Origin of the sequence: Acinetobacter sp. PC34, from assembly GCF_051789135.1 — a bacterium.
Taxonomy (GTDB): Bacteria; Pseudomonadota; Gammaproteobacteria; order Pseudomonadales; family Moraxellaceae; genus Acinetobacter; species Acinetobacter johnsonii.
Window position 1 is genome coordinate 1,326,136 of the sequence record NZ_CP196664.1, and the last position, 115,343, is coordinate 1,441,478.

Sequence of the window (115,343 nt, forward strand, 5' to 3'; positions counted from 1 at the left end):
GCTCTATATGTTGTATTTAAAAAGAAGTTTGCTCAAAAAATGAAGCGGCAAATGATCATGGTGATCGCACTTGCTCTACCTATTGTCGGTATTTATTCTGTGAGTTTGGTAGGTATTGTGTATAACATAAATGATAACAGTATTTTAAGTTCTTAAGATGTGCAGGTCATAAATAAGGAGAAGAGTGAGAGCGGTACGAGAAGAAATAGATATCCAAGTTATTATTTGGATGTTCGAATGTTTGATGGTGAGGTGCGACGTCTCAAAGTAAGATCTAGTGAATACTATAATACGAGTGTTGATGGTGGTTTTAAGATGACACTACATAAAGGTAACTTAGGCATCCCTTGGTCAGCTTATGAGCTACAGTAAATTAGATTTTAGCATCTAAGATTTAATAGATCATAAGCCTGTTTACGTTTTCTTGATATAGCTAGATGATAGATCAATCATGTGTAGGCTAGTGCAGGTAAATAGCCGTTTAATCTTCCACTTTTCTAGAAATCGCTTTCATAATCGCGTCCATTTCAAAGCCACGATACATTAAAAAACGGATTTGTTTGGCTTTTAGTTTTGGATCTGTTGCGACCTCAGTTCCATACTTTCTAACTTTGAGTTGATAGGCTTGTTCGACCCAATCTGTTTCTTTCAGTTCTTCTAAAATTAAACCAGTGTCAATTTTTTTAGTTTTAAGCGCCAGTTTAATGCGATTAGGGCCTTTGCCTTTACGCTTTTGGCTCGATAAAGTGATCTCAGCCACACGTTGATCACTCTGATAGTTTTGTGCTGAAAGCTCTTCAACCAGTTTAATCACTTCTTCACGGTGCATCGCCCATGTAGCCAATTTTTCAATCAATTCTGCTTTTGAATATTCCTTACGTGTTAATACAGCAAAGGCATAAGAGCGTAGACGGGAACCTGTTAAACCTGTGGGTTTGGGCTGATTCTCTTCATCAAAATCTAAAGCATCATCAGTTTCTTGTGTTACCTGCGTGTGGCCGTATTGAGTAGGAGGGGATTCATCCTCACCAAATTGTTGTTTGAGAGCATCATAGTCAAGAAGTTTGGGGAATTTTGAATTAGGCATAATCGGCTATGAAATAGATCTGAATAAACAAAACGCCCCGTAGGGCGTTTCTTAGTGTAAGCCTAAATGTCGTCTAATAACATTTAATCTTTTTCGATACCTTTAATTAAGCATCTAAAAAGTCTGGCTCTTCTTCATTCTCTTCTACAGGCGCAGCGTTTGCAGTCGTCAGTAGTTTTTCTCGAATGATTTTCTCAATGGTTTCAGCCAACTGAGGGTTTTCTTCAAGGTGACGGATCACATTGTTTTTACCTTGACCAATTTTATCACCTTGGTATGAATACCAAGCACCTGCTTTTTGTACGATTTCTTGTTGAACAGCTAAGTCTACAAGTTCGCCCAAGTGGTTGACGCCTTTACCATATAGGATTTGGAAAAGCGCTTCGCGGAATGGAGGTGCCATTTTGTTTTTGACAACTTTTACTTTGGTTTCAGAACCAACGATTTCATCGCCTTCTTTGACCTGACCTACGCGACGAATGTCTAAACGCACAGACGCATAGAATTTCAACGCATTACCACCAGTCGTGGTTTCAGGGCTACCAAACATTACACCAATTTTCATACGAATTTGGTTAATGAAAATCACCATACAGTTTGAACGTTTTGCATTACCTGTAATTTTACGTAATGCTTGGCTCATTAAACGTGCTTGGAGCCCCATGTGCGAGTCGCCCATTTCACCTTCAATTTCCGCACGTGGTGTCAATGCTGCAACAGAATCGACAACGATGAGGTCAATAGCACCAGAGCGAACCAGCATGTCTGCAATTTCAAGTGCTTGTTCACCATGGTCAGGCTGAGAAACCAAGAGGTTGTCAATATCTACGCCAAGTTTACGCGCATACTGTGGGTCTAAAGCGTGTTCTGCATCGATAAATGCACATGTACCACCTGCTTTTTGACATTCGGCAATCGCTTGTAAAGTCATGGTTGTTTTACCTGAAGATTCAGGACCATAAATCTCAACGATACGACCTTTCGGTAAGCCGCCAATGCCTAGTGCAATATCAAGTGTCAAAGAACCCGTTGATACCGCTTCAACAGCTTGTACGGTGTTATCGCCAAGACGCATTACTGTGTTTTTACCAAACTGCTTTTCAATTTGGCTTAGCGCAGCATTGAGCGCCTTGCTTTTATTATCATCCATCTTACAACCTCAAAACGATGTCACGGATATTTACTGAATATGCTCAGTATAGTGACAGATTTAGTCTGTATCTTCTATAAAAGTCAGATCGTGTGCGACACAATATGACGCATGTCATTCATCATCATTATAAGACCAATATTGGTCAAATTGTTGATCATTTTCTTGTCTAAACTTACTGATATCGCGTCGGTCTTTTTTACTTGGACGATGATCAGGTCGAGCTAGATTATGCAACTTTCTTTGGCTTGCAATCAATTCCCGTCGTGTAATACTGACTTCAGTTTCTTCATATAATTTTTGTGCAACAGGAGCGGGGCCACGCACGTCAGAGAGTTCTTTAATCACTACGGTTTTCTTGTCAATACCTTGTTGTATGGTGAGTTCCATTCCAACCCGAACTTCTCTCGACACTTTGACACGTTCGCCATTGTGGTGAACTTTGCCCCCCTCAATTGCATTTTTAGCAATGGAGCGCGTTTTAAAAAAACGTGCTGCCCATAACCATTTGTCAATGCGCATGCCGACAGTATCTTCCGCTAAAGTGGATTTACGCATATTTGGCCGTGACCTCAGCTTGCTCTAAATACGGAATTAAATCGGTGAGCTGATTTAAGATAGGATAAGGGCTGGATGTCTTGCTTTGACCTAGTGATGAGGGTTGAGCAATGGTAAATAGGTTTTGAATACCATAACTTTCAGCACCCTTTAGTACTTTTTCAGTGTCATCGATAAAGTAACACTGTGTGGTTGCAAAAGGATGGCGTTTATGGAGATGTTGCCAAAACTCAGTAAACTCTTTGGCATGACCGAGGGTTTCGCTGCTAATAATGACATCGAAATATGAGGCTAGTTTCGTGTGTTCGAGTTTGAACTTGAGTCCCTCACAGTCCGCATTGGTGGCAAGCCAGCAAGGGTAGCCGTTACTTTTTAAATAGTCGAGAAGTTCAAGACAGCCTTCACGCAGGCTAACTTTATGCTTAAATTCCTGCTGTAAGGCGAGTGTATCTACGCCGACTTTGGCTGTCCAAAAGCGCGTAGAATACCAATTGAGTGTGTGATTATGGGTTTGATAAAACTGAAATAGCGCTTGAGTACTTTGTTCTAAAGAGCACTGGTGTTGTTCAGCATAACGGATAGGAAGCTGATGATTCCAAATAAAATCATCATAGGCAAGATCCAGTAATGTACCGTCCATATCAAAAATGATAATTGGCTTTTCCACTCAAAAAATCTCCAAGGTTTCAAAGTTCAGCAATCGCGATAGAAAACAGTTAGCAACCGATTTAGCAGTTTTGCTTTATGCAAATATGGCGTAATTATAGCGTATAGCTGTATAAGATTACGGGCTTGCATAGCCCATTGTCAAAAATTGAAGAATACGAGATCTCAATTTTTTAAGTAAGAACATATAAGATGTGTTAACTGCACATTGATCCACTGCAATATTGAAATTTCAGCATTAGGAATGATTCACTTTAATGAAGAAGGAAACGCTTTTATAAATATTCGATGAGAACGCTTAGAGCTGCCATTATTCTCCAAAAGCCGCTACTGTTGCTGCTGACCTAAATCAGCCATGGATTACAACGGACTGCATCATTGGTTTTGTCAGCTTTTCAGTACCACTTAGCTATTCGGCTTTCATGTCTATCTAATCTGTTTCATCAAATGTTCATTTTACATCGATACCATTAACACCACCTGAGGGTGATTTTTTATGTTTGAAACTAAATATAAACCACCTCAGCTGACGGAGAAAGATTCGTTGTATCCAGCTCAATAATGCAATAAAAGTAAGTTTTTTGACAAAAATAAAAATAAAGTGGTTTTGCTGGTTATTTACACAAGAATCGGTTAAAAAAGATGTGGCGAATGAGAATAAAATAGAGAGGAATGGATGAGTGAGTTAAATTTAGATTTTTTAGATGAAACCTTAGATAAATATGAAGCAAAAGGTAAGAAAAAGGCCATTAAAAAAATCCGTATTGGTTATATGCTCTATGCAAAATTTATGTCGAATAAAAAATTTGCAGAAAATGTAATGAGTTCATCTTTAGATCCAAATAAGCGGACTTATCGCAATACCAAGATTAAAATTACGCATGATGAATATGAGTTAACCTTTTTACGTAATGATGATTAAGTATTCAATTGTGTTAAAAACCCTAAGGTTTCATTTATTTGAAATATTTGGGCTGTAAAGTGTGCGACATAAAGTAATGAAAATATAATGATTAGATGATGTTTGTGCAGTTAAGCCTGTTTATTTGGAGAGAGGTAAACAGGTTTTTTATTATAATAACTTTCTGGTCTAAGTGATTACAGACAAAAAGCCCGATTTGTTTTGATACTGATCGGGCTTTCATTTTGCTATTGAAATGAAAATAGTGAGAAAGATGATTTCTGACATCTTTTGATCATATTGTTCATGGATAATCTTTTTTATTTTGAGTTGCTTCGATATGTCAATTGTTACTGCAAATGAACTAGACGATATTCTAAAAAAATTAATTTCCAAAAATAAAAAGCCTGAAAAGATTTTGATTGGTTATAAAGCATATAGCGAGCTTATGAATGATCGAAAGTTTTTGCATGAAGTCGCTAGTTCGGCTATGGATCCGAATAAAAGAAAGTATCAAAGGATTAAGATCAAAGTGACGCAGGATGAGTATCAATTAGAAGTGAAGTGTTCAGATAAAAATGAGTAGATGTACCGTAATTTAAAAAAACTGCAGGTATAACGCATTTTTTAATTGATGTATTTAAAATACAGGTTTATACTGTACTCCAAATTAAAGCGCTGTAGCTTTTCTTGTTTTATATCCCACGCTCCCATGCGTGGGATTTTTTTGCGCGATGATTTTTCCTAAAGTAATCAATTGGATGTATAAAGCTGAAAAGAAATTAAGAGTAAGCACAAATTAGAAACGGTCAGCTGGTGACTTTCTCTAGTCTCAATATTTAAGGTGTGGGTAAAGGTAAAGTCAGGTTGATTGGACTACTCAACCCAAAGTCAAAAGAAGAATTGGAATTGAGTGATATTTCCTGAGTGTCTTAGGCGTATAATATTTTTAAGGCAGTGTTGAAAAAGTGTTCGCGTGTTCTCACTCTGAGGTGACTGTATACCGTTGAATACGAGGCGATCAGTAGGCTGCTATCCCAATAGATGAACTTCTCAATCTATAACTTAATGAATAAAAGGCGGTCTCATGTTTAAGCCCACAACTGCACCTCAAGATGCGCTGATATTGCAACTTGTACCGATTGTGACTCAAGCGTGCGAGATTTTACGAGCAGAGTATCAAGCTTATGTTGCAGGTGGTGATTTTACAGTTGAACGAAAATCCGATCATTCACCAGTTACGCAAGCTGACTATCGTGTCAATCAATTTATTACCGATGCTTTAAACAAAGCCTTTCCTCATTTGCCTGTTCTTTCTGAAGAAGGGCAGCATGTGCATAGACAGCAGTGGCAGTCTTTTTGGATGCTTGATCCCTTAGATGGTACGAAAGAATTTTTGCATCAACGTCCAGAATTCACTATCAATCTCAGTCTTATCGAAGGTGCGCATACAACTTTTGCGGTGTTGGCTATTCCATGTGAACAGCAAGTTTACTTCTGTCCACTACACGGTCAGCCGTTAAAATACAATATGGAAAAAGACGTATGGTCTGAATATGTTCCAGTTGAAAACCACAGTGCTGTTCAAGTCGGCTTAAGTCAAAGTAGTCAGAGTAAGCCGCAGTATCAAGTATATTTAGAGCAGTTGGAAAAACTTACGCCTATTCAAGAGTATCGTGCAGGGAGTGCATATAAGTTCTGCATGGTGTTGGAAGACCGAGTCGATATTTACCCACGCTTTCACCCAACGAGTGAGTGGGATACCAGTGCTGGACAGTGTTTATTAGAGCGAATCGGTGGTGGTTTAGTTGATTTTCAGGGACGACCATTCGTATATAACCAAAGATTGAGTTTATTGAATGGCGGTTTTATTGCATATCGAAATAACGATATGAAAAAACTGGCATTACAAGCACTTGAACTAATGCCTTCGTCGGCTTGAGCTAAAAACTGAGCGTGCTATAGTGTTTTTTGAATTATTGAGTTGCTAGTGATTATGGCCTTAGAGTTACTCCCGCCTAGTATGTTGAAGGCAATCGATTTATTGCCAGATGCAAAAACGCCAGTGACGTTATTTACACGTCATTCCATTCGTGAAGTTGTTACGGGTCAGGGGCTTGCAGGCTATGATTTACAGTTGACGCATCAAGGGCGAGATTTGGCGGAGGCGTGGGGTTCCTATCTGATCGATAATACAGATCGAGTGATACAACACTGTATTTCTAGCCCAATTCAACGTTGTATTGATACCGCTGCACTAATGATTCAAGGGGCAGATGGACAAACCCTTGAGCCGAATACCCACCGTATTGAAATTATCGAACAAGGTTTATTGGTTGAGCCAGGCAGTTTTGTTTTGGATATTAAGCAAGCCGGCCCTTATTTTCAGCGTCAAGGTGCTCTAGGATTTATTAATAGCTTTGTGAATAATGCCTTACCCGGTATGAAGCATCCGATTCATGGCGTCGTAGATGTATTGGAGCTTATATATAACACGCATCCGAACAACCCTTATGGTTTGAGCCTTGCGGTCAGTCATGACACGATTTTAGCTGCGATTTTGGCGGTTATTTCAGGGCGCACGATTGTGACCAAAGAAGACTGGCCGAAAATGATGGAAGGTCTTTTTGTGTGGTTTGAGGGAGATGTGTTTTTGGAATCAAAATTGAAATGGATTTGGCGCGGAGAAATGAATGAACTGAATATTCATGAGTTTCAAAATCTGTAAGTGATTTGTTTATTAATAAAAATCAGCTATAAATCTCGTTGCTTCATTTAGACAGTTGTTTGAACGAAAAAAGAATATACGAGATTTATAGATCGATCATTTGTCACCGTTATTGAATGATATACCACATAAGTTTAACTTTTTGCTTTGAGTCGATTGGGAAAATCGAGCAAGTCGATACTTAGGCCTTCATCATTTAAAGGCCATAATGAGGTATTCACTGCTACGCTGTGCTGATGAATACGATTGTATTTATCTGCAGCAATGAGCGTGGCAATCTCATGATTCGAAAGGGTATAAGCATTGACAACATCGGCTGGATATTGAGTACGGTCATAAAACTCAGCTTCCGTTTCCCCTTGGTGCAGTGCAAAAATACGTTCAATTGCAGGTAAATAGACGCCATAGCCTAACCATGCGTCAACGCCCTGAGAGGCCTGAATTTCTGCGGTTCCGCGCATATTTGAGATGACTTTGGCGAGTATGTCTTTTTCACCTTTGGCATGAAAATACTCAATATATTGTTGTTCTGTCGGTTGGAATTTTTCAAGTGTTGGAAGAAATTTATTAATCATGCTATTCCCCAGTAGAACATTCTATGTGGTTTCATTATAAGAAAACAGAATACCATAATTTATTTATGGGATTTTAATCATTTTGGATTTAAAAATTAGAATAAGCTACGTGCTTACAAAGAAAATTAATTGAAATATCTTTTTTTAAAAAATTAACTGACAAATATTGGCACTATATTGGTGCAAATTCAAATGTATAACTCATCATTATTTTTCATAAATTCAAGCCCTGTCACAGAACTTTTATTTTTCGGACATTAGTTTCAAGACCGATAAAAAATATGTCCTGAAGTGACAAATTATGTAAATTGAATATGTATAGAAAATAGTGTTAAATAATTAAGCTTTTGATTTATATGAATTATTAATGATTTTTTAATTTTTATTTGTGACTATTTTGGGGGAAGATGTGAAAAGTGTGAATGAGTTCTTGTATTGCAAGCTAAGTCTTTGCGTTGTAACACTGATGTTAGCTGCGTGTGGTGGAGGTGGTGGAGAAAGTGGAACCGAAAACTCTACAACGCCTGTAGTGAAAACCTATGCGGAGCCTACACAGGATGTGGCTGATGTAAATACATTGGGTTATTTTGATTACGATGCAAACTCAAAAACACGTGTGATACGAAATGACTTAACTGGTAGTTTCGAAGCAATGCTGCAATTTGGTCAGAGTCATGTGGTTGATCCAAATGGTAATGAAAGTAAAAAAATGCCACGTCTGACGATGGAAAAAGAAGCGCTATTGTTAGTTACGCCAACTGATAGCATGGGGAAAGTTGATGGTCTGAGTGCTGATATTTACATGAATAATCAGTTGCTCCGCACAGTTACATTTAACGATCCAACTCAGATTCCTCAGTCTGATCAAACCAATACCGATGAGCGTGCACGTGTGCAATATAGTAAGCGTGCGTGGAGTGCTCAACTCAATTGGGATGAAATACGTCCGGGTTTGCGTATTCAGCTTAAAGATTCTCATGGTCGTCAGGGGCAAATCGCGGAAGATAAAATTGATTTTGCCTCTCCGGGAGAGTTGGTCTTAAACAATATTCGTATCGGTATGTTAACGGCTCCTCCTGTTTCCAATGGTCACTATATGCTGAATGATCCTGTTCGGGCAGGTTCAGATTACTTTCAAACGATTCCAGCTGCTGAAATGACCGTTGCAAAATATGATGATATTCAGTTGGATCGCGTCATGATTGCAGACGGGACGATTTACGATACGGCAAGCACCAGCCAAGGCGGAGTTTATGAGGGTGACATGCGTGAAAACGTGGGTAAGTCGACATTTAGCGTGGGCATTAACCTAGCAAACTGGGGCATTACCAGTGCTTCGATGGCAAGTCAGAATCAACCACAATTAACCCAAACCGTAGTTGCACACCATAGTCGTGGAAAATATGCCAATGGCGAAAGTAATCATGGCTTAAGTGGTGGTAACGGCATGCTGACGTTGTATGATTCGGTTGGAAATGAGTTTAGTCATGAAATTGGACATCACTATGGACTGGGGCATTATCCTGGGCAGGAAGGTGATAACCAGTTTTGGACTTCACATCATGCGGATAGTGGTTGGGGTTATATTCCGTATCGCAATATGATGCGGGGAAATTTGATTTGGAATAATAAGGATTTATGGGCTTCTTCTACAGGAATTGCAAATTTTTTAGCTTTATATCCACATAGCCGAGATGCAATGTCTGGTGGTTATGCATCAAGCTCAGTTTCACGTTATACCCACTATACGGGTTATAGCACTTATTTAAAAATTCAACCGCACTTTAACCGCTATGTGTGGGATAAGACTTCACCTACGGGCTATAAAAAATGGAATGAAGTAACAAGGCAGATGGAAGTGGTTCAGCCGACTATGCCAGATTCTGCTGCACCTGTTTGGTATCAACCAAAGCAAAACTATTTACGCCCACGTGTCTTTGGTGAGCCTGTAGTGACCATTTTGGGTGGCTATGACCCTGTTGCAAAGGTTGGGCTACTATATCCTGCGGCACGTTCAAACTGGGGCAATGTCTATGATTTACCCACTGCAAATACGGCGTTAAATCAGGATGCATGTTGGTTAAATGTACAGTATCCAAATACAGTAACCAATATTGCACTGGCTCCGACACGATTAGGTAGTAATGCCAATAAATTACATGTCAATTTAGCGCTTGCAGATCACCCTCAAAAAGTTGATTTATATTGTAAGCAGGCCAATGCTGCTGCCAAATTATTATCGACTACAGTGATTCCCCAATATACTACGGCTATTACACCTGCTGTTAAGATTGGGAAAGCACAGGGTTATAAAGCCTTACGCGATGTAGAGTTGCCCCTACTTGAGCAAGAGCTACTGAATCAAGCGGCGAACAATCTTATTGTTTTGTCACCAAATGGTTCAATGCTTTATCAGGCTTATAAGTCATATAAAAATGAGATGAGTTTAGCTGCGCAGCAGGTAATTGAGCGTTATGAAGAGCAAGAAACTAGGTGGATGCGTTTAAATCGTTGGGTAAATGTTTATTATGATGATTTAGCCAAAGATGTACCTGCTGCGATTGATGCACTCAATGCTTTTATCAAACAGCTAGGTTTACAACAAGATGACCCACTTGCACAAAGTGGATTGTTGAAAAATAACAAGAATTGCTTGAAAACAGAGCTGGCATCTAACCAAAAAATGGATGTTTACATTAGTGGCCCATCGGCTTGTACTGCTGATGATACTGAGCAGTGGGTTTATGACAGTTTAGGACGTATCCATAGCAAAGCGGCTATGGGGCAGTGTCTAACGGGTAATGGAGGAAGTGCTAAAGTCACCTTGACTGACTGTGTGGCGAATAATGCAGCACAAGTGTGGTCAATGGATGCCACGACGTCTGCCATTAAACAATCAGGACAGTGCTTAGATTTAAACTCGGGTAATTTGGTAAATAACCGTCAAATTGCAATTCGATATAGTTGCTCTGGAAATAATAATCAAAGATGGACAATGCTGAACCAAAATACAAGCTTGATTCTAGCTGGGGCAACATCAAGAAACATTGATATTTTAGTGAAAAACCTGAAAACTCAATCTTTGAATTAAACCACTGCTCATCTGACAAATGCTTTAACATGAAATGAAAACGAGCTCCCTAAAAGGGGGCTTTTTTTGTAGGTAGGTGTTCTCGTAGGTGCTAGAGAGCACTTGCTAGATTTTATTTGGGTTTTAAGCTGTATTGTTAAGGAACAGATGTGCTAAAAAGGTGTGCGCACTGTGAAATTTCAAAAAATAGATACAAAAAAAGCCCTTTAAAAAGGGCTTTTTTTAATGCATAAATTAGTTAGCTAAAGCTTTAACTTGTGCATTTAAACGGCTCTTATGACGAGCAGCTTTGTTCTTATGGATGATGCCTTTATCAGCCATACGGTCGATTACTGGTACAGCAGTTTTGTATGCTTCAGAAGCAACTGCGTAATCACCAGCAGCGATAGCAGCTACTGTACGTTTGATGTAAGTACGAACCATAGAACGTAAGCTTGCGTTGTGTTTGCGTGCTTTAACGTTTTGACGAGCACGTTTTTTAGCTTGAGCAGAGTTTGCCACTCGTGCACTCCTTGAAATAGATTGGTCTGGGCGGGCTGAAATTCAAACTGAAAACCACATCAGAAGAACAATCACCAGCCCGTAAACAAGTGGCATATTTTGATTAATATACGCAGTGAAGTCAAGTCTTGACATGCTTTGACTATATTTAAGATACATAAAAATTCTAAAGAAAAGGTAAGATTAGCCATCTGCATGGGAGTTTGTATAAAAATGAAACAAAATATAGAACAAGCGATTGTGATTGGAGCAACCGGTTTGGTGGGCTTAAACCTGATTCAACAATTACAACAACTGCCAAGTTGTAGCAAAATTTTGGCTGTGGTCAGAAAGCATAATGTGCAGCTCGATCACTATGACAAAGTTCAGCAACTGGAGTTGGATGATTTTTTATTACTCAACCATGAAGATGTTCAGGGCTACAGTCATGCTTTTAGTTGTTTGGGGACGACTTTAAAGAAAGCTGGCTCAAAAGAGCAGTTTTATGCCATCGACTATGTGGTGAATGCACATTTTGCTGAATTGTTTGTTTTGACCAAAACCCATTATGTGTTGATCAGTGCCTTGGGGGCGCAAGCCAATTCAAAAATTTTCTATAATCGCGTCAAAGGTGAGCTTGAAGAGACTATTCGAGGACTCGATTTATATAAGGTTAGTATTCTGCAGCCATCCTTACTGATCGGACAGCGTAATGAAGGTCGCATGTTGGAAGATATTTTCCAAAAGGCTTATACCAAACTATCGCATTTTATACCAAAGCATTTTAAATATAAGCCAGTGACAGCAGAACAAGTGGCTCATACTATGGTCGAGGCTGCCCAAACGCAGACCGAAAAATTTGAAATATATGATAATTTACGCATACAAAAGACAAAATGAGGGGAAGTGTAGTGACGACAGCATTTGTGACATGCGATTTATTGGATGATCATCCTGAACTTGATTTACAAGTGGTCAGCCCATCAATGGATGGTAAGTTCTTTAAGAGCTATGGTGCGCGTAAAACCTTTGGTGGTCAGGTGGTTACGGTTAAATGCTTTGAAGATAACTCTCGGGTGAAAGAGCTGTTAGCAACAGATGGTACGGGTAAAGTATTGGTTGTGGATGGTGGCGCTTCGATGCGCTGTGCCTTGATGGGAGACTTAATTGCAGAGTCAGCAGTCAAAAATCACTGGAATGGTGTGGTGATTTATGGCTGTGTCCGTGATGTAGATGCGATTGCTGAACTAGATTTAGGTGTGCATGCTTTAGCTGCTATTCCACAAAAAAGTAACCGTAAAGGTGTAGGGGAAGTTGATATCAGCTTGCATTTTGGTGGTGTCACCATTCAATCAGGTCATTATCTCTATGCGGATAATAACGGCATTGTCATTGCAAAAGAAAAACTGGTCGATGCATAAGCACCAACCAGACTCATAACAACATCAACAAAAGATATGGACGTGTAATATGGTGAAGCATCAAATTAAAGTGATTCAGGCTCTTTTTTCTGGGCTTGCGCAAGGTGGACGTGGTGTAACAGGAACGCCGCATCCTAAACAACCTGAGCAACCTTTAAAGCTCTATGAGTTTGAAGGCTCGCCATATTGTCGTCGTGTGCGTGAAGTATTGACTTTGTTGAACTTAGATTATGAAGTGTATCCATGTCCTAAGGGTGGAACTAAATATCGCCCTTTGGTGAAACAGTTGGGTGGGAAAACCCAATTTCCTTTTTTACTTGATGAAAATACAGACACCAAGCTGTACGAATCTGAAGATATTATTCACTACTTATTTGAACAGTATGGCCGCAGTGGTAAAACACCGAAAAAGTATGCACATTATCCCAAAACACCTTATGTTGCTTATGTCGGGACATTGGTAAATGGTGCGAGTGGAGTGTGGATCAACAAGAGTATTAAAGATCGCGTAGCGCCAGAACAGCTGTTACAACTTTGGGGATTTGAAGCCAGTCCTTATACTCGGATTGTCCGTGGTTTGCTGACCGAGTTGGAGCTCCCTTTTAAGTTTCATAATGTGCCTAAAGAACGTTGGCAAGATCAAGGCCCAGCAGTACTGCGTTTAAAGCCGGGCAAATATGTACCTTTGGCAGGTGGAAAGCGTGAGCAAGTTATGCAGGTGATGGGGCGTGATATTCAAGTGCCATATTTGGTTGATCCGAACACTGAAACAGCTTTGTTTGAGTCGGCAGATATTGTTGCTTATCTCAAGCAGACCTATGCAGCATAAGAAAAAGGCATCTCTTAGAGATGCCTTTTTTAATTCCTAAGCATTGATGTTTTATCGGACTGATCTGATTTTTTGTCATTACAATGGAATGATTAAGTGTATTTATCTTCAGTTGTTATAAAAATATTCATTATTTGGTTGATAATACGACACACATTCAAACATCCGTAGCGTTGAGGAAACGTGTAATTTCTTGAGAGAATTTGCGCGGTTCACTCAATAAAGGCGTATGCCCAGATTTTTTAAAGATCACCGTTTTCGCATGCGGCGCACTTGAAGCAATCAGTTTTTGTCCTTGAGCAGGATAAAGTTTTGAGTCTTCACCAATAAAAAATGTAGCTGGTCGGTCAATCTGACTGAGCGCACTGCGATAGTCTTCTTGATGGTCAAGATAATTTTGAATATACCAAGCCATATAGTCTAAACGCTGGATTGGGAGCATGAATTTTTGCAAGTGTGGCTGTTGAAATGCTTTTTGAAATAAAGCCGCAGTTCGAGATGGTGTGGCTTGCAGTTGAATAAAAGCCAACCACTGGTTAACCAGTTCTGTACGCATAGACGCTGTTAAGTCTGAGACCAAACGGTACTGTGCATTTTGGGCCAATAGGTCTGCAATGTTTTGTAGGATGGCTTTGAAATCGGAATGCTTTTCAGCAAATAAACCATGTGGCCAGTCTGCATCTACGCTAATCTTGGGTGTTTGGTCGATGTGTAAATAGCTGCGGATATGGTTTTGAAAGCGACCATATTGCATGCCATGCATGGCTGTCGTAGCGCCCATAGAATAGGCAATGACATGGAATGCTGTATCAGCATATTGTTTTAGAAAGCAGTTTAAATCTTGCCAGTGGCTGGAAATCGCATCCAGTGTGGGAATTTTGCACTGCGCTGAACCACCAAAACCCCGCCAGTCAGGAATGTAAAAACGGTACTTTTTACGGTGTTGATATAAAAAAGGTAGCCATTGCCAACTTTGCATCCCTAAGCCAGATAAAACCAGTACAGGTGTGCCTTGTCCAAATTCTCGAACATAGAGTTTTTCGCCATCTGGCATTAAATAATGTGACATGGTCAATCCTTTGCGTTGTTTATTATTTTTCGAAGTTTTTAAGAGCTGGAATCATGGTCTCTAGCCACTCAATCCAACCACTTTCTAAATTAATTCCAATTTGTAAAATCATCTTATGAATATATAAGGTACGATCATTTTCTTCAGCATGACCAAAATCTTTGGCAAAAATGCTTTGGTAAATTTGTAGTTTTTCTTTGTGTAGGATGAGATGTCGTTCCAGTTCAGGCAAAACTGTATTGCCACCAAGTTGAGCCTCAACACGCAGTCTCACCATCAGTTCTTCGCGGAGCTGGGCAGGTGGGCTTTGCTTTACGAGCCAGTCTGCAAGTTCTGTACGTCCGAGCTGTTCTGCCTGATAGGTTTTTTTACGCGAGGTTGCACCATCGTCTTCTATCGTTGAAATCCAGCCTTTGCTCTGCATAGCGCTGAGTTCTCTATATATCTGTTGATGTGTTGCATTCCAAAAGAAGCCCATTGAACGGTCAAAACGACGCGCTAACTCAATACCTGTGCTTGGTTTCTCAATCAAACTGGTCAATAAAACATGAGCTAATGACATTTCGGTAATATTTCGCAATTAAAATGGACGTAGAGTCATTATGCAACATGTTGCATAAAAAACAAATCTCGATTATAAAGATAAACATTATGCAACTTGTTGCATTAAATAATTTGATCTAACCTTGTATTTAAAATACCAGCCAGCGAAAGCACGCCAAGGAGTACACATGTCTAATTATCCGCATTTACTTGCGCCTTTAGATTTAGGCTTTACCACATTAAAAAACCGCGTATTAATGGGATCTATGCACGTTGGACTTGAAGAAGTTGAAGGTGGTTATGATCGCATGGCGGCATTTTATGCAGAGCGTGCCGCTGGCGGTGTAGGGCTAATCGTAACAGGTGGTATTTCACCGAATGATCATGGTGTGACTTTTCACGGTGGTTCTAAGTTAGATACTTTAGAAGAAGCGGAAAAGCATAAAGTCATCACACAAGCTGTACATGATGCGGGTGGTAAAATCGCATTACAGATTTTACATACTGGGCGTTATTCTTATCAGGCTGAAAACGTCGCACCATCTGCAATTCAAGCACCGATTAACCCTGTAAAACCCCATGCTTTGACTTCGGCTGAAGTAAATCAGACTATTGCTGATTTTGCCAATTGTGCAAAATTGTCGCAAATCGCTGGCTATGATGGCGTTGAAATCATGGGTTCAGAAGGCTACTTAATCAATGAATTCATCGCGGCACGTACCAATCATCGTGATGATGAATGGGGTGGAAGCTATGAAAACCGTATGCGTTTCCCGATTGAAATCGTAAAACGAACTCGTGCAGAAGTGGGTGAAAACTTTATTATTATTTACCGTCTTTCAATGTTGGATTTGGTTGAAGGTGGTTCGACTTTAGAAGAAGTGATTCAGCTTGCCAAAGAAATTGAAAAGGCGGGTGCAACCATTATCAATACAGGTATTGGTTGGCATGAAGCGCGTATTCCAACGATTGCAACCAAAGTGCCACGTGCTGCATTTACATGGGTGACCAAGAAGCTAAAAGGTTCGGTTCAAATTCCTTTGGTGACGTCTAACCGTATTAATACCCCTGAAATGGCTGAACATGTTTTGGCTCAGGGTGATGCGGATATGGTGTCGATGGCACGCCCAATGCTTGCAGATGCTGAGTTTGTACTCAAAGCAGAACAAGGCCGTAGTGATGAAATCAATACGTGTATTGGTTGTAACCAAGCCTGTTTAGATCAAATTTTCTCCATGCAAATTGCGACGTGTTTAGTCAACCCGCGTGCATGCTATGAAACTGAACTGATTTTTAAAGAAAGTGCGGCTAAGAAAAATATTGCGGTGATTGGTGCTGGGCCTGCAGGTTTGAGTTTTGCGACTTATGCTGCTGACCGTGGACATCAAGTAACTGTTTTTGATGCAGCAAGTCAGATTGGTGGTCAGTTTAATATTGCGAAGACTATTCCTGGTAAAGAAGAGTTTTACGAAACACTGCGTTATTTCAAACGTAAAATTGAATTACAACCGAATATCAAATTGGTGCTGAATCATACCGCAACTTATGAAGAACTGAGCGCTGAAAACTATGATGACATCGTGGTTGCAACAGGCGTTACTCCACGTGAGCTAACTATAGAAGGGATTGATCACCCGAAAGTGTTGAGTTATATCGAAGTTCTACGTGAGCGTAAGCCTGTCGGTAAAAAAGTCGCGATTATTGGTGCGGGTGGTATTGGTTTCGATACAGCAGAATACTTAAGCCATGAAGATGAAAGCGGTAGTTTAAACCCACAAAAATTCTATGATGAGTGGGGAATTGATACCAGCTATGCACATGTCGGTGGCTTAAAACAGCCAGTCTTGGAGCAATCGGATCGTGAAATTTACCTTCTACAGCGTAAAGCGAAGGCAGTCGGTGCAAGCTTAGGTAAAACCACGGGTTGGATTCACCGTACAGGGCTAAAACATCGCGATGTAAAAATGATTGCAGGTGCAAGCTACGACAAAATTGATGATCAAGGTCTCCACATTACAGTGAATGATCAGCCAACGGTTTTAGAGGTAGATCACGTGATTATCTGTGCAGGACAAGAGTCTTATACTGCAATGTACGACCAATTAAAAGCCGATGGTAAAAATGTGCATTTGATTGGTGGTGCGAAAGAAGCAGGTGAGTTGGATGCGAAGCGTGCGATTCGTCAAGGCGCTGAACTGGCTGCGACCATTTAATCGATAACAATAATTTATCAGCTTAAAATTTGTAATAAAGCTCCCTCTCCTATACGGAGAGGGTTTGGGAGAGATATTTTCTAAAATATTATCTTTTCCCTCGTGTAGCCTTTTCCATGAAACGTATGTGGTGTAAGAGAAGGTGCTTTTATTGCAGATTTGAGTGGATTCACTTTCATAAGGACATAAGAATGAGTTTAGCAACAACAAAACAAGCATTGGTACGCTGGCATGATATGGCCACGACTCGTGATATGAGCATCTTAAATGAGCTTTTAGCAGAAGATGTCGTGTTCCGTTCACCTGTGGCATTTAATCCTTATCCGGGTAAGCAAGTGGTTTTTTTATTTTAAGTAATGTGATTCAGGTTTTTGAAAACTTTACCTACCACCGTGAATTTTTTACAGAAGATGGTTTAAGTGTCGTCCTTGAGTTTTCTGCCAATGTCGGCGAAAAGAAACTCAAAGGGATTGACATGATTCGTTTTAATGAGCAAGGTCAAATTGTAGATTTTGAAGTGATGATCCGTCCTAAATCGGGGTTAGAGGCCTTGGCTGTACAAATGGGACAGCGAATGGCAGCTTTTGCACCTCAAGCTGGATGATAAACGTGTGACTTGTTATTTATAGTTAGGCACGAAAATTGATGCATCACCAAGAAAGATAGGAAAAAAGAAGGTACTGATATGAATGCTGTGTTCAGTTTGCTAAACCAATTAAGCCAAACGGCGTGGGATCGAGTGACTGGTGCGGAACAACCGAAGCTCTATATTAATCCGAAAGGGCAAATTCAAGAGACTGTTGGGGCGCTTACACAGCTTCAAGAAAAGTACCGACCAACACCGTGGTTATCCAACACGCATGCCCATCTTTTGTATTTTGATGTGATTCGTAAGCGTCGGATTCAATTGGAATACGATCATTTTGATCAGTTAGAGATGCAAGACGGTGGGGTCACTGGCATTATGTGGTTCGGTTATGACTTGCCTGAAGCGACGCCAACGGTTGTGGTTATGCATACGATTACAGGCTCTCCTGAAAGTATGCGTGAGGTGGTGCGTGACTTAAATCGCTATACGGGTTGGCGTGTTGCACTGTGCTTACGCCGTGGACATGCAGACCTTCCAATGCCTGTACCCAAAATGAATCTTTTCGGTTCAACCGATGATTTACGTGAGCAAATTGCCTTTATTCAAAGCACATTTCCAAGTTCAACGTTGTATGCGGTAGGCTCTTCTGCGGGAACGGGGCTTTTGGTGCGTTACTTAGGCGAAGAAGGAAGTCAAACCCCTTTTAAGGCGGCCTTTGCCCTGTGTCCGGGTTATAACACGGAGTTGGGTTTTGTAAATGTGCATCCCTTTTACAGTAAGGTCATGACCAAGAAACTGTTTAAGAAATTTATTTTTCCTTATCAGCAAACGTGGCAACAAACAGCGTCTGTGTCGCAAGTTTTAATGACCAAAACCTTGGCTGAGTTTGAGTCGAGTTATTATGAAATGGCGGGTTATGTGAACTATGACAGTTATAAACAAGCCACAAACCCAATCTATGTATTTGAAAATGTCACCATTCCATTGCTGATTTTAAATGCAGAGGATGATCCCGTCTGTCATATTAAAAATTTTGAACCGTATAAAGACATGATCCGTCAAATGCCGAATATTGCGGTAGTGACCACCAAAAAAGGCAGCCATTGTGGCTTCTATGAAGGGGTACTCAATACCGAGTCTTGGGCAACCAAGCTGATTGCGGACTTTTTGAAACTGGAACATCAAAAAACACTAAAAAAAGACCTACAGCAGTGTAGGTCTTTTTTGATTGGTTCAGCAGTGTAAAGGCTTAAACGGCTTCACAGGCTTTCTTGCTAAGACCGAACTTCATTTGCAGTAAGACCAAGATCAAGGCCATAAAGCTGAGTGCGGCACCTGCATATGAAACTGCTGCATAGCTGAGTTGCATACTCAGTACCGTTGCACCTGCAAAGGCACCTAAGGCATTACCTAAGTTAAACGCACCAATGTTGACTGAAGAGGCAAGACCAGGCGCATCTGCTGCGACTGACATGACGCGCATTTGCAGTGGTGGTACTACCGCAAATGCTGCCGTACCCCAAATCACTAAGCCAATCGCTGCACCAACGGTTGTTTGCGCTAATACTGGGAAAACAAGCATCATCACCATTAAAAGTATAAGGAAGCCTATCAGGGTTTTCTCTAGGGATAGATCGGCAAACTTTCCACCCAAATGATTACCAATGGAGAAACCAATCCCGATTAAAACCAACATTAAGGTGATGGTTTGCGGTGATGCCTGCATAAATACATGTAGGCTCGGAGCAATGTAGGTATATAACGCAAACATTGCGCCCGCGCTCATGACCGTGGTTAATAAAGCAAGGACGACAGGCGCACGTGTTAAAACACGTAATTCTTTTGCTACATTCGGTTTAACCACATCGTGATCTTGTGGGAGTGCTTTCCATAGTGCCAATATGGTCATAATGCCTAAGATTGAAATCGCAGCAAAAGCCATGCGCCAACTGGTATTTTGACTGAGCCACGTTGCAAGTGGCACACCGCCAATATTGGCAATGGTGAGACCCATAAACATCATGGCGACTGCACTGGCTTGTTTGTCTTTAGGCACAACACTGGCCGCCACCACCGAACCTAAGCCAAAGAATGCACCATGGTTTAAACTTGTAATTAAACGTGCACCCATTAAGCTCATATAATCAGGTGCAACGGTCGCCAACACATTCCCAATCGTGAAAATAGCCATCAATAGGATTAAAGCGGTTTTCTTAGGAAAGCGTGCCAGCCATAAGGTCATGAGCGGAGCCCCAATCATGACACCTACTGCATAGGCACTAATCAGAAGTCCGGCTTGTGGAATTGAAACGGACAAATCGTTGGCAATTTCAGGCAAAAAGCCCATGGGTGAAAACTCGGTGGTTCCAATGGCAAAAGCACCCACTGCAAGTGCCAAAAGTGGAAAATTAATTTTCATAGCGATGCTCAATCCCACATCGGTGCTAATCCCTCAGGACTAACTTCACGTTGATTTCGGTCTAATTGCGTAATTGCCATCATTTCTTCAGTCGACAGTTGAATCTCTTGCGCCTTTAAGTTGGACATCAAGTGTTCACGTTTGGTTGAAGAAGGTATGACTGCAAAACCACGTTGTAATGCCCAAGCCAAGCTAATTTGTGCAGTCGATACTTGATGTTGCTGCGCGATGTGCATTAAAACAGGATCATTCAAAACCTTACCGTAAGCCAGTGTCATATATGAAGTGACATCAATGTTTTGTGCTTGGAGGAAATCAACCAGTTGATGGTTTTGTAGGTAAGGACTGAGTTCAATTTGGTTGGTTGCGATGTTTTCTAGCCCAATACTCTCAATCGCCTGTTGAGTCAGCTCAATATTGAAGTTAGAAATACCAATGTGTTCGGTCAAACCTTGTTGTTTCGCTTGCAATAAGTTCTGCATGAGTTCTGTAATGTTTACATCTGTACTTGGGGCAGGCCAGTGGATCAAGGTTAGATTCACGGTATCGGTTTTTAGTTTATGCAAACTTTCTTTTAAGCTTGGAATCAATTTTTCTGCTGAAAAATTTTCCGTCCAAATTTTTGTGGTGAGAAAAAGATCTTGATGATTGATACCACAGAGTTCAATGGCTTGACCAACTTCGGCTTCATTACCATAGATTTGAGCAGTATCGACCGCACGATAACCGACTTCTAGTGCAGTTTTCACAGACTCAATGACAGTGTCACCTGTTAAACGGAAAGTACCTAGGCCGAATTGAGGAACGATATTCATTTTTTACTCGATAACTTGTTTCATGGAATGAGGCTATTTTGTAGAAAAAAGACTTGCTTAAAAACTGGGTAATTTGCAAAATATTATTGACTATTAATCAATAATTACACATGAAATCAACCATAGAAGAATTAACGGCTTTTGTGAGCATTGTTGATAGTGGCTCTATCGTCAAAGCTGCGCAGCAATTGGATCAAACCACATCGGGTGTCAGCCGAGCCTTGCAACGTCTAGAGTCAAAGTTGAATGTGACTTTGCTAGAGCGAACGACACGGAAGCTCAAGTTGACCTATGAAGGGCAGCAGTTTTTGACAAAGGCACGTAAAATTTTACTCGACCTGACCGAAGCTGAAGAAAGCCTGCAAAATAATGATGCTGAGGCATCTGGTTTAATTCGGATTGATTCAGCAACGCCTTTTGTGCTGCATGTAATAGTGCCGTTGATTGAAGAGTTTATGCAGCGCTACCCAAAAATTGATATAGAAATTACCAATCACGATCAGGTTATAGACTTACTTGAACATAAAACCGATGTCGCGATTCGATTTGGTGAGTTAGCGGATTCCAGCTTACATGCCAAGCTGCTTTGTAAAAGTCGGTTATATATTGTGGCTAGTCCTGTTTATGCGCAAAAACATGGTCTACCTAAAAATGCAGCAGAATTAAGCTCACATACTTTGCTTGGTTTTAGTCAGCCTGCACATTTAAATACGTGGCCTATTCAGTTGGAGGATGAACCTTTAACAATTCAGGCCAAAATTAAATGTTCAAACGGTGAAACGGTTCGTCAGTTGGCATTGCAAGGGGCAGGGATTGCGTGTTTGTCACGTTTTATGGTCGAGCAAGATATTCAAGATGGGCAATTCATTGCTTTGTTGGAAGATCAAATCCAGATCAAAGAGCAGAAAATACATGCGGTCTACTATCAACAAAACTATGTACCAAAGCGTATTCGCTTATTTATTGACTTTCTTGCAGAAAAATTAAAAGCTTATTTATAAGCCGGCAATAAAAAAACCCGATATCAATCGGGTTTTTTTAATCATCTAATATAGCGATGATTAGTTTTCTAAAGCTGGTGTCGCTGCTGCAATGGCTGCTGCAACCGCATCATCTTCAGTTTGCGTATTTGGGTTTGTATTACTTGGGCGTGCTTGCGTTGGTTTTTCTTCAGCTTTTGGTGCTTCTGCTTTTGGTGTAGGCTGAGCTGCTGGAGCAGGTGCTGGCGTTTCACGACGGATCTCAGTAGTTGTATTCGGTGTTTCTTCGCGAATCACTTCAACTTGCGCTGGAATCTCAGGCTCAGATGCTGCTAAAGGTTGAAGTTCAACAGTTTGTTGTTGCTCTGTAGTAACGACTTCAACTTGTTCTTGTTCATCTTCTTTAGGTGCTTCTTTCTTTACACATGCTGTTAATAGTAAGCCTGCTGCAATGGCACCACAAATTAAAAGTTTTTTATTCATAATTACATAAAATCGAGTGTTTGAAGGATCGCGCCATTATAACAGCAAAATGCAAGATGAAAATCCTATGAACTTAGCTTAATTTTATCTGCCAAATGCTGATAGAATATCCAATTGTTTATTGTTCTATGAATTGATGCGGATTGACTTTGCTTTATTGGTACAAGGTAAAGTAAAATTGCGCAACATTGCAGGCCGAATTAGGCTCGATTGTACGAGAAACCCAATGACCCATTTTATTTTCGTGACTGGTGGTGTAGTTTCATCACTAGGTAAAGGTATTTCAGCTGCTTCAGTTGCTGCGCTTTTAGAAGCCCGTGGATTAAAAGTAACCATGGTAAAAATGGATCCATACATTAATGTCGATCCAGGGACTATGAGCCCGTTCCAACATGGTGAAGTTTTTGTCACAGAGGATGGTGCAGAAACCGATTTAGACTTGGGTTATTACGAACGTTTCTTGCGTCGTGCGAAAATGACCAAGTTAAATAACTTTACTTCTGGTCGCGTATACCAAGACGTTTTAAATAAAGAACGCCGTGGTGACTACCTTGGTGGAACTGTTCAAGTTATTCCACATATTACAGACAACATCAAAGAACGTGTACTTCGCGCAGGCGAAGGTTATGACGTTGCGATTGTTGAAATTGGCGGTACAGTAGGTGACATCGAATCTCTCCCATTCATGGAATCTGTACGTCAACTTATGGTTGAACTAGGTCATAAGCGCACTATGCTTATGCACTTAACTTTGCTTCCATATATCAAATCTGCGGCAGAGTTGAAAACTAAACCAACTCAGCACTCGGTAAAAGAATTGTTATCGATTGGTATTCAGCCTGACATTTTAATTTGTCGTACTGAATATGATGTTGATGCAGACACGACCCGTAAAATTGCCTTGTTCACAAACGTTGAAGCACGTGCAGTTGTGGTGTGTAAAGATGCGCGCAGCATTTACCAAATTCCGCGTACATTCTATGAGCAAAATGTTGATGACTTAATCTGTGAACGTTTTGGTTTCAATGACTTGCCTGAAGCTGATTTAACAGATTGGGACAATGTTGTAGAGGCGCTACTAAACCCTGAATACACGGTTCGTGTTGCAATGGTTGGTAAGTATGTTGAACTTCCAGATGCGTATAAGTCTGTGAATGAAGCGCTTTTACATGCGGGCATTCAAAATCGCGTTAAAGTTCAAATTGACTATGTCAATGCTGAAGAACTTGAAATCCAAGATGTCAATGAAGTATTGAAAGATATGGATGCAATCTTGGTACCGGGTGGTTTTGGTGAACGTGGTACTGAAGGGAAAATGCAAGCGATTAAATTCGCACGTGAAAACGGTGTTCCATTCTTGGGTATCTGTTTAGGTATGCAGTTGGCTGTGATCGAATATGCACGTAATGTCGTGGGTATTAGTGACGCGAGTTCGACTGAATTCAACCGTTCGACTAAGTCTCCATTGATTGGTCTAATCACTGAATGGTTAGATGAGCGTGGTGAAGTTCAACAGCGTAATGTTGACTCTGATCTTGGCGGTACGATGCGTCTTGGTGCTCAAAAATCAGAATTGGTTGAAGGGACTAAAACACGTGAAGTGTATGGTTCAGCAGATATTATTGAACGTCACCGTCACCGTTATGAGATGAATAACCGTTTTATTCCAGCGCTTGAAGAAGCTGGCATGAAAATTTCGGGCTATTCACCTGTACAGCACTTAGTAGAAACAGTTGAAATTCCTCAACATCCTTGGTTTATTGCTGTACAATTCCACCCGGAATTTACAAGTTCACCACGTGATGGACACCCATTATTTGCTAGTTTTATTGATGCTGCAAAAGCACAGTACAAAAAAGCGAAGTAATTTGGGTTAAGCAATAAACTAGGAAGTTTAAATGTCACAATTAAAACCACAAGAAATTGTACGTTTAGGCGATATACAAATGGCAAACCACTTGCCATTTGTACTATTCGGCGGCATGAACGTACTTGAGTCTAAAGATTTGGCTTTTGAAATTGCAGAGACCTATGTCGATATCTGCAAGCGTTTGGAGATTCCTTACGTATTTAAAGCCAGTTTTGATAAAGCCAACCGTTCAAGCTTGAACTCGTTTCGAGGGCCAGGCCTAGAAAAAGGGATTGAGTGGTTAGCTGACATTAAAAAACATTTTAATGTACCCATCATTACTGATGTACATGAGCCTTACCAAGCTGCACCTGTAGCGGAAGTTGCGGATATTATTCAACTTCCTGCTTTTCTAAGTCGTCAGACTGATTTGGTTGAAGCGATGGCAAAAACTGATGCCATCATTAACATCAAAAAAGCACAATTCCTTGCACCACATGAAATGCGCCATATTTTGCATAAGTGTTTAGAGGCAGGGAATGACAAGCTCATTATTTGTGAACGTGGTTCGGCATTTGGTTACAACAATTTGGTTGTAGACATGTTGGGCTTTGACATCATGAAAGAAATGAATGTCCCTGTGTTCTTTGATGTGACCCATGCGCTTCAAACTCCGGGTGGTCGTGCGGATTCTGCGGGCGGTCGCCGTGCGCAAATCACGACACTTGCTCGCGCGGGTATGGCAACAGGTCTAGCAGGTCTATTCTTAGAAGCGCATCCAGACCCAGAAAAAGCCAAGTGTGATGGACCATGCGCATTGCGTATGTCTCAACTTGAGCCTTTCTTGGCACAGCTCAAAGAATTGGACACCTTGGTTAAAGGTTTCAAAAAGCTAGATACACACTAAATTATAAACTCATTGATGCCATCTAAAGCATCTCGTTATTAATCAACTGAGGAATTGTTCATGAGCCAAATCGTTGACATCCGTGCACGTGAAATTTTGGACTCTCGTGGTAACCCAACCATCGAAGCAGACGTAATCTTAGCATCTGGCGTAGTTGGCCGTGCATGTGCACCATCTGGTGCTTCAACTGGTTCTCGTGAAGCTTTAGAACTTCGTGATGGCGACAAAGCACGCTATTTAGGTAAAGGTGTTAAAACTGCGGTTAACAACGTAAACACGATTATCCGTGATGCTTTAGTGGGTAAATCAGTATTTGAACAAAAAGACATCGATAACACGATGATCGAACTTGATGGTACTGAAAACAAAGAAAAATTGGGTGCGAATGCAACTTTAGCGGTATCACTAGCTGCTGCACGTGCTGCTGCCGATGAAAAGAAAATTCCTCTTTTTCAATACATCGCAGACTTACGTGGTCAAACTATTTTGACTATGCCTGTACCAATGATGAACATCATCAATGGTGGTTCGCATGCAGACAACAACGTTGATATTCAAGAGTTCATGATCGAGCCTGTAGGTTTCACTTCATTCTCTGAAGCATTACGTGCGGGTGCTGAAATCTTCCATTCTCTAAAATCAGTTTTAAACAAAAAAGGTTTAAACACTGCTGTAGGTGATGAAGGTGGTTTTGCGCCGAACTTACGTTCAAACGAAGAAGCAATCACGGTTATTCTTGAGGCGATTGGTCAAACTGGCTACAAAGCAGGTTCTGATATTATGCTTGCACTTGATTGTGCATCTTCAGAATTTTACAAAAATGGTCAGTACATCCTTGCTGGTGAAGGCAATAAAGCATTTACAAGCAACCAGTTCTCTGACTATTTAGCGGGCCTTGTAAACCAATATCCAATTATCTCAATTGAAGATGGTTTAGATGAGTCGGATTGGGAAGGTTGGTCTTACTTGACGTCTATCCTTGGCGACAAAATCCAGTTGGTGGGTGATGACTTGTTCGTTACAAACCCGAAAATCCTTCAACGTGGTATTAATGAGAAAGTGGGTAACTCTATCTTAATCAAGTACAACCAAATTGGTACGTTGACTGAAACTCTAGATGCAATCTATCTTGCGAAAGAAAATGGTTATTCTACAGTAATTTCACACCGTTCTGGCGAAACTGAAGATTCTACGATTGCGGATCTTGCGGTGGGTACTGCAGCTGGTCAAATTAAGACAGGTTCACTGTGCCGTTCTGACCGTGTAGCGAAATACAACCAATTGCTTCGTATTGAAGAATTGACAAATGCTGCTTACCGCGGTAAAGCTGAGTTTAAAGGTTTAAACTAAGCGACTGATGTCAATGTTCAATGTATTCGACTCGTTGATGAGTAAAGTACTACTAGGCCTTGCGATCATTTTGATCGCAGGGTTTCAGTATTTATACTGGTTTGGTGAGGGTGGTTATCAAGACCATTTACAACTCACACAAAAAATCCAACAACAAACTGAAATTAATAACGACTTAAAAGAACGTAATCGTGTCTTGGCGGCAGAAGTGTATGATTTGAAAAATGGTATTGAAGCCATTGAAGAGCATGCGCGCTTGGACTTGGGTTTAATCAAACCTCGAGAAACGTTTATTCAAATGAGTACTATCAGTACTCAATATAAGCCTGTTTATATTGATCCTAACGCCCAAATTGATTTGCGAACCAATGAAGACGATGAGCCTGAAACCCCTCCAGCTACCCCATAAATTGTGGGCTATTATTCCTGCTGCTGGCTCGGGTAGTCGCTTTTCTAAAACTGAACTAAAACAATATCAAATGATTGGACAAAAGACTGTACTTGAACATACGGTTTTACGTCTTAATCAATTGCCCTTGCAGGGCTATGTTTTGGCGATTGGTTTAGATGATGATGTTGCTCAAAGTTTACCCTTTACCAATATTGAAAAAGCACATTTTTGTGAAGGTGGTGCTGAGCGTGTAGACTCAGTGCTCAATGCGCTCAATTATCTTTCCACAATCGCTGATGCTGACGACTGGGTCTTTGTGCATGATGCAGCACGTCCATGTGTCACGCAGGATTGTTTATTAAAACTGGTTAGTACGGCTATTCAGTCCAATACAGGGGCGATTTTAGCTATTCCTGTTAGAGATACTTTAAAGCGTGTGATCTCAGCGCAAGATATTCAAGAAACGGTTGATCGTTCACAACTTTGGCAGGCGCAAACTCCGCAGATTGCTAAACTGGGGGTGCTGAAAAAAGCAATTGAGCATGCACTAGAGGCACAAGCCTTAATTACAGATGAAGCCAGTGCTTTAGAGTTTGTTGGTGAAAAGGTTCAAGTTGTACAAGGGCGCTCCGATAATATTAAAATTACCTATCCAGATGACCTTGAGCTTGCACGCCTGATTTTGGCGGCACAATAAAAAATTATTTGGATTTATTGAGCTAAAACTACAGAAATATGGGTTTGAATGATGTTATCTAAAACACTTTGAACTTATAATTTGCCCTGTCTTTAGCTCATTCAATTTACGCAAATGATACCATCACAGCAGTATCGTTTTTTACGTCAGTCTTTACGTGACGGTAGAAGCATTAAACATGACTCATCTCGCTGGGCTAAATTGCATTTAGATCCATGGCTTTTATGCTTTCTGATTTTAAATGCCGTGTTGGGATTGTTGGTCATTTATAGTGCTTCAGCGCAAGATATGGGTATGGTGTTTCGCCAAGCCACAAGCTTTGCTGTGGGCTTCATTGTGATGATTATCTGTGCGCAAATCCCACCCAAAGTCTATCAGGCCATTAGTCCTTATTTTTTCATCTTCGCTGTGATTTTAATGGTATTGGTCTTGGTGGTGGGCGAAACCCGCATGGGAGCCAGACGTTGGATTAGTCTACCAGGTATTGGTAGCATGCAGCCTTCTGAGTTTATGAAGTTTGCCATGCCTTTGATGATGGCGTGGTACTTTGCAGGCCGCGCATTCCCGCCTAAGTTTATGCATATTGTGATTTCGTTGGGTATCATGATGTTGCCGTTTTTATTGGCAGCTTTACAGCCCGACTTAAACCTAGGTCTCTTGATTCCTGGTGTGTGCGTCATTTTCCTCAGCGGTATCTCTTGGCGGCTCATTGCTTTGGCCTGTGGAGCATTGGCTGTTGTCGCTCCCTTACTTTGGATGTTCTTTTTGCAAGAGTACCAAAAAAAGCGAGTGCTCACTTTATTTGACCCAGAGTCGGATGCATTGGGTGCCGGTTGGAATATTATCCAATCCAAAATTGCCATTGGTTCAGGTGGTTTAATGGGGAAGGGATTCACGGAAGGCACGCAGTCACATTTAGGGTATTTGCCTGAGCACCATACCGACTTCATTATGTCGACGTATGCGGAAGAGTTTGGCTTTATTGGGGTGTTCTTGCTGTTTAGTTTGTTTGCAGCCATTATCATTCGTTGTTTGATTATTGGTATGAACAGCTTCCATAATTTTGGGCGTTTATACGCGGGTGCTGTGGGCTTAACGTTCTTCTTCTTTGTATTGTTAAACTCGGGGATGGTCAGTGGGATTTTACCTGTAACAGGTGATCCATTACCACTGATGAGTTATGGTGGAACCGCGGTGATTACTATGCTGGCGAGCATGGGTATCGTGATGTCAATTCATACCCATCGCTAAAGTTTAAAAGAATCAAGCCAGCGGTATTGCTGGCTTTTTTGTGTTTAAAATAAGAGGAAAACTCTAACGTTTTTTTGATCTTTATAAAGCACCATATTGTTGCCATGTTTCGCCTGTATGCAGGCTGTCATAATAGTTTTGCAGAGTATTCAAGTCATGGTATTGCGTATAGGCTAATACTAAAAGCCCAAAAATTAAAGCCGCCTTCAATAGATTTAAATGCAAGTGCTGCTGTGAAAAATAGCCTAAGCTAAGTGCGGTGAGTATGACTGAGGGAAGAATGGCAATACTTTCAGGCTGAGAAAGAAGCCTCCAATCATTGAGATAAATCAGAATTAGAATGAGTCCAATCAATCCCATGTAGTTATAGATCTTTTTATTTACAGATGCTTTAAAAACAGTAACTGTTTGAAATATTAAAATCAGACCACTGAAAAGGTACGCACTTTTTCCACCAATAATCACACTATAGATTGCATTGAATAGGCAATAAGCCAACAACACGGATAGTACGAGAGAATAGAGTTTGGCATAGAGTGTGTGTGAAAAGGGGAGAATCTGTTTCATAATTTGCTCTATTGAAAACTCACATCATATTAAAAGAAGATTTGAAGCTTAACATGCTATTCGCTTCTTGCGGCGGTGGCATGTTTTTGTTGTGTTGTAGATGGTTTGAATAAATGTCGCATACGAGTAGAGCTTAGACCACAGATTATTAAACACAGCATCCCTCCAATAAGTACTGCTGGCACTACCGAAAAATAGCGCGTCATCAGGCTCATGTGTAGGGCACCGAGTTGATTACCTGAAGTCACTAAGATGCCATTTAAAGCGGCTACACGTCCTAATAGTGCTTTTGGGGGGAGTTGCTGTAATAAAGTTTGTCGAATGATCATGCTGATGCTATCAAAGGCGCCAATCAAAACAAGGAAGAAGACTGAGAGCCAAACATGGGGGGATAGTGCAAAGGCCAAAGTGCACAAAGCAATTGCAAAACTACTATAGAGCATGTTTCTCCATGCATTTTTCATCGGAGAATAACAGGTCAACATCAACATCATGATACAGGCGCCAATGGCTGGGGCCGCTCTGAGTATACCTAAGCCTTCAACGCCTAGATGAAGGATATCGTGTGCAAAAATAGGCAGTAAGATAATGACACTACAAAAAAGCATGGCGCTGAGGTCCAGCAACATACTCCAAAACATTAGTGGATGTTTAAAGATAAACAAATAGGCTTCTTTTAAGCTTTTGCTTAAATGTTGTTTATGTGGGCTTGGGAATTGACGAGCGCTTAATCCGAATAAGCAGATGCTACCCACGCAACATAAGAAAAAAGCAATCAAGAGAGTTTTTTTAAGCCCAAGTTGGCCGAGTAAAAGTCCTGCGCATAAGGGCGCCAAAATACCGCCCATTTGCCAAATGAGGGTAGTCCATGTGGCTGCATTGCTATAGGCTGACTCTGGGGTTAGAAAAGGGCGTAATGAATTAAAAGATGGGCTGTAAATGCCTCTAAGTATGCCTAAGCAAAAGATGAGGCTATAAATGCCGCATAAAAGTGTATTTTGTTGAATGTGCTGTTGTTGGTACTGAGAAAAAAGAACAATAAATAATAAGGGAATTAAAGTGCTACAGCTAAAACTCCACTGCACAATTTTTTGTCGGTTATAGCGATCAGCCCAGTCGCCACTGAACAGGGAGAGGCAAATAAAGGGGAGTAACTCAATTAAGGCAATCATGCCAAGGCTGAGTGGATTTTGAGTGAGTTGATAGATACTATAAGCAATGACGACTTCTTGAATCATGATGGTTAGAATTAAGCACAACTGATTGACACTCAGAAGTGAAAAATCACGTGAACGAAAAGCCAAAAAAGCATCGGAATGGAAAAGCGACATACACAGAATAGTTTCAAATATGAATTAAAAAAGGATGGCGAAAAGTCCATCCTTTTTAGGGTTTAAAGCAGATTACTGTGCTTTTGCTACCGCAATAGTTTCGTCATATGCAGCTTTAGCCATAGGTGTATATTTCAAACCAAGGGTTGTGCTGGTGTATTGGCGAACTTGGTCAAGAAGCACAGGATTAGTGCTGAGTTCTTGTTGGTACGATTTTACAATTTCATGTAATTTCGGATTCCATTTACCTGCTACTTGCTGAGGGAATGCTTTTTCAAGCAAGCTCAACATAATATAAGGGGAAGTTGAAGCACCAGGAGACGCACCTAATAGGGCAGTCACAGCACCGTCTTGTGATGCAAAAATCTCGGTACCAAATTGTAAGCTTGCAGGTTTGCCTGGTTCTTTCTTAATGATTTGAACACGTTGACCACCTTGATTCATACGCCAGTCTTCTGGTTTTGCATCAGGGTAGTATTTTTTCAATTCATTAAAACGGTCGGCATCGTTCATCATGACTTGGCTAACTAAGTATTTCACCAAATCAAGATTTTCCATACCCACAGCAGTCATTGGTAAAACGTTGTTCTTCGTGGTTGATTTCAATAAATCAAGCTGAGAACCTTGTTTTAAGAACTTGTTTGAATAAGTCGCAAATGGGCCAAACAATACATATTTTTTACCGTCGATATAGCGTGTATCAATATGTGGAACAGACATTGGAGGCGCGCCTAATTCAGCACGACCATAAACTTTTGCAGTATGACCTTCAGTGACTTTCGGGTTGTCGGTCATTAAGAACACGCCACCTACAGGGAAGCCAGCATATTGCTTCGCTTCTGGTAAGCCTGTCATTTGTAAAAGTTTAACCGCTGCACCGCCTGCACCAATGAAGACAAAGCGCGTTTTCACGTGATCTGTTTTACCGGTAGTGAGGTTTTTAAATGCAACCGTCCAAGTTTTATCATCGTTTTGGCTAATGCCAGTCACTTCAGTTGATGTTTGTAGTTTGAAGTTAGATTGTTTTTTAAGGTGATCGACCAATTGAGTGGTGATCGAACCATAGTTCACATCTGAACCGACATCCATGCGTGTTGCAGCTACTTTTTGTGCAGCATCACGGCCATTCATCACCAATGGTGCCCATTGTTTAATTTCAGCAGGATTCTCAGAGAATTTCATGCCATAAAACATTGGGTTTTTAACCATTGCAGCATAACGTTTTTCGAGGAAATTCACGTTATCGCCCCAAACGAAAGCAATGTGCGGTACAGGGTTGATGAAACTATTTGGTTGCCCCAAAACACCTTCTTTGACTTGATAAGACCAGAACTGTTTTGCAACTTCAAATTGTTCAGCCACTTTTACAGCTTTGGTAATGTCCATTTTCCCATCTTTTTCAGAGGTGTAGTTCATTTCCATAAAGCCAGAGTGACCTGTGCCTGCATTGTTGAAGCCATTAGAGCTTTCTTGTGCAACTTTATCTAGGCGTTCATACATGCGAATTTGCCAGTTTGGCTCAAGTTCACTAAGGTATGTGCCTAGGGTTGCGCTCATGATGCCACCACCAACTAGGACTGCGTCAACAACAGGCTCATTGCTGGTGGTTTGAATTTTTTTAGACGTGATAGGTCTAAATAAGAAAATTACGACTGCAATAATAAGCAGTACGATGGCGAATTCAAACATGAGGTGCGACAGTTTCAAAAGCCATATGATAATCAACAAGCTGAGCAAATTTCTCTAATGGTGTAAGCCAATCTAACGCCTTTCTAGGACGAGTATTCAGTGACATGGCAACTTGATTTAAATAATGCTGATCTGCCTGATTTAAATCAATCCCTTTAGGTAAATATTGCCTAATTAAACCATTCATATTTTCGCATGTGCCTTTTTGCCAAGGTGAATGTGGGTCACAGAAATATACATCTATGCCTAAATCTTCTTCGAGTATTTTATGTTCTGACATCTCGCGTCCACGGTCATAGGTCAACGTTTTACGCAGTTCTGCAGGTAAATATTTCAGAGCTTCAGTTAAAGCCTTGCGCACTGATTCTGCCTTTGCATCAGGTAATGTTGCCAAGATACAGAGCCGTGTATTTCGTTCAATAAGTGTTGCTATCGAACTTTTATTGTCTTTACCTTTAATTAAATCAGCTTCCCAATGACCCGGTATTTTTCTTTCTTGAACTTCGGCTGGGCGCTCATGAATAGTTTTAATATCCTGTAATATAGAATCTTTTTTAGGTTCACCGTTAGCTTTTCGCTTTTTATTTTCATGACGCAGACAGGATAATAAGTCTTTTTTCAACTCACCCTTGGGTAATGCTCGTATCGTTGAATAAATCGTTGTATGGCTTACATTCATTGTTTGATCCAAATCAGGAAATGTCTTTAAACGCTTTGCTATTTGCTGAGGAGACCATAAACAACGGATCGCTTCAACAATAAATTTCCAGAGGATTGAATCGATTTTGAGTTTTCTGTGACCACGTCTACGTCTAGCGAAGGTGTTATCAGAAGCATATCGAGCTTGATAAACGTCATTGATGCTATTTCTTTTAAGCTCACGATAGATCGTACTAGGATGTCTTTTAATGAGTTCAGCAAATTTTCTGGCTGAAAAGCCTTCTTTTCTTGACTCAAGCATTAATGCAGTACGATCTTCAAAGTTAAGATGATGGTATGACAATTTTATATACTCCATAAACCCTTTAAATTAATTAGGTGGTTTATGTCGCACTTCAAGTTTTACTCTGCCGATTAATACCAAAAGGTATTTTAAAAATTTGTTCATGCGATTATGACCTTGGGGAGCAGGTTTTGGATCGCTTTATAGCGAAGAGAAAATAACAATTATGGTGATAGAGGTGCTTGTAAAAAATTAGCTTGGCAGAATTGAAGTAATACTTAAAATCTCAAGTAGCCAAAGCTTAACTTTTTAAGCTATCACGCATCTTGACTTATGGGTATTTTAGACTAAATATGTATTGACTTAGTAATTTTTATTGTAAATGGTTTGGGTTGAATTATAAATATCAGTGATGTTTGTTTTTAGCTCTTGTTTTTATTGAGTTTTATTTAGGTATAATTTCTGTATTTAAAATACAGACGTTGAATATCTATACAAGAGCATAATCTTTTTAACGTTTAAATGTATAAGTTGAGATGGAAAGTAAGTCCTAAAGATAAAGCAAGTTGTGATTATGGTGTTTTAGAAAATATGAATAATTGCCTGACCTAATTATTCTAAAGTTGAATAAAAGGTCAGGTTTTACACCATTAAGAGTTATGTGATTTCGGCGCGGTAAAATGGAGCAGTTGAACGTGGTAAAGCTTGATGACCACGTATTTGATCCGCGATTTTCTCAGCCATCATAATGGTGGTTGCATTTAAGTTACCTGTGATAATCAGCGGCATAATCGATGCATCAACAACACGTAAATTTTGCATGCCATGCACACGACCTTGTCCATCGACTACTGCCATATCATCTTCGCCCATTTTACAACTACAGGATGGATGATAAGCAGTTTCAGCGTGATTTCGCACAAATTCATCTAATTCAGCATCGGTACTCACATCTTTTCCAGGGCTGATTTCTTCGCCTCGATAAGGATCAAGTGCAGGTTGGTTCATAATTTCACGAGTAATCCGGATAGCATCACGAAATTCCTGCCAGTCTTGTTCGGTCGACATGTAGTTAAATAAAATACTTGGATGGTCGAAAGGGTTTTTAGATGTTACCTGTACTCGACCGCGTGAAGGTGAGCGCATCGAACCGACATGGGCTTGGAAGCCATGCTCTTTGACGGCATTACTGCCATTATAGTTAATTGCAACAGGCAAGAAGTGGTATTGAAGATTTGGCCAAGCAAACTCTTTGGAGGATCGAATAAAGCCACCTGCTTCAAACTGGTTGCTTGCTCCAATCCCTGTTCCGTTAAACAACCACTCTGCACCAATTGCAGGTTGATTTTGCCATTTTAAAGCAGGGTAGAGAGAAACAGGTTGCTTACACTTATATTGTAAGTACATTTCTAAATGGTCTTGCAGGTTTTCACCGACACCCGGTAAGTCATGCACCACTGGAATGTCGAGAGATTGAAGTAAGGTGCTTGAACCCACACCCGAACGTTGCAAAATTTGCGGTGATGCAATCGCTCCAGCACAGAGTAGGACTTCTTTATTGGCATAGACCTGAAGCAAGTTGTTTTGATTAGCACCTTGAATATATTCAACACCAATCGCTTGTTTGCCATTGAACAAAATTTGATTGGTCATGGCATGGGTGATAATGGTTAGATTCGCTCGACCTTTGGCCATATCTAAATAGCCACGTGCAGTGCTTGAGCGTCGACCTTTGGGGGTTACGGTTCGATCCATTGGGCCGAAACCTTCTTGTTGATAACCATTTAAATCATCAGTGCGTGGATAGCCTGCTTGCACACCTGCTTCAACCATGGCATGGAATAAAACATTATTGTCTGCTTTAGGCGTGGCGACAGAAACAGGGCCAGCATCGCCATGATAGTCATTGCCACCAATATCACGGGTTTCTGCTTTTTTGTAGTAAGGCAGACAGTCGGCATAGCTCCAATTTTCAAGGCCTTTCAAGCTAGCCCATTGTTCTAAGTCCATGGCATTACCACGGATATAGCACATGCCATTAATGAGGGACGAACCGCCTAAGCCTTTGCCGCGACCACATTCCATGCGGCGGTTATTCATATGAGGTTCTGGGTCGGTTAAATACGCCCAGTTATAACGACGACCTTGTAAAGGATAAGCCAAAGCGGCAGGCATTTGAGTGCGAAAGTCGAGACGATAATCAGGTCCACCTGCTTCGAGTAAGAGCACTGAAACATCGGGGTCTTCGGTTAAACGAGCAGCCAGTACGTTACCCGCAGAACCTGCGCCAATAATAATATAATCGTAGTGTTGAGAATGCATAATGATCCTTTTTCTATGGCAGAGCCACGTTGCATGAGAACGTGGCTACATGTTGAGTTGAGGATGAAAAAAAGAATAAATAAAAAGGAAGTAAGGATTTAGATAATTAAAATTCAGACTTTAAAAAATACTTTGGTATTCGCCCAGTTCAACTTGAACCGATTTGATACGGGTATAGTGTTCAAGTGTGGTGATGCCATTTTCACGTCCGACTCCTGACTGTTTATAACCCCCTACAGGCATTTCAGCAGGGGATTCGCCCCATGTATTGATCCAGCAAATACCTGCCTCAAGCTGATGAATAATGCGATGCGCTTGGGAAATATCTTGTGTTACCACACCCGCAGCTAAACCATAACTGGTGTTGTTGGCACGTTGAATAGCTTCTTCAATACTGTCATAGCTTAAAATGCTCATGACCGGACCAAAGATTTCATCTTGCACAATGTGCATGTCGTCATGACAGTCGGTGAACACGGTCGGTAATACATATGCGCCCTGAGCAAGCGCTGCTTCAGTGGCACGTTGTCCACCAGTCAGTAAGGTCGCACCTTGTTGTTTGCCCGACTCAATATAAGACAAGACTTTTTCCATATGGGGAAAGCTGACTAAAGGTCCAAAGTTGGTTTCAGCCTGCATCGGGTCACCTATGCGGATACGTTTTACACGCTCAATCACTGCTTGTTCAAATGCAGCCTTGAGGGTTTGTGGTACAAACACACGGGTGCCATTGGTACATACTTGACCTGAGCTAAAGAAGTTTGCCATCACCGCAATATCGGCTGCGCGGTCAAGGTTGGCGTCGGCACAAATAATCAGAGGTGATTTGCCACCGAGCTCCATGGTGACTTCTTTGAGACTAGAAGCTGCAGCACTGGCCATGACCTTTTTACCCGTTGCCACACCACCTGTGAACGAAATTTTTTGGATATCTGGGTGTTCAGTCAACCATTGACCCACTTCAGCACCCAAACCTTGTACTACGTTGAAAACCCCAGCAGGTACGCCTGCTTCAGTATAGATCTCTGCTAACTTTAAGGCGGTAAGAGGGGTCACTTCGCTGGGTTTAAAAATCATGGTATTCCCAGTAGCGAGGGCTGGAGCTGATTTCCAAAGTGCAATTTGGATGGGATAATTCCAAGCGCCAATGCCTGCCACCACACCTAAAGGTTCACGGCGCGTGTAGAAAAAACTACTTTCACGTAGTGGCACTTGTTCACCTTGAATGGCAGTTGCAAGTCCTGCGTAGTACTCTAAAACATCTGCACCAGTGACAATATCGACGGTAGAGGTTTCACTGAACGCTTTACCTGTATCCAGTGTTTCTAGGCGTGCTAACTCGTCATTACGAGCGCGTAAAATATCGACGGCACGACGTAAAATACGGACACGTTCGACCGCTGTTTTGGCAGCCCATTCACGCTGCCCTTTTACAGCACTGTGCACGGCTGCATCGACATCAGCTTTAGAGGCTTGTTGAATGGTAGCAATGACTTGACCTGTGGCAGGATTGATACTGTCAAAGGTTTGACCACTGGTGGCATTGACATATTGTCCGTGAATATAAAGCGAGTGAAGCTGTACATCATTCATTTTGTTGTTCCTGCCGTATCTGTTGAATTAAGCGAAGTTGCATATCGACATAGTCGTATGCAATAGAACGTGCCAAATCACGATCAAATGCTTGATGACCACTTAAACTTCCACGTAACCATAATCCATCAATCAGTGCTGCTAGCCCTTTAGCGGCTGGGCTTGCCTGTGACTTCGGCATGAGCTGCAAGAAATGAAACTTCAAATTTGAATAAAGACGTTGGTCATTGATTCGTTGTAGGCGACCTAAGTTGGGTAGGTGCATACTGGCAGACCAAAAATCCAGCCAAACCCGCATAGCAGTGTTGTTGACCTGACTGATGTCAAAGTTGGCATCAATAATGGCTTTGAGCGAATGTTCCGGACTGGGCTGCACCACCTTTGCCTTATAGCTTGCCGTGGTCTCGGCTAAGACATTGAGCATTTGGCGCATGCAACTGTGAATGAGGCCTTGTTTATCACCAAAATAATGACTCACAATGCCCGTAGAAAGCTGTGCTTTTTTCGCAATTTGAGCAATGGTGGTGTTGGATAAGCCCACTTCATAAATGACTGCATAGGCAGCATTAATGATTTCTTCACGGCGCTCATGCTCAGGTTTTACTCTACGTTTATTCATGACAATCCAGAACAATTTGCCTTAAATTTAAAGGCGTTAGATTCAATAACTTACATGGAAAGCATCATAGCATTTTTTTATGATACTTTTTATTGATTGAACGTTCAATCAATAAAAAGTACACTTATGGTTAAATTCAAAGCAAAATACTGCTAAATTGCTTTGAGTATTCGACATAACTTTTTATTTATCAAATGGATGTGCCATAAGGGTTTAATCTCAGGACATCATTCAGAAAAGTGAGCTGATGAGCTATAGGTTACGGTTTTATACTTTTTTCGAGTTGAGAAAGCTCTTATAGTCATTTTGAGGGGAAATATGTGTAGGATTCCTATCAAAATATCAATGAACAAGGGTGGCTCACATTTTAAAAATGTGTAGAAAATGCACCTCATAATTGATTTAGACCTTCGGGTTTAAAGAAGATAGCGTTTTTATTTCTGATAAAAGTACTGTCGTTTTCGTTAGTCGATTTTTAAGCTCTCGACCACGAGAAGTTTAAAAATTGGCTTTTGTCTTTTTTTATTTACTTTCTTGAGGATTGTATGGCAACAGATAATCCAAGAGCAGTTGATGATCAAACATTAGCGCCTAAAGACCGTTTAAATGGTGTGGTCTTTTATATTTCAGCTCTCATTATTTTAATTTTTTCTATTACCACCATTTTGTTTAATGACTTTGCCAATCGAACCTTAAATACAGTCTTGGCGTGGGTGAGTTCTACTTTTAGTTGGTATTACTTACTCGCAGCGACTTTGTATATGGTCTTTGTCATTTTTATTGCCTGTTCTCGCTATGGCAACATCAAATTAGGCCCCAAACATTCCAAGCCAGAATTTAGCCTTTTAAGTTGGTCTGCAATGTTGTTCTCAGCTGGGATCGGCATCGATTTGATGTTCTTCTCGGTGGCGGAACCTTTATCTCACTATATGCATCCACCCGTGGGTGAGGGGCAGACCCTAGAGGCTGCACGTCAAGGCATGGTGTGGACGCTATTTCACTATGGTCTAACTGGATGGTGTATGTATGCCTTGATTGGCATGGCATTGGGATATTTTAGTTATCGCTATAACTTACCACTGACTATTCGCTCTGCCTTATATCCGATTTTTGGCAATAAGATTCATGGGCCGATTGGTCATAGTGTTGATACCGCAGCGGTCATCGGGACGATTTTTGGTATTGCGACAACCTGCGGGATTGGGGTAGTACAGCTGAACTATGGCTTACATGTGTTGTTCGATTTACCTGAAAACCTCTGGATGCAAACCGCATTAATTGTGGTTGCGGTGGTAATGACCATTATTTCAGTGACTTCAGGGGTGAATAAGGGACTGCGAGTTCTCTCTGAGATCAATATTTATGTTTCTGTTGGGTTGATGCTGTTTATTTTGTTTTTAGGCAATACCGAATTTTTACTGAATGCTTTTGTGCAAAATATTGGGGACTACATTAACCGTTTTCCAAGTATGACTTTGGAAAGTTTTGCCTTTCAACAACCCAAAGAATGGATGAACAGTTGGACATTGTTCTTTTGGGCATGGTGGGTGGCTTGGTCACCATTTGTAGGTTTGTTTTTAGCACGGATTTCACGTGGTCGAACCATTCGTGAGTTTGTTAGCGGAACGCTCATTATTCCTTTATTTTTCACACTCACGTGGTTATCAATATTTGGAAATAGTGCACTACATAGTGTGATTTTTGATGGTAATTTAGCCCTCGCACAGAGTGTCATTGCCAACCCAGCACATGGTTTTTATGACTTGCTGGCACAGTATCCGTGGTTTCCGTTTATTGCAGGTGTAGCCACAATTACTGGCTTACTGTTTTATGTGACCTCGGCGGACTCTGGTGCACTGGTATTGGGTAATTTCACCACTCAATTTACCAATGTCGATCATGATGCACCGCGATGGTTGAGTGTATTCTGGGCCATAGCGATTGGTTTATTGACCCTTGCAATGTTGATGGCTAACGGGATTACGGCACTACAAAATGCCACGATTATTATGGGGTTGCCGTTTAGTTTTGTGATGTTCTTGGTGATGGCAGGTTTGTATAAATCACTGCGGTTAGAAGACTACCGACAAGCCAGTAGCAGTTTAAATGCCGCACCCGTGGTGGGCAATGTCGACATCCTCAACTGGAAAAAACGTTTGTCCCGAGTCATGCACCATCCAGGAACAACTGATACTCGGCGTATGCTCGATGACATCTGCCGACCTGCGGTAATGGCCGTTGCAGAGGAAATGCAAAAACGAGGTATCGACATCAGTGTTCAAGAGAGTGCACTAGAAGAAGACCCAAATCTATATCATTTAGATTTGATGATACATTTGGAAGAAGAACAAAACTTTGTCTATCAAATTTGGCCAGTGCGTTATATCGCGCCGACCTTTAGTGAGCGTGGCAAACTGGGTAAACGGTTCTACTACCGTCTTGAAACCTATTTGTATGAAGGTTCTCAAGGCAACGACCTTGTTGGTTATACCAAAGAGCAAGTGATTAATGATGTGCTGGATCGTTATGAACGTCACATGACCTTCTTACATATCAATCGAATCAGTCCAGGGAATCGTCCCTTATTTCCAGACCCTCAAGGATAATTAGGAGGAACCATGTTGACCTCATATTTACATGCTTTTGCTTTGTTTTTCTCATTGCTGAATCCATTTTTAATGAGTATTTATATGATTGGCATGATTCGGAACTCCGAAGCTAAAGTATTTAATAAGGCCTTGGTTCAGGGCTGTCTTATTGCTTTTATAGTATTTATGCTCTTCGCATGGGGCGGAGAAGCGATTTTTAGTAAATATTTAAATGTACGCTTTGAAGCCTTTCAAATATTTGGTGGTCTGATCTTCTTGGTGATTGGTTATCGTTACGTGTTTCAGGGGGCAGATACCATTGGTGAAATGCGTGGTGCGCCTGAGCATTTGGCAGGAACCATCGCCATGCCTTTTATGATTGGTCCAGGAACCATTAGTGCTGCTGTGGTGACAGGTATGGCATTGCCAATCAGCGGCGCAGCGATGATTATTTTCCTGACTTTGGCGTTGACCTGTGGCTTGATGATTTTAATGAAATTCGCGCATGACCATTTGCGTTATAAGCATGCCAAATATATTGACCGCTATGTTGATATTGTCGGGCGACTGTCGGCTTTACTGATTGGAACTATTGCGGTAGATATGATTATTAATGGCATTATTGGTGTCATGGCTGAAATGTAGAATCCACGAATAGCGGACCATAAAAAAGCCCTCAGTCAATGAGGGCTTTTTTATTTAACTGAAGAACCAAGTGTAATAACCCCAGATCATCAGTGGCCACGATAGAAACGGGCTAAATAGCCATTTCCAAATCCAGTGGCGTGGTACAAACCCGACGCCGTGGATAAAGCCACCTGAGATACCAATCATGATATACATCAGTGCACTATGGCTATAGTGACCATTGTCATCCAACATAGCAGCAGGATGCACTAACAACACCGCTGCAAGTGGAAAGGCCAATAGGCAGGAAATTAGCATCGCAAATTTGTTCGGCTTTTTATCTACAGTTTGGTTTTCCATAGCAACGTCTGTCATGGTTTATTCCTCATCAAGGTCTTGATGATGTTCGATATACAGAGCACTGAGTACACCTGCAAAGCAAGCCATCAAAATGCCGAGAATCCATGCAAAATACCACATAATTTGATCTCCTTAGACACAGCCTTAGTAAAGGCTGTGTGAATTCTCTTTAATGTGTGTGTTGGTAATAACACCCCACATTTTGTAGTAACACCAAGTGGTATAGCACAAAATAAGTGGGACAAAGATACATGCCGCAACTGTCATTACAGTTAACGTCGTTTTACTTGAAACTGCATCCCACATGGTCAAGCTTGCAACAGGTTGAATGCTTGATGGCATTAAGAATGGGAACAGCGCAAAACCAGCAGTTAAAATTGCACCCACGACCGCTAAACTCGAACCTAAGAAGCTAAAGCCCGCTTTGTTTTTGCCTGCTGCAAGCACCACAATTAAACCACCTAAGATACCAGCGATAGGCGCAATCATGGTAATTGGGTAAGTCGAGTAGTTGTTCATCCAGCCATGGTTGGCATTGGTCAACACTTCTTTTGCCAATGGGTTAGCAACACCGTTGGTGTCAAATGGAGTGACTAAGGTATAACCTTCGATTCCACCAAAGTACAACCAAGCACCAGCACCTAAGAAACAGATGAGGTAAACAATGCCCATAAGTTTCGTTGCTTGAGCTGAGCGTCTGCGTAAGTCACCATCGGTACGAAGCATGAGCCATGCACCGCCGTGTGCACATAGCATTGATAAGCTAACGAGACCGCAGACTAAAGCAAATGGGTTGAGTAGGGCAAAGAAGCTCCCTGTATAAGTTGAACGGACGGTATCATCTAAGCTAAATGGCACGCCTAAGAACATGTTCCCAAACGCCACACCGAAGACCAGTGCAGGCACAGCACCACCCACGGCTAAACCCCAGTCCCATGACGTACGCCATTTGGTATTTTGTAGTTTAGAGCGGTAGTCAAAACCTACAGGTCTTAAGAATAGAGCAAACAGTACCAACAGTAGCGCCCAATACATGCCTGAGAATGCTGTTGCATAAACCATTGGCCATGCGGCAAACAATGCACCGCCAGCAGTAATGAACCAAACTTGGTTACCGTCCCAGTGCGGAGCAATGGTATTGATGGCTGCACGGCGTTCTTCATCTGTTTTGCCCACAAATGGCATGATCGCCATAGAGCCCATATCGAAGCCATCGGTGAGGGCAAAGCCAATCAGCAAGACGCCGACTAAAACCCACCAAATGATTTTGAGTAATTCATATTCGATCATGCTTGAGTCTCCTCATTACGAGCTGCTTCAAGTTTTTCAAAATGGTATTTACCAGTGTGAAGCGAACTTGGACCAAGACGTGAGAATTTGATCATTAAATACATTTCAATAATCAAAAGAACGGTATAGAACGCAGCTAAGGCAGCGATAGAACCCCATACATCACCTGTGCTTAAGCTTGATGCTGACAAGTGTGTAGGTAGAACTTCACCAATCGTCCACGGCTGACGCCCTACTTCTGCAACATACCAACCTGTTTGTGCAGCAATCCATGGCAGAGGCAAAGCGAAAAGCGCGAACTTCAGTAACCATGGTTTGTTTTCTGCATTGCGTTTTGCCACAGCAAAGGTTGCTAGAGCAAATAACAACAGCATAAGGAAACCAGATACAACCATGGCACGGAATGCCCAGAATAAGCTTGGCACGTGAGGAATCGTGTCTTTTGCAGCAGATTTGATTTGATCTTCAGATGCATCAACTACATTTGGTGTGTATTTCTTCAGCAGTAAGCCATAACCCAAGTCTTTTTGAGTTTCAGCAAAGGCAGCTTTTAGCTCTGGAGAAGTATCACCTGCGCGTAGTTTTTCCAGTTGTGAGTAAGCCACCATACCGTTACGAATACGATCTTCGTGTTGTACGATCAAATCTTTAATACCAGTCACTTCTTTGTCTAAAGAACGTGTTGCAATAAGACCCATCACATATGGAATTTTCACTGCATAATCTGTAGTCATGGTTTCTTTATTTGGAATACCAAACAAAGTAAAGGGTGCAGGTGCAGGGTGAGTATCCCATTCTGCTTCAATGGCCGCGAGTTTAGTTTTTTGAACATCACCCAGTTCATAACCTGACTCATCGCCCAGTAAAATCACTGAAAGTGTTGAAGCTAAACCAAAAATTGCGGCAATGGCAAATGAACGACGTGCAAACGGAATATCGCGTTTTTTCAGTAAGTAGTAGCTTGAAATAGCAAGGACGAAAATAGCGCCTGTCACATAACCCGCAGACACGGTATGTACAAATTTTACCTGCGCAACTGGGTTAAAAATGAGAGCACCAAAATCTACCAGTTCCATGCGCATGGTTTCATAGTTAAATACAGAACCGACAGGGTTTTGCATCCAACCATTTGCAACCAAAATCCATAAGGCAGACATATTAGAACCGAGTGCAACCAGCCATGTCACACATAAGTGCTGTACTTTGGATAAGCGATCCCATCCAAAGAAGAACAGACCGATGAATGTCGATTCTAAGAAGAATGCCATTAATCCTTCAATGGCTAATGGAGCACCGAAAATATCCCCCACATAGTGTGAATAATATGCCCAGTTAGTCCCGAACTGGAACTCCATGGTTAAGCCAGTAGTGACCCCTAAAGCGAAGTTAATACCGAAGAGTTTCCCCCAAAACTTGGTCATGTCTTTATAAATTTCTTTACCTGAAATCACATAGGTGGTTTCCATAATGGCAAGAATAAAGGCAAGCCCCAGTGTAAGTGGAACAAAAATAAAGTGATACATCGCGGTCATAGCGAACTGGAACCGCGAAAGATCGACCACGCTTTCAGATATCATCAACGTGTCTCCTTGATTGGGGATGGATTGCCTGCAATACGCTCAGCAACTTGATTGTCAAAATTTTTAGGAATAGTCGGGGCGTCAAACCAGATGTTCTTAATGACCATTAAAATAATCACCTTAATGATTAAAATGGCCACAATCTCTCTGGTGACTTTTTGATTGAGATTTTTGGGGACTAAGCTCATTTCACAAAGCCTATTTTTTAACTTGCTTTATATTATTAAACAAAAACATACAAAAGATAAATAGTCTTTAAACTTAAATAAAAAATATATTATTAAGTTGTTTAAATACATATACTTAAAATAATGATGTGATGAAAAATAAACTAATATTTTTGTATTTTAAAGTTGACTAAATTACTTGTGTTTATATTTAAATACCTGACTAAAATACTTGTATATATTTATTTTAAATCCGACTAAAATGCTTATATTTAACGTTCATCGTTATTTTATTGATAATTCGTCTTAAGATAATAAAAGTGATAGGGCTTTTAAATGATGGATTTTAACGGATATGAATCATGGATGATTTGATCTGTCGCATACATCACAAGGAAATTAGGCATTGAAAATCGAATTAATATTTAAAAAGTCTTTTATTGTGTCATATGAGCTTGAAGGCAGAGGCGGAGAGTAAAATTCTCATCCTGATCTTATGTTGCGCAAATATTTTTAAATTGTAGAAAGCTGGATTGTGAATGAAAGATTACTTTAAAAAGATTGAGCAAGAAGATGAGGCAAGGGTTCGATTTAAACAGCGCGTTGTAAGGCGTTTGTTGAAGGCTGACGCTATCAATATCTTGGTAGGGTATAGGCCATGGCAAAGGATAAACATGCTTATATAGACGTACAGCGTTGAAACGAGGTCAGATTGAGTGCTTGTTTAGCGCGTATTTTCACCACTAAAAAGTTGATTGGATTTTGAAATTTTCTTTGCTATGTAATGCGACTTTTTTAGACGAATGAGAATAATTTGTGACTGAAATTCAAGTTCACCAAACTCAGGTTCAACTTGCACATAGTGTAGCTGACCATATTCATCGCGAACGCGAGCTTGAGCCGAAAAACCAGGACGTGCATTCCCGCTAGAGATTGTCGCCAGACGCCCCAGTAAGTTGGTTTGCTTTTTATCTGGTCTTGGTTTAATAACTTGATCCAAACAGTGGATCATAAAAACGGTAAAGAAAATTGCAATAATCAGCGCGGGCAATATTAGATAGTAAGCCGAAGTAAACGTTTGTTCTTTGGCATAGATGCAGAACTGAAGGAAATAACCTGCAACACTAAAATTAAGTAAGAGAAAAACCACAATCAGCACTTTAGAAAACTTAACGTCTAGCAGTGGAGATTCAGTCAGTTTTTGCGGGGAGAGCCTTTTGAGGAAATGACTTGGGCGTGATTTAAAAAAGTAGCCTAAGGTTTCCACCATGCTGAGTATGACTAAAGTCAATAAGCTGAAATGAAAGAGCATCAAATCAGGGTGATGTAGCAACTCATACATGGTGAACGTCCAATTTCATTATTCTTCTGTGAGATAAATCCCGCCGTCAGAATGCACGGTAATCGCTACTTTTTCAAGTGCTTCACCTTGGCATGGGCCAGAAATGCATTCACCTGTTTCCACCATAAACAGCGCACCATGGGTCGAACACTCAATAAATTCTTGGTCGCGGTCTAAAAATTGGTTTTCCAAAAATTCAAGTTCAACTTGCAAATGCGGGCAAATGTTTTGGTAAGCAAAGAAGGCACCGTCACGTTGGGTGATAAAAATCGTATCCCCTTTAGGTGTTTCAAAAGAACGCGCTTCGCGTTCTGGGATGTCTTCTGTCATGCAAATTTTTTGCATCATGCACATTCCTTTTGCAGTTGTTGGAGCAATTCGGCGTAATCTGCCACAGCTAAACGAGGGCCAAACTGAGACACCACTTCACTTGAAATCAAAATTGCAAGTTGCGCAGCTGTATGTAAGCCTAAGCCTGCATTCACAGCATAGAGGAAGGCACCAGCAAAGGCATCGCCTGCGCCATTGGCATCGATAGCGTGTACTTTACGACCTTCAACACTAAATGTTTCCTGTGCATTTGAAATAAGTGCACCTTCCGCCGAAAGTGTAATCACCACATGCTGGCTCAGTGTTTTAAGTTTTGCTAAAGCCGCCTCAACTGTTTCAGTTTCAGTGTACATCATGGCTTCTTGTTGGTTACAGAACAATAAGTCCACACCATCTGCAATCATTTCATCTAGACCATAACGCGCATATTGCACCATCGCAGGGTCAGACAGGGTTAATGCAATTTTAACACCATGAGCTTTGGCAATTTCACGGGCCTGCTTAACAGCCAAACGTGCGCTATCGCTGGTTGAAAGATAACCTTCGATATAGAGCCATTTCGCGGTTTTTAAGGGTTCAAAGTCAATCTGTTGTTCAGTTAACTCGGCCGTGATCCCCAAATAGGTATGCATAGTGCGTTCAGAGTCTTCACTGACTAAAACCATACACGTGCCTGTTACGCCTTCACTGATTGATTTTTCAGTGTTTTTAATGCCTGCTTCGTGCAAACCGTTAAGGTAAGTTTGTCCTAGCTCATCATTACCCACGCGGCATGCATAAAATGCTGAACCACCCAAGGCACTAAAGGCAACGGTGGTGTTGGCTGCTGAACCACCTGAAGCTTGACCTTTATAGCTTTGTGTTTCTTTTAATTTTTTGTAAAGATCTGCTTGTGTTTCACCATCAGTTAACTGCATAGTGCCTTTTTGCAAATGTTGTTGAATAAGGAAGTCGTCAGAGACTTTAAATTCCTGGTCGATTAGTGCATTACCAATTGCAAAAAGATCAACAGTTGCCATGTCTTTTTTCGTCACGTATTGAAAATAAAGCGACATTTTACACCAATGCTCAAGATTGCTGTAGTTTGTTGAGGAAAATTCATTTTATTTACGTGGCAAATGTAGTGAAATGGCTTTGCTCATATTCAAGGAAGTTTAGATGGAAATTTTAATTCAAGCGGCAAAACAATTACCTCCTCAAATACAAGCTTTGGCACAACTCGCAGCAAAAGAAGGATATGAACCGTTGACCCGCTTGATCGAAGAATATCAAAGTGGAAAAAATCGTTTTGATCAAAAGGGTGAAGTATTGCTATTGGCTTATGATCAAGACCAATTGATTGCCTGTGGCGGTTTAAATCAGCAATGGGGTGAAAATGAAATCGAAGCGCGAATTGGTCGCGTACGTCGTTTTTATGTACATCCTAAATACCGTAAGAGCGGTGTGGGTCGTCAGTTGTTGGCGCATCTAGAAAAATGTGCGCGTCCAAACTTTTCTGCACTGTGTTTAAATACCGCAGACTTATCCGCAGCCAGTTTTTATCAAAAGCAAAACTATGTTTTTGTGGAAAATCACCCGAACTATAATTATTTTAAATATCTCATCTAGTTTTACTTTCTGAGAACACCTCCCTCAAAAAGACTGAAATTTGGAAAGCAGCGAGATGCTTTTCAAATTTCCAGCAAATTACTCGGGTTTTCAGCGTGAAATCTTTTGACAACTAAAGCTATAATGCAGGCAGTGTATTAATTATTGTTAGGAGATCACATGACTGTAGATGTCACTGAAACCATTTCTCAAACTGTACATCCTGCGTTTCAGTTGGTACGTCAACACCATGTTGAAGCTTTAGACATTTTAGTGTCTGAATATAAACATAAAGTCACTGGGGCAGTGCATTATCACTTGGCCACCAATCATGATGAAAATGTATTCTTGGTTGCATTTCGCACCCAACCTATGGATTCAAAAGGCGAAGCGCATATTTTAGAGCACACAGCACTGTGCGGTTCGGAAAAATTCCCTGTTCGTGATCCGTTTTTTTTAATGATTCGACGTTCATTGAATACTTTTATGAACGCCTTTACTGCGGCGGACTGGACAGCGTATCCATTTGCGACTCAGAATAAAAAAGATTTCCAAAACTTACTTGAAGTATATTTAGATGCGGCTTTTGCAGCCAATTTGAATCCGTTGGATTTTGCCCAAGAAGGGATCCGCATTGAGCTTGAAAACGGAGAGCCTGTTTATAAAGGTGTGGTTTTCAATGAAATGAAAGGGGCAATGAGTTCGCCTTCAGACCAGTTGTATCATCAGTTAGCGCATCACTTATTTCCTGAAACCACTTATCACTACAACTCAGGTGGCGACCCTAAAGATATTCCAGACTTGACTTACCCTGAGTTGGTGGACTTCTACAAGTCACATTATCACCCAAGTAACGCAGTTTTCATGACCTTTGGTAATGAACCTGCTTACAATCTACAAGAGCAGTTTGAAACTTTAGCCTTGGCCAAGTTTTCAAAAGGTGAAACGCTATTCTCTAAAGAAGAGCACCGTTTGACTGCACCGCTAGAAGTGACTGAAACCTATGCGGTAGATGCAGAAGATTTAAAAGACAAAACTTATCACATCATTTCGTGGTTATTGCCTAAAGCCAGCGAGATCAAACTACGCTTAGGTATGCGCCTTGTAGAAGGTGTACTGTTAGAAGACTCGGCTTCTCCATTACGTCATTATTTAGAAACGTGTGGTTATGCACAGTCTACTGGCCCGATTATGGGGGTAGATGATTCAAACTACGAAATGACCTTCTACTGTGGCGTACAAGGTTCTAATCCAGAACATACAGCTGAGTTTAAAGCAGGTGTGTTTAAGGTTTTAGAAGACGTCGCTTCAAAACCTGTCGATCAAAACATGGTGGATGCAATTTTACATCAAATTGAATTACATCAACGCGAAATCAATGGTGATGGCATGCCTTACGGTCTAAGCCTGATTTTAAATGGTTTGGGCAGTGCGATTCACCACAGCGACCCAGTCACTGTATGGGATGTGGACTCAGCCATTGCTGCGGTAAAAGAAGAACTGAAAGATCCAATGTGGTTGTCAAACTTAATCAAAACCTATTTGATTGATAACCCGCACCGTGTACAAATGACTTTGGTGCCTGATGCCAATAAATCTGCAGTGGAAGCGGCGGCAGAAAAAGCACGTTTAGCCGAAATTGGTGCGCAGCTAACAGACGCTGAAAAAGCAGAAATTGAAGCACAAACTGAAGCACTTAAAGTCCGTCAAGATACCCCAGATGACCTTAATCTTTTGCCAAAAGTGGGCTTGGAAGATGTGCCTGCTGAACTGCAAATTGTACAAGGGCAGTTGCGCGAGATTATCTCAAATCGTATCGATTATCCGTTGAATCTTTATCATGCGGGTACGAATGGTATTTACTACAACCAAGTGCTGATCCAGATTCCGCAAGATGTAGTGCAATCGCCATACTTTAACTTGCTGTCCATTTTGATGGGTGAAGTTGGTGCAGGTCAATATGACTATCTAGAACTACAACAACTACAAACTGCGGTGAGTGGTGGTTTAGGTATGGGCGCCTCTTTACGATCTCAAGTAAATGATAAAAATCAAATCAGTGCATGGTTAACGCTGACCACAAAATCGTTGGTGAGTAATTTTGACAGTATTGCATTGTTGAAACTGGCTTTTGAACAACTGCGTTTTGACGAAAAAGATCGCATTGTTGAGTTATTGCAACAACGTAAAACACGTTGGGCATCCCGTCTTTCAGGTTCAGGCCACAGTTATGCCATGCAAATTGCAGGACGTAACCACAGTGCTTTGGCAAAACGTGATTATCACAACACGGGCTTGGGTGCATTAAACTGGTTAGGCGATCTAGTCAGCCGTATTGAAAAAGATGCAGCAGCTTATGATGATTTGATCAATGAATTAAAAGCGATTCACTTAAAACTTTTACAAGCACCAAAACAGTTCTTACTGGTGTGTGAAGAACATCAGTCAGACCGTTTGGTTGAAGAAGTTCAAAACGTGTGGGACAAGTTAGCTATTCCTGAGCAAACTGTGACTTTAAAAGCTACTGAGCAGGTTGATACCGATGCAGATGAGGCATGGTTAATTCAAGCCAATGTTCAATTCTGTTCATCGGCTTATCAAGCCGTTGAGGTGTCACATCCAGATGCTGCCCCGCTGATGGTGCTGGCAGCGTACTTGCGTAATGGTTTCTTACACAGTGCAATTCGTGAAAAAGGTGGGGCTTATGGTGGTGGCGCAAGCTATGACGGCAATGCATGTTCATTCCGTTTCTATAGCTACCGTGACCCGCGTTTGGCTGAAACCTTCAATGACTTTGAAGCCTGTGTGCAATGGTTGCTCAATACTGAGCAAAAGCCACATCAGCTTGAAGAAGCAATTTTAGGTTTGATTGCTGGTATGGACAAACCAGGTTCACCAGCGGGTGAAGCGATTACGGCATGTTATGCACTTTTGCATGCACGTACACCAGCCTTCCGTAAGCAGTTACGTAGCCGTCTTTTGGCTGTGAGTTTAGAGGACTTGCAACGTGTGGCGGTACAATACTTGCTTGAACAAAAACCAACGAAAGCCGTGGTTGCACCTATGGCGAAGCGTGATACTTTAATTGAGTTAGGTTTTAGTATTCAACAAGTTCAGTAAAACAATAAGAGGGTCGTATGGCGTTCAAATCATTTGAGCGTTCAACTTTAGTACTGAGCATGACTGTGCTCAGTACTTTGGGTGTCGCTAAAACACATGCACAAATTTCCGAAGTACCTGCAGCTCCTGCAACAGCCGAGGCATGTGTTGCATTGGCATCGAATGCAGACCGTTTGGCTTGTTATGATGCATTATTTAAAATTCCTGAAGCAGTAAAGCCGCGCATTGTTTCTGAGCAACGTGCAGCTATGGAAATTGCGCCAGAACCCGAAAATATCACGGGGAAGATTACACAAAGTGTGAGCTCTGTTTTCGCTTCTGAAGGTCCTAAAATATCGCCAAATTTATCTTTAATGGATAGTCGTTGGGAGCTTTCACCCGAAAGTAAACTGGGGACTTGGAATATTCGTGCCTACCAACCTGTGTACTTAATGCCTGGTTTTTGGACAACGGATAAAAATGAATATCCACAAAGTCCAAATCCGACCAATACGGTGGATGAAGATCAGAACCTAAAGTCAATGGAAGCGAAATTCCAACTGTCTTTAAAAACCAAAGCTGTTGAAAACCTATTTGGGGACAATGGTGATGTTTGGTTGGGTTATACCCAGTCTTCTCGTTGGCAGCTTTATAATAGTGATGAATCACGTCCGTTCCGTGAAACGAACTATGAGCCTGAAGCCAGTTTGGTTTTCCGCACCAATTATGAATTGTTGGGTTTAAATGGTCGCTTACTGGGATTAACTTTCAACCATCAGTCTAATGGTCGTTCCGATCCGCTATCACGTAGTTGGAACCGTGTCATGTTGAATGTGGGTTTTGAAAGAGACAACTTTGCGCTCATGCTGCGCCCTTGGTACCGTCTAGACGAAGATGCAGGTGATGATAATAACCCTGATATTAAGGATTATGTCGGACGGGGTGACTTAACAGCATTCTACCGTTGGAATGAACATGATTTTTCACTCATGCTTCGCCATAGTTTAAAAGGTGGCGATGATTCACGTGGTGCTGCACAGTTTGACTGGGCTTTCCCTATTTCAGGGAAGTTGCGTGGCCATTTGCAGTTATTTGATGGTTATGGCGAAAGCTTAATTGATTATAACCACCGAGCGACCTACGTAGGCTTGGGCGTGTCCTTAATGAATTGGTACTAATTTAGAGACATAAAAAAACCACGTTTGATACGTGGTTTTTTTATGTCTAAGTTTTAGTGTTTTAACCAATTTGAATATCGGCAGTTGGGTGCTTTAGACGGCTCTTTTTCGGCGTCGCTATCAGGTAGGCCAGCGTTAAAGGGCCTAAACGACCTGCAAACATCAAGAGCATCAGGATAAATAAACTTGCAGGTTGAAGTTCACCGGTGATGCCACGTGACAAACCGACAGTACAAGCAGCGGAAATGGCTTCAAATAACAAATCCATAAACTGATGATTAGGTTCGATTAAAGATAAACTAAAGATGCCTAAGAAAATAAGTGCCGCGGTAATAGAGACAACAGCCATCGCCTTAAAAGAGGTTTTTTGAGAAACGGAGTGATTGAACACGCGAATTTCATCTTCACGTCTAAGGAAGCTAATCACGCTGAGTAAAACAATAATAAATGTACCTACTTTAATCCCGCCTGCGGTACTCATCGAGCCCCCACCAATGAACATCAGTAACATGGTCACGAGGGTCGAGGCATCTTTCATTTGTGCCAAATCGAGGCTGTTAAAACCCGATGAACGAGGCACGGTGGCATGGAACCATGCATTTAAAGCTTGGTCACCTAAGCTCATTGGCGCTAAAGTGAGGGGATTGTTCGATTCAATCGCCCATAAAAGAACAAAAGCAATCAGGTTCAAACCGGCAATGGTGGATAAAATCAGTTTGCTATTGGTACTTAAGCCTTTCCAACGTTTGCTGCGTTTAATGTCCATTAACACCACAAAACCTGTCCCACCAATGATGTATAGCATACTGATGGTAAAGGTAATGAGATACTGACCCGAGAAGCTCATTAGACTGTTGGGAAACAGTGAAAAGCCGCCATTGTTAAATGCGGATACACTATAAAAAGCCGCATAGAACAAAGCTTGATTGAAGTTGTAATCCTCTAACCATGCAATGGTCAAAATAACCGTGCCGATCGCTTCAAAAAATAAGGAATACAGCAGTACCCCTTTAATGGTGAAGGATACTTTGGATAAGCTGGTTTGACCAATGGTCTCTTGCGCCATGATTTGTTGCTTTAAACCCAGTTTAGTTGACAGACTCAGTGCGGCTAAAATTGCAAAAGTCATAAAGCCTAAGCCACCAATTTGAATCAGCAGCATAATGATGACTTTACCAGTTACGGTAAAAGTTTCACCGACATTCACCACAGACAGTCCAGTAATGGTGACTGCTGAGCTGGCGGTGAACAAAGAGTTAATCCAACTCAGTTCACCGTGGTGCGAAATGGGTAACTTTAATAATAGAGTCCCAATAATAATAAAGCTCAAAAAACCCAAAGCCAGCAGGCTGGGCGGGCTTAAATTAATGGTGCTGTTTTTTGGGGTTTGCCATTCTTTGACTTTTTTCATGATTTGAACCGTGCTGAAAGACGACGTAATGTTTCAACTAAACCTTCAACAACTAGAATATCACCCACTTGTAAAATTAAATTGGGATCAATGCTGTACAAAACGTCTTTGCCACGTTTATGGAGTAATGTTTTCACATCAGGTGCTTGATCCATCAATTGGTGGAAGCGAGTCCCTTGTAGTTTTTCATCAATTTCAATTTTGACAATATAGTGATTATCTTCAAGCGCCATATAGCGACTGACCATGGGGTAGCATAAAGACTGCGCAATCCGCACGCCCATGTCTTCTTCAGGGTGAATAATTTTACTAATCCCTAAATGGCTTAAAATCATATGGTGCGACTTTGATTTGGCTTTGACCCAAATTTTTTCAACCCCAATATTTTTGAGGTGCAGTACACACAAAATACTGGCTTCAATATTTTCACCAATTGCGACCACCACGGCATCGCAGTTTTTAATATTTAATTCATCGAGGACATGTTCATCTGTTGCGTCGGCGATGACAGCATGGGTCACCTGCTCAGAAATATTTTCAACATATTTTTTTTCACTATCGATACCAATGACATCATGTCCCAGTTCAATGAGTTGAGTTGCAACTGTGGCTCCAAAGCTTCCTAAACCAATCACTGCAAATTGTGCCATGTCATCTTTCCTTTAAATTTTTTTATACGTCGATTGTTAACGAATGTTGTGCCAAATTTCACAAGATGTCATCTTTATACAGACACGCTATTTTCGATCAACCGCGCTTTGCCTTATACCAATATATCACTCATCCAAAGGAGTATATAAATGCGGAAGACACTGTATGAATCCCTGAGGGTCGCGTTTCCAGAATTGAATGATACCGCAATTCCAGAAGAACAAGATGAGTTCGAGCACTTTGTACGTTGGTTGAATACCTATTATTCAAACATTCAAAAAATAGAACTCGATGATTTTAGACAAAATGGTATTGATGAATGCCATCGCCTCCAACAGCTAGGTATTGACTTAGACGAGCTGAAAAACCAAATCAATGATGACATGGCGTCTTTTTATCAAATGTATGACAGTGAGGCAGAAGAAACCTCAGACATGCATGGTTATGATTTTGAATTTAGTTTTGATGTTATTTTTAATCACATTAAAATTTTTATTGAGCCTTATGAACTCAGTTTACTGGTTATCGAGCGGGAAAACCCTTATTGGCTATTGGTACCGCATAATGATGAACTGATCGACAGGATTATTGTCACGTATAACCACACGTTTGGTGATGAAGAGCCGATGCAGCTCATAGAATAAAACCGCCTCGAAGGGCGGTTTTATGTATGTATTAAATCTTTTATTTTAAGAAACGTTGATAACCTAGGTTATTGGTAATTTCTTCATATGGATACGAAATACTTTCTAAAGTTTCAATCAAACCATCTGGGTTTTGTTTCGCATCACTTGCTTCTAAACCAACAAGGACACGACCTTCCGCCGCACCGTGGTTACGGTAGTGGAATAGGGTAATGTTATGCGTAGGGCCAAGGCGTTCGAGGAACATTAACAGTGCACCTGGGCGTTCAGGGAACTCAACACGGAACAAACGCTCATTTTCAAGGTCTGCATGACCACCAATTAGGTAGCGAATATGCAGTTTTGCTACTTCATCATCAGACAAGTCATCGACATCGAACTGAGTTTTCAGCGCTTCAAAAATATCGTGACGCTCTTTTTCACCGCCTTTTAAGCTAATCCCGACAAAGACTTGCGCTGCACTGGCATCACTCGCACGGTAGTTAAACTCGGTGATATTACGACCTTGTAGTGCTCGGCAGAAATTCAGGAATGAACCTTTTTTCTCTGGAATGGTCACAGCAAAAATAGCTTCTTTGCGTTCACCCAATTCGGTACGTTCTGCAATATAACGTAAACGGTCAAAGTTCATGTTTGCACCACATACAATTGAGACGATGTTTTGCCCAATTAGCTCGTGTGTTTCAACATACTTTTTAATCCCTGCCAAGGCCATCGCACCCGATGGTTCAACGATGCTACGACATTCATCATAGGTGTCTTTAATTGCGGCACAAATTTCATCGGTATTGACTAAAACTACTTCACGCTCAACGAGCGGGCCTGAGTTATCCGACTTTTGTAGTTGAATCACTTCAAATGGTTTTTCACCAATCTGTGCCACAGCCGTACCGTCGGCAAATAAGCCGACTTGAGGCAGTACTACACGTTCACCAGCTTCAAATGCGGCTTTTAAACAAGCAGATTCGTCATATTCAACAGGAATAACTTTGACATGTGGTGCAACATCGCCTAAGTAAGCTGCTACACCAGCAATTAAACCGCCTCCACCAACAGCAACGAAGACATAGTCGACATCGCGCCATTGACGCAAAATTTCATTGCCAATCGTGCCTTGACCTGCCATGACCAGTTCATCGTCATAGGGTGGAATAAAACTCATACCGTCTTCTGCAGCACGTTGAATTGCATATTTGTTGGCAACATCAAAAGAGTCGCCATGGAGAACTACTTCACCGCCTAAGCGTTTGACTGCCTGAACTTTAATATCTGGGGTGGTTTTCGGCATCACAATAATGGCACGAATCCCGAGTTTTTTACCTGACAGTGCTACGCCTTGGGCATGGTTGCCAGCAGATGCAGTAATCACGCCACGTTCAAGTTGAGCTCTAGGGAGTTGGCTAATGCGGTTATAGGCACCGCGCAGCTTAAATGAAAAGACTGGTTGTAAGTCTTCGCGCTTAAAACGAATGTTGTTATTGAGTTTCTCACTAATTCGAGGTGCCGCTTCGAGTGGAGTTTCGATTGCAACATCGTAGACTGTTGCTTGTAATATTTGTCGAACCAAACGAGACAGCATGTTAATTTCCCATTTAACAGTTTAAAATAGAGGATCATTGTAACAAACCCCTGTACATTTGGGCTGTAAAATCAGCAACAAATGTCAAAAAATAGTTGAGCCAAATTATGAGTCTGTATGCTACCCAAGACGAAAAAAAGCAAGCTGCTGCAAAAGCTGCCTTAAAGCACTTACCTAAAGGTGGCATTTTAGGGGTGGGTACAGGCAGCACCGTGAATTTCTTAATTGAGCTTTTGCCCGAGCTTCAGCTTGAGGCGGCTGTGGCAAGTTCAGAAGCAACGGCTGAGCGCTTAAAGAAATTAGGCATTGAAGTGGTTGATATGAACTCTGTCGGCGGTTTAGATGCCTATGTAGATGGTGCAGACGAAATTGACCGTCATATGCATATGATTAAAGGTGGTGGGGCTGCACTGACTCGCGAGAAAATTGTAGCTTCAATTGCGAGAAAATTTGTTTGTATCGTTGATGACTCTAAGTGGGTTGATCAATTGGGGCGTGACTTTCCACTTCCGATTGAAGTGATTCCAATGGCTCGTTCAGCTGTGGCACGTAAAATTGTAGCGCTCGGTGGTGATCCTGCTTACCGTGAAGGCGTGGTGACGGATAACGGTAACGTGATTTTAGACGTCTATAACCTGAACATCTTAAATGCGCTTGAGCTTGAAAAAACCATTAACGACATTCCAGGTGTGGTGTGTAATGGTATTTTTGCAATCAATAAAGCAGATGTGGCAGTTGTTGCAACAGACAGCGGTATTGAAGAACGTACCGCTGTCTAATTTTAAATCTCCTCAAACCTCTCTTTGAAAATAAGAGGCTAAAAGCAAAAGCATTTTTATCTTATGTTTTTCTCCCTCCTTTCAAAAAGGAGGGCTGGGGAGGATGATTCAATAAAAGAATAATATTAATGACCTTAGCAGACCTACCTGAAATTCAAATCACCCATCATGCACGTGCGACCCGCTTACGACTTCGTGTTGAACCGACTCAAATTCGTTTAACCGTGCCTAAATTTTGTAGCAAACGGCAAATTCAGGATTTTTTAAATCAATCTGAACAGTGGATGGTTGAAACTTGGCAGAAGCAGCAAGCCAGTCTGGTACAGATAGATCAAACCCTTCCCACAGAGTTATGGTTATTTAATCGCCAAAATGCTTTAACGGTGAGCTATAAAACACAAAAAAATGCATATATTTTGGATGAGGATAATCACCAGCTTTGGATCAGTGACCGTCAGCCCGAAAGTTATTTAAAATCTTTTGTAATTGCATATGCCAAACAGCACTTGCCTATTTATTTGCAACAGATTAGTCATGAAACTGGTTTAAAATTTGCACAATGTTCAATTCGACAGCCCAAGACCCGCTGGGGGAGTTGTAGTGCCAAACATGACATCATGCTTAACAGTGCTTTAGTGTTGTTTCCTGAAGCCATTACCCGTTATGTCTGTGTGCATGAACTCGCACATACGCAACATTTTGATCATAGCGCACGTTTTTGGGCGGAAGTTGCTAAATATGATGCCGCTTTTCAACAGCATCGAAAAACCTTAAAAACAACCGCATTGCCGTATTGGTGGGCAAGCGTTTAAAGTTAATTTTACGTGCAAAATTTAAAAATAATTTCTTCTGACCGATTGAGCGTTAGTCAAAAAATGCTCTAAACTTCATGATCTAAGGTAAACATTCCTCAATTTCAGTTCAAAGACCTCAAATGTGAATTTTACAGATATCCACTATTTTATATTAATCGTTCCAGCTTGCCTGATTTTAATGGGAAGCTTACTTTTAATATGTCATTTTGCTTTTAGAGCTCCCTCATATTTATTATGGCTCGGGCTTGGATATATTGTGCCTTCGTTTTCTGTGGCGGCACAAAGTTTTATGTCGAATAAGCAGTTGGCTTTGTCGGCACCCATTTTAGGCAGTATGTATTTGTTTGGTGCATGGGCCAGCGCTTATGCCATGGGCTTAAGAAAGAATGCCAATGCACGTCCATATTGGTGTCTTGCCTTGGCCGTGATGGCTTTACTTTCACTCAGTTATTATTCCTACGTAGATGATCAACTGTGGATCAGAATGCTGATTCTGAACATTTCAATTGCATTAGTTGAGTCTTTGGTTTTGTTTTCAATGTTTAAACATTATCAAGGGATTGATTTGCTCAATAAAATAGTCGACTTTTCCTACTTGTTTATTGTGCTGTATACCTTTGTTCGCGGAATCATTATTTTTCTCTTTTTAAGAAATATTGAAGCAGACATGCTGGCAAATTCAGTTTGGTGGCTGATGATGCTTGCTGCGAGCATTATCTTAAGTATGTGGTTTGCAATAGTGCTGCTCGGAACCTTGGTACGCGATATTATCCATCAACTCAATGATGAGCGGCTAAGAGATCCGCTAACACATTTATTCAATCGACGTGGCTTTAACGAAGCCGCTAAACGAAAGTTGCATCAGCTCTCTAAACAGTCTTATTTCTTGCTCATGTGTGATATTGACCATTTTAAGAAAATTAATGACACCTATGGGCATTTGGTGGGTGATCAAATTTTACAACAAGTCGGTGAAATTATTGGGCAAAACGTCCGTGCCCATGACTTGGTAGGGCGTTTTGGCGGAGAGGAGTTCATTGTCTTATTGCAAATTGATGACCCAGCGCTGGCTTATAATATTGCCAATCGTATTCGTTTAGGTATTGCCGATGCACGATTATCCTCAAAAAAAATTGCCGTGACAGCAAGTTTTGGACTGGCTGCAGTACATCATTCCAACTTAAAATATGCCATACAAGCTGCCGATCAATTGTTATATCAGGCGAAACATTCGGGACGAAATCAGATTGGTTTTGAGCCTGCACAGAGTATATTGGATGTGTCTCATTAGGTGTCGATAGCACTAAAAACGCATAAATTCCAAGTAAAACAGTTTAGAAAGCAGAAACTTCCTGTCATACTAGGCAGTTACGAAATGGACAGTTTAAGTTTGAGGTAATACACGTGATTTCAGTTGGTATTGTCGGCGGTACAGGTTATACAGGCGTTGAATTGTTGCGTCTTTTACTACGACACCCAAATGTGCAAGTAAGCGTATTAACATCGCGTACAGAAGACGGTCGCCGTGTAGATGATATGTTCCCAAGCCTACGTGGACATACCGAACTTAAATATTCAGATTTGAATATCGATGAACTGAAAAAATGTGATGTGGTGTTCTTTGCGACACCGCATGGCGTTGCCATGAAACATGCCGAAGAATTGGTGGCTGCCAATACCAAAGTGATTGACCTTGCCGCAGACTTCCGTTTACAAGACTTAGAGCAGTTTGAAAAATGGTATGGCATGCAACATGCGTGTCCTGAACTGTTGAAAGACTCAGTTTATGGTTTGTCAGAATTAAACCGTGAGCAGATTAAACAAGCCAATGTCATTGGTAACCCTGGTTGTTATCCAACAACAGTACAACTGGGTTTAGCGCCATTATTTAAGCAAAACGACACATTAGTTAAACCTGAGAGTATTATTATTGATGCAAAATCGGGTGTGTCTGGTGCAGGCCGTAAAGCCAGCCTTGGGATGATCTATTCTGAAAATGCAGATAATTTCAAAGCTTATGGCGTTGCAGGTCACCGTCATCATCCTGAAATTGTGGAAGCGTTGGAAAATATTTCAGGCTTAAAAGAGGTGTTTAACTACATTTTATTTGTCCCACATTTGGTACCAATGATTCGTGGCATGCTTAGCACGATTTATGTGGACTTAACCGATGCGGGTGAAGCTGCTGATGTGCAAAGTTTATATGAACAGTTTTATGCCAATGAAGCTTTTGTCGATGTGATGCCTGCGGGAAGCTCACCAGAGACACGTTCTGTGCGGGGTGCAAATCAACTACGTATTGCGCTGTATAAACCGCAACCGAAAAAGTTGGTGGTCATTTCTGTACAAGACAATTTGGTTAAAGGAGCAGCAGGTCAGGCCGTTCAAAACATGAACTTAATGTTTGGATTTGCTGAAACTGCGGGCCTAGATGGAATTGGTTTATTACCATAAAAAACGTTTTAAAACTTCACACACATTTAGATTTCGATTTAAATGTGTGTTTTGAATTGAATCAAAATAAGAGATGACGATGCCGAACACTGACACAAATATGACGTCACAACAGCCTGAACCTGCAAAGCCGTTTTTACAGACCAATAAGCCCTTGGCAATTGGTGCTGCAATATTGATGGTTGCAAGTGGGGTATTGGGCTATACCGTCGGACATCGTCAGGGTTTAACGGTGGTAGGTTTTGATGCAGATGCTGAGCAACTGGTCGAAGTGGTACAAAAGCAAAAGACCAGTCTGGATGCTTTAAATAAAAACTACAATGCTGCTGTTCAAGAGCGTGATGTTGCTGTGACCAATTCAAATGAGCTGTATTTGTCATTGCAAAAAGCTTTGGATCAACAAGCGCAATCTGAAAACACAGCTGTGATTTACCGTGAGGTTTTGCGTCAACGCGGTGGTATTCCACTGGCTGTGCAGCATATTGCGATTAAACCTTTGCCTGAGAATGCATTTGAATATCAACTCGACTTGGTTCAAGTTAGTCCATCTAAACGTGCAGCTTCAGGTACCGTTGAACTCCGACTCATTCGTGGTACAGAGGTTTTAGTTGTGCCTCTTGAAGACAAAAACTTTAACTTTGAAAACTATGAGCGTTTAACAGGGCGTTGGACGATGCCTAAAGGCTTTACGCCACAGTTTATCGAAGTCCGTTTAACAGGTAGCACACCAGTGACACGACGCTTTAGTTGGTCACGTGGTGAAGCCGTAGAAAGTCAATCTGCATTTGTCTCTGAAATCCCTCAGGCTGAGGCAAATGCACAATAATTGTGAATTGTAAGTTTATGGGTATCTCTAAGCGTTCAACGTGTTTAAATGAAATCAAGCAGTCTTTTCATGAATCTGGCTATGTCGACTGGCATATCAGCCCGCGCTTGAGCAATGATGAACCGCATGAAGAAGAAAATGGGGATGTCGCTGTCCAAACCGCGCCACCAGAACTTAAGCGTCCTCCACTCTATGCTGTCGTTTTAATGAACGATGACTACACCCCAATGGACTTTGTTATTGAAATTTTACAACAATACTTTGCTTTGAATCTTGACCAAGCCACTCAAGTAATGCTAACTGTACATTATGAAGGAAAAGGTGTTGCAGGCGTTTACCCGAGAGACATCGCGGAAACAAAAGCAAACCAAGTCAATAATTACGCTCGGTCTCAAGGTCATCCTTTACTTTGTCAGATTGAGCCGAAAGATTAAGGGGGGTTCCATGCTCAGTCGTCAATTAGAAGTATCCTTACGTTTGGCTGTTAGTATGGCTCGACAAAAGAGACATGAATTCCTAACCGTTGAACATTTATTATTGGCTTTACTCGATAATGATTCGGCCGTAAATGCATTGAAAGCCTGTGGTGCAGATATTATTGTGCTTCGCAAAGAGCTTGAAGAATATGTAGAGCAGCACACCCCTAAGCTGGGCGAAAACAGTGATCAAGCCCCGCATCCAACCGAAAGTTTTGACCGTATCTTACAACGTGCAATTTTTCATGTGCAATCAAGCGGTGGTGATCGGACGGTTGAAGGCGCAGACATTTTAGTGGCGATGTACTCTGAGCGTGATTCTTTTGCAGTTTACCTCTTAAAACGTCATCAAATTAATCGTTTAACACTGACACAATACTTGGCCCACGGCACACGTAAAGACGAAGTGCAAGTGGAAGAGGAAATTGAAGATCTTGATGGTGAATCTGCTAGTTCAAGCAACGCAGGCCCTTTAGAGCTGTATACAACCAACTTAAATGTTGAGGCACAAAAGGGTAAAACAGATCCTTTAATTGGTCGTGAAAAAGAAATTGAGCGTGCAGCACAAATTCTATGCCGTCGCCGTAAAAATAACCCGTTATTGGTCGGTGATCCTGGCGTCGGTAAAACATCGATTGCTGAAGGTTTAGCTTGGCTCATTGTTAATGGTAAAGCACCGAAACCATTGGCAAATGCTGAAGTGTATAGCTTGGATATTGGTGCTTTGGTGGCAGGAACCAAATACCGTGGTGACTTTGAAAAACGTTTAAAACAGCTTTTGAACGCGTTGAAAAAGAAACCAGAAGCAGTTTTGTTTATTGACGAAATCCACATGATTATTGGTGCAGGCTCAAGTATGGGTAGCACGATGGATGCGTCAAACTTGATTAAACCCGCTTTGGCCAATGGTTCATTGCGCTGCATCGGTTCAACCACATTCCAAGAATACCGCCAAGTCTTTGAAAAAGATCATGCATTGTCACGCCGTTTCCAAAAAATTGATGTCAATGAGCCATCTATTTCAGAAACGATTGATATTCTACGTGGTTTGAAGAGCAAGTTTGAAGATTTCCATCATGTTAAATATGATGACAAAGCTTTAATTTCTGCAGTTGAGCTGTCTGCGAAGTTCATTAATGATCGTTTCTTGCCAGATAAAGCCATTGATGTCATTGATGAAGCAGGGGCACAACGTCGTCTGAAAGCTGAACAAGATGACACCTTGATTACCGTGGAAAATATTGAAGATATCGTGTCGAAAATTGCACGTATTCCACCAAAAACTGTGTCTAAAGATGACAAGACCGTTCTTGAAAATCTTGAACGTGATTTAAAACGTGTGGTCTTTGGTCAAGATGAAGCCATTGAAGCTTTAGGCTCAGCAATTAAGCTGTCGCGTGCAGGCTTAAAATCACCAGATAAGCCTGTGGGTAGTTTTGTTTTTGCAGGCCCAACTGGGGTAGGTAAAACAGAAGTCACTAAGCAGCTTGCGAAATTACTGGGTGTTGAGCTGGTTCGCTTTGATATGTCAGAGTATATGGAGCGCCATGCAGTTTCACGTTTGATTGGTGCGCCTCCAGGTTATGTCGGCTTTGACCAAGGTGGTCTGTTGACCGATGCGATTCATAAAAATCCGCACTGTGTATTATTGCTAGATGAGATTGAAAAAGCGCATCCAGACGTATTCAACTTATTGCTACAAATCATGGATCATGGTTCATTGACCGATAACAATGGTCGTAAATCAGACTTCCGTAATGTGGTGTTGGTCTTGACCACAAATATTGGCGCAGAAAGTATTTCTCGCGTGAGTATTGGCTTCATGGATCAAGACAACAGTAATGATAACCAAGATGCGATGAAGAAAGCGTTTTCTCCAGAGTTCCGTAACCGTTTAGACAGCGTGATTCAGTTTAAAGCTTTACCAACGACAGTAATTGAAAATGTGGTGGATAAGTTCTTAACTGAACTACAAGCGCAACTGGATGAGAAAAAAGTCATTCTAGAAGTGGATCAAAGTGCGCGTGAGTGGATGGCTGAAAATGGCTATGACCGTTTAATGGGCGCTCGCCCAATGCAACGACTCATCCAAGAGCATTTGAAAAAACCACTGGCTGAAATGATTCTATTTGGTGAGCTTGCAGAACATGGTGGTAATGTTGCGGTCTCTGTGAAGAACGAAAATGGTAAAGCGGTGGGTCTAAAACTTGAAGTTTTTGAAGACCAAACGGCTGAGCCTGCTTAAAGATTGCTACATAATTTAAAACCCGTGTTCGCACGGGTTTTTTATTGAAAAAAGTATTTAACAGTTAGAAGTAATAAAAGTAGGTTGCATGGATATTCAATTGACGAAAGTTTTAAGTACATTTGTACTGTTTTTGGTAACCGCTGTGATGGAAATATTAGGCTGTTATTTCCCTTATTTGATTTTAAATCAGGGAAGAAGTCATTGGTTGTGGATTCCTACAGCCTTAGCGCTAGGTGCTTTTGTGTGGTTGTTGACTTTACATCCGGCTGCGTCAGGACGTATTTATGCCGCTTATGGCGGAATTTATATTTTTACCGCATTGCTATGGTTGCGTTATGTCGATCAAGTTTATTTATCCCGTTGGGACATAATGGGTGGGGCAGTGGTGTTGATTGGTGCGGCCATGATTATCTTACAACCGCAAGGATTGGTTCGCTAAAGTAGAGAACCAATCGCTAAAAAGATACTATTTGATACCACAATCTTTTTGCTTTAATTCTAAATCGTAGCTATTTTTCTCAGAACTGAGCTGTAATTTTACAATGTAGGGATTATGGCGTTGATATTGATGCTCGAAGAAAATATTGCAGTTTTGCACAACATTTTTTTTAATCGCTTTTTGAACTTCTTTCGTACCTAAATCCTGTTCAAACTGCGCGAAGTCAGGGGTAATGATCAAGCCTTTAAGCTCGGTACGGTCTGCATATAGATTAAATTGTTCAATGATAGTGTTGTTATCAATTTCAATTGGGAGGGTTCTAGAGTCTTCTGCAGTTAATACAGTTAATATTTCATTCAACGTTTCTGGTTGCTTAATTTTAAAATTTTGATCAATAATTTGTTTGGACTGTAAGTAGTCATCAAATTCTGAGGCTTGAACCTGAAAAAAAGTAGAGCTTAGAATTGTAGCAAGGCACAGGCCAGTTTTTTTGAAATGCATGGAAAGTGTCGCTTATAAAAATTATGTTCCGATTATAGCTTTGCCCGTATAAAAAAGCACCCTTAGGTGCTTTTCGTTGGAAAAATTAATTAATCTTTCTTAGTGTTTTCATTGATTAAAAACTCAACTAATGCTTTTTGTGCATGTAAGCGGTTTTCAGCTTCATCCCAAACCACTGCATTTTTATGGTCGAGCATCTTTTCAGAAATTTCTTCGCCGCGATGCGCAGGTAAACAATGCATAAATAAACAATCAGGATGAGCCAGATCCATAAGACGTTCATTCACTTGATAGTCTGCAAAAGCAGCTTCACGAATTTTTTGCTCTTCTTCTTGGCCCATGCTTGCCCATACATCGGTCACGATAAGGTCTGCGTTTACGGCAGCATCTTCAGCTGAGTTAACCAGTTCTGCACAATGTGCAAATTCACTTAAAAATTCTGCTTTGGGTTCATAAACTTTCGGCGCAGCAATTTTTAACTTGAAGCCCCACATATGTGCAGCTTCAATATATGAATTACACATATTGTTGCCATCACCAATCCAGGCTACCGTTTTGCCAGCAATGGGGCCACGGTGTTCAACAAAAGTTTGAACATCTGCAAGTAGTTGGCAAGGGTGGTGATCATCAGTCAAGGCATTAATCACAGGAACTTTTGAATAAGAGGCAAAACGTTCAACAATGTCATGTCCAAAAGTACGGATCATCACAATATCCAACATGCTTGAAATTACACGTGCTGAATCTTCAATCGGTTCACCACGACCCAATTGGGTGTCTCGTGGTGAGAGGAAAATTGCACTGCCACCAAACTGGCTCATGCCTGCTTCGAACGATACACGGGTACGGGTGCTCGATTTTTCAAAAATCATACCCATGACTTTACCAACAAACGGTTGGAATACTTCGCTGTTGTGCTGTTTACGCTTTAGTTCGATACCGCGTTGCACAACTTGGTTCAGTTCTAAAGTAGATAAATCGCGTAAGGTAAGAAAGTGACGTAGAGCCATTGTTACTCCACAATAATTGCTGAAAACCGAAATAGGTACAGAACAACAATTAGTTGTTGGTTGGTGAAAAGAAAAAAGAGAGTCGATTAATATACTATATGCAAAGGAAATTGCAAAAAAACTAGACTTTTTGATGACCTGCTAAGAAACGATCTACGCAATAATGAACATATTCTAGATTTTCTTGTTCATTTTCTTCAACATAGATGTTCATGAGTACTCGCCACTCTAATTCACGCACAATGCCAAAAAAAAGCTGGGCAGAATAATTCGGGTGTTCACAACGAATAATGCCTATTTCATCTGCTTTGGTTAAAACACAAGCCACGGCATCTTCAATATGTTTAGGTCCTTGTTTGTGAATATGGAAGGCCAACTGCGGATTACGTTGTACTTGTTCCATAATGAGTCTTAAAAAAGAGGCATTTTCTGGAAGCACAAGGTGTGTTTGAATATTTAAAATGGTTTGTATTAAATAAACGCGCAAATTGTCCTTAGTAAAATCAAAAGGCATACAAATATCTTTAAAAAACAGCTCACGACGGTAGTCGCAAATTGCTGTAAAAAGACCGTCTTTATTTCCAAAATATTTGTAAATCGATGCTTTTGAACCACCCGCATGATTAACAATATCATCAAGTGAAACTGCATCGTAGCCATGTTGCAAAAACAACTCGTTTGCACTTAATAAAAATGCAAGACAGCGTTCATGACCTCGTTTTGTGTGAGGTATGTCACGTGTAAGGGGTTCTAGTTGAACTGAGTCGTGCATATAACTAACAACAGCCTAATAAATGTGGATCTCTAGTTGCTATCATAGCAAAAATATGCACACATTGTTGTTTTGGGGCTTATCTGTTTACCACTAAACCCCAATGCATGGAAGAAAATTACACAATAAAAACGTGAACCATGGGACTAAAGTTTTAGAGTGATCATTCTAAAATGTCATAGTCAATTCAGTCATTATGGCTATACTCAAAACTCGAAAATTAAAGTAAATGCCGTGGAAAGGACGATGACAGAACAAAGATCTGCAGGCTTAAGATTTAGACAAGCACTGGAAGTGGAAAAACCATTACAAATTATCGGTACAGTCAATGCTTATGCAGCAATGATGGCGAAACATGTGGGCTACAAGGCCATCTACCTTTCGGGTGCTGGTGTAGCCAACTACTCTTATGGATTGCCTGACTTAGGCATGACCAGTCTGGATAATGTTTTGGAAGATGTACGTCGCATTACCGAACGTGTAGACACTCCGTTACTGGTCGATATTGACACCGGTTGGGGTGGGGCATTTAACATTGCGCGTAGTGTTAAACAAATGATTGCTGCAGGCGCAGCCGCAGTTCACATCGAAGATCAAGTGGCACAAAAACGTTGTGGCCACCGTCCAAATAAAGAAATCGTCACCCAACAAGAAATGGTCGACCGCGTAAAAGCCGCAGTTGATGCCAAAACCGATGCAAACTTTGTGGTGATGGCACGTACCGATGCCCTACAAAAAGAAGGCCTACAAGCGGTAATTGACCGTGCCTGTGCCTGTGTAGAAGCCGGTGCTGATGCGATCTTTGCTGAAGCAATGACTGACATTACCATGTACAAAACCGTCTGTGATGCAGTCGGTGTTCCAGTACTGGCCAACATTACCGAATTTGGCGATACCCCATACTACACCAAAGAACAACTGGCAGAACAAGGCATCTCGATGGTGCTGTATCCACTGTCACCGACCCGTGCCATGCAAAAGGCAGCACTGGAAGTCATGCATGCCATTCGCAATGACGGCAGCCAAGTCAACGTCCTCGACAAAATGCAACAGCGCAAAGAACTCTACGAATTTCTCGATTACCACACCTTTGAAAACACATTAGACAAGCTGTTTAAACAGGAGAATTAAAAATGGCTGAAGGAAAAGTCCTCACAGGCGCAGGATTGCGCGGACAAGTCGCAGGAAAGACAGCACTATCAACCGTAGGCAAAAGCGGAGCAGGTTTGACCTACCGTGGTTATGACGTCCAAGACCTCGCTGAAAACTGCCAGTTTGAAGAAGTGGCCTACCTGATCTTCTTTGGTGAACTACCAACAGCAGCACAGCTCACCGCCTATAAAGCTAAACTCAAATCACTACGCCAACTGCCACAAGCACTCAAAGAAGTACTTGAGCGTATCCCAGCAGATTCACACCCAATGGATGTGATGCGCACGGGCGTATCAATGCTGGGCAACCTCGAAACAGAACAATCTTTTGCAGAACAACAAGATGTTGCAGACCGCATTCTCGCAACCCTTCCAGCAATCATTTGCTATTGGTACCGCTTTAGCCATGATGGCGTACGCATTGAAGAAAACACCGATGACGATTCAATCGGTGCTCAATTCCTACACCTACTACGTGGTGAAAAACCAAATGAACTGCATGAACAAGTGATGAATGTCTCACTGATCCTCTATGCAGAGCATGAATTCAACGCATCGACTTTCACCGCACGTGTATGCGCATCTACTTTATCCGATATGCATTCATGCATCACCGGTGCGATTGGCTCACTACGTGGTCCATTACATGGTGGAGCAAACGAAGCAGCGATGGAAATGATTGAAAACTGGACGTCACCTGAAGAAGCTGAGCGAGAAATGCTGGGCAAATTGGAACGTAAAGAAAAGATCATGGGCTTTGGTCATGCAATCTACAAAGACAATGACCCACGTAATGGCATCATTAAAATCTGGTCAGAGCGCTTAGCGAAAGATGTCGGTGACACGGTCCTGTATCCAGTTTCAGTACGTTGTGAAGAAGTGATGTGGCGTGAGAAGAAATTATTCTGTAACGCAGACTTCTTCCATGCATCGGCATACCACTTCATGGATATTGCGACCAAGTTATTCACCCCAATCTTCGTGATGAGCCGTGTGACAGGTTGGGCAGCACATGTGATGGAACAACGTGCGGACAACCGTATTATTCGTCCAAGTGCGGACTATACGGGGCCTGAGCTGCGTAAAGTAGTGCCAATTGAAGAACGTTCAGCGGCTTAATATATGAAGCTCTGATACATTATTAAAAAAAGCCTCTTCGGAGGCTTTTTTTATATGCAATTTTTTGTTGATTTTTCTCACGGGTTAATTCATATAAATATTTAATTTTAATGAAATAATCGGTAAACAAAAGAATAAAGTTGCTATAATATCGACCGTTTATTTCTTCATTTTTATTGTAATTTACTTTATGAAACATAAGTTTTTGTGTACATCAGCACTGTTTTTGGGGGTGTCTCATTCTGCTTTCGCCATGCCATTTGACCCACTTATTGGAACATGGAAAGTGATTGATGATCGGACGGGGTATTATATTTCAGATATTGTGATTCGTAAGAATTCTAAAACATCACAATATAGCGCAGTGGTGACCAAGTACTATCCTTTGGCTGGAGCGCCTGTGAGTGATGTATGTAGTAAGTGTCAGGGTGGGCTTAAGGATAAACCGATTTTTGGTATGCAAGTGCTGAATGGCTTAATGGGTGATGCAACAGGTCAAAAATTCGCAAAAGGCCAATGGCTGAATCCTCAAGATGGCCGTGTGTATAATATCAATACTGCGCAGTTAAATGCTGGTAAAGATCAGATGAAGGTACAAGCCACAGCAAAAGATGCGAAAGGTTTGAGCAACATGACATGGAAAAAGCTTTAAGTTTTTTGCTTGTATCGATAAAGCCATCGCACGGTCATAATGCGGTGGCTTTTTTATGGATAAAAAAGCTGGAAGGGTATTTTCTAGACTTGTTGAATCCGTATAAAAAGGAAAAATCATCTTTCGGAGTGCGTGGTCAAAGAAAATGTAGTCTATTTAATCGATGAGATGTACGTCATGACAGAGAGAGGATTAAGATTTAATTAATTGATAATGATAACTATTATTATGTGTTAAACTTCAGTATCTCATGGCTGTATATACAAAAAAATGACGCATCTTTATAGAAAGATTTTTACTACTTTGCTTTCGCGAATTTTTAGCTCGTTATTGATTTTGGGTGCCAGCTTAAGTGCTTATGCGAAACCTGAAATAAAACCTTTGCCTGCCAATATTGCAGAAATCGGTTCGGCGTATTACAGTTTTAAAGGGCTTTGTTGCACAAACCTATCTCTAAAGGCTTATTCCACAATATAATTCTCAAATGAATAAGCCCACACCTAAAATCTATCGTACAACCAATTGGTCTTCTTATAACAGTGCATTAATAAATCGAGGAAATCTCTCAATTTGGTTTGATCCCAAGACTCAATGGTACGCTCAACCCAAAGGTAAACATGGTCGAAATCAAACTTATTCAGATACAGCCATCCAATGCTGTTTAATGATCAAATCCTTATTTCGTCTTTCTTTACGCATGGTCACTGGCTTTGTGCAAAGTCTCATTCATCTTTGTAGATTAGATTGGACAGCACCAGACTATTCCACCATCTGCAGAAGACAAAAGCATATTGATATTGCAATTAACTATCAAAAAAGCAGTAATGGTCTCCAGCTACTCGTCGATTCTACTGGCTTAAAGTTTCTAGGCGAAGGTGAATGGAAGCGTAAGAAACACCAACCTGAATATCGTCGCCAATGGCGTAAACTTCATATTGGTATAGATGCTGAAACCCTTCAAATACGCGCTATTCAACTCACTACAAATAATGTGAGTGATTCACAAGTGCTTGGTGATTTACTCGATCAGATTCCACAAGATGAGCAGATTGACTCTGTCTATACTGATGGGGCTTATGACACCAAGCAATGCCGTCAAGTAATTGCAGACCGACAAGCACATGCGGTGATTCCGCCAAGAAAAAATGCGAAACCTTGGAAAGATACAAAGACCAGCTCGCTAGAGCGAAATGAATTACTTCGAACAGTTAAACGTTTAGGAAGAACAATATGGAAAAATTGGTCAGGCTATCATCGCAGAAGTCTGATAGAAACCAAGATGCATTGCATCAAATTATTAGGCGATAAACTCCGTGCGAGAAACTTTCAAAGCCAAGTCAATGAGATTCATGCACGTGTGGCCGTATTAAATAAATTTACAGATTTAGGCCGACCTCACACCCAAGTTGCCACTTAAATTTAGATAACTTGGAAGAAGTTTAGCTTTTGAATGTTTGTGCAACAAAGCCGTTTTAAAGTCAAAGAATTTGCAACTACAGATCAAAATAAAACTTATCGCGTTTGGTTAGGTATTCCAAAGACAGTACAGAAGACGCAGAACGTCTATGCATCGGTCTTTATGCTGGATGGAAACGCTGCGATGTCCCATCTGAATGAAGAAATACTCAAGTCTTTGTATGCAAATGATGCCCCTGTATTGGTTGCCATTGGTTATAAAACCAATTTGCCATTTGCCACAGCTTTTCGTTCAATTGACTATACTCCAGCAGATTTATTAACGGGGAAATCCACCCAAGAAATCCAGAGCGGATGAGCGGGGGAAGTGCTGATTTTAGAAATGTGGTTTTGAAGGATATCGCCCCTTGGGTTGAGCAAAATGTAAAACTGGATGCGCAAAAAAGAGCGTTATGGGGGCATTCCTATGGAGGCCTTTTTGTGCTTGATAGCTTGCTCGATGGTCGTTATTTCAGCCATTTCTTTGCTGCAAGCCCATCACTTTCTTGGGCAGATGGGCGCATGATGCAAAAAATTAGAACAGTAAAATTAGTCAAAGAGCCACAAAAACATGTATGGCTGATGGAAGGTGATCTTTTAACACATGCTGGAGCACAGCAAAGCGCTAATTTTGATGCAAATGGCATCAATAAAAATAGAGAAATTTTGTCTATATTCGATCGGCAGGGTGTAGAGTCTAAATTTTAATCTATCCAAATCTAAAGCATGGTGAGGTATTTAAAGCGTCTTTATTAGACGTGCTTTCAAATAAATTATATTGATGGGATTTAAATTATCCGAACATAAAGAAAAGCCTGACCATATGATCAGGCTTTTTATTTTAAACAACGTTAAACAGGATTTTGTTCCAGTAGTACTTGGCCATATTGGGCGCGGAGTTCACGTTTTAGCATTTTACCCGTACCGCTCAGTGGAATGCTATCGACAAAGATCACACGGTCAGGGATCTGCCATTTCGCAATTTTGTCAGTATAGTAGTCTAAGACACCTTGTTCAGTGACCGTGCTATCGGGTTTCTTCACAGCGATGACAATAGGACGCTCATCCCATTTTGGATGTTCAGCTGCAATAACGGCTGCCATAAGAATGTCTGAATGTCCCATCGCAAGGTTTTCAAGTTCAACCGATGAAATCCATTCGCCACCAGACTTAATTAAATCTTTAGAGCGGTCACTGATGCATAAGAAGCCGTCTTCATCTAAGGTTGCAATATCACCTGTGTCAAACCAGCCATCGGTTGTGAGTGCAGATTCATCTTTACCAAAGTAACTGTCAATAATCCAGTGACCCTTAATTTGTAGATTGCCAATCTGCTCACCATCGCGGGCAATTTCATGGCTGCCTTTTTCTTCATCGGTAAGACGTAAATCCACGCCAAAAGGCGGACGACCTTGAGATAGGCGCAGCTTGAAACGCTCTTGTTCAGAGAGCTGTTGATGTTTGGCTTTAAGTTGGTTGGCAGAACCGAGTGGACTCGTTTCGGTCATACCCCATGCATGAATGGTGTCGCAGTTATAGTCATTTTTAAAGGCCGCTAACATGGATGGTGGACATGCAGAACCACCAACAACGTTACGGTTCATACTTGCCAGCTGGCTGCCTGTTTGTTTGGCTGCTACCAGTAAACCTTGCCAAATGGTGGGAACACCCAAAGCTACAGTGACTTTATAGGTGTCAATCATATTTACCAAACTCGGCCCATCTAAACCTGGCCCTGGCAATACAACTGTACAACCGACCATAGCTGCTGCATAAGGTGTACCCCAAGCATTAACATGGAACATGGGCACTACAGGCAACATAATGTCATTTGCAGACAGATTTAGAGAGTCGGGTAGGCTGATGGCAAAACTATGCAAAATGGTAGAGCGGTGGCTATATAGCACACCTTTTGGATTTCCAGTTGTGCCTGAGGTATAGCACAAAGAGCTTGCTGTTTGCTCATCAAAGCTTGGCCATGTGAACTGTTCAGACTCTTTGCTGACCAAGTCATCATAAAATTTTACATCGGCAATTTTTTCTGCAATAGCGTCATCTACGGCATCTAAGCAGATAAAGTGCTCTACATGGGGTAAATGAGCTTTTACCGCAGCAATGAGTGGCGCAAAGGTTTTATCAAATAACACCACACGATCTTGGGCATCATTGATAATAAAAATCAGTTGTTCTGGAAATAAACGTGGGTTGATGGTATGGCAAATATAACCACTGCCAGAGATCGCATACCAAGATTCTAGGTGACGATGGTTGTTCCATGCGATGGTCGCCACGCGGTCACTTTGCGAAAGTCCTAAATCTTTGAGTACATTGGCAAATCGCTTAGAATTGGCAGCGACTTTGGCCCAGTTGGTTTCAGTGATACTTCCGTCTGTGTTTTTAGAAATAATGGCTGTATCCGCATGGTAGCGTTCTGCGTGATCAATAAGATTGCTAATTAATAGCGGTTGAAACATCATACGTCCAAGCATGTATAAATATCCTTATCGTTGCTTTTTTATCAAATTCTTTATTGGTTGCTCGAAACATCTGTTTTGAGCATTGATTGTATTTTTATCCTAGCTTGATCCAAATTTAAATCAAGCATTCTTTCATTCTCAGCTGCATTTTTAAAAGCGATGTGAAGCAGAACGATAAGTGAATAAAAAGCATCATTTAAAAAAGTAAATGACCATTTATCACTTTATGCTGTTATTCGACAAAAGGCACTTGAAATTTATAAAAAGTATGTTTAAAACTGTGTATAGCTCATGAGATATGAGTTGTGGGTATTTCAGGAAGATATACCTATTTTAAGAAGCGAATTTTTAAAAAATCATTTACAGGAGTTAAAAATGCTTCAGTTGTTTAAAAAATTATTTTGCATCCACGTTTATGAATATGAACAAATGACTGAAATAGGGGAGCATATGGAATGCCGAAAGTGTGGTGATTCTAAAACCGACTAATCATCTTAAGGAAAAGTGAGCGTAGGCTCACTTTTTAATGCCTGTATTTTTTAATGGCTTAGTTCGACTGAATTGACGCAGAACGGCTTACAATAGCCGAATCACAGTGTTTAGCGTATTCGGATGATGACCAAAAATTTTCAAGCACAGACTTATATTGTCGATGATAATTTGAGTGATACCTTAAGCTGGCTGTGTCAGCATCAAGAGTGTTTTGATTCTTTTCACTATGATGCGCTTCGCCAAACGTTAATAGTACGGCATGCCAATGGTGAAGATGAGATCTTCCAAGGTGATTATCTGAATGCTAGTTACGGTATTTTAATTACTGCGCATAATTTTGCTCGGTCGCCTGAAGGTTAAATAGATAGACATTAAAAAAGCCCCATACTGAATAAGGGGCTTTTTTGTGCTTAGCAAATCTTGTGAATTAGCTTGCCATGGCATCTAGGCTAAGGTCTGCAACCGTTGGTTTTGGCTTTTCTGCCACTAAACCTAATTTGGTGAACAGTTGACGGTCCTTACCTTCGCCTGCATTTGGTGTGGTCAGTAATTTCTCACCTGAGAACAATGAGTTTGCACCCGCCATAAATGCAAGTGCTTGGTCTGAGTCAGAAAGTGCTTCACGACCTGCAGATAGGCGGATATAGCTGTGCGGCATGATAATGCGCGCAACAGCAATGGTACGAATCCATTCCGTCACATCGAGTTTTTCAACATCTGCCAGTGGCGTGCCTTCAATTGGAACCAACATGTTGATTGGCACAGATTCTGGGTGAATTGGCATTGTTGCAAGCTCTTGCAATAAACCAATACGGTCTTCTTTCTTTTCACCTAGACCAACAATACCACCGCTACACACTTTCATGCCTGCTTGACGGACATATTCTAAGGTATTTAAACGGTCGTCAAAGGTACGTGTACTAATAATATGTGAATAATACTCGCGTGAAGTGTCGAGGTTATGGTTGTAATAATCTAAACCTGCATCTTTTAAACGCCCAGCTTGAGACTCATTCAGCATCCCTAAAGTCATGCAAGTCTCTAAACCAAGTGCTTTCACCTCTTTAACCATTTCTAGTACATAAGGCATGTCACGTTCATGTGGATTACGCCAAGCTGCGCCCATACAAAAACGAGATGAGCCTGAGGCTAAAGCTTCTTTGGCTTCTGAAATCACTTTGTCTACAGCAATTCGCTTTTCGGCTTCAAGTTTTGAGTCATAACGTGCTGACTGAGAACAATACTTACAGTCTTCAGGACATTTTCCTGTTTTAATCGACAGTAAAGTACTGACTTGAATGGTGTTGGCTTGGAAATGTTGGCGATGTACGGTCTGCGCTTGAAAGACGAGATCAAGAAAAGGCTGATCATACAAAGCTTCGATTTCTTCACGCGTCCAATCATTGCGTAGGTTCATAATGGCGATCCATTTTTAATTCTAACTTGTATACATCATACATTTAACGTGCCAACTTAAAAGGCATTATTGCTCAGTTTTAATAGTATCTCCCGATTATGTTTTTAATTTTATCTTTTTATGAGATTGTAAAAATAGTTGCAAAGTTGAGCGCTTTTTGGGAAATTTTGCCGCAAAATTCTATTTATTTAGATTTTGAGTTACACTGAAAATGCAGCTAAATAGATAAAATAAATAAAATTATGCAAGCAAATGGCTATTTGATTGAACTTTTATTGATTGAGTCTGTTTGAAGCAAGTATTACTGCTTTTTCATCAGTTGCTCTTGGATGGCCCAGTCAATATGGACTTGCACAATATCGTTAAGCTCTGGGCGAGAAGCTTGTAATTGCTGCAATATTTCATCTGAAAATGGTGCATTACCTAGACCAATCGCGACGTTACGCATAAAGCTTTGGTAGCCTGTACGACGTAGGGGACTCCCTTCTGTATTTGCCATAAAGGTGTTTTCATCCCATTGCCAAAGGTCAATTAGTTGAATGTCATCCAAACCATGACGTGGGTTAAAATCATCAATTGGTGTGGTTTTGGCAAAGCTATTCCACGGGCAAATGAGCTGGCAGTCATCGCAACCAAACACACGGTTACCAATACCGCGGCGTAGTTCTTCAGGAATAATGCCTTGAAACTCAATAGTTAAATAGGCAATGCATTTACGCGCATCTAATAAATAAGGCTCAACAATGGCTTGGGTCGGGCAAATATCAATACACGCGCTACATGAACCACAGTGTTTGGTGGTGGCTTGGTCAAAAGGTAGCTCTAAAGAGGTAAAGAGCTCACCCAAAACAAAAAATGAGCCTGATGTTTTATGAATGAGTAAGGTGTGTTTACCGACCCATCCCATCCCTGCATTTTCAGCCAATGATTTTTCAAAAATGGGTGCTGAGTCTGCAAATGGGCGAGATTCAAAATCGCCAACTTTGGCTTTGATTTTCTGAGAAAGGGTCTTTAAACGCCCACGCATGACTTTGTGATAGTCACGTCCGCGTGCATAACGCGCAATGATGGCGCTATTTGGTGCAAAAGGCACAAGACGTGGTTCAGGAACGGCAACTAAATAATCCATACGCACACAAATAATGCTTTTGGTGCCCGGAACAAGCAGTGTTGGATCTGCGCGTTTTTCTAAGTTTTCAGTAAGAAAATGCATGTCACCATGATAACCAAGTTCTAAATATTTTTTAAAATGCGGCAATTCAGCTTGAGCATCTGGTTTGGCGATGACACAATCAGAAAACCCCAAAGCCAGTGCTTCAGCTTTAATCCAAGCCTTAAGCTGCTCTGGATCATATTGATCTACAGGGATTTTTGAGGAAGATGTGGATGTTGTCATAACCAAGAACAAAGGAAAAATCATGCATCAGCAAGTGTACCACAGCAGCGAGATTCAAGCATGGGAAGGGCGTTGGTTCGCACAGCAAAATAGTGCTTATGGGTTGATGCAACAAGTCGCATGGTCAACAACTGAACATATGCTGCCTAGGCTTAAACAGCAGCAGGTCAAAAGCCTCGCAGTGTGTTGTGGTCAAGGCAACAATGCAGGTGACGGTTACTTGATTGCATCGTATCTAGCCGCGCAAGGTTATGACGTTGAAATTTATGCAGCTGCATTGGGAGAGTCTGTATCACTACAACAAGCACATGCAGCGGCCGTGAAACAGGGAATAATGATTCATACCGGTTTTGCATTTCAACGCCCTTATGATACCTATATTGATGCTTTGTTTGGCATTGGGTTAAACCGTGAACTAAGTTCAGACTGGCAGGCAGTGATTCAGCAGATTAATAGACAAACAGGTTTAAAAATTGCGGTTGATATTCCAAGTGGTTTGCAGGCCAACACGGGGCAAGCTTTACCTTGTGCAGTTGTCGCCGATTATACCTTTACAGCTCTGGGCTTAAAGGCGGGTTTATTTACTGGGCAGGGTAAAGCCTATGCAGGAGTCGTTGAGCTTATTTCGCTACTTCCCGTAGACAGTGCTTTAAAACCTTTAGCTTCGCTTGCTCCACAACATATGCACCTTGTACCGCGTCAAGCATTTGGACATAAAGGAAGCTATGGGCACGTACTGGTGATTGGGGGACATGCACAGATGGGTGGTGCGGTGATGTTAGCCGCTGAAGCTGCCTTTCATGCGGGAGCTGGCAAGGTGACGGTGGTGTGTGATGCAAAACACCATACTGCAATTTTAGCCCGTGCACCGAATATTATGCTGCGCGATATTAACCAAATGTCGCTCCAAGAGCGTGAAGCATTGGTGGCACATGTGGATGCAGTCAGTTTTGGTATGGGCTTGGGAAGAGACTCGTGGGCTCAGCAGCAGTTTGATGCATGGTTTCCACTCATTCAAACCAGTGCTTTTCAGGTGGTATTGGATGCAGATGCTTTATGGTTTTTGGCTGAAAAGCCAGTAAAACTCGGTGAGCAGGTGTACGCAACACCGCATCCTGGGGAGGCCGCGACTTTACTCGGTATCAGTACTTCAGCGGTGGAGTCCGACCGTATTGCAGCTATTTATGCTTTACAAGAAAAATATGCAGGACAATGGGTGCTGAAAGGTTCGGGAAGCTTGATTTTAGATACGCAACTCTGGATTTGTACCGCAGGTAATCCAGGGATGGGGGCAGGTGGAATGGGTGATGTATTGGCAGGCATGATTGCCAGTTTAAAAGCACAGTTGCAAGATGACATTGCGTTACATCAAATTGTGACCTTACATGCCCAAGCAGGCGACCTTTTGGCTCAGCAAGGTGAGCGTGGTTTACAAGCGCAGCAAATGAGTCAGGCTATTTATACGGTCGTGAACCGAGAGCATACAGTATGAAAGCAGTAAAACTGACCATATCGGGAAAAGTTCAGGGTGTTGGATATCGACGCTGGTTTGCACAATATGCTGTTGCTTTAGGTTTAAAGGGTTATGTACAGAATCTGGATTCAGGTGCAGTTGAAGCACTGTTTTTTGGGGATGATGGTATGGTTGCCGAACTGGTGAATCATGCTAAAGTCGGGCCAACTCATGCGGTAGTTACGGATGTGGTCATCGTAGAATTGGCTTCAGAACAGCAAGGATTTACAGATTTTCAAATACGTCGCGAATGAGCAAGTATGCAAAAATAAAAAAAAGGGCGAAAGTTAAACTTTCGCCCTTTTTCTAAGATGTTAAATCTTAGTGGTGGTGACCACCAGCACCGTGCGCATGGCCGTGTTGTAATTCTTCTTCAGTTGCATCGCGGATTTCTACGATTTCAACTTCGAAAGTTAAGTCTTGACCAGCAAGTGGGAAGTTCGCATCAACAATTACGTTTTCGCCTTCAACTGCTTTTACAGTTACGATTTGAACGCCATCATCAGTTTGAGCTTGGAACTGCATACCCGCTTGGATGTTGTCTACGCCTTGGAACATTTGCGCTGGAACTTCTTGAACGAGTTCAGGGTTGTATTCGCCATAACCTTCAGCAGCAGGAACAGTAACAGTGAATTTTTCACCTACAGTTTTGCCTAGCAATGCATTTTCTAAACCTGGGATGATGTTACCTGCGCCGTGCAAATATGCAAGTGGTTCACCTTGTGATTGGTCTAGCGTTTCGCCTTCAGCGTTAGTCAATTTGTAGTTGAAAGAAACCACGTGATCATTTGCGATAGCAGTCATGTTTTTCGTCCATTCATTTAGAATTTAAGGGGTATATCATAAAGTGAAAAGCAGCTTTTGTAGACTAAATTTAGCAAAAAAACTGCATTTTCCACGTTCTTATGGCGTTTTTTTATTAGTGGGGACGCATTTTTAGATTTCAATGCAATTTTATTTTCGGACCGACTTTTTTATTCATCAGGTCTTTTGCGGTCATCAGCCCAGCTTGGGTATAGCCATGTAAGGTGGCCTGATGGAGTCGATATAAAGAAACATACATGGTTTTTGCCAGCACGCCTTGCACATTGACTTGGCCCAGTAGCTCGCCGACAGCTTTATATTGACTGAGGGAAACCAAAGAGCCTTTGTCAGAAAATTTAAACATCGGCAAAGACTGACTACGAATGCGCGCTTTGAGGGCTCGAAGCAAAAAGGCCGCTTGTTGACTGGCCACTTGAGCGCGTGGGCCAAGGACTGGTTCATCGGCTGCGGGCTGGCAGTGAGCGCAATCACCAAAGGCAAAAATGTTGGGGTCGGAACGGGTTTGCAAAGTCGCATAGACTTTAAGACGTCCAATCGCATCTTTTTCAAAGCCTTCAAGCGCATTTAAAACGAAAGGTGCTTTGATGCCTGCCGCCCAAACTTTTAGATCGGCATCGATTTGTGTGCCGTCGGCAAAATAGACATGGTCTTTATCTAACTTGGCAACACGGTGATGGGTGAGGACTTCAATGCCAAGCTTTTCCAATTGGGTATGTGTGTGATTTGCCATTTTGGTGGATAGGGCGGGAAGAATGCGATCCGCTGCCTCAATCAAGGTCACTTTGACTTTGTTTGGGTCAATTTTATTGAGACCGTATTTAAAAAAGGTACTTTTCGCATGGGCCAATTCGGCTGCAAGCTCGACTCCTGTGGCACCTGCACCAATAATCGCAATATTGAGTGCGCGTGTTTCGGGACGGTTTTGTGCATCCAAATACAAATGTAGAAGGTCTTGCTGGAAAATTTCAGCTTGCTGGCGACTGTCGAGGAAGTGGCAGTAATGTTTAGCGCCTTCGGTCGCAAAGTCGTTAGAGGTCGAACCGACTGCCAGGACTAAGGTGTCGTAGTTGAGTTCAAACTGCGTGGTTTCCGTGCTTTGTTTGGCATATTGGCGTGCTTCAAGTTTTACTTGTTTATGTTCTTGGTCTAAGCCGACAAAACGACCTAAAACAAACTCATAGTGATGTTTAGACGCATGTGCAAAATAATTGATTTCTTCAACACTTGGGTTGAGTGTACCTGCCGCAATTTCGTGTAGTAAGGGTTTCCAGATATGGGTGAGGTTTTGATCGACGAGGGTGATTTTCACCCACTTGGATTTTGCGAAGCTGTCACCGAGTTGCGTTGCTAACTCTAGACCACCAGCACCACCGCCAATAATAACAATATGGTGTGGCACTTGTTCTGTTTGTACAGCCATATGAAGCAACCTATTTATTATTAAAAAAAGAAGATGACATTGAATATGCCATCTTCTTGATTTATTGATAATTAGATTGTCTTACAAGTTACATAAAGTATAAAACTCGGGATACTGCTCGAACTTAACCGAGTGTATAGGTTTTTACTTTAGGTTCATCGCTTGATAAAAATGGAAACAAGCTTTTGAACCAAAACATTAGTCGTTGGAAAATATTGGCTTCTTCAATTTGTACATCTTCTTCAATGGTGAACGTTTGAATGAGCTGATTGTTTTGATAGACCTGCACTTTCGCCAGTTGCATCACTTCAGCCAGCGGAGCGGTCAGCTTGTTTTGCAACACTTCAATATTGAAATGCGTTTTTGTAGATTCTAAGGGATCAATGCGTTGTATAGTGCCATTGCCTGTATTGAGCATAATGCGTTGGTTGGTCTGATCAAAGGCATGTAAGTCAATGGCATAGGGTTGATCGTACAATGATGTGGTCACAATTTTCGGTTGCTTACTTTCCACTTTGAACATTTTCAATGTCGATTTGACTACAGGCAGTTCAGCGATAATTTGCTTATCTTTTAGTGCAACTTCATTGCGAGTATAGGTATAAGACAAATTCATGAGGTTGTGTGCAACTTCAGCGCGTTTTGCAGCACTTTCTGTACCCAATACAATCACCACCAAACGACGGTTTGGATTGTTTGGATTCATGGTCGGGCGGTTTGCTGTCAGGGCTAAATTGTATCCCGCTGCTTTGGTATAACCTGTTTTTAAGCCATCTACTGTCGGGTCTTGTTTTAACAGAATATTGGTTGCACGATGAAAGCGTTGGTTATAGCTAAAACTTTGCTGTTTTGAATAGTATAAATAGTCTGGCGTTTCATTCACCAAGGCTTGGCCTAATAGCGCTAAATCATGTGCGGTTGAATAGTGCTCTGGCATGGTGATACCCGCAGGGTTTTGAAAATGCGTTTCAGTCATTCCCAGCGCTTTGGCTTCTTGGTTCATTCGTGCAACAAAGTTTGGAATATCACCTGAGATGCGTTCCGCTAAAGTCACGGCTGCGTCGTTGGCAGACATCACCACTAAACCGGCTAGAAGCTGATCCACAGAAATCTGTTCGCCTTGTTTTAAGTACATTTGGGACTCATCCCACATCACTGTACTGACCACAGGTGTTGCGGTAAGAATTTCGCTCTTATTGAGCTTCCCTGCATTGATTTCTTTGAGTGCAATATACGCCACCATCATTTTGGTGAGCGAAGCGGGTGCACGTTGAACATGACTATTATGCTCTGCAATGACTTGCCCCGATTGGCTGTCAAAAATGGTCCAAGCTTGAGCTTCAACTGTTTCAGGAACAATATTGAGCAATGCCGCTTGAGTGAAACTTGAACATAAGGCGAAGAGTGTAGCGATGAAGTAGATGACAGCTTTCAATGAAATTCCCTAACCAAGCCATTCCGTGACTTTTAAACCTAAAACAGCTGCAAATGCTATGCCTTTTTTTCCTCAATGACCAGTCAAAAATGCAGACAAATGTGACTGTGACGCAAAACTGGCGTAAATAATGCTAAGCTAAGTTATAACTCATTTCATTTTATTTTGTATCGCCCATTATGTTGCATTATCAGATCGAATTTGACGATTATCGTCAGCACCTTATACACGTGACTTTACGTTTTGTAGCAGACCCAACACAGGTACTTTCATTACCGACTTGGATTCCGGGTAGTTACCTCATTCGCGAGTTTTCAAAGCATATAGAGTCGGTTCGTGCTTATGATGAAGAAGGGCGTTTGTTAGAAATTCAAAAATTTGAAAAGAATAAATGGCGTCTTTTTAATACTGACCATGAACTGATTACGGTTGAATATGATGTCTATGCCTATGATCTGTCGGTGCGCGGTGCGTATGTAGATCAAACCCGTTTATATGTAAACCCTGCATGTGCTTGCTTAGGTTTGGAGGGTCAAGAGGACAAAGCAGTTGAAGTTGAACTCTTCCTTCCTGATGAGCTGAAACACTTCCAATTGGCTACTGGTATGGCTTCAAAAAGCCTCGTTAAAGGTCGTTTTACTTTAAAAGCCAAAAACTATGCCGAGCTGATTGATGCACCATTTGAGTTGGCCGAACAGACGCGTTTTGGTTTTGAAGCCAATGGTATTCCGCACGAGTTTGTGGTGTCAGGTAAACATGCCATGAATGCTGCACGTATGCAGCAAGACATTGAAAAAATCTGTGCAACAGAAATCTCAATGTTTGGGTCAGCGCCATTTTCAAACTACACCTTTATGACGATGGCGACAGCAAATAGTTATGGTGGTTTGGAGCATCCAAATTCAACCAGCTTGATTGGTCCACGTGAAGACTTACCAAAAGCTAACGAGCCTGAAGAGCCGTCTGAAGACTACCAACGTTTCTTGGGTTTATGTAGCCATGAATACTTCCACTCATGGTTGGTCAAATTCATTCGTCCTGAAAATTTTGTCAATTATGATCTGAACAAAGAAGGCTATACCTCTTTGCTTTGGATTTTTGAAGGTTTCACGTCTTATTATGATGACCTGATTTTGCTGCGTAGTGGTGTGATTTCCCAAGCCTCATATATCAAACTACTCAAAACTCAGATTGATCGTTATTTGCAAAATCCGGGTCGTTTTGTTCAGTCTGTGTCTGAGTCCAGCTTTGATGCATGGGTGAAATTTTACCGTCAGGATGAAAACTCGAACAATGCAGGCACTAGCTATTACAACAAAGGCTGTTTGGTTGCACTATGCTTAGACTTAGGTTTGCGCTTACGTGGTTCAAGTCTAGACGCGCTTATGCGTAAACTTTATGAGAACGCGCAAAAGGGCATACAAGTACATGAGCGTACGATTGTAGAGTTGTGTAATGAGCTGACGGGTGATAACTGGATTGAGCAAATCAATCACTTAATTAATACCACAGATGAGTTACCGCTGGATCAACTTTTCCCTGAGTTTGGTTTAAGTTATAGCCTGAAAAATGATAAGTCATTACCTTTAGGTTTAAAGCTTGTAGATAAGCCAGAAGGCGTATTGGTGCAAAGCGCACGTCGTGATGGCGCTGCGGCTCAAGCTGGCCTTTCTGCCCATGATGTGATCATTGCGATTGATGGTCTCAAAGCAACGGTGAAACTGGTAGAAAAGTATGCCAAGCAAGAAGGCTCGTATAGCATATTGGCATTCCGCCGTGATGAGTTGATGAGCTTTGACGTAAAAGCTGCTGGCTCAGAGCTGACTGAAGTTGAATTGAAAGTCGAAGATCAAGCGAAAGCAGAGAAGTGGTTCAAGGCTTAGTCCCTAAGCCACTTTATTTGATTCTGTACAGACAAAAAACCGATGCTTAGGCATCGGTTTTTTATGCGCTTATTTATGTGCATTAACTACCACGGTAAGTGGAATAGCCATATGGGCTAATTAATAGAGGAATATGGTAATGATCTAATGAGCCATCAATTACAAACACCACGGGCACTTCAGGAAAGAATGAGCGCTGATTTTTTTGGCGAAACCAATCACCCGTTTTAAAGGTAACTTTGTATACACCTTTTTGTAAGGTCGTATCTTTTGGATATAAATCATTGATTCGACCTTGGTCATCGGTCGTACTTGAGCTGATTTCTGTCCATTTATCATTTTGTTGGGCTTCAAGTGTCACTTTGACATTGGCAGAAGGGAGACCATTTTCCAAATTCAGCACATGAACGCTCAATGGATTTTGAGCAAAACACCAAGAAGAAAAACCAAGTCCAATGAGCGGAAGCAGCATTTTTAGCATTGAATTGACCCTTACCGTTGCAGAAAAAAGATTAAGTTTAACCAACCCTATAAAAATCATAGGTTTAAAAATGTAAAAATGGAGGAGTACGAGTACATGGTTTATGTATCAATATTTAAGCTGTGGCATGATGAATGGTTCTGCCGATCTAAATTTAGTGCTGAAAAAAGTCATTCTGATGCATGTAGGGCTACAAGACTGTATTATGTGAAAAGTATCTGTTGTTGTGGCTTAAATGAGGTAAATAACACATTTCGCTAAAAAATTTGTTTATTTGCTAAGCAAAAGCTAAAGCCTTGTGGAAAGACGTGATTTTGAAAAACGAAGGCTGTAGTGGTATTTTCTGGCGAAATGTCGTTATCACTGGATATTACGTTGACTGTAAAGCCCTGAGGGACGATACTTTCAGGGTTTTATTCAAGCACATCGGTTCGCAGGGGTTGAGCCAGAAGCTCATCACCCTAAAAAACTCAATCTAACGCAAGGGGCTATATATGGCTGGTGGAAAGTCAACCATCATTTACACACTGACCGACGAGGCGCCATTGCTAGCGACTTATTCGCTACTGCCGATCATTGAGACCTTTACTAAACCTGCTGGTGTAGAGATCGTTAAAACTGATATCTCTGTTGCCGCACGTGTTCTCGCAGAATTCTCTGAATACCTAAAAGAAGAGCAAAAAGTCCCAGACAATCTTGCAGAACTAGGTCGTCTTACCCAAGATCCAGATACTAATATCATCAAACTCCCGAATATTAGTGCCTCTGTTGCTCAGTTAACAGCATGTATCAAAGAGCTTCAATCAAAAGGCTACGCGATTCCTGACTATCCTGAAAACCCAACCACTGAAGACGAAAAAGCGCTTAAAGCACGCTATGGCAAATGTCTTGGTTCAGCTGTAAACCCTGTATTGCGTGAAGGTAACTCTGACCGTCGTGCACCAGCTGCAGTGAAAAACTATGCGAAAAAACACCCGCACTCTATGAGCGAGTGGAAGCAATGGTCTCAAACTCACGTTTCTCACATGGATGAAGGCGACTTCTACCACGGTGAAAAGTCGATGACTTTAGACCGTGCACGTAATGTGAAAATGGAACTCATCACCAAGTCTGGTGAAACGATTGTTCTGAAGTCAAAAGTTGCACTTCAAGACGGCGAAATCATCGACTCAATGTTCATGAGCAAGAAAGCGCTTTGCGACTTCTATGAAAAAGAACTTGATGATTGTAAAGAAGCGGGCATTTTGTTCTCTTTACACGTTAAAGCAACCATGATGAAAGTTTCACATCCGATTGTTTTCGGTCACTCTGTGAAAATTTACTACAAAGATGCTTTTGAAAAACACGGTAAATTGTTCGATGAGCTAGGCATTAACGTAAACAACGGTATGGCTGGTCTTTACGAGAAGATCGCAACTTTACCGACGTCTTTACGTGAAGAAATCATCGAAGATTTACATGCTTGCCAAGAACACCGTCCTGCACTTGCAATGGTTGATTCGGCGAAAGGTATCACCAACTTCCACTCACCAAACGATGTAATTGTAGATGCTTCAATGCCTGCAATGATCCGTGGTGGCGGTAAAATGTGGGGTGCTGACGGCAAACCTTACGACTGTAAAGCAGTAATGCCTGAGTCAACTTTCGCACGTATTTACCAAGAAATGATCAATTTCTGTAAGTGGAATGGTAACTTTGACCCACGTACGATGGGTACTGTGCCTAACGTTGGTTTGATGGCGCAAAAAGCTGAAGAATACGGTTCGCACGACAAAACTTTCGAAATGTCTGAAGCGGGTGTTGCAAACATCACTGACCTAGAAACTGGCGAAGTGTTGATGACTCAAAATGTTGAGGAAGGCGACATCTGGCGTATGTGTCAGGTGAAAGATGCACCGATTCAAGATTGGGTAAAACTTGCAGTAAACCGTGCTCGTAACTCGGGTATGCCAGCAATCTTCTGGTTAGACCCATACCGTCCGCACGAAAATGAAGTGATCAAGAAAGTACAAAAATACTTGAAAGACCACGACACTGCTGGTTTAGACATTCAGATCATGTCTCAAGTACGCGCAATGCGTTATACACTTGAACGTGTAGCGCGTGGCCTAGATACGATTTCTGTAACGGGTAACATCCTACGTGACTACCTGACCGACTTGTTCCCAATTATGGAATTGGGTACTTCAGCGAAAATGTTGTCTATCGTTCCGTTAATGGCGGGCGGTGGTATGTACGAAACTGGTGCGGGTGGTTCAGCGCCTAAACACGTACAACAGCTTGTTGAAGAAAACCACTTACGTTGGGATTCTTTAGGTGAGTTCTTGGCGCTTGCTGTTTCTTTAGAAGAGCTAGGTATTAAAGAAGATAACGCTCAAGCGAAACTTCTTGCGAAGACTTTAGACCAAGCGACTGGCAAATTACTTGATAACGACAAGTCTCCATCACGTCGTACTGGCGAGCTAGATAACCGTGGCAGCCACTTCTATTTAGCGAAGTTCTGGGCTGAAGCGCTTACTGCACAAGATGAAGACGCTGAGTTGAAAGCGAAGTTTGCTCCACTTGCGAAAGCACTTGCTGAAAACGAAGACAAGATCATTGCTGAACTTGCTCTAGTTCAAGGTCAAGCTGCTGACATCGGTGGTTACTATGCTGTAGATACAGCTAAAGTAAATGCTGTAATGCGTCCAAGCGAGACTTTGAATGCTGCACTTGAAGCGATCTAAGTCAAAACTAAATCGGTAAATTTACCGATGAAGTGAAAAAAGCCGATGCATATGCGTCGGCTTTTTTTAATAAATATATAATTAATGTAAAACACACTGAGCATGGATTTAAAGAAGAAAAAGTAGATGAAAGTTTATAAATATAGATATGGCTCAAAACGTGATAGCTATCAGTTTGAATATGTAGAAATTGAAGATTTGTTTAAAGATTCACCTAAATATAAAAGTAATATTAAATCTATAGATAAGTCTTTGATTGATTATAATGATTATGGGTGGGGTGTAGAAAAGCAATATTTTGATAAAGTAGCAGAGGTTATTAGATGTGACCCGTATTTTGAAAAATTGGACTCAATATTTATTTCGTCAAGTGAATCAAAAAGTAGGAATGAGCCAATAATTTATGTTGGCTTTTATAGGTCGGGAAATGATTTATTGCCAAATAAGCGGTATTTGACTTTGACACAAATTGATGAGCTATATAAAGAAATAAATTTATAATAAAAAGCCCACTTTCGTGGGCTTTAAAATACTTAATTTTTAACGACCATTATTACGTCCGCGACCACGTGGTGCTTTCGTATTTGGACGAGTAGTACCATTGGTTTTACGCTTTGGTTTCTCACTATCATCCATTTGCCAAATACGCTTTGTACCTGACTTTTTCACAGAACCATCTTTGTTCTTACGAACCATAGGCTTACCACCTGTACCACCCGGTTTTTTCACATAAGAGCGCGAACGGTAAGGTTCTTCCGCAGGAATGTTTTGAAAGTCAGGGTATAAAAGGGGTTCGATTTCTTTAGATTCACCTGGTTGTAAACCCATTTGAACCAAATCAATTGCACCAATTTTAGTACGGATTAAACGTAAAGTAGGAAAACCTACAGCAGCAGTCATGCGACGTACTTGACGGTTACGGCCTTCACAAATTGAAATTTCGACCCAAGAAGTCGGCACAGACGCACGAAAACGTACAGGAGGATCTCGCTCCCATAACCACTCAGGTTGTTCAACTTTAGATGCTTCAGCAGGCAAAGTCATACCATCTTTCAGTTCCACGCCTTTACGCAACTGCTTCAGCGCTTCTTCAGTGACATCACCATCGACCTGAACCAAATACGTTTTAAATTTTTTATTGGCAGGGTTGGTGATGTATTGGTTCAAACCACCATGATCGGTTAAAAATACCAAGCCTTCAGAGTCCATATCCAAACGACCAGCCAAGCGCAAAGTAGAGTCGCTGACAAAGTCAGACATCGTCATATGTGCTTCATCTTTACGGAACTGGGAGAGGACGTCATAGGGCTTATTCAGGATGACGATTTTCATAGTCAATAACTTCTGTAATTACATAAAATAAGAAATATCAAGATTTATTTAATAGAGAAATGTAGTTATTTCTCGTATAAATCTCAAAAACAGCGGAATTCGATTAAGCTATTATGCGATAAGAAGAGTGGAAAGTATTGTCTATCGGCAATTATTTTTTAAATTTGCCAATTATAATAAAAGGGAGCGCCTGCAAAATGGGTTATCAGAAGATCATCGTTCCTGCGGATGGTAGTAAAATTACCGTAAACGCAGATTTATCCTTAAATGTTCCAAATCAACCGATTATTCCTTTTATTGAAGGCGATGGTATTGGTGTCGACATTACACCAGCCATGAAAACTGTAGTAGATGCTGCAGTACAAAAAGCATATGGCGGTAAACGCTCGATTGAGTGGATGGAAGTTTACTGCGGTGAAAAAGCCAATAAAATTTATGGCTCCTATATGCCAGAAGAAACTTTTGATGCGCTACGCGAGTTTGTGGTTTCAATTAAAGGCCCTTTAACCACACCTGTCGGTGGGGGCATTCGTTCTTTGAACGTGGCGCTACGCCAAGAATTAGATTTGTACGTTTGTGTACGTCCTGTACGTTGGTTTGAAGGGGTACCATCACCTGTTCAGCATCCTGAACTGACCGATATGGTTATTTTCCGTGAAAACTCAGAAGATATTTATGCTGGAATTGAGTGGAAAGCCGATTCTCCTGAAGCGAAGAAAGTGATTAAGTTTCTCAAAGAAGAAATGGGCGTGACTAAAATCCGATTTGAAGATAACTGTGGTATTGGGATTAAGCCCGTATCGAAAGAGGGAACGCAGCGTCTTGTGCGTAAAGCGATTCAATTTGCGATTGATAATGATAAGCCGAGTGTGACCTTGGTTCACAAAGGCAATATCATGAAATATACCGAAGGGGCATTTAAAGAGTGGGGCTATGAACTTGCGATGGACCGTTTCGGTGGTAAGCTCATTGATGGCGGGCCATGGGTAAAAATTAAAAACCCAAAAAATGGTAAAGACATCATCATTAAAGATGTGATTGCCGATGCATTCTTGCAGCAGATTTTAATGCGTCCTGCGGACTATTCAGTGATTGCAACTTTAAACCTGAATGGTGACTATATTTCTGATGCATTGGCTGCAGAAGTTGGAGGGATTGGTATTGCGCCGGGTGCGAATATTGGTGGGGCGATTTCTGTTTATGAAGCCACGCACGGAACAGCGCCAAAATATGCCGGTCAAGATAAAGTCAACCCAGGCTCTATTATTCTTTCTGCTGAAATGATGCTACGGGACATGGGCTGGGTAGAGGCGGCAGATTTGATCATTAAGGGGATTTCAGGGGCAATTGAGGCGAAAACAGTCACTTATGATTTTGAGCGATTAATGCCGAATGCAACCTTATTGCGTTGTTCGGAGTTTGGAGAGGCTATCATTGCAAATATGGAATAAGTTTTAAGCTGAATTGGTAGAAGCCCGCACATACTGCGGGTTTTCTTTTGTTGTGTTGAAAATAGCTCTGGAAATAGGTTTGCAATGTAAAACTAGGTTAAAGGATTTGTGCTTTCAGTGAGTATAGGTAAGGTTAAATAAAAAGGAGAGTTGATTCTTAACCACAATTTATATATGTAATTACAATGAAGTACTTTGATACAGCTTATAGCTTGGGTTTTTAGCTGAGTGATGTATGGTGGTCTTTGTCGAATGTTACGGCAGATGATAAAGGAGTAGTCTCATGGCTAATCAACAAAATCAACAGCAGAACAATCAGCAGCAACGTCAACAACAACCAAATCAACCACAAGAACAACCAGACCAGCAACAACAGCAACAACAACCCAAACCAAATCAAGGTCAGCAAAAACAGCCGAATCAAAACCAACCGAACCCAGATCAGCAACAACGCTAGGCGTATTGCTATTTCATGAACGAATGTTAAAGGCATTTCAAGGAAGAATCGATCAAAGGGAGTTGAACCAAAGGAGGACCCTATGTCGAATAATGTTGTGAAAACATTAAAACAGAAGATCAAAGCACGTTTAAAAAAGATCTCTAAGCATCAGTCTAAGCTGAAAGCCTTAGAGAAAAAACTGAAGAAGCGTAAGTAGTTTTACGTGGTTTATTCGAAGCAAAGCCCTCATTTTATATGAGGGCTTTGCCGTTACATATATAAGATATCTTTCAATATATGAGGCATTTAGTATGAAAAGGTAACTTTATCTTATTTTAATATCTAAAAATTAGCTGAGTAGTTGAATCATGTCTCGTTTAGTTCTGAGTGGAGCTATTTTAAGTACAAGTCTGTTGATGAGTGGATGTCAGCCATCCGTTTCGGGTGAAGCAGCAGGTTTGAGTTATCCATATTTATATTGGCAGTTATATAAGACGCCTTTAGAGAAAAACTTAAATGTGCCTGTACAAGGTGTAAGTCATAAGCACATACAGGACACTTGGTGGGCTGCACGTGGTCAGGGCCGAAAACATCAAGGTATTGATATCTTCGCTAAACGTGGTACACCTGTCTTAAGTGCTACATCAGGCATTGTCTTGGATGTCGGCATCAATAGTTTAGGTGGACAAGTGGTATGGGTAATGGGACCAAACTTAAGCCGTCATTACTATGCACATTTAGATGCTTATGCGCCTAATATTCAAACGGGTGATTGGGTTGAAGTGGGAGAAGTATTGGGCTATGTCGGGAACACCGGCAATGCCAAGAATACGCCACCACATTTGCACTATGGAATTTATAGGACTGGGAAAGGAGCTGTGAATCCTTATCCGTATTTAACTTTAAATGCATCGAAATAACCGAGCTTTGATCTACAGATGTAAAAGTTCGAATGCGTGAATTGTATTGGTGATAGAAGGTCCCTCAATTGGGTTCTTTTCTTATACTTGCACAGTACATTTGTATTATTTAGAGGTAAGTTAAAAATATCACAGGTATTTAACATGGACGGCCTTCTATAACGGAACCTACTAACCTAAGTAGGTTACCTCTTTTTCGATTTCCTTCTATGTGAAGGATTAAAAGGCCTCTTTTTTAGTTGTTGGATTGGAGGTGGATGTCCTACGGGTAAAGTAAAATAGTTGCAATGTTCCTAAACCGAGGACTCCCGCAGCAAGCATAAACTGAAAGTGATATGACCAACCCAAATGCTGTAAGGTACTAAAACTTAAACCACCGACCAGTTGTACCGTTGCAAAGCTGAGTGTCGCCATACTCCACAGTTTTTTATAGGCCAAGCCGTAGAGTTGTAAGATGGTGTAGGAGGTGAGAAAGACTACCGCAGGGTTCAGTAGACCTGTGAGAAATGAAGACAGGAGCGTAAATACAGGCGAAAAACTCAGAACCGCAATAAAAACTGCCGCAATATAGACACTGTATAGAATCTTTAAAGCCAGAAAGTTACCAAATTTACGTGCTAAAGCATAAGCTGTCGCTGCACCTAGAGCGCTGCCTAAGCCATATAAAATCCAGTTAAAATTGATCCAATATAAATTCAGCGTTAAAACATGGCTTAAATAATCAATCCAAAACAAAGAATGGGGAATATAGGCAAAGGCGCTGCAGGCATAAACAATGAGTAAGCTATAGTAAGTTTTATTCACTGTATGAGTCTGGGGCTGGCTTGTAGGGATACTGTGCAGTTGCTTTTGGAAAGGACGAACAAGTATCCATAATAACCACGTAATGACAAATGCAAAGCCACAGAGAATGAACCATGCGCTACTGATTGCAATACGGTCTAAATACGGCATAAACAGCGTGGCTGCCAATACACCAATTCCTATTCCACTAAATCCAATCAGATTAATTTTAAAACGGTGCTGTAACTCACTGCACTGTGCCACAATACTGGGTGATAGAATCATCAGCAAACCGCCGCCGATACCTGAAATGATGCGCCACACCAAATACCAAACTTCGTTAAAATGCGAAAATGCACAGGCAAACAGGCTGATTGAACCAAAGAGCGCAGCAAAAATGATATAGATCGGCATTTTTGCATTTTGTGGCAACTTCATCGCCCAAAATGCGCCGATCAGATAACCCAGCAGATTAGCGCTACCGAGTAAGCTGGCGAAATTGTGTGACCATTCATAGGCTTCGCGTGTGGACGGCAGTAGCGCGGTATAAGAAAAACGTAAGATGCCAATTCCCAAGCACATACTCAGGCAGAGAAAGAGACTCAGTTGTACGGTGCTTGAGAACGTCCTGTTCATCATAATTTGACTATTTGTTTAAAAAATACACTTGAACTATAAGATGAAATTTACAATAAAACAATCGGGTGATGTCCACCTTTAGTCGAGCGGAGTAAAGGCGCAGTCAATTTAATCAGTATCTTTGAGTTGATTGATATCCACTGCATCACCAATGGTATAAAAGTGTCCGCCTGCAACATGATGGATGCTTTTCCATTCATCTGCGGCTTCATGGTAGTACCAATGGCCATCTCTAAAAACCCGATCATCTGCATAAGCTGCAATGACTTTGCCAATAAACAAGTCATGCTGTTGCTGATTATGTGGTTCAGGAATGAGTTCACACAGAATCCATGCGCTACAGCCTTCAACCACTGGAATTGGGCTGTGACCAAACTGAAAAAGGTCGACCCCACACTGACGTAACTTTTCAGGAGCATCATATTGACTGATCATGCCTAGTGCGTAGACCATTTTCAGCTGTTTAAGTGTAGGGACTTGCAGCGCAAACAAACCCGATTTTTCAATAATGCTGCGGGTTTTTGTCGATTTATCGAGTACCACCGTCACTTTGGCTGGGCTAAACTCTAGGGCGCATGCCCAAGCCGCGGCCATGACATCGGTGCTTTCATCATCTTGACTGGAAACCAGCACGGTTGGGCCGTGGTTGAGTAGCCGATATGCTTTTTCTAAAGGTACGGGCAGAATGTGAGGATTAAGCAGAGATTGATTCATATAAAAGAACACTTTAACAGCCGTTTAAATGCTTTATACCACATTCTAAAACTGCCAATTCAGTCTAAATTTGTACATTCAGCGTGGAATATGGCGCAAAACAGTAAGCCCGTTTAAATTTTGATTTATAATTATGACAGCATCATTTAGGGAAACAGTATGAATATCCCCTTAATCGTCAATGTCATCATTTTTATTGCATTGCTTTTTTTACTGGGCCGAACCCGTAAAACCGATTGGAGTTTAGCGAAGAAGGTACTGGCAGGTCTCTGTCTCGGTATTGTTTTTGGTCTCGCTTTACATGGGTTTTATGGTACGCATTCGCCTGTACTACAAGAGTCGGTACAGTGGTTTAATTTGGTCGGTAAAGGCTATGTCAAACTACTACAAATGGTGGTGATGCCTTTGGTATTTGTTTCCATTTTAGGCGCTGTGATTAAGCTGCACGATGCGGGTTCATTGGGTAAAATTAGTTTTATCAGTATTGGGACTTTGTTATTTACCACAGCGATTGCTGCATTTGTCGGTGTGGTGGTGACCAATCTGTTTGGCTTAACTGCGGCAGGTTTAGTGCAAGGGACACAAGAAACTGAACGTTTAAATACGATTCAAACTGACTATGTCGGGCAAGTGGCTGACTTGCAAGTGCCTGATTTATTTCTGTCATTTATTCCGAGCAATCCTTTTGCCGAGCTGACTGGGGCACATCCAACCTCCATTATTAGCGTAGTCATTTTTGCAGTGTTTTTAGGCATTGCAGGCTTGAACCTCATGAAAGCGGATGCTGAGAAAGGGCAAAAGCTGTTGTCTGCAATTGACATCTTGCAAGCGTGGGTCATGAAGTTGGTGCGTCTCATTATGATGCTCACTCCTTATGGTGTGTTCGCACTCATGACCAATATTGTGGCCAACTCTAAAATGGTGGACATCTTAAACTTAGGTGGCTTCTTGGTTGCGTCTTATATCGGTTTGGCGATTATGTTTATCGTGCACGCCGTGATTTTGGCGCTCACAGGCGTGAACCCAATTCAGTTCTTTAAAAAGGTTTGGCCTGTGCTGACCTTTGCGTTTACCAGCCGTTCAAGTGCTGCCAGTATTCCTTTAAATATTGAAGCGCAAACACGACGTCTGGGCGTACCTGAGTCGATTGCCAGCTTTTCAGCATCATTTGGTACGACCATTGGGCAAAATGGCTGTGCGGGGCTGTATCCTGCGATGTTGGCTGTTATGGTTGCACCGACAGTGGGTATTAATCCGCTCGATCCAATTTGGATTTTGACTTTAGTTTGTGTCGTGACCTTGAGCTCGATTGGGGTGGCGGGTGTAGGTGGTGGAGCAACATTTGCAGCACTGATTGTCCTGCCGATGCTGGGCTTGCCTGTGACTTTGGTTGCACTGCTTATTTCAATTGAGCCTTTAATTGATATGGGGCGTACGGCTTTGAATGTGAATGGTTCTATGACTGCAGGTGTTGTGACCAGTCAAGTCTTAGGTCAAACGGATAAGCGTATTTTTGAGCAAGACAATGTGGACTTAAAAGAAGTCTAAGCTGAGAAATATATAGCTTATGAACTGAAAAGAAGCCTATCTTCATGATTAGGCTTCTTTTTATTGGGCGTGTATCCATAAATGACTAAAAACTGTATCTACTTTTTTACTCAGTTTTTTGCAAAATAAAGCCTCAATTTAGGAGAAAAACGATGAAAATGTATCAAGTCGATGCCTTTACAACTGAATTATTCAAAGGTAATCCTGCCGCTGTGATTGTGCGTGATGAATGGTTAGCAGTAGATTTGATGCAGAATATTGCCTTGGAAAATAATTTGGCAGAAACGGCTTTTGTGAAAGTGATTGATGCTGAAAACTATGAAATTCGCTGGTTCACTCCTCAGGTTGAAGTGGACTTTTGTGGGCACGCGACTTTAGCCAGTAGTTTCGTCCTATTTCGGGATTATACCGATGCCAAACGTATCCAGTTTCATGTAAAAGACTTGGGTGTTTTTATCATTGATCAAGATGTTGACGGTAAGATTCATATGAATTTTCCAATTCGAGCACCGCAAAAGTTAGAAGACTATCCTGCGGAAATTCATGAATTGGTCGATTGTGAAATTAAAGAAGTCTATTTAAACCCACAGGCTTATATTTTAGTGTGTGAGTCTGAGCAGGCCGTTAAGGATGCCAAACCGAACTTGGACAAAATTCGTCAACTGGCAGAAAAGCATAAAGTCAGTACTGCGATTACCGCTGAAAACTTGGATGTTACCCTGACCTCAACATCTCAAGACTATGACTATATCGCGCGTTATTTCGCACCGCATAAAGGCATCAATGAAGACCCAGTGACAGGCTCCATGCATACAGGTCTTGCACCACTATGGGCGGAGAAGTTGGGTAAAACCTCATTGATTGCCTATCAGGCATCGAGCCGTGGAGGATTGCTTTACTGCGATCTTCAGTCTGAAACACGGATCCAAATCTCAGGCTATGCCAAGTTATATATGACGGCTGAACTTTACTTAGATTAAGTTGTAATTCTTTTAAATTAAAACTGCTGGTGAAAAATAAGCATTGATTAAAATGCTATTTTTCACCAAATTACTATAAAAATAATTTCACTTTCCTCTATGATGTTGAGAATCATTCATATTTTGTCGAATTATTTGGAAAAATAATGTTAATGCGTTTTAAAACATTGAGTTTGTCGGTATTGCTACTTGGCTTTGGGGGCACAGTATGGGCACAACCCGTATTGGTAAAATCGGAACAGAAAATTGAAGAATATAAATTAGATAACGGTTTACGTATTATTCTTGCGCCAAACGATAAAGAAAATAAAGTGTATATGAACATGGTCTATTTGACTGGTTCATTGAACGACCCAAAAGGTAAGGGCGGTTTAGCGCACCTATTGGAACACTTAGCGTTCAAGGGGACTAAAAATGTTCCAGGGGACGAGTTTCAACGCCGTTTAGATCAATACGGTTTAATGAATAATGCCAGCACGGACTATTATTCAACCAAATATATTAATGTGGTTCGTCCTGAACAAAATGCAATTAATGAGCTAATTCATCTTGAAGCAGAGCGTATGGACGGTTTGGTGCTCCAAGAAAAATATGTACCATCTGAAATCGCGATTGTAAAACGCGAGCGTGAAGTCCGTATGGATCAGCCTTTTTCAGTGCTCATGGATCAGATGTGGAAGTCCGCTTATGGTAATCAATATTTAGGGCGTTTACCGATTGGTGATTTAAATGAGTTACAGTCAATCAAAATGGCTGAGCTGAATAAGTTTTATCGTGACTGGTATGCACCGAATAATGCGGTGTTTGTCATTTCGGGCAAGTTTGACCAAGCTGCTGTACTGAAGCAGATAGATGAAAAGTTTAGTGCGATTAAAGCGCGTGCTGTGCCTGCGAAAGTCAAAGTGCCTGTCTTAGATGCCAGTAAGATTAAAGATCGTCAGTTTGTGGTGAAAAAGGGCAGTAACTTAGCCAAATATAATATCTACCTGAATGGTAAAAACGAGAACATTAAGACCGCGTTGGCGGTGTCACCGTATTTATACACCATGCAACCCAGTGGGCATTTGTACCAAAGCATTGTAGAAACGGGAACGGCGACAGCTGTTCAGTCGACCACATGGTTAGACCAAGATTTTAATATGGTGTTTATGGGCGCAGTTTATGCCCCCAACCATGATGTGAAGAAAGTCGAGTCGGCTTTGGTTACTGGTGTAGAAAAAACACCAAGCTTCAATGAGGTTGAGCTCAACCGTGTGAAGAGTATGATTAAAAATGCACAAGAAAGCATGTTCAGCAGTGCAACGGCAGTCGGTGGCATGCTCAGTGACTATGTGGTTTCTGCCAATGGTGATTGGACACAATACTTTAAAGATCAGCAACAATTACAACAGCTCAGCGTTACTGATGTGAACCAACGTTTAGATGACTTTTTAGTGCCTGAGCATCGTATTTCAGGCACTATTTTACCGACCCCAGAAGATCAGAAAAAAGCACTTGAACAAGCGGCAGCAGCGACCCCAGCAAAAACTTTAGACCAACAAGCCGTTGCTGAAGAACCATTGAAAGATGTCAGTGCGTATAAGGCAGAAGTGGCTGGATACGTAAAAAGCTCAAAGCAATATTTAGAAAGTGCTGAAAAACAAATTCAGCGTGGCAAGTTAAAAAATGGTATGCAATATGCGCTGTACCCAAGTACCACGCGTGATGATAAGACTTATGCCACCATTTCGATTGATTTTGGTACTGCAGAAAGTCTGTTTAATAAAGCAGAGTTATTAGATCTTACCTCTTATTTACTGCTCAGAGCTTCAACTCAATATAGTTTGCAAGATATTGCCGATCACTCGATCGATGCGGGTGGTGGAGCAAGTGCCTCAAGTAATGGTAACGGCATCAATATTTCAATCGTGGCAAAGAAAGAAAAGTTTGATGAATTTTTTAACTTCGTGATAGATGTACTTAAAAATCCAACCTTTGAACAAAGCCAGTTTGATTTGATTAAGTCACAAAGCTTAGCAAGTCTAGATCGACCGTATACAGAACCTGAAACTGTAGCAGCTTTAACCATTGCTCGTTTACTTGAAACTTATCCAATAGGGGATATTCGACATCACTTCGAACCTGAATATGTCAAGAAGCAGTATCAGGCCGCAACACAAGCTCAGGTTAAACAGCTGTATCAGCAGTTTTTTGCGATGAATCATGCACAAATTTCGGTAACGGGCGTGATTGATACGAAAAAGATGAAAAAGACTTTAAATCAGGCTTTTGCAAACTGGAATTCGGCAGCGCCTTATCAGCGGATTACTTCTGACTTTACTGCATATAAAGCGCAGCGTGTACATGCACTGTCAGAGCAGCGTGAGTTTGGTAGCTATCAGAGCATTATGACGTTCCCTGTGGGTACATACCACCCAGATGCACCTGCTTTACAGGTACTCGAGCATATTTTAGGTGAGTCGCAGTTATCTTCTCGTTTGGCACAAGAGTTACGTGAAAAGAATGCCTTGGTCTATGGTTTTGGTAGCAGTATTTCGCTGGATGACTGGACGGAGTCAGGAGCGCTGACGATTGATGCGAACTATAGCGCAGGCAAATCGGCTCAAGTGTCTCAGGCGGTCTATAAAGTGTTGAATGAGTTACTGGCAAAAGGCGTTACTGAACAGGAAGTGGAAGCTGCCAAGGCCGATATTTTGAAAAAGCGTGTGACTGCACTTGAAGATAGTCGCAATATCCATCGCATGTTGATTCCTCAAATGAAGCGTAATCGTACTTTACTGGATCGTGAACAACGTGATTTAGCATTGGCAAAAATTGGCAAGGCTGATGTTGATGCAGTGATTCAGAAGTATATTAAGCTGGATCAGTTGGTTGAAGTAATGGCTGACCAATATGGCAAAGCGCAACCAGCGCTGAAAAAGTAAAGATTTCAGTTTTCATCCAAAAAGAACCCCCTCAAAATTGAGGGGTTCTTTTTGTTATAGCTTTTAGGAATTAGTTTTCTTATTTTTTCAATTAAAGCCGATAAAACTGTTTGGCATTGTGATGGAATACGCGCTCTAAAGCATCAGGGTCATAGGCTGCGACGACATCACTAAAGGCATCAATAATATTGATCAATGAGGTACTCACCGAATCCATGGGAAAGTTAGAGGCAAACATCACCCGATAGGTTCCAAAACAGGCGAGAGCATGCGTAATCATGGGGTGTGCAAGGTCAAAGACTTCTTGTTTGGAAGCCAGTCGGCCTTCTTTATGAAAACGATGTCCTAATACAGGCATGAAAAGCCCCGACATTTTGGTATAGACATTTGGATAGCTTGCAAGTTCAGCTAAGTCGTCTTTCCAACGAAAGAAAATATTTTCCCGCGCTGTTTGTGTCATCCCTGTATTTGCACCAATTGGACCAAATAAACCTGCGGGTGTACCTAGATGGTCTAGCACAATGGAAGTTTCAGGGAACTGCTTGGCCAGATAAATCACATCTTCAAGCTGTGTGGAATAAACCCAAGCATCAAAACTCAAGTTGTATTGGGACAGCACTTCGAAGCCTTTGAGAAATTTTTTATTGCGATATAAGTGTGGCTCATCTGTCCACGCATGGATTTGTTTGTCTTCATGAAAAGACGCCATTTTACGAATACCACGAAAGTGTGGTGAAGCTTTATGGTGTAATTTTAGGATCTTTTTAAAGTTACGATCACGTGGATCAGCTGTTGCGACAATGCCACCCAATTTGACCGTATCGGCTCCAAAAGCTAAAGACTCAATAAATTGAGTTTCCTCAACCACACCTTTGCCTTTGCTGTGATGCCAACTGGCTTCTACATGCACTACTTGTTCTACTGTGTATGGGCCAGTATCGCGTTTATAGTCTTGGGGCAAATACGGACGTGTAATATGACGGGTTAGACCGATGGTTTCAATCAGGTCTTTAGGTTTCACTAAACGAACCATTTTGTCCAAAAGCTTAGGATGCTTACCCAATAATTTAACTGCCAAAGCCGCTGCATGTGGCGTGTTATAGGGGTCCCACTGGTGGATGTGTGGATCGATGAGTGCAAAGTCCAAATGCTGCATGTTCTTCCCTAAGTCATATTCCTTAGCGATTACCTTACTGTAAATTGAGGTGTTGCAACATTGTATTTCGTTTCAAATACGACGAAATGAAAAAAGCCTGCAGAAGCAGGCTTTGATTGATCAGTGATCGTGTTTGTGGTCATGCTTGTTGGCATGAAATTCTTCGTTATGACGGAAACGAAGGTAGTTTTCAAACTGTTCACAGTATTCGTCATAGTTGTCTTCAAGCATCATTTGGAACTGCTGCAAAATATAAGACATCACTTGCTCTTTGGCATCACGCATTTCATCGCCATCTTTAAAGTTATTGGCTGCCACCCACGTGTTAAAACGGGCTGTACCAAACAACATCGCAGCACTCACTTGGCCACGTATTTCAGCAGGTTTCACTTGTGAACCTTTTTCAGTGCGACAAAAATCGTTGGCTTGCTTAATAAATTCATCTGCACGTTCAAAAAAAGCAGCATTCAACGCTTCTTCTTCGGTTACATCTGTTGCTTTAATCTTCTGAACCATGAACTTGTCCTAAAATACATAAATAACTCAGACTGCATTATAGGCAAAGCCTTGCAGAAACTAAACCTTTGCCTTAATCTAAAAATAGCCTAAGCAATAAAATAGAGAATATCCATGCAAGACGCGATTGCGGTACAAAGTTTAAAAAGTGATATTGCCTTATTGCGTCAAAACATTTGGCCACCACAAAATTTAACCAATGTTGAAGGCTTACCAATCTATTACGGCACGAAAGCGGAAGTCGAGGACTACTACCGCCAGTGGACGGGTTTGATTGAGCGGGCGCAAGACTTGTTCCAACCCTTTATGGAAGATGAGGTACTGGATGCAATTCATTTACCCAGTCATTTGAACTTACCGCTGTTTTATTTTCACGTCGATCGTATTCGGATTAATAAGACCCGCGCCAAAGAGTCTAAAAGTTTTCGTGGTATTGCAAGTCTAATCGAAAAATGTGGGCAGTTTGAACCAGAACAGGTGCACGCTATGCGCGCTTGGTTGGACAGCGATGATAATGCCGCCTTGGTTGCGCATAGGGAGTTTATTGATCTCAGAACCTACGTCTTTCAACACGGACAGAGTGAATATACCCGTACCCGATTTTATGTAAATGGTATCGTGTTAAGTACTGAAGCACACTTTGAACTGGTCGATGCACGAGACAAACCACGTAAGCAGCGGAGTGATAGCTATAACGACCCCTTAGCAGATAACAATACGTGGAAAGTGTACGGAAAGTATCGTTAACTTAGGTGTAGACAGGGAATTCACCTATAGAAGAACTTTTCGCTACTGATGGATATTTTGATTTAAAAAACTATTTCAACGGTTTGGTTTGACTAAACTGCATCATCTGTTGTTCAACCAATTTGAGCATTCTATTTTTTTCCGCGGCGATCCATCCTGTGGCAAAACTATAAGCGGCTTCTGGTTCAGGGGCTTGTTGAAACAAGGCATCTGCAACCACCAAATCATTATAGTGCCCTAGGCTTTCCTGAACTGCTTTGAGTTTTTTTAAATAGGTTTTTAATGCTTTTGCATCGAGTAAAGACGCCACAAACTCAATGCTATAACGCAGTTGTTTGACTTGTTTACGAACGCGGTGTTTTTCCTCATCTTCAAGCTGGCTAAAGTGCTCGGCATGTGCGCATATTTTATGGTGTAAAGACTGTATCACTTTGAGCGCATGTTTTTTCAGTTTGGTTTTTGAAGGCGAATCTAGTTCTTGCTCTGTAAATAAAATTAATTCAAGCCAAAGTTGCGTCGTTTCTGGTTGTCGGAATAGAGCACAGACATCAGTGATAGCCTCTGTACTTGGTGGAAGATAGTCTAATGGATAACCTGCCTCAATTAGCTGAGGAAGTAAATCCTCGTTCAGCGCATCGATATCACGTGTTCCACCTAAGGCTTGAAAAATAGTGGTGAGTTCCGCTTTCCAGTGTGGTTGAATGTCGTCCGACCATGCAGCAAAACTTTTCAGTGCACTACGCAAGCGGCGAATCGCCACGCGGGCTTGGTGTATATGCTCACTGGAGTACTGCTGTCGAGCAATTGAACTGGCATTGGGAAGTAAGTGCTGTAGGCAATTGGCCAGTATGTTTTGTAGAGCCTCAACTTCGCTTGAACTTCTGTTCAATACAAGAGGTGTTTGATACTGCGCAGGAAAGTAACTTTGCTGACGAACGGCCTGAAGGCCATAGTCTGACTTGCTATGTGTGTCGAGACTCAGTTGGTATTTTTGAATCCAAGCTTGTATAAATGCGATCAGATCTTCTATCGATCCTTGTTTTAATTCAAATTCGATTTCGAAAATATCTACACTGCTTTGTTCTTTAAAAATTTTGCCAATATCGAGAGCAATTTCAACTGTAATACTTCCAACATCCTGCAAAACGCGTAAACGTTGGATCTTGGTTTCAAAGAGCAATTCAAGGGTTGGAAGTGGAAGCCCCAAAGCGCGTTTTAATTTTTTGTAGATAGCGGAATAATCTTTTTTATAGTTATCTAAGTCGAGTGTAGTCGTCTCAGGTGGCTCTATATCAAATTCAAGTTCAAAGCGACCCAATGCTTTTGCGGTATCTACTGCTTTGAAGGTTTGTTTCCATTCATCATTTTCCTGCCGACGTCGAATCGCGATGCAATGCTTAGCAAGCGTTTGATCGGCTGTATCAAAGTATTGGGCTGCTAAATGAATCGGCTCAGCCTTGAGCAGTGTAAAAGCTTTTTGCAATGCCTTACGCTTCTTAACTGGAACTTGAAACTTAAACTCAATCTCTTGCATAGCCCTGACTCATGACAACCTACGTTTTACTATATGCTAAATTGAGTAAAAAAAGACCAGCTTTGAATAGGTATAAGCTAAAAGAGCAGAAATAGTGTGCTAGATGTCACTTTTAAAATGAAGATGATGGTTAGAAATATGCAGAGTTAATAAGTACAGATGGTTACATCGAAGTGATAATAAACCTACATTGAGTAGGAATGTATAGGCTTACTTTTTAAGAATAAAAATGAATATAAAGCCTGTATTGTTCTGATAATAGGCCGCTTTGTCATAGATAAATTAGTGGTTTGAAGCGACCGACTACGATTTTTTATCGTGCATGATTTTGGGTCTTGTCAGACCTTATAGAGAGTCGATAGCAGTCATGTATTTAACATGACTGCTATCATATACAGTGCGTTATTTTAAGAATTTACGGCTAACTAAGAACTGTTCTGTCGCTTCTAAAAGTTTATCGGCATAAACTTCAAGCTTTGCCGTGAGCCAGCCCAAAACAAACCAATCACTGGCTTCTAACTCTGTTTGTTGAATGTACGCAGCAGAAGTCGCTAAGATTTGATATTCATGTGCGGCTTGTTGTGCATCGTTTAACGCTTTACTGTATTTCTGCAAATTTTTCACATCATAAATTGACGTTAAAATAGGAAAGCTAAACTTCAGTTCCTTAATTTTCTGCGCCACAACATCTAAACTTTCAAAGTGGCTAATATCGGCAGCATTTAAGCTTTCTTGTAGCTGTCGATATTGGTTTTGTAGGGTGTTGTGTGCATAGGTTTTTAAATCTTGCTTTTGCACTTGATCATGTGAGCTTAAACTAAAGGTCAATAATTCAAGATAATGATGTACGTTCTGCGTCGATTTAACTAAATTTCCAAGCTTTTCTTGAGCATATAAAATGTCTTTGGCAAGATTTTCTGTAGTGGTTGGATTCTGAAGAAAAGCGCCTAGGGTGCTTTGCATATGCTGCAAATGTTGTAAATGATCAAACTGATGTTTGAATGCGGCAAGTTGCATCGCCCATTTATCAGAAATATTGCTATTCCAGTCTTTAAATAAGGCTAGTGTTAGTTGTAGGTGTTCTAAAGCAGTTTGTGCTTGATCAATATGGCTTTGCTCAGCAACACCTGCCGAAATTGCGGCAATATTCGGCAGTAAATGCTGCATTTGCTGACCAATCAATAAACTCAGGTTATGTGCTGCACTTTCTTTTTTCGATAAGACAAACTCTTTTTCAAAACGTGCTGGACTTACGGTTTGCTCAAGTGCCAGTAGATTACCCATTTCGGCTTTGCTGCGGACATCTAACCACAGTTGATACTTCTTCACCCATTCAAAACTAAAAGCCAAAAGCGACTGAGCAGAGCCTGATTTAAGTTCAAACTCTACCTCATGGATGGTATGTTCTCGACCAGATGCACGAACCACACCAACATCCAAACAGACTTCAATTTCAGCATCTTCAAACTCAATGACGCGATAGGTACGTTGGATGTCCGTTTCAAAGGTGAGCTTTAACGCAGCTGCATCTGAGGCTAAAGCTTGGGTTAAAATCTGTTGAGCCTCTGGAATAGCTTCATAAATGCTTAAGTCCAGTTCAGGAGATGACTCTAACTCACCCAAATTATGATTATGTTCAAAACGGTGTAAATGACTTTTACCTGCGGCTTTGAGTGTTTGAATCCAGCAAGTGCCTTCAAGACGCTGACGCAAAGCAGCGCCGTGTTGAGCCAAAAGGCGATCAGGCGTATCAAAATACTTGGCTTGAAGTTGAATCGTTTCAGATTTTTTAGGATCTAAAGCTTTAAGAAGGGCGGTACGTCGTGCTTCGCTAATCTGAAATTTTAATTCAATTTCAACCATGAAAAATTCCTAATTTGAGGGGCTAGGTCAGTGCCAAGCCTTTATGTATTTAGATGCATGATCTGTAGTTTGTTTTTATGTGCGCTAAAGGCACACCAATGGACCACTGGATTGTAGCGAAAAAGAGATAGTATGTAAGACTTGACGACAGAATAAAACAAAGTTGCAGTGCGAGATTGATCAAAAAACAATTCTGTTTTTAGTGGATGCGCGACCAGAGGCGATTGCACTTTGCAGATTGCATATTTTCAGCTATGTTGGTAAAAAACCATCAGGATGATGACAGATGAATGCTCAGGTTGAACCGAAACAGGAACACGATGCTGAACCTAATTTTCAATTGCCGATTAAGGACTATCACCAGTTTTATCGTTTTTATCTAACAGAGCACCGCAACATCATGAGTCGTCGGCTACACGTCGCGGGCAGTTCAATTGGACTGTACTTTTTCTCTAAAGCCATACTTAAACGCAAGCCGCGTTATTTTATATACGGCTTAGTCTCTGGCTATGCCTGTGCGTGGGTAGGTCATTTTGTTTTTGAAAAAAATAAGCCAGCCAGTTTTAAACAGCCTTTGTATAGTTTTATTTCTGACTGGCGCATGTTTTCCGATGTTTTACGTGGAAATTTAAGCTTACAAGATCGTGCTTTGGATAAAATTCCAAGTTAGTGAAGCACTTTGTGACTTCATTATGAAAGTTTTATGAAAAGCTTGAAACTAACAGTTGCAAAGTATGAGTTAATGTTCTAATAATGAGGTCGTTGATTGTATTTTCATCAAATAATATATAAGTGCTTTGAACTTTAAAGTGCTTTTAGTTTTCCAAGCCTAGAGCGACCTTCTCTAGGCTTTTTTTATGTGGATTTTAAATAATAAAATATGCGGCTTTTTAGCTTTTATGATGTTGTTCAAACACCACTGGTTTAAAAAGCTAAAAAGCCGTATCAGATCGCTGAGTGTCTCTTATTCTTGTTATAAAGTTGTTATTTTTATTTTATTCTTGTTGCTTTCTGTATCCATTAAACTGCGAAAGCGGTGGGGCGACTATCACTGAAAATAGGTATTTTTACATAGCCTGAGCTTGGTCGCGGGATTTTTGTGCAAAGCAAAGCATTTTCAGTTCCAATTCATTAAAGCATCAGTCGCCTTTGGCTTTATAATAGAATGACATAACCCAAAGGTAGAGTTAAATGCGCGGTTTATATTTAATTACAAATGATGATCCTTTAGAGCTACTTTTGGCTAAATTAGAAGGTGCAATGGCAACACGTGAAGTTGCCATTTTGCAGTATCGCCGTAAAAAAGTACCCAAAGAAGAACAGGCTTACGAAGTCGAGTATATGAAAGCGATGTGCGCTGAGTATCGTGTTCCTTTTGTGATCAACGATGACTTAGAAATGGCCGTTAAATACGGTGTTGGTGTACATTTAGGGCAAGGTGATGGCGAAGTTGCCGAAGCTGTTGCACGTCTGCCAAAAGATGCGGTGATTGGTCGTACGTGTTTGAACTCGATTGAGCTGGCTGAAAAGGCGATTGCCGAAGGTGCAACATACGTTGCTTTTGGTGCAATTTACGCAACTGAGACCAAGCCAGAAGCTGGCAATATTGGCTTAGAGACTTTAAAAGAAGCCAAAGCCAAATTGAATGTGCCGATTTGTGCGATTGGTGGCTTAACAGTTGAAAATTCAAGTGAAGTGATCGATGCTGGTGCCGACCTTTGCGCAGTGATTAGTGATATATTAGGGCTATCAATGTCTGCGATTCCTGATCGTATAGAACAGTGGGCTGATTTATTTGCATCTAAAGCTTAAGCGTTTTTAGATGTTTTTTTATTTTTTGAGTTGAGTAACTTCATGAGCTTATCTCCAAAGCAAGAACAATTGTTTAAACAAGCAAGCAAACATATTCCGGGTGGTGTGAACTCACCTGTACGTGCATTTAATAGCGTAGGCGGAACGCCTGTCTTTATTGAAAAGGCGCAAGGTGCATACTTGTACGATGTGGATGGTAAGCGCTATGTAGACTATGTGGGCTCATGGGGACCAATGATTTTAGGTCATGCTCATCCTGAAATTATTAAAGCAGTTCAAAATGCTGCTGTGGATGGTTTAAGCTTCGGTGCGCCTACCGTACATGAAACAACTTTAGCCGACATTATTTGCGAAATTATGCCGTCAATTGAGCTGGTTCGTATGACCAACTCAGGTACTGAAGCAACCATGACAGCCATTCGTCTTGCACGTGGTTATACAGGTCGTGACAAGATTGTAAAATTTGAAGGCTGTTACCACGGTCACTCAGATTCACTGTTGGTCAAAGCAGGTTCAGGTTTGTTAACCAGCGGTGAAGGCGAAGCGACTTCAGCCGGTGTTCCTGCCGATTTTGCCAAACACACACTGACTCTTCCATATAACGATATAGCCACTTTAAAAGAGTGCTTTGCAAAGTTTGGTTCGGAGATTGCAGGGGTGATTGTGGAGCCTGTGGCAGGGAACATGAACCTAGTCAAACCAATCGAAGGCTTCTTACAAGCGATTCGTAATGTATGTGATGAACATGGTTCTGTTTTTATCATTGATGAAGTGATGACTGGTTTCCGTGTTGGATTGGGTGGTGCGCAAGCTCACTATGGCGTGACTCCTGATTTAACCACCTTGGGTAAAATTATTGGTGCAGGCTTACCCGTGGGTGCTTTTGGTGGGAAACGAGAAGTGATGGAGTGTATTGCGCCACTGGGCAAAGTTTACCAAGCTGGAACACTGTCGGGGAATCCACTTGCAATGCGCGCAGGGATTGAGATGTTTAAACACCTGCGCCAAGATGGTTTTTATGAAAAATTGACAGCGCAGCTAGAAAAACTGCTTGTGGGTTTACAAGCCGCAGCTGATGAAGCGGGAATTGCTTTTAAAACGCAACAAGTCGGCGGTATGTTTGGTTTGTACTTTACCGATCAAGAAGACATTACCAGCTTCGACTCAATGCTGAAGTGTGATATCGATGCATTCCGTAAGTTCTTCCACGGTATGTTAGACCGTGGTGTGAACCTTGCGCCATCTGCGTTTGAAGCTGGCTTTATTTCAGCTGCCCATTCTGATGAAGATATAGAATTTACGCTGCAAGCAGCGAAAGAAGTTTTTGCAAGCATGAAGTAAGTATTTGTCCTTGCTAAAAAGCCCATCTCATTTGATGGGCTTTTTTTATGATGGGTATTTTGAATAAAAAATACTATATCTCAAATACTTTGTGTTAATTTTAGGAGTACATGAAAAAAATGAATAATTAAATAAGATGACTTATGATTTTAGATTTTCTTAGAAAGCCTATTCAGCTAAAACATTTTTTGATTTTTATACTATTGTCACCAATCATTATCGTCATTTTGAGCGTTATTGTTAGTGTATTGGAACCAAGTGATATACCGAGCTTAAAAGAACAACCATATGAGTGCGGAAGTTTTGGCGATCAGAAAATGCGTATAGATCGACGATATTTATTTTTTACGAGAGTTGAATATCAAGATGTTAGTTATTGGGAGAAAGGTGCTAGTCAACTACATTATACCAAAGATTGTAATGATCAAATCGGTAACGCCACATTTCTTGTGAAATGGCCAGAAATGCATCCTTCAGAAGGTTTTCGGCTTTCCTCAAATCAACTTAGTGACATTGCTTTCACTGTATCACAACGTGGTGATTGGAAGGATGAGTGGGGAGACGACAAAACGTTTTTTGATTATACGCCTTCATTGAAATTTTATTTAAGTGAACGGATGGGTGCTCGAAAAGATATGAGCATAAGTGAGATTAATTCGGAGAAGAAATTTAATTCACGTTTATCACTTTATGAAATAGATTTGGGAGAGCAAGATAATATTTCTAAAAGAATTTACTGGAAAGAAGAAAACGGGAAAGGCATTAGTGTAGTCATTGCGTGTGATTCATATCCAGATGGCGCTACGGCATGTGAATTAAATAGTCATGTACCAAATTATGGCTTTAACACGAGTAGTTTAGATATAGATTTCCATGCGGAGCTTCTGCCACATTGGGAAAAAATTCAGCGTGATTCTTTAAAATTATTTAATTCTTTTCAGATGGAAGAAAATAAAGTAAATGCTTGCAAGTAAGAATATTGAAATAGCATAAGAACTATTATGTAGTAAGAAAACGCGATATAACGCGATCAAGCCTAAAATTTAAAGACTTCGAATAATGGTAAAAGGAGGAAGAATGGATAAATACTTACTGGTGGCCTTGGTAGTTGGTGCATGCATATTGCTGGTGATTTACACTCAACTTGCACCAGCAGGTGGACAGAAAAATTTTAAACAAATCGTACAGCAGGCATTTGGTCGTTATAAAGTGATCGAAAAAAACTACACCATTATGATTTGTGAGATCAATCACCGCAATGAGCCAGAAGAGTTGGTCTTTATTCGTATCGATCCTGCTCAAAAGAAAAATTTACGCATTTCGGGAAGAATGCTGATAGCAACTTATCCAAAAGCACCGTCGGTACGTGAAATGCGTAAAGACTTTAAAGACTATGTCACTTAACGTTTAGCGTCGACGAGAGCTACTACGGCTGCGTCCGCGCGCCATACCGCCAAGAGCATTGAGTACAGCAAGCTTGGTCATACTGCCTGAAGCATGTGCATGACAAATAGCAGCAGCGAGAGCATCGGCTGCATCTTGCTGTGGTTTGATGCTCAGGTTTAGGAGTCTCATCACCATTATTTGTACTTGTTCTTTGTCCGCAGCGCCATAACCGACCACCGACTGTTTAATCTGACGTGCGGTGTATTCAGCAACTTGTAGGTCAAGGTTGACCAGTGCAGCAATAGCAGCACCACGTGCTTGCCCCAGTTTCAGTGCGGAGTCAGGGTTTTGTGCCATAAATACTTGCTCAACTGCGGCTTCAGTTGGGCCATGAAATTTTACAATACGATCAATCCCTGCAAAAATACGTTTTAGCCGTTCAGGCATATCAGCAGCTTCGGTACGAATGGTGCCAGCATCGACAAAAATTAGTTTTTGACCTTCTTTTTGAATAATACCGTAGCCTGTGAGGCGAGAACCGGGGTCAATACCAATAATTAATGACATGCTTGCCCTTTAAAAAAAAAAATATGCCCATATTGTTACATAAGCGTATCAAAAAAGCTTGATGTAGATTGAGCACTTGATTCTTGCACCTTATTCATTTTGTTGAGATTAGATTAATTTTCATGAAATTATTTCTTTTTATATTAGCTGGTGTCATTCTCGAAGTCTTCGTATGGATTGGCGTGGGCGACCTCGTTGGTAGCATGTGGTACGTGTTCTTCTGGTTTATTGCCGCTTTCTTTATTGGTACGAGCCTGATTCGTAAGTATTCAGCAGGTTTAATGCCACAAATGCAGCAAATGCAAGCGGGCCAGATGGGTGCAGATCCTGCATTAACAAACAATCTGCCAAAAATCATTGCGGGTTTTCTTTTGTTGATTCCTGGCTTGGTGACAGATGTGGTTGCCGTGTTATTGCTTATTCCAGCAGTACAAAAAGCTATGACGGGCGCGCTGATGAACGTGATGATGAAACGTCAGCAAGCGATGATGGAAAAAATGATGGGTGGCATGATGGGGGATATGAATGGCATGGGTGGTGGAGCTCAAGGTCAAAACCCATTTGCAGATATCATGCGCCAGATGCAAGAAATGCAGCAACAGCAGGGCGGTTCAGCTTATCGTGACTCGAGTATTATTGATGGTGAAGCACGAGAAGTCACGCCAGAGGCGAAAAAAATTGAAATGAAAGATGTGAATAAATAATTTCATACCTAATTTTAAAGCCGAGTTCTAACTCGGCTTTTTTTATCTTTATGAAAATGTTTTAAGTGCTTATGATTTAAAATAAATATAACAAACGATATAATTATTTTTTAAAAATTATGCCGCTTTTTTATGTCATTGCTTTTCACGATTTGCGCATTGCATTTTGTTGCGCAGCTAAGTCCCGGTCCTGATGTTTTGCTGATTGCCAAAAGTTCAGCTTCGACTACACAAAAAAACACTTTAAAAACTATTTTAGGTATTTCCGTTGGCATCGTCGTTTGGGTGGTTTTAACCTTGTTAGGTTTTACCGTACTCATCGAAAAAATGCCATGGATTCAACAGGTATTGATGGTGATTGGTGGGGTGTTCCTTGCACGTATGGGGTAGCTGATGTTGAAAGCTGGCCTCAATACAATGCAGCAAGAAGCCTTGCTAGATGATGGTCAAAAACTAACTACACCCAAGGCCAACCATTATTTCATGTCAGGTTTACTGACGAACTTGTCTAACCCGAAAACGCTGATTTATTTCAGTAGTGTGTTTTCATTGGCACTGAGTTCTAGCGCAAGTCCCTATTTAAAAATGCAACTTGCGGTGATTATTCCCATTCAAACTTTTATGACTTTTGCATTGCTAATGCTGCTTTTGTCATTACCTAAAATTAAGGCGGCATACCAACGTTCAGGGAGTTATATCGACATTTTTTCTGGCGGGTTGTTCCTGATTTTTGCTTTATGGCTTTGGTACGATGCTCTTGCAATCTACATCTAAGTCATTTTTAAGCTCTTGAGATGATGGGGCCTGTTCCAAGCTAGACACTTCGTCTTTTTTACTTTGCGCATAGCAGTTGGGCTGCAATGTCGCTTCGGTATTTTCTGAGCCCTTATAGCTACGACTGCGGTTGGCACGTTCGCGTAAACCGCCTTTTTTAATCAACTGAACCATTCTTTCTTCCTCATCGTTGCATGTTATTTTAATAAACAATCGCGAGAAAACTAAAGGGTTTCGAGCAAATACTTTGGAATACGTCAAAAACTATTATGTTACAAAATGAAATTGTCATGATTCGGTGTTATAAAGAGGAATATGCGTTAAATCAATTGATTAATCTTTCAGTGTAAGCCGTTGCTGACATCACTTCAGGTGAATGGCGCTTGAGTCTCAACAAATACTCACATAAGATAAATGAATCTAACATTCTGTGAGGCAGGGTGATGGACAATAAAAACAAGAAAGGACAAAAACAAGGGGGTAAAGCCATGCTCTATCAATACCACTGCGCATGTTGTGAAACAGTTGTCGCATCAACAGATAAAGACTGTCCAAACTGTGGATCACATAATATTCGAAGTCCTTTTGGATTTTGGATTTTCTGTATTGTTGCATGTCTCGCAGCAGCGATTATCGTTAAATCTGTACAAGTCTATTTGGCCGACCGAAACAGTGAACCCGCTGCCGTGACTTCGCTCTTTGATGTGCTCAATCATGACAACAAACCCAAGTAGTGGATTTCAATGACTTCACGACTGAACTGATGCAATATTTTTCCATCAGTGAAAATAAAAAAAACCCGCATTAAGCGGGTTTCTTTTAGGATCAAACTTATAGGCCAGCTGAAGCTTTAAGCGCTTCCACTTTGTCTGTTTTTTCCCAAGTAAATGCAGTATCTGAACCTTCACGACCGAAGTGACCATAAGCAGCAGTTTGCTTATACATCGGTTGAATGAGGTCAAGCATACGAGTGATACCGTATGGACGTAAGTCGAAGTGTTCACGGACTAACGCAATGATCAGCTCTTCAGATACTTTTGCTGTATTGAAGGTATTGATCGAAATAGATGTTGGCTCAGCCACACCAATGGCATAAGACACTTGAATTTCACATTTGTCTGCAAGACCCGCTGCTACGATATTTTTCGCAACATAACGACCTGCATATGCAGCAGAACGGTCAACCTTAGATGGATCTTTACCAGAGAAAGCACCACCACCGTGACGTGCCATGCCACCGTAAGTGTCTACAATGATTTTACGACCTGTTAAACCACAGTCACCTACTGGACCACCAATCACAAACATTCCTGTTGGGTTGATGTGGAATTTGGTGTCTGCATGGAACATTTCAGCAGGGATCACTTTTTTCACGATTTCTTCAATCACAGCTTCTTTTAAGTTGCTTTGAGAAATTTCAGGATCGTGCTGAGTAGATAATACGACTGCATCTAAACGAACAGGCATGCCATTTTCATAAGCAAAAGTCACTTGGCTTTTTGCATCTGGGCGTAACCATGGTAAAGCGCCACTACGACGTAGTTCAGCTTGCTTTTCCATTAAACGGTGTGCATATGAGATTGGAGCAGGCATAAGCACGTCAGTTTCACGGCTTGCATAACCAAACATTAAACCTTGGTCACCTGCACCTTGATCTTCAGGCTTTTGACGGTCTACACCTTGAGCAATCTCTGGTGACTGTTTACCAATCATGTTGATCACAGCACATGTTGAACCATCAAAACCAAGGTCAGAATGGTGGTAACCAATGCCATTTACGGTTTGACGAACAATCGCTTCAAAGTCCACATTTGCAGTTGTTGTGATTTCACCTGCAAGTACTACCGCACCCGTTTTTACAAGCGTTTCACAAGCAACCCGCGCATATGGGTCTTCTTTTAAGATCGCATCCAAGATAGCATCACTGATTTGGTCAGCCATTTTATCTGGATGGCCTTCGCTTACAGATTCCGAGGTAAATACAGCGTACTCGCGCATAAGTCCTATCACAGTTAATTTAAAAGACGCAATATGGTACATCGACTTAGACATTTGAGCCAGTTCTACACGACCAAAATGACTGAATTTATTTCAATTCAACGACTTTTTATCTGATATAAGCATCTAAAAAATTGATATAGCGTTTATTTTTAGTTCGAAATGACAAAGTAAAGGCTTTTGGTTCAAAGTCTATAGGTCCGTATCATGAGATTTTGTACTTTGATTATATCTAATTTTAAAACAATAGCTTGTTTGAATTTTTGTTGGTTTGGGTGTTAAGTTGGTAAAGAAAAAATGCTCAAAATATGCATCAGAAAATAATCGATAATCTGTAGTAATTCATGAATAATTTAAAAAAGTGAATAAAATTCACCATGAATGTTTAATTGTATGTAAAAAATACAAATGTATCTTGTGATGTGTTTGATCCTCAAGGATAACGGTTTGTTCTGATGAGTGAATAGGGTGGCCGAGCTTTGTTTTTAAAAATTGATGATTCTATCGTGTAGAATTTGACTCAGAGAAAAGCGATAGAGACATTTCTGAGTGAAATTGTTGTGATTTTAGGCAATGCCCGCATTTATTAGACATTGATGATGAATAAATAGCGAAATATTGTCCATTAGGCTTTACCCATTCCTCTTTTTTTAAGACAATACACCTATCTTTGAATTCTATTCATCTTACTCTTTAAATCATTTGTTTGGACTCTGACCTATGACAACCCCGCTTAACGAACGTCGTATTGCAAACGCAATTCGTGTATTGGCAATGGATGCTGTGCAAAAAGCAAACTCTGGACATCCAGGTGCGCCAATGGGGATGGCTGATATCGCTGATGTGGTATGGCGTGAGTTTTTCAACCATAACCCGACTAACCCTCAATGGGCGAACCGTGACCGTTTTGTACTATCAAATGGTCATGGCTCTATGCTGCAATATGCGTTATTGCACCTTACGGGCTATGATTTATCAATTGAAGATTTAAAAGCATTCCGTCAACTGCACTCTAAAACGCCGGGTCACCCAGAATTAGGTTATGCACCAGGTATTGAGACTACAACTGGCCCGCTTGGCCAGGGTATTGCCAATGCTGTAGGTTTTGCACTGGCTGAAAAAACGCTTGCTGCGCAATTCAACAAAGACGATATTCAAGTTGTTGATCACTTTACTTACTGCTTCTTGGGCGATGGCTGCTTGATGGAAGGTGTTTCTCACGAAGCATGTTCATTAGCGGGTACTTTGGGTCTAGGCAAGCTGATCGCTTACTATGACGACAATGGCATCTCGATCGATGGCGAAGTTGAAGGCTGGTTCTCTGACGATACAGAGCAACGTTTCAAATCTTATGGCTGGCAGGTCATCAAAGTTGATGGTCATGATGCGGATGCAATCCGTCAAGCGACTGTAGAAGCGAAAGCTGAAGCGAACAAACCAACCATCATCATGTGTAAAACAGTGATTGGTTTAGGTTCACCAAACAAACAGGGTAAAGAAGACTGTCATGGTGCGCCTTTAGGTAATGATGAAATCGTATTGACTCGTGAAGCGCTTGGCTGGTCAGACGAAGCATTTGTTATTCCTGCTGAAGTTTATGCAGCATGGGATGCCAAAGAAAAAGGTTCACAAGCTGAAGCAGCCTGGAATGAAACTTTTGCCGCTTATGAAGCAAAATACCCAACTGAAGCAGCTGAATTGAAACGTCGCCTTTCAGGTGAATTGCCAGCTGAATTCCTTGCTCAAGCAGATGCATTTATCGCAGAAACTAATGCAAAAGCTGAAACCATTGCTACACGTAAGGCAAGCCAAAACACATTGCAAGCTTTCGGTCCATTATTGCCTGAACTATTAGGCGGTTCTGCGGACTTGGCTGGTTCTAACTTAACACTTTGGAAAGGTTGCCAAGGCGTT

Annotated in this window: 108 protein-coding genes and 2 pseudogenes (2 of these 110 only partly in view); 61 read left to right on the forward strand and 49 right to left on the reverse strand. The window is 41.3% G+C overall.

Annotated features, from left to right (window positions below; all coding sequences use genetic code 11):
* Positions 1-156, forward strand: the final stretch of a protein-coding gene (locus ACSC9N_RS06450) for a hypothetical protein (RefSeq protein WP_228149533.1). Its footprint begins 417 nt before the window's first position; only the last 156 of its 573 coding nucleotides appear in the window; its start codon lies off the left edge, out of view; it ends in the stop codon at positions 154-156.
* A 325-nt stretch (positions 157-481) separates the two neighbouring features.
* Here ACSC9N_RS06450 and ACSC9N_RS06455 read toward each other — a convergent pair whose 3' ends face one another.
* The 4 genes from ACSC9N_RS06455 to ACSC9N_RS06470 all read right to left on the reverse strand — a co-directional run bounded on the left by ACSC9N_RS06455 (position 482) and on the right by ACSC9N_RS06470 (position 3,462).
* Positions 482-1,087, reverse strand: a complete 606-nt coding sequence (locus ACSC9N_RS06455; RefSeq protein WP_094148181.1) for a regulatory protein RecX — start codon at positions 1,085-1,087, stop codon at positions 482-484.
* Between the two features lie 106 nt (positions 1,088-1,193).
* Positions 1,194-2,237 (reverse strand): recombinase RecA, encoded by a 1,044-nt coding sequence (gene recA / locus ACSC9N_RS06460; protein WP_005401034.1) that lies wholly within the window; start codon positions 2,235-2,237, stop codon positions 1,194-1,196.
* Between the two features lie 114 nt (positions 2,238-2,351).
* The gene (locus tag ACSC9N_RS06465) at positions 2,352-2,795 is read right to left on the reverse strand and encodes an RNA-binding S4 domain-containing protein (RefSeq protein ID WP_094148182.1); all 444 of its coding nucleotides are present in this window, start codon (positions 2,793-2,795) and stop codon (positions 2,352-2,354) included.
* A complete protein-coding gene (locus ACSC9N_RS06470; RefSeq protein WP_094148183.1) occupies positions 2,788-3,462 on the reverse strand; it encodes an HAD-IA family hydrolase in 675 nt (224 codons plus the stop codon). The genes ACSC9N_RS06465 and ACSC9N_RS06470 overlap by 8 nt, the downstream gene beginning before the upstream one ends.
* 675 nt (positions 3,463-4,137) lie before the next feature.
* On the opposite strand from ACSC9N_RS06470, the gene ACSC9N_RS06475 reads away from it, so the two are divergent.
* From ACSC9N_RS06475 to ACSC9N_RS06490, 4 genes are all read left to right on the forward strand, one after another.
* Positions 4,138-4,383 carry a hypothetical protein gene (locus tag ACSC9N_RS06475; protein ID WP_004696593.1) on the forward strand — a complete coding sequence of 82 codons (246 nt, stop codon included), beginning with the start codon at positions 4,138-4,140 and terminating at the stop codon, positions 4,381-4,383.
* Positions 4,384-4,702: 319 nt separating this feature from the next.
* The gene (locus tag ACSC9N_RS06480) at positions 4,703-4,948 is read left to right on the forward strand and encodes a hypothetical protein (RefSeq protein WP_094148184.1); all 246 of its coding nucleotides are present in this window, start codon (positions 4,703-4,705) and stop codon (positions 4,946-4,948) included.
* A gap of 501 nt (positions 4,949-5,449) precedes the next feature.
* Positions 5,450-6,304, forward strand: a complete 855-nt coding sequence (locus ACSC9N_RS06485; protein WP_094148185.1) for a 3'(2'),5'-bisphosphate nucleotidase CysQ family protein — start codon at positions 5,450-5,452, stop codon at positions 6,302-6,304.
* Between the two features lie 54 nt (positions 6,305-6,358).
* Positions 6,359-7,090: a histidine phosphatase family protein gene (locus ACSC9N_RS06490; protein ID WP_004696597.1), complete on the forward strand. Its 732-nt coding sequence runs from the start codon at positions 6,359-6,361 to the stop codon at positions 7,088-7,090.
* Positions 7,091-7,224: 134 nt separating this feature from the next.
* Here ACSC9N_RS06490 and ACSC9N_RS06495 read toward each other — a convergent pair whose 3' ends face one another.
* Positions 7,225-7,665: a hypothetical protein gene (locus tag ACSC9N_RS06495; protein WP_130235144.1), complete on the reverse strand. Its 441-nt coding sequence runs from the start codon at positions 7,663-7,665 to the stop codon at positions 7,225-7,227.
* Positions 7,666-8,131: 466 nt separating this feature from the next.
* Between ACSC9N_RS06495 and ACSC9N_RS06500 the strand changes: the two genes are divergently transcribed.
* On the forward strand, positions 8,132-10,756 hold the full coding sequence (locus tag ACSC9N_RS06500) for a M66 family metalloprotease (RefSeq protein ID WP_130235145.1): 2,625 nt from the start codon (positions 8,132-8,134) through the stop codon (positions 10,754-10,756).
* Between the two features lie 234 nt (positions 10,757-10,990).
* Here ACSC9N_RS06500 and rpsT read toward each other — a convergent pair whose 3' ends face one another.
* A complete protein-coding gene (gene rpsT, locus ACSC9N_RS06505) occupies positions 10,991-11,257 on the reverse strand; it encodes a 30S ribosomal protein S20 (RefSeq protein WP_004696602.1) in 267 nt (88 codons plus the stop codon).
* 213 nt (positions 11,258-11,470) lie between these two features.
* Between rpsT and ACSC9N_RS06510 the strand changes: the two genes are divergently transcribed.
* Genes ACSC9N_RS06510 through ACSC9N_RS06520 form a run of 3 tightly spaced genes read left to right on the forward strand, consistent with a single transcriptional unit; the run spans position 11,471 to position 13,486 of the window.
* Entirely contained in the window at positions 11,471-12,136 is a 666-nt protein-coding gene (locus ACSC9N_RS06510) for a nucleoside-diphosphate sugar epimerase (RefSeq protein ID WP_130235143.1), read from the forward strand.
* Complete coding sequence (gene rraA / locus ACSC9N_RS06515; RefSeq protein WP_130235142.1) at positions 12,133-12,657, forward strand: ribonuclease E activity regulator RraA; 525 nt, start codon at positions 12,133-12,135, stop codon at positions 12,655-12,657. Before ACSC9N_RS06510 ends, rraA begins: the two co-directional genes overlap by 4 nt.
* A 49-nt stretch (positions 12,658-12,706) precedes the next feature.
* Positions 12,707-13,486, forward strand: coding sequence for a glutathione S-transferase N-terminal domain-containing protein (locus tag ACSC9N_RS06520; RefSeq protein WP_004696607.1), 780 nt, complete (start codon positions 12,707-12,709; stop codon positions 13,484-13,486).
* Positions 13,487-13,643: 157 nt separating this feature from the next.
* Here ACSC9N_RS06520 and ACSC9N_RS06525 read toward each other — a convergent pair whose 3' ends face one another.
* Together ACSC9N_RS06525 and ACSC9N_RS06530 are read right to left on the reverse strand one after the other, a co-directional pair.
* Entirely contained in the window at positions 13,644-14,555 is a 912-nt protein-coding gene (locus tag ACSC9N_RS06525) for an alpha/beta fold hydrolase (RefSeq protein ID WP_395475117.1), read from the reverse strand.
* Between the two features lie 22 nt (positions 14,556-14,577).
* The gene (locus ACSC9N_RS06530) at positions 14,578-15,117 is read right to left on the reverse strand and encodes a PadR family transcriptional regulator (protein WP_130235140.1); all 540 of its coding nucleotides are present in this window, start codon (positions 15,115-15,117) and stop codon (positions 14,578-14,580) included.
* A 169-nt stretch (positions 15,118-15,286) separates the two neighbouring features.
* On the opposite strand from ACSC9N_RS06530, the gene ACSC9N_RS06535 reads away from it, so the two are divergent.
* From ACSC9N_RS06535 to ACSC9N_RS06545, 3 genes and pseudogenes are all read left to right on the forward strand, one after another.
* Complete coding sequence (locus ACSC9N_RS06535; protein ID WP_130235139.1) at positions 15,287-17,311, forward strand: NADPH-dependent 2,4-dienoyl-CoA reductase; 2,025 nt, start codon at positions 15,287-15,289, stop codon at positions 17,309-17,311.
* A gap of 191 nt (positions 17,312-17,502) precedes the next feature.
* A pseudogene (locus ACSC9N_RS06540) lies at positions 17,503-17,915 on the forward strand (nuclear transport factor 2 family protein).
* Between the two features lie 81 nt (positions 17,916-17,996).
* Complete coding sequence (locus ACSC9N_RS06545; protein WP_131230409.1) at positions 17,997-19,145, forward strand: YheT family hydrolase; 1,149 nt, start codon at positions 17,997-17,999, stop codon at positions 19,143-19,145.
* A 4-nt stretch (positions 19,146-19,149) separates the two neighbouring features.
* On the opposite strand, the gene ACSC9N_RS06550 is transcribed toward ACSC9N_RS06545, so the two are convergent.
* On the reverse strand, positions 19,150-20,319 hold the full coding sequence (locus ACSC9N_RS06550; RefSeq protein ID WP_062033128.1) for an MFS transporter: 1,170 nt from the start codon (positions 20,317-20,319) through the stop codon (positions 19,150-19,152).
* 8 nt (positions 20,320-20,327) lie between these two features.
* Entirely contained in the window at positions 20,328-21,134 is an 807-nt protein-coding gene (gene dkgB, locus ACSC9N_RS06555; RefSeq protein ID WP_439036123.1) for a 2,5-didehydrogluconate reductase DkgB, read from the reverse strand.
* Positions 21,135-21,244: 110 nt separating this feature from the next.
* Between dkgB and ACSC9N_RS06560 the strand changes: the two genes are divergently transcribed.
* Positions 21,245-22,135, forward strand: a complete 891-nt coding sequence (locus ACSC9N_RS06560; RefSeq protein WP_094148194.1) for a LysR family transcriptional regulator — start codon at positions 21,245-21,247, stop codon at positions 22,133-22,135.
* 60 nt (positions 22,136-22,195) lie between these two features.
* Here ACSC9N_RS06560 and ACSC9N_RS06565 read toward each other — a convergent pair whose 3' ends face one another.
* Positions 22,196-22,597 carry an internalin gene (locus tag ACSC9N_RS06565; protein WP_094148195.1) on the reverse strand — a complete coding sequence of 134 codons (402 nt, stop codon included), beginning with the start codon at positions 22,595-22,597 and terminating at the stop codon, positions 22,196-22,198.
* Between the two features lie 226 nt (positions 22,598-22,823).
* On the opposite strand from ACSC9N_RS06565, the gene ACSC9N_RS06570 reads away from it, so the two are divergent.
* From ACSC9N_RS06570 to rodA, 6 genes are all read left to right on the forward strand, one after another.
* Entirely contained in the window at positions 22,824-24,464 is a 1,641-nt protein-coding gene (locus ACSC9N_RS06570; protein ID WP_094148208.1) for a CTP synthase, read from the forward strand.
* Between the two features lie 31 nt (positions 24,465-24,495).
* Positions 24,496-25,353, forward strand: coding sequence for a 3-deoxy-8-phosphooctulonate synthase (gene kdsA, locus ACSC9N_RS06575; RefSeq protein ID WP_005401052.1), 858 nt, complete (start codon positions 24,496-24,498; stop codon positions 25,351-25,353).
* 60 nt (positions 25,354-25,413) lie between these two features.
* Positions 25,414-26,703 carry a phosphopyruvate hydratase gene (eno, locus tag ACSC9N_RS06580; RefSeq protein WP_004696631.1) on the forward strand — a complete coding sequence of 430 codons (1,290 nt, stop codon included), beginning with the start codon at positions 25,414-25,416 and terminating at the stop codon, positions 26,701-26,703.
* A 7-nt stretch (positions 26,704-26,710) separates the two neighbouring features.
* Complete coding sequence (locus tag ACSC9N_RS06585) at positions 26,711-27,112, forward strand: septum formation initiator family protein (protein WP_010326966.1); 402 nt, start codon at positions 26,711-26,713, stop codon at positions 27,110-27,112.
* Positions 27,072-27,791 (forward strand): 2-C-methyl-D-erythritol 4-phosphate cytidylyltransferase, encoded by a 720-nt coding sequence (gene ispD, locus ACSC9N_RS06590; RefSeq protein ID WP_094148197.1) that lies wholly within the window; start codon positions 27,072-27,074, stop codon positions 27,789-27,791. Before ACSC9N_RS06585 ends, ispD begins: the two co-directional genes overlap by 41 nt.
* Positions 27,792-27,905: 114 nt before the next feature.
* Positions 27,906-29,042, forward strand: coding sequence for a rod shape-determining protein RodA (gene rodA / locus ACSC9N_RS06595; RefSeq protein WP_004696637.1), 1,137 nt, complete (start codon positions 27,906-27,908; stop codon positions 29,040-29,042).
* Positions 29,043-29,123: 81 nt separating this feature from the next.
* Here the strand turns inward: rodA and ACSC9N_RS06600 are convergent, their stop codons facing one another.
* The 7 genes from ACSC9N_RS06600 to betI form a co-directional block, all read right to left on the reverse strand.
* Positions 29,124-29,609 carry a hypothetical protein gene (locus tag ACSC9N_RS06600; protein WP_094148198.1) on the reverse strand — a complete coding sequence of 162 codons (486 nt, stop codon included), beginning with the start codon at positions 29,607-29,609 and terminating at the stop codon, positions 29,124-29,126.
* Positions 29,610-29,665: 56 nt separating this feature from the next.
* Positions 29,666-30,940 carry an MFS transporter gene (locus ACSC9N_RS06605; protein ID WP_439036124.1) on the reverse strand — a complete coding sequence of 425 codons (1,275 nt, stop codon included), beginning with the start codon at positions 30,938-30,940 and terminating at the stop codon, positions 29,666-29,668.
* A gap of 72 nt (positions 30,941-31,012) precedes the next feature.
* The gene (gene mqo, locus ACSC9N_RS06610) at positions 31,013-32,629 is read right to left on the reverse strand and encodes a malate dehydrogenase (quinone) (protein WP_131230405.1); all 1,617 of its coding nucleotides are present in this window, start codon (positions 32,627-32,629) and stop codon (positions 31,013-31,015) included.
* Complete coding sequence (locus ACSC9N_RS06615; RefSeq protein ID WP_004994718.1) at positions 32,622-33,647, reverse strand: IS30-like element ISAba125 family transposase; 1,026 nt, start codon at positions 33,645-33,647, stop codon at positions 32,622-32,624. Before ACSC9N_RS06615 ends, mqo begins: the two co-directional genes overlap by 8 nt.
* A gap of 582 nt (positions 33,648-34,229) precedes the next feature.
* On the reverse strand, positions 34,230-35,894 hold the full coding sequence (gene betA / locus ACSC9N_RS06620; protein WP_094148201.1) for a choline dehydrogenase: 1,665 nt from the start codon (positions 35,892-35,894) through the stop codon (positions 34,230-34,232).
* A gap of 120 nt (positions 35,895-36,014) precedes the next feature.
* A complete protein-coding gene (gene betB, locus ACSC9N_RS06625) occupies positions 36,015-37,487 on the reverse strand; it encodes a betaine-aldehyde dehydrogenase (protein WP_094148202.1) in 1,473 nt (490 codons plus the stop codon).
* Positions 37,480-38,106, reverse strand: a complete 627-nt coding sequence (betI, locus tag ACSC9N_RS06630; protein ID WP_094148203.1) for a transcriptional regulator BetI — start codon at positions 38,104-38,106, stop codon at positions 37,480-37,482. Before betI ends, betB begins: the two co-directional genes overlap by 8 nt.
* A gap of 545 nt (positions 38,107-38,651) precedes the next feature.
* On the opposite strand from betI, the gene ACSC9N_RS06635 reads away from it, so the two are divergent.
* Both ACSC9N_RS06635 and ACSC9N_RS06640 read left to right on the forward strand, forming a co-directional pair.
* Entirely contained in the window at positions 38,652-40,712 is a 2,061-nt protein-coding gene (locus tag ACSC9N_RS06635; RefSeq protein WP_005401063.1) for a choline transporter, read from the forward strand.
* Between the two features lie 12 nt (positions 40,713-40,724).
* Positions 40,725-41,339 (forward strand): MarC family protein, encoded by a 615-nt coding sequence (locus ACSC9N_RS06640; RefSeq protein WP_130235101.1) that lies wholly within the window; start codon positions 40,725-40,727, stop codon positions 41,337-41,339.
* 54 nt (positions 41,340-41,393) lie between these two features.
* Here ACSC9N_RS06640 and ACSC9N_RS06645 read toward each other — a convergent pair whose 3' ends face one another.
* From ACSC9N_RS06645 to ACSC9N_RS06680, 8 genes are all read right to left on the reverse strand, one after another.
* Complete coding sequence (locus ACSC9N_RS06645) at positions 41,394-41,696, reverse strand: cyd operon YbgE family protein (protein WP_004696655.1); 303 nt, start codon at positions 41,694-41,696, stop codon at positions 41,394-41,396.
* Between the two features lie 3 nt (positions 41,697-41,699).
* Positions 41,700-41,801, reverse strand: a complete 102-nt coding sequence (gene cydX, locus ACSC9N_RS06650; RefSeq protein WP_002120988.1) for a cytochrome bd-I oxidase subunit CydX — start codon at positions 41,799-41,801, stop codon at positions 41,700-41,702.
* A gap of 24 nt (positions 41,802-41,825) precedes the next feature.
* A complete protein-coding gene (gene cydB, locus ACSC9N_RS06655; RefSeq protein ID WP_004981849.1) occupies positions 41,826-42,971 on the reverse strand; it encodes a cytochrome d ubiquinol oxidase subunit II in 1,146 nt (381 codons plus the stop codon).
* The gene (locus ACSC9N_RS06660; protein WP_004696658.1) at positions 42,968-44,548 is read right to left on the reverse strand and encodes a cytochrome ubiquinol oxidase subunit I; all 1,581 of its coding nucleotides are present in this window, start codon (positions 44,546-44,548) and stop codon (positions 42,968-42,970) included. Before ACSC9N_RS06660 ends, cydB begins: the two co-directional genes overlap by 4 nt.
* The gene (gene cydP / locus ACSC9N_RS06665) at positions 44,548-44,739 is read right to left on the reverse strand and encodes a cytochrome oxidase putative small subunit CydP (RefSeq protein ID WP_004696660.1); all 192 of its coding nucleotides are present in this window, start codon (positions 44,737-44,739) and stop codon (positions 44,548-44,550) included. Before cydP ends, ACSC9N_RS06660 begins: the two co-directional genes overlap by 1 nt.
* Before the next feature lie 703 nt (positions 44,740-45,442).
* Complete coding sequence (locus ACSC9N_RS06670) at positions 45,443-46,060, reverse strand: OB-fold-containig protein (protein ID WP_058951796.1); 618 nt, start codon at positions 46,058-46,060, stop codon at positions 45,443-45,445.
* An 18-nt stretch (positions 46,061-46,078) separates the two neighbouring features.
* A complete protein-coding gene (locus tag ACSC9N_RS06675; protein WP_010326961.1) occupies positions 46,079-46,390 on the reverse strand; it encodes a Rieske (2Fe-2S) protein in 312 nt (103 codons plus the stop codon).
* A gap of 14 nt (positions 46,391-46,404) precedes the next feature.
* Positions 46,405-47,409: an adenosine kinase gene (locus ACSC9N_RS06680; RefSeq protein WP_130235102.1), complete on the reverse strand. Its 1,005-nt coding sequence runs from the start codon at positions 47,407-47,409 to the stop codon at positions 46,405-46,407.
* A 139-nt stretch (positions 47,410-47,548) separates the two neighbouring features.
* Between ACSC9N_RS06680 and ACSC9N_RS06685 the strand changes: the two genes are divergently transcribed.
* The 3 genes from ACSC9N_RS06685 to ACSC9N_RS06695 all read left to right on the forward strand — a co-directional run bounded on the left by ACSC9N_RS06685 (position 47,549) and on the right by ACSC9N_RS06695 (position 52,254).
* Positions 47,549-47,998 (forward strand): GNAT family N-acetyltransferase, encoded by a 450-nt coding sequence (locus tag ACSC9N_RS06685; RefSeq protein ID WP_062033171.1) that lies wholly within the window; start codon positions 47,549-47,551, stop codon positions 47,996-47,998.
* Between the two features lie 159 nt (positions 47,999-48,157).
* On the forward strand, positions 48,158-51,097 hold the full coding sequence (locus ACSC9N_RS06690) for an insulinase family protein (protein ID WP_130235100.1): 2,940 nt from the start codon (positions 48,158-48,160) through the stop codon (positions 51,095-51,097).
* 17 nt (positions 51,098-51,114) lie between these two features.
* Positions 51,115-52,254 carry a phospholipase A gene (locus tag ACSC9N_RS06695; RefSeq protein ID WP_130235099.1) on the forward strand — a complete coding sequence of 380 codons (1,140 nt, stop codon included), beginning with the start codon at positions 51,115-51,117 and terminating at the stop codon, positions 52,252-52,254.
* A 61-nt stretch (positions 52,255-52,315) separates the two neighbouring features.
* Here ACSC9N_RS06695 and ACSC9N_RS06700 read toward each other — a convergent pair whose 3' ends face one another.
* Together ACSC9N_RS06700 and ACSC9N_RS06705 are read right to left on the reverse strand one after the other, a co-directional pair.
* On the reverse strand, positions 52,316-53,665 hold the full coding sequence (locus ACSC9N_RS06700) for a TrkH family potassium uptake protein (RefSeq protein WP_130235098.1): 1,350 nt from the start codon (positions 53,663-53,665) through the stop codon (positions 52,316-52,318).
* Positions 53,662-54,315, reverse strand: coding sequence for a potassium channel family protein (locus tag ACSC9N_RS06705; RefSeq protein WP_058951801.1), 654 nt, complete (start codon positions 54,313-54,315; stop codon positions 53,662-53,664). Before ACSC9N_RS06705 ends, ACSC9N_RS06700 begins: the two co-directional genes overlap by 4 nt.
* A gap of 150 nt (positions 54,316-54,465) precedes the next feature.
* Between ACSC9N_RS06705 and ACSC9N_RS06710 the strand changes: the two genes are divergently transcribed.
* A complete protein-coding gene (locus tag ACSC9N_RS06710; RefSeq protein WP_058951802.1) occupies positions 54,466-54,960 on the forward strand; it encodes a hypothetical protein in 495 nt (164 codons plus the stop codon).
* A gap of 40 nt (positions 54,961-55,000) precedes the next feature.
* Here ACSC9N_RS06710 and ilvA read toward each other — a convergent pair whose 3' ends face one another.
* The gene (gene ilvA, locus ACSC9N_RS06715) at positions 55,001-56,539 is read right to left on the reverse strand and encodes a threonine ammonia-lyase, biosynthetic (protein WP_004696682.1); all 1,539 of its coding nucleotides are present in this window, start codon (positions 56,537-56,539) and stop codon (positions 55,001-55,003) included.
* 107 nt (positions 56,540-56,646) lie between these two features.
* On the opposite strand from ilvA, the gene rpiA reads away from it, so the two are divergent.
* The 8 genes from rpiA (at position 56,647) to ACSC9N_RS06755 (ending at position 64,576) form a co-directional block, all read left to right on the forward strand.
* A complete protein-coding gene (gene rpiA, locus ACSC9N_RS06720) occupies positions 56,647-57,318 on the forward strand; it encodes a ribose-5-phosphate isomerase RpiA (RefSeq protein WP_004696685.1) in 672 nt (223 codons plus the stop codon).
* Positions 57,319-57,446: 128 nt separating this feature from the next.
* Positions 57,447-58,130, forward strand: coding sequence for a YgjP family zinc-dependent metalloprotease (locus ACSC9N_RS06725; RefSeq protein WP_130235097.1), 684 nt, complete (start codon positions 57,447-57,449; stop codon positions 58,128-58,130).
* A 259-nt stretch (positions 58,131-58,389) separates the two neighbouring features.
* Positions 58,390-59,424 carry a GGDEF domain-containing protein gene (locus ACSC9N_RS06730; RefSeq protein WP_130235096.1) on the forward strand — a complete coding sequence of 345 codons (1,035 nt, stop codon included), beginning with the start codon at positions 58,390-58,392 and terminating at the stop codon, positions 59,422-59,424.
* Between the two features lie 107 nt (positions 59,425-59,531).
* Entirely contained in the window at positions 59,532-60,587 is a 1,056-nt protein-coding gene (gene argC, locus ACSC9N_RS06735) for an N-acetyl-gamma-glutamyl-phosphate reductase (protein WP_171457915.1), read from the forward strand.
* A gap of 79 nt (positions 60,588-60,666) precedes the next feature.
* Entirely contained in the window at positions 60,667-61,413 is a 747-nt protein-coding gene (locus tag ACSC9N_RS06740; RefSeq protein ID WP_130235094.1) for a DUF6776 family protein, read from the forward strand.
* Positions 61,414-61,430: 17 nt separating this feature from the next.
* The gene (gene clpS, locus ACSC9N_RS06745; protein WP_004981811.1) at positions 61,431-61,847 is read left to right on the forward strand and encodes an ATP-dependent Clp protease adapter ClpS; all 417 of its coding nucleotides are present in this window, start codon (positions 61,431-61,433) and stop codon (positions 61,845-61,847) included.
* A gap of 10 nt (positions 61,848-61,857) precedes the next feature.
* Positions 61,858-64,134, forward strand: a complete 2,277-nt coding sequence (clpA, locus tag ACSC9N_RS06750; RefSeq protein ID WP_058951805.1) for an ATP-dependent Clp protease ATP-binding subunit ClpA — start codon at positions 61,858-61,860, stop codon at positions 64,132-64,134.
* A gap of 88 nt (positions 64,135-64,222) precedes the next feature.
* On the forward strand, positions 64,223-64,576 hold the full coding sequence (locus ACSC9N_RS06755) for a YnfA family protein (RefSeq protein ID WP_005401079.1): 354 nt from the start codon (positions 64,223-64,225) through the stop codon (positions 64,574-64,576).
* A 27-nt stretch (positions 64,577-64,603) separates the two neighbouring features.
* Here ACSC9N_RS06755 and ACSC9N_RS06760 read toward each other — a convergent pair whose 3' ends face one another.
* From ACSC9N_RS06760 to ACSC9N_RS06770, 3 genes are all read right to left on the reverse strand, one after another.
* On the reverse strand, positions 64,604-65,077 hold the full coding sequence (locus ACSC9N_RS06760; protein WP_062033193.1) for a hypothetical protein: 474 nt from the start codon (positions 65,075-65,077) through the stop codon (positions 64,604-64,606).
* Between the two features lie 89 nt (positions 65,078-65,166).
* Positions 65,167-66,087 carry an ornithine carbamoyltransferase gene (gene argF / locus ACSC9N_RS06765; RefSeq protein WP_439036125.1) on the reverse strand — a complete coding sequence of 307 codons (921 nt, stop codon included), beginning with the start codon at positions 66,085-66,087 and terminating at the stop codon, positions 65,167-65,169.
* A 121-nt stretch (positions 66,088-66,208) separates the two neighbouring features.
* Positions 66,209-66,859, reverse strand: a complete 651-nt coding sequence (locus tag ACSC9N_RS06770; protein ID WP_005401081.1) for a TetR/AcrR family transcriptional regulator — start codon at positions 66,857-66,859, stop codon at positions 66,209-66,211.
* Between the two features lie 246 nt (positions 66,860-67,105).
* On the opposite strand from ACSC9N_RS06770, the gene prpB reads away from it, so the two are divergent.
* The 6 genes from prpB (at position 67,106) to ACSC9N_RS06800 (ending at position 71,944) form a co-directional block, all read left to right on the forward strand.
* Positions 67,106-67,990, forward strand: coding sequence for a methylisocitrate lyase (gene prpB / locus ACSC9N_RS06775; RefSeq protein WP_130235093.1), 885 nt, complete (start codon positions 67,106-67,108; stop codon positions 67,988-67,990).
* A 2-nt stretch (positions 67,991-67,992) separates the two neighbouring features.
* Positions 67,993-69,129 (forward strand): bifunctional 2-methylcitrate synthase/citrate synthase, encoded by a 1,137-nt coding sequence (gene prpC, locus ACSC9N_RS06780; protein ID WP_004696709.1) that lies wholly within the window; start codon positions 67,993-67,995, stop codon positions 69,127-69,129.
* Positions 69,130-69,319: 190 nt separating this feature from the next.
* Entirely contained in the window at positions 69,320-69,781 is a 462-nt protein-coding gene (locus ACSC9N_RS06785) for a DUF2147 domain-containing protein (protein WP_130235092.1), read from the forward strand.
* A gap of 484 nt (positions 69,782-70,265) precedes the next feature.
* Complete coding sequence (locus ACSC9N_RS06790; protein WP_004637176.1) at positions 70,266-71,198, forward strand: IS5-like element ISAha1 family transposase; 933 nt, start codon at positions 70,266-70,268, stop codon at positions 71,196-71,198.
* Between the two features lie 39 nt (positions 71,199-71,237).
* The gene (locus tag ACSC9N_RS06795; RefSeq protein WP_395475120.1) at positions 71,238-71,555 is read left to right on the forward strand and encodes a hypothetical protein; all 318 of its coding nucleotides are present in this window, start codon (positions 71,238-71,240) and stop codon (positions 71,553-71,555) included.
* A complete protein-coding gene (locus ACSC9N_RS06800) occupies positions 71,552-71,944 on the forward strand; it encodes an alpha/beta hydrolase-fold protein (protein WP_228716727.1) in 393 nt (130 codons plus the stop codon). The genes ACSC9N_RS06795 and ACSC9N_RS06800 overlap by 4 nt, the downstream gene beginning before the upstream one ends.
* A 143-nt stretch (positions 71,945-72,087) precedes the next feature.
* Here the strand turns inward: ACSC9N_RS06800 and ACSC9N_RS06805 are convergent, their stop codons facing one another.
* The gene (locus ACSC9N_RS06805; protein ID WP_010326941.1) at positions 72,088-73,725 is read right to left on the reverse strand and encodes a long-chain-fatty-acid--CoA ligase; all 1,638 of its coding nucleotides are present in this window, start codon (positions 73,723-73,725) and stop codon (positions 72,088-72,090) included.
* Positions 73,726-74,328: 603 nt separating this feature from the next.
* On the opposite strand from ACSC9N_RS06805, the gene ACSC9N_RS06810 reads away from it, so the two are divergent.
* Positions 74,329-74,565: a hypothetical protein gene (locus ACSC9N_RS06810; RefSeq protein ID WP_184119221.1), complete on the forward strand. Its 237-nt coding sequence runs from the start codon at positions 74,329-74,331 to the stop codon at positions 74,563-74,565.
* A 67-nt stretch (positions 74,566-74,632) separates the two neighbouring features.
* Here the strand turns inward: ACSC9N_RS06810 and bioB are convergent, their stop codons facing one another.
* Both bioB and queG read right to left on the reverse strand, forming a co-directional pair.
* Positions 74,633-75,622 carry a biotin synthase BioB gene (bioB, locus tag ACSC9N_RS06815; protein ID WP_004981788.1) on the reverse strand — a complete coding sequence of 330 codons (990 nt, stop codon included), beginning with the start codon at positions 75,620-75,622 and terminating at the stop codon, positions 74,633-74,635.
* 301 nt (positions 75,623-75,923) lie between these two features.
* Positions 75,924-77,018, reverse strand: a complete 1,095-nt coding sequence (queG, locus tag ACSC9N_RS06820) for a tRNA epoxyqueuosine(34) reductase QueG (protein ID WP_439036126.1) — start codon at positions 77,016-77,018, stop codon at positions 75,924-75,926.
* A 22-nt stretch (positions 77,019-77,040) separates the two neighbouring features.
* Here queG and ACSC9N_RS06825 point away from each other — a divergent pair, with 22 nt between their 5' ends.
* Positions 77,041-78,510 carry a bifunctional ADP-dependent NAD(P)H-hydrate dehydratase/NAD(P)H-hydrate epimerase gene (locus ACSC9N_RS06825; RefSeq protein WP_010326937.1) on the forward strand — a complete coding sequence of 490 codons (1,470 nt, stop codon included), beginning with the start codon at positions 77,041-77,043 and terminating at the stop codon, positions 78,508-78,510.
* Positions 78,507-78,785, forward strand: a complete 279-nt coding sequence (locus tag ACSC9N_RS06830) for an acylphosphatase (protein ID WP_010326936.1) — start codon at positions 78,507-78,509, stop codon at positions 78,783-78,785. Before ACSC9N_RS06825 ends, ACSC9N_RS06830 begins: the two co-directional genes overlap by 4 nt.
* A gap of 67 nt (positions 78,786-78,852) precedes the next feature.
* Here the strand turns inward: ACSC9N_RS06830 and slyD are convergent, their stop codons facing one another.
* The 3 genes from slyD to ACSC9N_RS06845 form a co-directional block, all read right to left on the reverse strand.
* A complete protein-coding gene (gene slyD, locus ACSC9N_RS06835) occupies positions 78,853-79,335 on the reverse strand; it encodes a peptidylprolyl isomerase (protein ID WP_004696728.1) in 483 nt (160 codons plus the stop codon).
* Positions 79,336-79,474: 139 nt separating this feature from the next.
* Positions 79,475-80,776, reverse strand: coding sequence for an NAD(P)/FAD-dependent oxidoreductase (locus ACSC9N_RS06840; protein ID WP_010326935.1), 1,302 nt, complete (start codon positions 80,774-80,776; stop codon positions 79,475-79,477).
* A 124-nt stretch (positions 80,777-80,900) separates the two neighbouring features.
* Positions 80,901-82,211: a D-alanyl-D-alanine carboxypeptidase PBP6B gene (locus ACSC9N_RS06845; RefSeq protein WP_010326934.1), complete on the reverse strand. Its 1,311-nt coding sequence runs from the start codon at positions 82,209-82,211 to the stop codon at positions 80,901-80,903.
* A gap of 179 nt (positions 82,212-82,390) precedes the next feature.
* Here ACSC9N_RS06845 and ACSC9N_RS06850 point away from each other — a divergent pair, with 179 nt between their 5' ends.
* Entirely contained in the window at positions 82,391-84,094 is a 1,704-nt protein-coding gene (locus ACSC9N_RS06850) for a M61 family metallopeptidase (RefSeq protein WP_010326933.1), read from the forward strand.
* Positions 84,095-84,176: 82 nt separating this feature from the next.
* Here the strand turns inward: ACSC9N_RS06850 and uraH are convergent, their stop codons facing one another.
* Positions 84,177-84,575, reverse strand: coding sequence for a hydroxyisourate hydrolase (gene uraH, locus ACSC9N_RS06855; protein ID WP_010326932.1), 399 nt, complete (start codon positions 84,573-84,575; stop codon positions 84,177-84,179).
* A gap of 494 nt (positions 84,576-85,069) precedes the next feature.
* Here uraH and ACSC9N_RS06860 point away from each other — a divergent pair, with 494 nt between their 5' ends.
* Both ACSC9N_RS06860 and ACSC9N_RS06865 read left to right on the forward strand, forming a co-directional pair.
* Positions 85,070-87,301, forward strand: a complete 2,232-nt coding sequence (locus ACSC9N_RS06860) for an NADP-dependent isocitrate dehydrogenase (RefSeq protein ID WP_439036127.1) — start codon at positions 85,070-85,072, stop codon at positions 87,299-87,301.
* A gap of 126 nt (positions 87,302-87,427) precedes the next feature.
* Entirely contained in the window at positions 87,428-87,802 is a 375-nt protein-coding gene (locus ACSC9N_RS06865; RefSeq protein ID WP_010326930.1) for a hypothetical protein, read from the forward strand.
* 39 nt (positions 87,803-87,841) lie between these two features.
* Here the strand turns inward: ACSC9N_RS06865 and ACSC9N_RS06870 are convergent, their stop codons facing one another.
* Positions 87,842-88,633: a pseudouridine synthase gene (locus ACSC9N_RS06870; RefSeq protein WP_010326929.1), complete on the reverse strand. Its 792-nt coding sequence runs from the start codon at positions 88,631-88,633 to the stop codon at positions 87,842-87,844.
* A 197-nt stretch (positions 88,634-88,830) separates the two neighbouring features.
* Here ACSC9N_RS06870 and icd point away from each other — a divergent pair, with 197 nt between their 5' ends.
* The 3 genes from icd to ACSC9N_RS06885 all read left to right on the forward strand — a co-directional run bounded on the left by icd (position 88,831) and on the right by ACSC9N_RS06885 (position 91,443).
* Entirely contained in the window at positions 88,831-90,084 is a 1,254-nt protein-coding gene (gene icd / locus ACSC9N_RS06875) for an NADP-dependent isocitrate dehydrogenase (protein ID WP_010326897.1), read from the forward strand.
* Positions 90,085-90,367: 283 nt separating this feature from the next.
* Entirely contained in the window at positions 90,368-90,541 is a 174-nt protein-coding gene (locus ACSC9N_RS06880) for a hypothetical protein (RefSeq protein WP_004696738.1), read from the forward strand.
* Positions 90,542-90,891: 350 nt separating this feature from the next.
* Positions 90,892-91,443 carry a M23 family metallopeptidase gene (locus ACSC9N_RS06885; RefSeq protein WP_029575042.1) on the forward strand — a complete coding sequence of 184 codons (552 nt, stop codon included), beginning with the start codon at positions 90,892-90,894 and terminating at the stop codon, positions 91,441-91,443.
* Between the two features lie 219 nt (positions 91,444-91,662).
* Here ACSC9N_RS06885 and ACSC9N_RS06890 read toward each other — a convergent pair whose 3' ends face one another.
* Both ACSC9N_RS06890 and ACSC9N_RS06895 read right to left on the reverse strand, forming a co-directional pair.
* Positions 91,663-92,865, reverse strand: coding sequence for a YbfB/YjiJ family MFS transporter (locus tag ACSC9N_RS06890; RefSeq protein WP_029575041.1), 1,203 nt, complete (start codon positions 92,863-92,865; stop codon positions 91,663-91,665).
* A gap of 108 nt (positions 92,866-92,973) precedes the next feature.
* Positions 92,974-93,579, reverse strand: coding sequence for a flavin reductase family protein (locus ACSC9N_RS06895; RefSeq protein ID WP_010326894.1), 606 nt, complete (start codon positions 93,577-93,579; stop codon positions 92,974-92,976).
* Positions 93,580-93,738: 159 nt separating this feature from the next.
* Here ACSC9N_RS06895 and ACSC9N_RS06900 point away from each other — a divergent pair, with 159 nt between their 5' ends.
* The 3 genes from ACSC9N_RS06900 to ACSC9N_RS06910 all read left to right on the forward strand — a co-directional run bounded on the left by ACSC9N_RS06900 (position 93,739) and on the right by ACSC9N_RS06910 (position 99,031).
* Complete coding sequence (locus ACSC9N_RS06900; RefSeq protein ID WP_010326893.1) at positions 93,739-95,127, forward strand: L-cystine transporter; 1,389 nt, start codon at positions 93,739-93,741, stop codon at positions 95,125-95,127.
* A gap of 152 nt (positions 95,128-95,279) precedes the next feature.
* Positions 95,280-96,107: a PhzF family phenazine biosynthesis protein gene (locus ACSC9N_RS06905; protein WP_010326892.1), complete on the forward strand. Its 828-nt coding sequence runs from the start codon at positions 95,280-95,282 to the stop codon at positions 96,105-96,107.
* A gap of 146 nt (positions 96,108-96,253) precedes the next feature.
* Positions 96,254-99,031 carry a M16 family metallopeptidase gene (locus ACSC9N_RS06910; RefSeq protein WP_005401105.1) on the forward strand — a complete coding sequence of 926 codons (2,778 nt, stop codon included), beginning with the start codon at positions 96,254-96,256 and terminating at the stop codon, positions 99,029-99,031.
* 91 nt (positions 99,032-99,122) lie between these two features.
* Here ACSC9N_RS06910 and ACSC9N_RS06915 read toward each other — a convergent pair whose 3' ends face one another.
* Together ACSC9N_RS06915 and ACSC9N_RS06920 are read right to left on the reverse strand one after the other, a co-directional pair.
* On the reverse strand, positions 99,123-100,187 hold the full coding sequence (locus ACSC9N_RS06915) for an amidohydrolase family protein (RefSeq protein ID WP_010326891.1): 1,065 nt from the start codon (positions 100,185-100,187) through the stop codon (positions 99,123-99,125).
* 120 nt (positions 100,188-100,307) lie between these two features.
* The gene (locus tag ACSC9N_RS06920; RefSeq protein WP_005401107.1) at positions 100,308-100,703 is read right to left on the reverse strand and encodes a DUF3144 domain-containing protein; all 396 of its coding nucleotides are present in this window, start codon (positions 100,701-100,703) and stop codon (positions 100,308-100,310) included.
* Positions 100,704-100,817: 114 nt separating this feature from the next.
* On the opposite strand from ACSC9N_RS06920, the gene ACSC9N_RS06925 reads away from it, so the two are divergent.
* A complete protein-coding gene (locus ACSC9N_RS06925) occupies positions 100,818-101,450 on the forward strand; it encodes a hypothetical protein (protein ID WP_005401108.1) in 633 nt (210 codons plus the stop codon).
* A 70-nt stretch (positions 101,451-101,520) separates the two neighbouring features.
* Here ACSC9N_RS06925 and ACSC9N_RS06930 read toward each other — a convergent pair whose 3' ends face one another.
* On the reverse strand, positions 101,521-102,984 hold the full coding sequence (locus tag ACSC9N_RS06930; RefSeq protein WP_010326890.1) for a CYTH and CHAD domain-containing protein: 1,464 nt from the start codon (positions 102,982-102,984) through the stop codon (positions 101,521-101,523).
* A 402-nt stretch (positions 102,985-103,386) separates the two neighbouring features.
* Positions 103,387-104,847 carry a CYTH domain-containing protein gene (locus tag ACSC9N_RS06935; RefSeq protein ID WP_010326889.1) on the reverse strand — a complete coding sequence of 487 codons (1,461 nt, stop codon included), beginning with the start codon at positions 104,845-104,847 and terminating at the stop codon, positions 103,387-103,389.
* A gap of 286 nt (positions 104,848-105,133) precedes the next feature.
* Between ACSC9N_RS06935 and ACSC9N_RS06940 the strand changes: the two genes are divergently transcribed.
* From ACSC9N_RS06940 to ACSC9N_RS06960, 5 genes are all read left to right on the forward strand, one after another.
* Complete coding sequence (locus ACSC9N_RS06940) at positions 105,134-105,517, forward strand: DUF962 domain-containing protein (RefSeq protein WP_005401111.1); 384 nt, start codon at positions 105,134-105,136, stop codon at positions 105,515-105,517.
* Positions 105,518-106,038: 521 nt separating this feature from the next.
* Positions 106,039-106,659 carry a thiamine phosphate synthase gene (thiE, locus tag ACSC9N_RS06945; RefSeq protein WP_010326888.1) on the forward strand — a complete coding sequence of 207 codons (621 nt, stop codon included), beginning with the start codon at positions 106,039-106,041 and terminating at the stop codon, positions 106,657-106,659.
* 42 nt (positions 106,660-106,701) lie between these two features.
* Positions 106,702-108,000 carry a glutamate-1-semialdehyde 2,1-aminomutase gene (hemL, locus tag ACSC9N_RS06950; protein ID WP_005401113.1) on the forward strand — a complete coding sequence of 433 codons (1,299 nt, stop codon included), beginning with the start codon at positions 106,702-106,704 and terminating at the stop codon, positions 107,998-108,000.
* Positions 108,001-108,143: 143 nt separating this feature from the next.
* Positions 108,144-108,974, forward strand: coding sequence for a hypothetical protein (locus tag ACSC9N_RS06955; RefSeq protein WP_005401114.1), 831 nt, complete (start codon positions 108,144-108,146; stop codon positions 108,972-108,974).
* 103 nt (positions 108,975-109,077) lie between these two features.
* Entirely contained in the window at positions 109,078-109,404 is a 327-nt protein-coding gene (locus ACSC9N_RS06960; RefSeq protein ID WP_010326887.1) for a hypothetical protein, read from the forward strand.
* Between the two features lie 3 nt (positions 109,405-109,407).
* On the opposite strand, the gene ruvC is transcribed toward ACSC9N_RS06960, so the two are convergent.
* Positions 109,408-109,953 carry a crossover junction endodeoxyribonuclease RuvC gene (gene ruvC / locus ACSC9N_RS06965; RefSeq protein WP_005401116.1) on the reverse strand — a complete coding sequence of 182 codons (546 nt, stop codon included), beginning with the start codon at positions 109,951-109,953 and terminating at the stop codon, positions 109,408-109,410.
* Positions 109,954-110,075: 122 nt separating this feature from the next.
* Between ruvC and ACSC9N_RS06970 the strand changes: the two genes are divergently transcribed.
* Positions 110,076-110,657, forward strand: coding sequence for an FxsA family protein (locus tag ACSC9N_RS06970; protein ID WP_005401117.1), 582 nt, complete (start codon positions 110,076-110,078; stop codon positions 110,655-110,657).
* Positions 110,658-110,789: 132 nt separating this feature from the next.
* Positions 110,790-111,431 (forward strand): annotated as a pseudogene (locus tag ACSC9N_RS06975) (LysE family transporter).
* Here ACSC9N_RS06975 and ACSC9N_RS06980 read toward each other — a convergent pair.
* Positions 111,393-111,605, reverse strand: coding sequence for a hypothetical protein (locus tag ACSC9N_RS06980; protein ID WP_010326884.1), 213 nt, complete (start codon positions 111,603-111,605; stop codon positions 111,393-111,395). The pseudogene ACSC9N_RS06975 and the gene ACSC9N_RS06980 sit on opposite strands and share 39 nt — an antisense overlap.
* Positions 111,606-111,919: 314 nt before the next feature.
* Between ACSC9N_RS06980 and ACSC9N_RS06985 the strand changes: the two genes are divergently transcribed.
* Entirely contained in the window at positions 111,920-112,165 is a 246-nt protein-coding gene (locus tag ACSC9N_RS06985; protein ID WP_005401120.1) for a hypothetical protein, read from the forward strand.
* Positions 112,166-112,262: 97 nt separating this feature from the next.
* Here ACSC9N_RS06985 and metK read toward each other — a convergent pair whose 3' ends face one another.
* A complete protein-coding gene (gene metK / locus ACSC9N_RS06990; RefSeq protein ID WP_004984924.1) occupies positions 112,263-113,429 on the reverse strand; it encodes a methionine adenosyltransferase in 1,167 nt (388 codons plus the stop codon).
* Positions 113,430-114,149: 720 nt separating this feature from the next.
* Here metK and tkt point away from each other — a divergent pair.
* Positions 114,150-115,343: the 5' portion of a transketolase gene (gene tkt, locus ACSC9N_RS06995; RefSeq protein WP_010326883.1), read on the forward strand. Its footprint extends 795 nt past the window's final position; only the first 1,194 of its 1,989 coding nucleotides appear in the window; the start codon lies at positions 114,150-114,152; its stop codon lies off the right edge, out of view.

Bases quoted from the DNA above. Each gene is read 5' to 3' on its own strand.
- ACSC9N_RS06850 (WP_010326933.1), top strand. From the start codon at position 82,391: ATGTTGCATTATCAGATCGAATTTGACGATTATCGTCAGCACCTTATA.
- ACSC9N_RS06550 (WP_062033128.1), bottom strand. From the start codon at position 20,319: ATGAAAATTAATTTTCCACTTTTGGCACTTGCAGTGGGTGCTTTTGCC.
- ACSC9N_RS06790 (WP_004637176.1), top strand. From the start codon at position 70,266: ATGAATAAGCCCACACCTAAAATCTATCGTACAACCAATTGGTCTTCT.
- cydP (WP_004696660.1), bottom strand. From the start codon at position 44,739: ATGAGCTTAGTCCCCAAAAATCTCAATCAAAAAGTCACCAGAGAGATT.
- ACSC9N_RS06960 (WP_010326887.1), top strand. From the start codon at position 109,078: ATGGATAAATACTTACTGGTGGCCTTGGTAGTTGGTGCATGCATATTG.
- ACSC9N_RS06465 (WP_094148182.1), bottom strand. From the start codon at position 2,795: ATGCGTAAATCCACTTTAGCGGAAGATACTGTCGGCATGCGCATTGAC.
- ACSC9N_RS06980 (WP_010326884.1), bottom strand. From the start codon at position 111,605: ATGGTTCAGTTGATTAAAAAAGGCGGTTTACGCGAACGTGCCAACCGC.
- ruvC (WP_005401116.1), bottom strand. From the start codon at position 109,953: ATGTCATTAATTATTGGTATTGACCCCGGTTCTCGCCTCACAGGCTAC.
- ACSC9N_RS06925 (WP_005401108.1), top strand. From the start codon at position 100,818: ATGCAAGACGCGATTGCGGTACAAAGTTTAAAAAGTGATATTGCCTTA.
- ACSC9N_RS06840 (WP_010326935.1), bottom strand. From the start codon at position 80,776: ATGGCTGTACAAACAGAACAAGTGCCACACCATATTGTTATTATTGGC.
- recA (WP_005401034.1), bottom strand. From the start codon at position 2,237: ATGGATGATAATAAAAGCAAGGCGCTCAATGCTGCGCTAAGCCAAATT.
- ACSC9N_RS06570 (WP_094148208.1), top strand. From the start codon at position 22,824: ATGACCCATTTTATTTTCGTGACTGGTGGTGTAGTTTCATCACTAGGT.
- ACSC9N_RS06480 (WP_094148184.1), top strand. From the start codon at position 4,703: ATGTCAATTGTTACTGCAAATGAACTAGACGATATTCTAAAAAAATTA.
- prpC (WP_004696709.1), top strand. From the start codon at position 67,993: ATGGCTGAAGGAAAAGTCCTCACAGGCGCAGGATTGCGCGGACAAGTC.
- ACSC9N_RS06640 (WP_130235101.1), top strand. From the start codon at position 40,725: ATGTTGACCTCATATTTACATGCTTTTGCTTTGTTTTTCTCATTGCTG.
- ACSC9N_RS06910 (WP_005401105.1), top strand. From the start codon at position 96,254: ATGTTAATGCGTTTTAAAACATTGAGTTTGTCGGTATTGCTACTTGGC.
- ACSC9N_RS06770 (WP_005401081.1), bottom strand. From the start codon at position 66,859: ATGCACGACTCAGTTCAACTAGAACCCCTTACACGTGACATACCTCAC.
- ACSC9N_RS06600 (WP_094148198.1), bottom strand. From the start codon at position 29,609: ATGAAACAGATTCTCCCCTTTTCACACACACTCTATGCCAAACTCTAT.
- slyD (WP_004696728.1), bottom strand. From the start codon at position 79,335: ATGACTGCTATCGCAAATGATCACGTGGTTTCTTTCAACTACAAATTG.
- hemL (WP_005401113.1), top strand. From the start codon at position 106,702: ATGAGCTTATCTCCAAAGCAAGAACAATTGTTTAAACAAGCAAGCAAA.
- kdsA (WP_005401052.1), top strand. From the start codon at position 24,496: ATGTCACAATTAAAACCACAAGAAATTGTACGTTTAGGCGATATACAA.
- ACSC9N_RS06615 (WP_004994718.1), bottom strand. From the start codon at position 33,647: ATGGAGTATATAAAATTGTCATACCATCATCTTAACTTTGAAGATCGT.
- ACSC9N_RS06885 (WP_029575042.1), top strand. From the start codon at position 90,892: ATGTCTCGTTTAGTTCTGAGTGGAGCTATTTTAAGTACAAGTCTGTTG.
- prpB (WP_130235093.1), top strand. From the start codon at position 67,106: ATGACAGAACAAAGATCTGCAGGCTTAAGATTTAGACAAGCACTGGAA.
- ACSC9N_RS06700 (WP_130235098.1), bottom strand. From the start codon at position 53,665: ATGAAAAAAGTCAAAGAATGGCAAACCCCAAAAAACAGCACCATTAAT.
- ilvA (WP_004696682.1), bottom strand. From the start codon at position 56,539: ATGCTGTCTCGTTTGGTTCGACAAATATTACAAGCAACAGTCTACGAT.
- ACSC9N_RS06895 (WP_010326894.1), bottom strand. From the start codon at position 93,579: ATGAATCAATCTCTGCTTAATCCTCACATTCTGCCCGTACCTTTAGAA.
- ACSC9N_RS06915 (WP_010326891.1), bottom strand. From the start codon at position 100,187: ATGCAGCATTTGGACTTTGCACTCATCGATCCACACATCCACCAGTGG.
- ACSC9N_RS06760 (WP_062033193.1), bottom strand. From the start codon at position 65,077: ATGCATTTCAAAAAAACTGGCCTGTGCCTTGCTACAATTCTAAGCTCT.
- ACSC9N_RS06985 (WP_005401120.1), top strand. From the start codon at position 111,920: ATGCTCTATCAATACCACTGCGCATGTTGTGAAACAGTTGTCGCATCA.
- ACSC9N_RS06955 (WP_005401114.1), top strand. From the start codon at position 108,144: ATGATTTTAGATTTTCTTAGAAAGCCTATTCAGCTAAAACATTTTTTG.
- clpA (WP_058951805.1), top strand. From the start codon at position 61,858: ATGCTCAGTCGTCAATTAGAAGTATCCTTACGTTTGGCTGTTAGTATG.
- eno (WP_004696631.1), top strand. From the start codon at position 25,414: ATGAGCCAAATCGTTGACATCCGTGCACGTGAAATTTTGGACTCTCGT.
- ACSC9N_RS06670 (WP_058951796.1), bottom strand. From the start codon at position 46,060: ATGTATGAGTTGCTACATCACCCTGATTTGATGCTCTTTCATTTCAGC.
- dkgB (WP_439036123.1), bottom strand. From the start codon at position 21,134: ATGAATATCGTTCCTCAATTCGGCCTAGGTACTTTCCGTTTAACAGGT.
- ACSC9N_RS06755 (WP_005401079.1), top strand. From the start codon at position 64,223: ATGGATATTCAATTGACGAAAGTTTTAAGTACATTTGTACTGTTTTTG.
- ACSC9N_RS06935 (WP_010326889.1), bottom strand. From the start codon at position 104,847: ATGGTTGAAATTGAATTAAAATTTCAGATTAGCGAAGCACGACGTACC.
- ACSC9N_RS06605 (WP_439036124.1), bottom strand. From the start codon at position 30,940: ATGTCGCTTTTCCATTCCGATGCTTTTTTGGCTTTTCGTTCACGTGAT.
- cydB (WP_004981849.1), bottom strand. From the start codon at position 42,971: ATGATCGAATATGAATTACTCAAAATCATTTGGTGGGTTTTAGTCGGC.
- ACSC9N_RS06660 (WP_004696658.1), bottom strand. From the start codon at position 44,548: ATGATATCTGAAAGCGTGGTCGATCTTTCGCGGTTCCAGTTCGCTATG.
- ACSC9N_RS06890 (WP_029575041.1), bottom strand. From the start codon at position 92,865: ATGATGAACAGGACGTTCTCAAGCACCGTACAACTGAGTCTCTTTCTC.
- betA (WP_094148201.1), bottom strand. From the start codon at position 35,894: ATGCATTCTCAACACTACGATTATATTATTATTGGCGCAGGTTCTGCG.
- rodA (WP_004696637.1), top strand. From the start codon at position 27,906: ATGATACCATCACAGCAGTATCGTTTTTTACGTCAGTCTTTACGTGAC.
- ACSC9N_RS06940 (WP_005401111.1), top strand. From the start codon at position 105,134: ATGAATGCTCAGGTTGAACCGAAACAGGAACACGATGCTGAACCTAAT.
- rraA (WP_130235142.1), top strand. From the start codon at position 12,133: ATGAGGGGAAGTGTAGTGACGACAGCATTTGTGACATGCGATTTATTG.
- ACSC9N_RS06500 (WP_130235145.1), top strand. From the start codon at position 8,132: ATGTTAGCTGCGTGTGGTGGAGGTGGTGGAGAAAGTGGAACCGAAAAC.
- ispD (WP_094148197.1), top strand. From the start codon at position 27,072: ATGAAGACGATGAGCCTGAAACCCCTCCAGCTACCCCATAAATTGTGG.
- ACSC9N_RS06510 (WP_130235143.1), top strand. From the start codon at position 11,471: ATGAAACAAAATATAGAACAAGCGATTGTGATTGGAGCAACCGGTTTG.
- ACSC9N_RS06585 (WP_010326966.1), top strand. From the start codon at position 26,711: ATGTCAATGTTCAATGTATTCGACTCGTTGATGAGTAAAGTACTACTA.
- ACSC9N_RS06520 (WP_004696607.1), top strand. From the start codon at position 12,707: ATGGTGAAGCATCAAATTAAAGTGATTCAGGCTCTTTTTTCTGGGCTT.
- betI (WP_094148203.1), bottom strand. From the start codon at position 38,106: ATGAATAAACGTAGAGTAAAACCTGAGCATGAGCGCCGTGAAGAAATC.
- bioB (WP_004981788.1), bottom strand. From the start codon at position 75,622: ATGAACCTACGCAATGATTGGACGCGTGAAGAAATCGAAGCTTTGTAT.
- ACSC9N_RS06920 (WP_005401107.1), bottom strand. From the start codon at position 100,703: ATGGTTCAGAAGATTAAAGCAACAGATGTAACCGAAGAAGAAGCGTTG.
- ACSC9N_RS06695 (WP_130235099.1), top strand. From the start codon at position 51,115: ATGGCGTTCAAATCATTTGAGCGTTCAACTTTAGTACTGAGCATGACT.
- clpS (WP_004981811.1), top strand. From the start codon at position 61,431: ATGGGTATCTCTAAGCGTTCAACGTGTTTAAATGAAATCAAGCAGTCT.
- thiE (WP_010326888.1), top strand. From the start codon at position 106,039: ATGCGCGGTTTATATTTAATTACAAATGATGATCCTTTAGAGCTACTT.
- ACSC9N_RS06930 (WP_010326890.1), bottom strand. From the start codon at position 102,984: ATGCAAGAGATTGAGTTTAAGTTTCAAGTTCCAGTTAAGAAGCGTAAG.
- ACSC9N_RS06810 (WP_184119221.1), top strand. From the start codon at position 74,329: ATGACCAAAAATTTTCAAGCACAGACTTATATTGTCGATGATAATTTG.
- ACSC9N_RS06495 (WP_130235144.1), bottom strand. From the start codon at position 7,665: ATGATTAATAAATTTCTTCCAACACTTGAAAAATTCCAACCGACAGAA.
- ACSC9N_RS06870 (WP_010326929.1), bottom strand. From the start codon at position 88,633: ATGAAAATCGTCATCCTGAATAAGCCCTATGACGTCCTCTCCCAGTTC.
- uraH (WP_010326932.1), bottom strand. From the start codon at position 84,575: ATGCTAAAAATGCTGCTTCCGCTCATTGGACTTGGTTTTTCTTCTTGG.
- ACSC9N_RS06490 (WP_004696597.1), top strand. From the start codon at position 6,359: ATGGCCTTAGAGTTACTCCCGCCTAGTATGTTGAAGGCAATCGATTTA.
- ACSC9N_RS06690 (WP_130235100.1), top strand. From the start codon at position 48,158: ATGACTGTAGATGTCACTGAAACCATTTCTCAAACTGTACATCCTGCG.
- ACSC9N_RS06785 (WP_130235092.1), top strand. From the start codon at position 69,320: ATGAAACATAAGTTTTTGTGTACATCAGCACTGTTTTTGGGGGTGTCT.
- ACSC9N_RS06455 (WP_094148181.1), bottom strand. From the start codon at position 1,087: ATGCCTAATTCAAAATTCCCCAAACTTCTTGACTATGATGCTCTCAAA.
- ACSC9N_RS06880 (WP_004696738.1), top strand. From the start codon at position 90,368: ATGGCTAATCAACAAAATCAACAGCAGAACAATCAGCAGCAACGTCAA.
- ACSC9N_RS06900 (WP_010326893.1), top strand. From the start codon at position 93,739: ATGAATATCCCCTTAATCGTCAATGTCATCATTTTTATTGCATTGCTT.
- ACSC9N_RS06525 (WP_395475117.1), bottom strand. From the start codon at position 14,555: ATGTCACATTATTTAATGCCAGATGGCGAAAAACTCTATGTTCGAGAA.
- ACSC9N_RS06800 (WP_228716727.1), top strand. From the start codon at position 71,552: ATGAGCGGGGGAAGTGCTGATTTTAGAAATGTGGTTTTGAAGGATATC.
- ACSC9N_RS06830 (WP_010326936.1), top strand. From the start codon at position 78,507: ATGAAAGCAGTAAAACTGACCATATCGGGAAAAGTTCAGGGTGTTGGA.
- ACSC9N_RS06535 (WP_130235139.1), top strand. From the start codon at position 15,287: ATGTCTAATTATCCGCATTTACTTGCGCCTTTAGATTTAGGCTTTACC.
- argF (WP_439036125.1), bottom strand. From the start codon at position 66,087: ATGGCTCTACGTCACTTTCTTACCTTACGCGATTTATCTACTTTAGAA.
- ACSC9N_RS06710 (WP_058951802.1), top strand. From the start codon at position 54,466: ATGCGGAAGACACTGTATGAATCCCTGAGGGTCGCGTTTCCAGAATTG.
- ACSC9N_RS06865 (WP_010326930.1), top strand. From the start codon at position 87,428: ATGAAAGTTTATAAATATAGATATGGCTCAAAACGTGATAGCTATCAG.
- ACSC9N_RS06560 (WP_094148194.1), top strand. From the start codon at position 21,245: ATGAAATCAACCATAGAAGAATTAACGGCTTTTGTGAGCATTGTTGAT.
- metK (WP_004984924.1), bottom strand. From the start codon at position 113,429: ATGCGCGAGTACGCTGTATTTACCTCGGAATCTGTAAGCGAAGGCCAT.
- ACSC9N_RS06740 (WP_130235094.1), top strand. From the start codon at position 60,667: ATGCCGAACACTGACACAAATATGACGTCACAACAGCCTGAACCTGCA.
- betB (WP_094148202.1), bottom strand. From the start codon at position 37,487: ATGAATGATGTACAGCTTCACTCGCTTTATATTCACGGACAATATGTC.
- ACSC9N_RS06475 (WP_004696593.1), top strand. From the start codon at position 4,138: ATGAGTGAGTTAAATTTAGATTTTTTAGATGAAACCTTAGATAAATAT.
- ACSC9N_RS06805 (WP_010326941.1), bottom strand. From the start codon at position 73,725: ATGCTTGGACGTATGATGTTTCAACCGCTATTAATTAGCAATCTTATT.
- ACSC9N_RS06635 (WP_005401063.1), top strand. From the start codon at position 38,652: ATGGCAACAGATAATCCAAGAGCAGTTGATGATCAAACATTAGCGCCT.
- ACSC9N_RS06645 (WP_004696655.1), bottom strand. From the start codon at position 41,696: ATGACAGACGTTGCTATGGAAAACCAAACTGTAGATAAAAAGCCGAAC.
- ACSC9N_RS06675 (WP_010326961.1), bottom strand. From the start codon at position 46,390: ATGACAGAAGACATCCCAGAACGCGAAGCGCGTTCTTTTGAAACACCT.
- mqo (WP_131230405.1), bottom strand. From the start codon at position 32,629: ATGTTTGAATTCGCCATCGTACTGCTTATTATTGCAGTCGTAATTTTC.
- ACSC9N_RS06905 (WP_010326892.1), top strand. From the start codon at position 95,280: ATGAAAATGTATCAAGTCGATGCCTTTACAACTGAATTATTCAAAGGT.
- ACSC9N_RS06725 (WP_130235097.1), top strand. From the start codon at position 57,447: ATGACCTTAGCAGACCTACCTGAAATTCAAATCACCCATCATGCACGT.
- ACSC9N_RS06565 (WP_094148195.1), bottom strand. From the start codon at position 22,597: ATGAATAAAAAACTTTTAATTTGTGGTGCCATTGCAGCAGGCTTACTA.
- ACSC9N_RS06970 (WP_005401117.1), top strand. From the start codon at position 110,076: ATGAAATTATTTCTTTTTATATTAGCTGGTGTCATTCTCGAAGTCTTC.
- ACSC9N_RS06860 (WP_439036127.1), top strand. From the start codon at position 85,070: ATGGCTGGTGGAAAGTCAACCATCATTTACACACTGACCGACGAGGCG.
- queG (WP_439036126.1), bottom strand. From the start codon at position 77,018: ATGACAACATCCACATCTTCCTCAAAAATCCCTGTAGATCAATATGAT.
- ACSC9N_RS06680 (WP_130235102.1), bottom strand. From the start codon at position 47,409: ATGGCAACTGTTGATCTTTTTGCAATTGGTAATGCACTAATCGACCAG.
- ACSC9N_RS06705 (WP_058951801.1), bottom strand. From the start codon at position 54,315: ATGGCACAATTTGCAGTGATTGGTTTAGGAAGCTTTGGAGCCACAGTT.
- ACSC9N_RS06530 (WP_130235140.1), bottom strand. From the start codon at position 15,117: ATGTCATTAGCTCATGTTTTATTGACCAGTTTGATTGAGAAACCAAGC.
- icd (WP_010326897.1), top strand. From the start codon at position 88,831: ATGGGTTATCAGAAGATCATCGTTCCTGCGGATGGTAGTAAAATTACC.
- ACSC9N_RS06825 (WP_010326937.1), top strand. From the start codon at position 77,041: ATGCATCAGCAAGTGTACCACAGCAGCGAGATTCAAGCATGGGAAGGG.
- cydX (WP_002120988.1), bottom strand. From the start codon at position 41,801: ATGTGGTATTTTGCATGGATTCTCGGCATTTTGATGGCTTGCTTTGCA.
- ACSC9N_RS06685 (WP_062033171.1), top strand. From the start codon at position 47,549: ATGGAAATTTTAATTCAAGCGGCAAAACAATTACCTCCTCAAATACAA.
- rpiA (WP_004696685.1), top strand. From the start codon at position 56,647: ATGAGTCTGTATGCTACCCAAGACGAAAAAAAGCAAGCTGCTGCAAAA.
- ACSC9N_RS06485 (WP_094148185.1), top strand. From the start codon at position 5,450: ATGTTTAAGCCCACAACTGCACCTCAAGATGCGCTGATATTGCAACTT.
- ACSC9N_RS06545 (WP_131230409.1), top strand. From the start codon at position 17,997: ATGAATGCTGTGTTCAGTTTGCTAAACCAATTAAGCCAAACGGCGTGG.